This is a genomic window from Pseudoalteromonas sp. MMG012, from assembly GCF_018100875.1.
Classification (GTDB): domain Bacteria; phylum Pseudomonadota; class Gammaproteobacteria; order Enterobacterales; family Alteromonadaceae; genus Pseudoalteromonas; species Pseudoalteromonas aurantia.
This window is the reverse complement of the sequence record NZ_JAGJEF010000012.1, coordinates 1-103,750: the sequence shown is the minus strand read 5'-3', so window position 1 is coordinate 103,750 and position 103,750 is coordinate 1. Positions and strand designations below refer to the sequence as shown.

70 protein-coding genes, 7 pseudogenes and 2 CRISPR repeat arrays are annotated in these 103,750 nt (G+C 40.6%); of the genes and pseudogenes, 22 read left to right on the top strand and 55 right to left on the bottom strand.

Annotated features, from left to right (window positions below):
- Nucleotides 1-83: 83 nt before the first annotated feature.
- Both J8L97_RS06595 and J8L97_RS06590 read right to left on the bottom strand, forming a co-directional pair.
- Nucleotides 84-1,346 (bottom strand): metallophosphoesterase, encoded by a 1,263-nt coding sequence (locus J8L97_RS06595; protein ID WP_247682576.1) that lies wholly within the window; start codon nucleotides 1,344-1,346, stop codon nucleotides 84-86.
- Between the two features lie 84 nt (nucleotides 1,347-1,430).
- On the bottom strand, nucleotides 1,431-4,217 hold the full coding sequence (locus J8L97_RS06590) for a TonB-dependent receptor (RefSeq protein ID WP_211048315.1): 2,787 nt from the start codon (nucleotides 4,215-4,217) through the stop codon (nucleotides 1,431-1,433).
- A gap of 339 nt (nucleotides 4,218-4,556) precedes the next feature.
- Between J8L97_RS06590 and J8L97_RS06585 the strand changes: the two genes are divergently transcribed.
- The 3 genes from J8L97_RS06585 (at nucleotide 4,557) to J8L97_RS06575 (ending at nucleotide 7,394) form a co-directional block, all read left to right on the top strand.
- Nucleotides 4,557-5,468 carry a GGDEF domain-containing protein gene (locus J8L97_RS06585; RefSeq protein WP_211048314.1) on the top strand — a complete coding sequence of 304 codons (912 nt, stop codon included), beginning with the start codon at nucleotides 4,557-4,559 and terminating at the stop codon, nucleotides 5,466-5,468.
- Nucleotides 5,465-6,484, top strand: a complete 1,020-nt coding sequence (locus tag J8L97_RS06580; RefSeq protein WP_211048313.1) for an AraC family transcriptional regulator — start codon at nucleotides 5,465-5,467, stop codon at nucleotides 6,482-6,484. The genes J8L97_RS06585 and J8L97_RS06580 overlap by 4 nt, the downstream gene beginning before the upstream one ends.
- Nucleotides 6,485-6,743: 259 nt before the next feature.
- Nucleotides 6,744-7,394: a DUF1826 domain-containing protein gene (locus J8L97_RS06575; RefSeq protein ID WP_211048312.1), complete on the top strand. Its 651-nt coding sequence runs from the start codon at nucleotides 6,744-6,746 to the stop codon at nucleotides 7,392-7,394.
- Nucleotides 7,395-7,421: 27 nt separating this feature from the next.
- Here J8L97_RS06575 and J8L97_RS23440 read toward each other — a convergent pair.
- The 12 genes and pseudogenes from J8L97_RS23440 to J8L97_RS06510 all read right to left on the bottom strand — a co-directional run bounded on the left by J8L97_RS23440 (nucleotide 7,422) and on the right by J8L97_RS06510 (nucleotide 25,064).
- Nucleotides 7,422-8,189, bottom strand: a pseudogene (locus J8L97_RS23440) (SDR family NAD(P)-dependent oxidoreductase).
- 237 nt (nucleotides 8,190-8,426) lie between these two features.
- Complete coding sequence (locus J8L97_RS06560) at nucleotides 8,427-8,855, bottom strand: NUDIX hydrolase (protein ID WP_211048309.1); 429 nt, start codon at nucleotides 8,853-8,855, stop codon at nucleotides 8,427-8,429.
- Between the two features lie 233 nt (nucleotides 8,856-9,088).
- Nucleotides 9,089-9,598, bottom strand: coding sequence for a GNAT family N-acetyltransferase (locus tag J8L97_RS06555; protein WP_312037129.1), 510 nt, complete (start codon nucleotides 9,596-9,598; stop codon nucleotides 9,089-9,091).
- A gap of 103 nt (nucleotides 9,599-9,701) precedes the next feature.
- Nucleotides 9,702-10,857: pseudogene (locus J8L97_RS06550) on the bottom strand (IS3 family transposase).
- Nucleotides 10,858-10,952: 95 nt separating this feature from the next.
- Nucleotides 10,953-11,459: direct repeats of the CRISPR family, unit length 35 nt; unit sequence GTCTCAATCCCCTCTAAAGTCGGGGTCACTCGTAC.
- Between the two features lie 352 nt (nucleotides 11,460-11,811).
- A complete protein-coding gene (gene cas2, locus J8L97_RS06545) occupies nucleotides 11,812-12,084 on the bottom strand; it encodes a CRISPR-associated endonuclease Cas2 (protein WP_210997078.1) in 273 nt (90 codons plus the stop codon).
- Nucleotides 12,085-12,363 (bottom strand): CRISPR-associated endonuclease Cas2, encoded by a 279-nt coding sequence (gene cas2, locus J8L97_RS06540; protein WP_211048308.1) that lies wholly within the window; start codon nucleotides 12,361-12,363, stop codon nucleotides 12,085-12,087.
- Nucleotide 12,364: 1 nt separating this feature from the next.
- Nucleotides 12,365-14,416 carry a CRISPR-associated endonuclease Cas1 gene (gene cas1 / locus J8L97_RS06535; RefSeq protein WP_211048307.1) on the bottom strand — a complete coding sequence of 684 codons (2,052 nt, stop codon included), beginning with the start codon at nucleotides 14,414-14,416 and terminating at the stop codon, nucleotides 12,365-12,367.
- Between the two features lie 61 nt (nucleotides 14,417-14,477).
- On the bottom strand, nucleotides 14,478-16,682 hold the full coding sequence (locus tag J8L97_RS06530; RefSeq protein WP_211048306.1) for a TIGR03986 family CRISPR-associated RAMP protein: 2,205 nt from the start codon (nucleotides 16,680-16,682) through the stop codon (nucleotides 14,478-14,480).
- A complete protein-coding gene (locus tag J8L97_RS06525) occupies nucleotides 16,675-18,138 on the bottom strand; it encodes an RAMP superfamily CRISPR-associated protein (protein WP_211048305.1) in 1,464 nt (487 codons plus the stop codon). The genes J8L97_RS06530 and J8L97_RS06525 overlap by 8 nt, the downstream gene beginning before the upstream one ends.
- Nucleotides 18,132-20,063 (bottom strand): RAMP superfamily CRISPR-associated protein, encoded by a 1,932-nt coding sequence (locus J8L97_RS06520; protein ID WP_211048304.1) that lies wholly within the window; start codon nucleotides 20,061-20,063, stop codon nucleotides 18,132-18,134. The genes J8L97_RS06525 and J8L97_RS06520 overlap by 7 nt, the downstream gene beginning before the upstream one ends.
- A gap of 4 nt (nucleotides 20,064-20,067) precedes the next feature.
- A complete protein-coding gene (locus J8L97_RS06515) occupies nucleotides 20,068-24,168 on the bottom strand; it encodes a hypothetical protein (protein ID WP_211048303.1) in 4,101 nt (1,366 codons plus the stop codon).
- Nucleotides 24,169-24,182: 14 nt separating this feature from the next.
- The gene (locus tag J8L97_RS06510; RefSeq protein ID WP_211048302.1) at nucleotides 24,183-25,064 is read right to left on the bottom strand and encodes a hypothetical protein; all 882 of its coding nucleotides are present in this window, start codon (nucleotides 25,062-25,064) and stop codon (nucleotides 24,183-24,185) included.
- A gap of 69 nt (nucleotides 25,065-25,133) precedes the next feature.
- Between J8L97_RS06510 and cas6 the strand changes: the two genes are divergently transcribed.
- The 6 genes and pseudogenes from cas6 to J8L97_RS06480 all read left to right on the top strand — a co-directional run bounded on the left by cas6 (nucleotide 25,134) and on the right by J8L97_RS06480 (nucleotide 32,992).
- Nucleotides 25,134-26,060, top strand: coding sequence for a CRISPR system precrRNA processing endoribonuclease RAMP protein Cas6 (gene cas6 / locus J8L97_RS06505; protein ID WP_210997068.1), 927 nt, complete (start codon nucleotides 25,134-25,136; stop codon nucleotides 26,058-26,060).
- Nucleotides 26,061-26,379: 319 nt separating this feature from the next.
- A CRISPR array of direct repeats spans nucleotides 26,380-26,753; the repeat unit is 35 nt; unit sequence GTATGAGTGACCCCGACTTTAGAGGGGATTGATAC.
- Nucleotides 26,754-26,905: 152 nt separating this feature from the next.
- A pseudogene (locus J8L97_RS06500) lies at nucleotides 26,906-27,091 on the top strand (transposase); the annotation flags it as partial.
- Between the two features lie 402 nt (nucleotides 27,092-27,493).
- Nucleotides 27,494-31,150 (top strand): collagenase, encoded by a 3,657-nt coding sequence (locus tag J8L97_RS06495; RefSeq protein ID WP_211048301.1) that lies wholly within the window; start codon nucleotides 27,494-27,496, stop codon nucleotides 31,148-31,150.
- Nucleotides 31,151-31,355: 205 nt separating this feature from the next.
- Nucleotides 31,356-31,733, top strand: a complete 378-nt coding sequence (locus tag J8L97_RS06490; protein WP_211048300.1) for a hypothetical protein — start codon at nucleotides 31,356-31,358, stop codon at nucleotides 31,731-31,733.
- A gap of 24 nt (nucleotides 31,734-31,757) precedes the next feature.
- Nucleotides 31,758-32,480, top strand: a complete 723-nt coding sequence (locus J8L97_RS06485; protein ID WP_211048299.1) for a M35 family metallo-endopeptidase — start codon at nucleotides 31,758-31,760, stop codon at nucleotides 32,478-32,480.
- A gap of 101 nt (nucleotides 32,481-32,581) precedes the next feature.
- A complete protein-coding gene (locus J8L97_RS06480; RefSeq protein ID WP_192506984.1) occupies nucleotides 32,582-32,992 on the top strand; it encodes a protease in 411 nt (136 codons plus the stop codon).
- Nucleotide 32,993: 1 nt separating this feature from the next.
- On the opposite strand, the gene J8L97_RS06475 is transcribed toward J8L97_RS06480, so the two are convergent.
- The 8 genes from J8L97_RS06475 to J8L97_RS06440 all read right to left on the bottom strand — a co-directional run bounded on the left by J8L97_RS06475 (nucleotide 32,994) and on the right by J8L97_RS06440 (nucleotide 43,682).
- Nucleotides 32,994-34,046, bottom strand: a complete 1,053-nt coding sequence (locus J8L97_RS06475; protein WP_211048298.1) for a hypothetical protein — start codon at nucleotides 34,044-34,046, stop codon at nucleotides 32,994-32,996.
- A gap of 65 nt (nucleotides 34,047-34,111) precedes the next feature.
- Nucleotides 34,112-35,176 carry a hypothetical protein gene (locus J8L97_RS06470; protein ID WP_192506982.1) on the bottom strand — a complete coding sequence of 355 codons (1,065 nt, stop codon included), beginning with the start codon at nucleotides 35,174-35,176 and terminating at the stop codon, nucleotides 34,112-34,114.
- Between the two features lie 617 nt (nucleotides 35,177-35,793).
- Entirely contained in the window at nucleotides 35,794-38,475 is a 2,682-nt protein-coding gene (locus J8L97_RS06465; protein ID WP_211048297.1) for a DUF349 domain-containing protein, read from the bottom strand.
- Nucleotides 38,465-38,746 (bottom strand): YeaC family protein, encoded by a 282-nt coding sequence (locus J8L97_RS06460; protein WP_192506980.1) that lies wholly within the window; start codon nucleotides 38,744-38,746, stop codon nucleotides 38,465-38,467. The genes J8L97_RS06465 and J8L97_RS06460 overlap by 11 nt, the downstream gene beginning before the upstream one ends.
- A gap of 1 nt (nucleotide 38,747) precedes the next feature.
- On the bottom strand, nucleotides 38,748-39,074 hold the full coding sequence (locus J8L97_RS06455; RefSeq protein ID WP_192506979.1) for a hypothetical protein: 327 nt from the start codon (nucleotides 39,072-39,074) through the stop codon (nucleotides 38,748-38,750).
- A 103-nt stretch (nucleotides 39,075-39,177) separates the two neighbouring features.
- On the bottom strand, nucleotides 39,178-40,854 hold the full coding sequence (locus tag J8L97_RS06450; protein WP_210997062.1) for a sodium:alanine symporter family protein: 1,677 nt from the start codon (nucleotides 40,852-40,854) through the stop codon (nucleotides 39,178-39,180).
- A gap of 68 nt (nucleotides 40,855-40,922) precedes the next feature.
- On the bottom strand, nucleotides 40,923-42,050 hold the full coding sequence (locus J8L97_RS06445) for a M14-type cytosolic carboxypeptidase (RefSeq protein WP_211048296.1): 1,128 nt from the start codon (nucleotides 42,048-42,050) through the stop codon (nucleotides 40,923-40,925).
- A gap of 186 nt (nucleotides 42,051-42,236) precedes the next feature.
- Complete coding sequence (locus J8L97_RS06440) at nucleotides 42,237-43,682, bottom strand: glyceraldehyde-3-phosphate dehydrogenase (RefSeq protein WP_192506976.1); 1,446 nt, start codon at nucleotides 43,680-43,682, stop codon at nucleotides 42,237-42,239.
- Between the two features lie 144 nt (nucleotides 43,683-43,826).
- Here J8L97_RS06440 and J8L97_RS06435 point away from each other — a divergent pair, with 144 nt between their 5' ends.
- Nucleotides 43,827-44,627: a DUF2989 domain-containing protein gene (locus J8L97_RS06435; protein ID WP_211048295.1), complete on the top strand. Its 801-nt coding sequence runs from the start codon at nucleotides 43,827-43,829 to the stop codon at nucleotides 44,625-44,627.
- Nucleotides 44,628-44,710: 83 nt separating this feature from the next.
- Here J8L97_RS06435 and J8L97_RS06430 read toward each other — a convergent pair whose 3' ends face one another.
- From J8L97_RS06430 to J8L97_RS06415, 4 genes are all read right to left on the bottom strand, one after another.
- A complete protein-coding gene (locus tag J8L97_RS06430; protein WP_192506974.1) occupies nucleotides 44,711-45,295 on the bottom strand; it encodes a phospholipid-binding protein MlaC in 585 nt (194 codons plus the stop codon).
- Between the two features lie 347 nt (nucleotides 45,296-45,642).
- Complete coding sequence (locus tag J8L97_RS06425; RefSeq protein WP_211048294.1) at nucleotides 45,643-46,641, bottom strand: zinc-binding dehydrogenase; 999 nt, start codon at nucleotides 46,639-46,641, stop codon at nucleotides 45,643-45,645.
- Nucleotides 46,642-46,753: 112 nt separating this feature from the next.
- Entirely contained in the window at nucleotides 46,754-49,927 is a 3,174-nt protein-coding gene (locus J8L97_RS06420; protein ID WP_211048293.1) for an efflux RND transporter permease subunit, read from the bottom strand.
- A gap of 1 nt (nucleotide 49,928) precedes the next feature.
- Entirely contained in the window at nucleotides 49,929-51,116 is a 1,188-nt protein-coding gene (locus J8L97_RS06415; protein WP_211048292.1) for an efflux RND transporter periplasmic adaptor subunit, read from the bottom strand.
- A gap of 120 nt (nucleotides 51,117-51,236) precedes the next feature.
- Here J8L97_RS06415 and J8L97_RS06410 point away from each other — a divergent pair, with 120 nt between their 5' ends.
- On the top strand, nucleotides 51,237-52,208 hold the full coding sequence (locus tag J8L97_RS06410) for a LysR family transcriptional regulator (protein ID WP_192506970.1): 972 nt from the start codon (nucleotides 51,237-51,239) through the stop codon (nucleotides 52,206-52,208).
- Here J8L97_RS06410 and J8L97_RS06405 read toward each other — a convergent pair.
- The 5 genes from J8L97_RS06405 to glk all read right to left on the bottom strand — a co-directional run bounded on the left by J8L97_RS06405 (nucleotide 52,200) and on the right by glk (nucleotide 56,882).
- Nucleotides 52,200-52,409 (bottom strand): hypothetical protein, encoded by a 210-nt coding sequence (locus J8L97_RS06405; RefSeq protein WP_211048291.1) that lies wholly within the window; start codon nucleotides 52,407-52,409, stop codon nucleotides 52,200-52,202. The two genes, J8L97_RS06410 and J8L97_RS06405, sit on opposite strands and share 9 nt — an antisense overlap.
- Before the next feature lie 330 nt (nucleotides 52,410-52,739).
- The gene (locus J8L97_RS06400) at nucleotides 52,740-54,344 is read right to left on the bottom strand and encodes a bifunctional diguanylate cyclase/phosphodiesterase (RefSeq protein ID WP_211048290.1); all 1,605 of its coding nucleotides are present in this window, start codon (nucleotides 54,342-54,344) and stop codon (nucleotides 52,740-52,742) included.
- A gap of 118 nt (nucleotides 54,345-54,462) precedes the next feature.
- A complete protein-coding gene (locus J8L97_RS06395) occupies nucleotides 54,463-54,702 on the bottom strand; it encodes a YdcH family protein (protein ID WP_192506967.1) in 240 nt (79 codons plus the stop codon).
- Nucleotides 54,703-54,857: 155 nt separating this feature from the next.
- A complete protein-coding gene (locus J8L97_RS06390) occupies nucleotides 54,858-55,868 on the bottom strand; it encodes a LacI family DNA-binding transcriptional regulator (protein ID WP_211048289.1) in 1,011 nt (336 codons plus the stop codon).
- Nucleotides 55,869-55,880: 12 nt separating this feature from the next.
- On the bottom strand, nucleotides 55,881-56,882 hold the full coding sequence (glk, locus tag J8L97_RS06385) for a glucokinase (RefSeq protein WP_210997050.1): 1,002 nt from the start codon (nucleotides 56,880-56,882) through the stop codon (nucleotides 55,881-55,883).
- Between the two features lie 295 nt (nucleotides 56,883-57,177).
- On the opposite strand from glk, the gene J8L97_RS06380 reads away from it, so the two are divergent.
- Nucleotides 57,178-58,212, top strand: coding sequence for a LacI family DNA-binding transcriptional regulator (locus tag J8L97_RS06380; RefSeq protein ID WP_211048288.1), 1,035 nt, complete (start codon nucleotides 57,178-57,180; stop codon nucleotides 58,210-58,212).
- A gap of 65 nt (nucleotides 58,213-58,277) precedes the next feature.
- Here J8L97_RS06380 and J8L97_RS06375 read toward each other — a convergent pair.
- A pseudogene (locus J8L97_RS06375) lies at nucleotides 58,278-59,669 on the bottom strand (tannase/feruloyl esterase family alpha/beta hydrolase).
- A 599-nt stretch (nucleotides 59,670-60,268) separates the two neighbouring features.
- On the opposite strand from J8L97_RS06375, the pseudogene J8L97_RS23435 reads away from it, so the two are divergent.
- Nucleotides 60,269-60,490, top strand: a pseudogene (locus J8L97_RS23435) (transposase); the annotation flags it as partial.
- Nucleotides 60,491-60,534: 44 nt separating this feature from the next.
- Here J8L97_RS23435 and J8L97_RS23430 read toward each other — a convergent pair.
- A pseudogene (locus J8L97_RS23430) lies at nucleotides 60,535-60,808 on the bottom strand (transposase); the annotation flags it as partial.
- Nucleotides 60,809-61,402: 594 nt separating this feature from the next.
- Here J8L97_RS23430 and J8L97_RS06365 point away from each other — a divergent pair.
- Both J8L97_RS06365 and J8L97_RS06360 read left to right on the top strand, forming a co-directional pair.
- On the top strand, nucleotides 61,403-62,134 hold the full coding sequence (locus J8L97_RS06365; protein WP_211048286.1) for a hypothetical protein: 732 nt from the start codon (nucleotides 61,403-61,405) through the stop codon (nucleotides 62,132-62,134).
- Between the two features lie 8 nt (nucleotides 62,135-62,142).
- Entirely contained in the window at nucleotides 62,143-63,510 is a 1,368-nt protein-coding gene (locus J8L97_RS06360) for a hypothetical protein (protein ID WP_211048285.1), read from the top strand.
- A 51-nt stretch (nucleotides 63,511-63,561) separates the two neighbouring features.
- On the opposite strand, the gene J8L97_RS06355 is transcribed toward J8L97_RS06360, so the two are convergent.
- From J8L97_RS06355 to J8L97_RS06330, 6 genes are all read right to left on the bottom strand, one after another.
- Entirely contained in the window at nucleotides 63,562-66,003 is a 2,442-nt protein-coding gene (locus J8L97_RS06355; RefSeq protein WP_211048284.1) for a glycoside hydrolase family 15 protein, read from the bottom strand.
- A 9-nt stretch (nucleotides 66,004-66,012) separates the two neighbouring features.
- Nucleotides 66,013-67,506, bottom strand: a complete 1,494-nt coding sequence (locus J8L97_RS06350) for an MFS transporter (protein ID WP_211048283.1) — start codon at nucleotides 67,504-67,506, stop codon at nucleotides 66,013-66,015.
- Nucleotides 67,507-67,508: 2 nt separating this feature from the next.
- Nucleotides 67,509-69,407, bottom strand: a complete 1,899-nt coding sequence (locus J8L97_RS06345; protein ID WP_211048282.1) for an alpha-amylase family glycosyl hydrolase — start codon at nucleotides 69,405-69,407, stop codon at nucleotides 67,509-67,511.
- Nucleotides 69,408-69,497: 90 nt separating this feature from the next.
- The gene (locus J8L97_RS06340; RefSeq protein WP_211048281.1) at nucleotides 69,498-71,357 is read right to left on the bottom strand and encodes a glycoside hydrolase family 13 protein; all 1,860 of its coding nucleotides are present in this window, start codon (nucleotides 71,355-71,357) and stop codon (nucleotides 69,498-69,500) included.
- Between the two features lie 12 nt (nucleotides 71,358-71,369).
- The gene (locus J8L97_RS06335; RefSeq protein WP_211048280.1) at nucleotides 71,370-72,872 is read right to left on the bottom strand and encodes a tryptophan halogenase family protein; all 1,503 of its coding nucleotides are present in this window, start codon (nucleotides 72,870-72,872) and stop codon (nucleotides 71,370-71,372) included.
- 123 nt (nucleotides 72,873-72,995) lie between these two features.
- On the bottom strand, nucleotides 72,996-75,788 hold the full coding sequence (locus tag J8L97_RS06330; RefSeq protein ID WP_211048279.1) for a TonB-dependent receptor: 2,793 nt from the start codon (nucleotides 75,786-75,788) through the stop codon (nucleotides 72,996-72,998).
- A 658-nt stretch (nucleotides 75,789-76,446) separates the two neighbouring features.
- Between J8L97_RS06330 and J8L97_RS06325 the strand changes: the two genes are divergently transcribed.
- Nucleotides 76,447-78,066: an alpha-glucosidase gene (locus J8L97_RS06325; protein ID WP_211048278.1), complete on the top strand. Its 1,620-nt coding sequence runs from the start codon at nucleotides 76,447-76,449 to the stop codon at nucleotides 78,064-78,066.
- Between the two features lie 76 nt (nucleotides 78,067-78,142).
- On the opposite strand, the gene J8L97_RS06320 is transcribed toward J8L97_RS06325, so the two are convergent.
- Both J8L97_RS06320 and J8L97_RS06315 read right to left on the bottom strand, forming a co-directional pair.
- Complete coding sequence (locus tag J8L97_RS06320) at nucleotides 78,143-78,565, bottom strand: GNAT family N-acetyltransferase (protein ID WP_210996162.1); 423 nt, start codon at nucleotides 78,563-78,565, stop codon at nucleotides 78,143-78,145.
- 175 nt (nucleotides 78,566-78,740) lie between these two features.
- A complete protein-coding gene (locus tag J8L97_RS06315; protein ID WP_247688554.1) occupies nucleotides 78,741-80,399 on the bottom strand; it encodes an EAL domain-containing protein in 1,659 nt (552 codons plus the stop codon).
- A gap of 697 nt (nucleotides 80,400-81,096) precedes the next feature.
- Here J8L97_RS06315 and ftnA point away from each other — a divergent pair.
- Nucleotides 81,097-81,624: a non-heme ferritin gene (ftnA, locus tag J8L97_RS06310; protein WP_192506953.1), complete on the top strand. Its 528-nt coding sequence runs from the start codon at nucleotides 81,097-81,099 to the stop codon at nucleotides 81,622-81,624.
- Nucleotides 81,625-81,754: 130 nt separating this feature from the next.
- On the opposite strand, the gene J8L97_RS06305 is transcribed toward ftnA, so the two are convergent.
- Nucleotides 81,755-83,806, bottom strand: coding sequence for a winged helix-turn-helix domain-containing protein (locus J8L97_RS06305; RefSeq protein WP_211048277.1), 2,052 nt, complete (start codon nucleotides 83,804-83,806; stop codon nucleotides 81,755-81,757).
- A gap of 160 nt (nucleotides 83,807-83,966) precedes the next feature.
- Between J8L97_RS06305 and J8L97_RS06300 the strand changes: the two genes are divergently transcribed.
- Entirely contained in the window at nucleotides 83,967-85,403 is a 1,437-nt protein-coding gene (locus J8L97_RS06300) for a serine hydrolase (protein ID WP_211048276.1), read from the top strand.
- Nucleotides 85,404-85,522: 119 nt separating this feature from the next.
- Here the strand turns inward: J8L97_RS06300 and J8L97_RS06295 are convergent, their stop codons facing one another.
- The 7 genes from J8L97_RS06295 to J8L97_RS06265 form a co-directional block, all read right to left on the bottom strand.
- On the bottom strand, nucleotides 85,523-85,891 hold the full coding sequence (locus J8L97_RS06295; RefSeq protein WP_211048275.1) for a hypothetical protein: 369 nt from the start codon (nucleotides 85,889-85,891) through the stop codon (nucleotides 85,523-85,525).
- Between the two features lie 411 nt (nucleotides 85,892-86,302).
- Nucleotides 86,303-86,602: an integration host factor subunit alpha gene (gene ihfA / locus J8L97_RS06290; protein WP_010362644.1), complete on the bottom strand. Its 300-nt coding sequence runs from the start codon at nucleotides 86,600-86,602 to the stop codon at nucleotides 86,303-86,305.
- 2 nt (nucleotides 86,603-86,604) lie between these two features.
- On the bottom strand, nucleotides 86,605-88,992 hold the full coding sequence (gene pheT / locus J8L97_RS06285) for a phenylalanine--tRNA ligase subunit beta (protein WP_211048274.1): 2,388 nt from the start codon (nucleotides 88,990-88,992) through the stop codon (nucleotides 86,605-86,607).
- A gap of 13 nt (nucleotides 88,993-89,005) precedes the next feature.
- The gene (gene pheS, locus J8L97_RS06280; protein ID WP_210996167.1) at nucleotides 89,006-89,986 is read right to left on the bottom strand and encodes a phenylalanine--tRNA ligase subunit alpha; all 981 of its coding nucleotides are present in this window, start codon (nucleotides 89,984-89,986) and stop codon (nucleotides 89,006-89,008) included.
- A 200-nt stretch (nucleotides 89,987-90,186) separates the two neighbouring features.
- Nucleotides 90,187-90,894 carry a DnaA regulatory inactivator Hda gene (hda, locus tag J8L97_RS06275; RefSeq protein ID WP_247682490.1) on the bottom strand — a complete coding sequence of 236 codons (708 nt, stop codon included), beginning with the start codon at nucleotides 90,892-90,894 and terminating at the stop codon, nucleotides 90,187-90,189.
- Entirely contained in the window at nucleotides 90,894-91,955 is a 1,062-nt protein-coding gene (locus J8L97_RS06270) for a DUF2066 domain-containing protein (RefSeq protein ID WP_210996168.1), read from the bottom strand. Before J8L97_RS06270 ends, hda begins: the two co-directional genes overlap by 1 nt.
- A 65-nt stretch (nucleotides 91,956-92,020) precedes the next feature.
- Complete coding sequence (locus tag J8L97_RS06265) at nucleotides 92,021-93,205, bottom strand: GGDEF domain-containing protein (protein WP_211048273.1); 1,185 nt, start codon at nucleotides 93,203-93,205, stop codon at nucleotides 92,021-92,023.
- A gap of 360 nt (nucleotides 93,206-93,565) precedes the next feature.
- Between J8L97_RS06265 and J8L97_RS06260 the strand changes: the two genes are divergently transcribed.
- From J8L97_RS06260 to J8L97_RS06245, 4 genes are all read left to right on the top strand, one after another.
- Nucleotides 93,566-94,813 (top strand): ethylbenzene dehydrogenase-related protein, encoded by a 1,248-nt coding sequence (locus J8L97_RS06260; RefSeq protein ID WP_247688553.1) that lies wholly within the window; start codon nucleotides 93,566-93,568, stop codon nucleotides 94,811-94,813.
- A gap of 71 nt (nucleotides 94,814-94,884) precedes the next feature.
- Nucleotides 94,885-95,568 carry a DUF1566 domain-containing protein gene (locus tag J8L97_RS06255; protein ID WP_211048272.1) on the top strand — a complete coding sequence of 228 codons (684 nt, stop codon included), beginning with the start codon at nucleotides 94,885-94,887 and terminating at the stop codon, nucleotides 95,566-95,568.
- On the top strand, nucleotides 95,565-97,538 hold the full coding sequence (locus J8L97_RS06250; RefSeq protein WP_211048271.1) for a pre-peptidase C-terminal domain-containing protein: 1,974 nt from the start codon (nucleotides 95,565-95,567) through the stop codon (nucleotides 97,536-97,538). The genes J8L97_RS06255 and J8L97_RS06250 overlap by 4 nt, the downstream gene beginning before the upstream one ends.
- Before the next feature lie 74 nt (nucleotides 97,539-97,612).
- Entirely contained in the window at nucleotides 97,613-98,053 is a 441-nt protein-coding gene (locus J8L97_RS06245; RefSeq protein ID WP_210996172.1) for a VOC family protein, read from the top strand.
- 438 nt (nucleotides 98,054-98,491) lie between these two features.
- Here the strand turns inward: J8L97_RS06245 and J8L97_RS06240 are convergent, their stop codons facing one another.
- From J8L97_RS06240 to J8L97_RS23415, 6 genes and pseudogenes are all read right to left on the bottom strand, one after another.
- Nucleotides 98,492-99,292, bottom strand: coding sequence for a DNA-binding domain-containing protein (locus J8L97_RS06240; protein WP_211048270.1), 801 nt, complete (start codon nucleotides 99,290-99,292; stop codon nucleotides 98,492-98,494).
- A 1-nt stretch (nucleotide 99,293) separates the two neighbouring features.
- Complete coding sequence (locus J8L97_RS06235; protein WP_211048269.1) at nucleotides 99,294-100,115, bottom strand: DUF692 domain-containing protein; 822 nt, start codon at nucleotides 100,113-100,115, stop codon at nucleotides 99,294-99,296.
- Between the two features lie 319 nt (nucleotides 100,116-100,434).
- Entirely contained in the window at nucleotides 100,435-100,905 is a 471-nt protein-coding gene (locus J8L97_RS06230; protein WP_211048268.1) for a hypothetical protein, read from the bottom strand.
- A gap of 155 nt (nucleotides 100,906-101,060) precedes the next feature.
- Complete coding sequence (locus tag J8L97_RS24045) at nucleotides 101,061-101,306, bottom strand: PPC domain-containing protein (RefSeq protein WP_409455153.1); 246 nt, start codon at nucleotides 101,304-101,306, stop codon at nucleotides 101,061-101,063.
- 216 nt (nucleotides 101,307-101,522) lie between these two features.
- Nucleotides 101,523-102,722: pseudogene (locus tag J8L97_RS23420) on the bottom strand (collagenase); the annotation flags it as partial.
- Nucleotides 102,692-103,576 carry a M9 family metallopeptidase N-terminal domain-containing protein gene (locus J8L97_RS23415; protein ID WP_247688556.1) on the bottom strand — a complete coding sequence of 295 codons (885 nt, stop codon included), beginning with the start codon at nucleotides 103,574-103,576 and terminating at the stop codon, nucleotides 102,692-102,694. The pseudogene J8L97_RS23420 and the gene J8L97_RS23415, both read right to left, overlap by 31 nt.
- Between the last annotated feature and the right edge of the window lie 174 nt (nucleotides 103,577-103,750).

Sequence of the window (103,750 nt, the reverse complement as noted above, 5' to 3'; positions counted from 1 at the left end):
ACATAAATGGAGAAAGGCGTTCATCATCCACACTTTCTCCTGTTACCATTTATTGTCACTTATAGTGCCGTCGTCGTAAGGTATTATTTGCTTCGGTGTTTAAAGCTGAATGTACGTTCTTTTACTAACTCTCCGGAGCCCGAATGTGGCGTAGTATAAAAACCGACCTTGAGTTCATCAGCCAGATTGTTAAGCTCAATATGTGCAAAACCCCACACAAAACTTTTCGACCACACCAAATCATATTCTGCATAACGCCGCTCTTGTTGCTCAGCGAACGGAGTATGTTTACCGCGCATTTTTGAAGCCGCACCACTAATAATCAATGGTAATTTGGGCAGGTTATTACCAGGTAATACTCGACTACAATCATCCGTGAGTAGCTCTAGGTCATGCTCATGCCCTGCAATATATGCATCTGCATATTGACACAATTCAGGTAGAATTAAGCGCCTTAACACATGCCCTTCATCATATTTACTTCCACCAATTGACCATAAAATATGGTGACCATACACTACTTTCCATTTTGCACTAGAGTGTTTTAAACCATTGGCTAACCATGCAAGCTGTCTATGATCCTCTCCATTAATTGGTGTTTCATGTTTTTCAATATCTTCTATACTCGCTTGCTTGTTTGCAAGCGCACTCGCCAAGCCTTGTTCAGACCCGTCTTCGCGCAATGGCACTTCATAGTAATGCTGTCCAGCTAATAACATATTGGTGTCGAGCACAAAAAACTCTACATCGTTTCCAGGCGCCCCTTGCTTATAGCTGTAATACCCTTTTTCATGCATATAAAAGTTTGCTTGTGCATCCATCCATTTAGTCTGTAATGCCACCCCTTTCCTTGATGTTTTCCAATCATGGTTACCTAATGCCGAATACACAACCAACTCCGGTTGCTGTTCAAATAAAGGTTTAAGTGGTGCTAAAATTAAATCATCCATGCGCTTTTGGTCGTCTTTACCATCATTGGCATCAGCGCCATCTGGGTAAATATTATCACCTAATTGAATCGCAAAATCACACGAGACAGACGTACACAATTCAGCCATTGCTTTACCTACTGCAATCGCGCCACTTTGCTCCGTGGCAATATCAGAGTTTGGATATACATAGATAGGTGCATGATTAAACTCAGTTAATGGCCTATGTTCCTCTAACCAATCAGCCTTCTCCGCAGCAATAAATTCAGTTCTGGTTTTGGGATTTAAAATGTGCTTTGTTTTTGGATAATCAACGTGATATCCCCCATCGCCCAATGCTAAAAATGCAATGTTGTTGACGCTAGGTTGAGCAGTGGCATTGTATATTACGCTGCTTCCACCCGCTAAAACGGTCATAGCGGCAATAATATATCTTAAAGAAAATTTGTTCATATTGTAGCCGCAGGCTCACACCTGCGGTCCTTTCGTGTTTAATTCGGATCAAAGTGAAGTGAGCGTAAAGCCAAATTCAAAAGAGCGTCCATAACTTTCATATTGATAGTTATATTGCGCAGTACCATGATAGGCATAATAAGGCTCATCGGTTAGGTTGACGGCATTGAAGTACAGTTGGGTTTGGTCTGTGACGTAATACTTAGCGCTGAAATCCAATTGCAGATGATCATCTTGCAAAACGCGTGCATTTCCTTCTTCAAACATGAAACTTTTGCTTTTATAACTCGCACTTAACCGGGCACTTAAGGTAGTACTCTCATATCCTAACATTATGTTAGCAACGGTATCTGACTGGTTGGGTAAAGCATCATCAGCGTCAATAAAGGTCCCATTAGCTGAGAACATCACTCCATTTTCAAAGTGTTTTGTATACGCAAGTTCAATCCCACGTAAGCTCGCAGCGCCTCCGTTCACCGCTTGTGTCACTTTCTTATAGCCTTGCCATTGCCCATTGTCTTGGACTTGTTCAACGCTAATAAAGTTATCAATGTCTTTATAAAACAGTCCTGCTGATATCACACCAACCTTACCAGGGTAATACTCTATAGACACATCTAAGTTGTGGGATTCATAAGGGTCCAATTGAGGATTACCCACCTCGGCCTGACGTTCAATCACAATGCCGGCATCTTCTTGTGTTGTTTCCGTTTCTACGATTTGAAATGCAGATGAATCAGAAAAACTCGGGCGGGCGATGGTGTTGGTGTACGCAAAACGCGTTAACACCTGTTCACTAACGTCATATCTTGCGGTCAAATTTGGCATCACATGATGATAGTCTTTTTGTGCGTGCCAAGCCGTTATATCAACACGTTCACTATCAGCAACCTCGTCTTTGATTAACTCGACTTTATTACCCGAAGTACTAAAATCAGTGCCCTCATAGCGCAGTCCACTGATCAGCTGCCAGCGCCCCATATCTAGGGTCATCATCACATATGCGCCAACAACTTCCTCGGTAATTTGGTAACTTTTACCTTTGCTGTCTATGTCAGTGTCTTGTTGATTAATATCAAACTGCTGATGATTTTGCATCACAAATTGTGCAATGCTACCTCTAGACAGCCCTGGACCAAAATCACCACTGTGGTACTCAGGCGCCACAGTCGCAAATTGCAGAGCGGTTGTATCATCGAAGCCCCCATCAAAGACTGTCGTTTGTGTGTCGTTAAATTTATCTCGTTCTGAATACTTAGCACCAAATTTCAATTCACTGTTAAAACCAGCAATGGTGAATTCTCGACTTAAATCTATTTTGAAACTAGTCGATTCATCCTCTGTATTATTGTTCTCTCTCACGACTTCATCTAATGCAAACAAATTCAAATCATGTGCAGCCTCAGTGCGGCTTAAGGTAGGGGTATCACCCAAACTACCATACCCTAATGTTAAATCCTCACCAGCAAAATCTGCATCAATACGATTAGGCTCCTCCTCGCTCGACTTAGAATACCCTAAGCTATATTCAACAAACCAATCACTAAACTGATGCTCAGCGCCCAGTACAACAGACATAATTGTCTGTGATTCATATCGGTCTTTTGTATCACGGTCCATTTCAGCGCCACTATATACTGCGGCTGTTGATGTATTCGAACCAGCAACCAGTGTACCTTTTGCAAATTTATACTCGTTTCTCAGGCGAAATTCATCATCCGAAAATTCACTAAACAACGATCGAAAGTAATATTTGCTTAACTGTGAAGAGTGTAAATCTAGGTTCAACGCTGCACCTAGTCGTTCTCGTTTGATCACATAATGACGCTGCTCTATTTCCTCAGCACCAAACAAGCTCACTGATTGACCTGCTGTATCCTCAACATCGAGCATTTGCCAACCACCATCCGTTTCCATATTGTGCGAACCGAATTGACGTTCCGACCACGACAAAGCCGTTGCCACTCCTAAATCAAACTGTTTAGAAAGCGTAAATACATCAGTAAAACTACCCGATACTTTTGGACTGGTTTTATCTACTTGTTTATTATGAGTTGCTTGAGCTGTGAAGCTATAGCTTTGCCCTTGTCTATCAAATGCACTAAGGCTTTTCACTTCGATACTCCCGCCAATTGCACTGGCATCCATATCTGGCGTAACGGTCTTACTCACTTCTAAGCTTTGTACTAACTCACTGGGGATCACATCCATAGCGACACTGCGTACCCCAGACTCTGGTGAAGGTACGTTAGCCCCATTTATGGTGACGTTATTTAGGCTAGGATCGATGCCTCGGATCCCGACAAAACGACCTTCACCTTGATCACGCTGAATAAACATTCCCGGTAACCTTTGTAATGCTTCTGCAGCATTTTGATCGGGTAATTGGCCTATTGCATCACTACTTACGATCGACTTAATCCCAAGTGCATTTTTTTGTCTATTTAGTGCGCCAGCTTGACCTGCTCTGTGCCCGACAACAAGTACGTCTTCTAATAATGCATCACCTGTGCCTAATTGAATATGTGTGTTAAGCGTTTCACCTTGATGGATCCGAACTGTGCGTTCGACAGGTGGCGTACCTAAATAATTTACAACTAAGGTATATTCTCCTTCAGGTAAATTCGCCAGTCTAAATGAGCCATCTCTGGCAGAGCTGACACTGCGAGAAAGCTCTTTAATGGTGACTTTTGCTCCTTCAAAATAAACGGCTTGATCATGGTCGCTGATACGACCTTGCAGAGTATTGGCGTAACTCTGTGCGGTAAATAAAACACCGGCGGTTGCTAACGCCAGTTTGGTGTAGGTAAAATTCGACGGTTTTTGTAATTTCATGTGATTTTCTCTTGCACAGGAGGTTAGTTGTCCCGCTATAAGCGGCAATGCTGCAAAGGTAAAAAAAACACATGAAAGAAATATGTCAGCACATTATATCGGTTTCAAAAAAATGCCTAATAACGCAATTTTTTAGCCAATTTCTGTCACTTTGAGCCAATTTCACCCCCTATAACATGCCTTTTTTTGCAATAAAGGGGCTTAATCCACATTTAAAGGCAACTTTTGTCATAAATTCATCCACTTTGGTGAGCTAAAGTGACCCTGTTAGATAAATAGTGAAATTTATAATATGGCCTACATATTCAGATTAATAATTTAGTTAAAACAAAGGTCCCCATGCCTCAACCCTTTATAAAACTCCATGTTACCTTGCTTAGCACACTGCTATTGATGTTAACGCTGACGCTATTCACTGTGAGTCAATTAGGGACTCTCAAACACCTTGATGAGATTGAATGGATTGACAGCATTGGAGAAGGGGGCATTGCCGTTATGACCTTGATCTGGCTACTGGCAACACTCGTTACCCGTCCTAAAGGCGCAGTCACAAATCTGCTTTTTTTTGGCCTAAGTGCCATGCATATCTCCATGTTATTAGATTTTTTAGATGAATTCTTTATATTTTCAGAACGTTATAACTGGTTAAGTAGCTTAGAAGCTTTTCCTGCAGTTATTGGCATGATCCTGATGAGTTTTGCGATGTATTATTGGTTTCATGAACAACAAGTGCTCAACCACCTATTACAAAAAAAAGAGCGTTTTTACCGAACGCATGGCCTCAGTGATTACATTACTGGATTATATAAAGCGGATTACATGAAGCAACACATTGAACAAGAGCTTGCACTACTAAACAACCACTCTCACGGCTTTTGCTTAGCGTTACTTGATATAAAAAACTTCACACGCTTTAATCAACAATACGGCGTTATTCAAGCCAATAATTTGCTCTTCGACATAGGGCAAATCATGACATTAAACCTGCGTAGTACCGACTTAGCGTGTCGCTTCGCTTCCGATTGCTTTATTGTACTGTTTCCCAATACATCCTATCAGGAAGCTGTACACGTTGTTGAGCAAGTCACAAAAATGGTGTCGTACCATACGCCATACAACAACAAGAAAGCAATAACCGGGTTTAGTGAAATACGCTGGCATTGCGTTGAAGCAGCACATACAGATAGCATCGATGGGTTACTTGCACAGCTTAACAATGGATTAGCGCAATGTAAGGCATCAATAGCATGAAGCATTACTTTGATACCGACACGGAATGCTTAACAAGCCATACTTTGGCGTTACCTATTGTTGAAATAGCCATACAACGTGGCGTGAATAGTAACAGGTTACTAAAAGGCACTAAGCTATTTCATGAAGATTTGCAAAACCCGCAAAAAAAAATCAGCTTTACGCAACTCAATACACTCGTAAGTAATGCGGTTCGCTTATTGCCCGATGACGGACTGAGCTTTTTGCTTGGTCAGCACTGGTTATTCAATCAAACGAGTCACAGTGGACAAGCACTTTTAAACAGTAAGCACTTGACGCAAATGAGCCGTGTGCTGCAAATTAAGCAGTTTGAATTATGCCCATTTGTATTCTTTGTCCCCTATCGAAGCCAAACTCACACCCACTATATCCTTAACTTTGCAATTGCCACCCCCCCTCCTTTAGTTGCTGCATTTTACTTCGAGATGATCACAGCGCAAATTAGCGCTTTATGTAAGTGGCGGTTCGGTTTTGTTAATAAGATAACGATCAAACTGCCTTTCAGCAAACCTAAACATATTGAGCAATATTATGCCCACTTAGCGATTCAATATCAGTTTGACTACCCTTGTTTCAGTCTTTGTATTCCAAATGAATTACTTCACGTTAAACAAGTATCAACTCCCCCAATCATGTGTCACTATCATTTACAGCAAGCACACAACACACTACACGCTGTCGGTTTTATACAGTATGTATGTGATCTTTTATTACAAGAACCAAAAAGTGTTTGTGATGATATTGCACAACAATTAGACATAAGTCCCGCAACGTTAAAGCGAAAATTCAAGCAGCATAATACTTCAATGCAAGCGCTCAAAGACACATTACAAAAGCAGCTTGCGGTAATAAGTATTGGTGAAAAAGGCTACTCTAATGAACAAGCTGCTGAGCAATTAAACTTTACCGACTTAACCAACTTTCGTCGCACTTTTAAACGCTGGACAGGTATGACTCCCTCACAACTTCGCGAAATCATGATGCTAAAAACATAACACGCACACCGTCATTTATTGGCCATGTTAATCCTATATTTTACAAAAACTAAGGCAAAAGCGTGCAGCGGTAAAGCTATTCAAAACCATACTCTTCAACATCAAGATGATACATGCAATATCTCACAAGCGTAAGTGAGCAGTATCACATCTTTCCCATTTTCAAAGGGTAATGTCCAGTCTCAACCTAAAATACTTTTCAGTCATCAATTTAAATGTTAAATTGATATAATATCACATAACAAAACTTCGTATTCTGATGAAAAGTAATTTACAAATACAAAAGTACGCCTCACACTACATTGTCGATAGCAACGCCAGCGTGTTACCGCATATTTATAATTCAGAAACCTCATTGGTATGTTATTGTCAGCCCGCGAGTTGGGCTCTTTCACGCGCCGCACAGAGTTTTGTTACGCGTCATCCTGACGATAGGTTCACCTATCAAGGGGAAATCAGCCCAAAGCTTATACAACAACTCAGCAGCAAATTTACGCCATCCTCCCATGGTAATTTGATCTTGAGCCACATCGAGCTCATGCTAGAAATGTTCAACACCTTATTGCAACCTGAAGAGATTGGCCTTCGAGTCATCGCTTGTCAGCATGCACACAGCCCTGCATTTCATGAAAACAGAATGATCGCACGTATGACATCGAGCCTTGGCGGCTCTGGAGAGCAATGGATTGAACGACAAGACGCACAGTACTTTCCACTACAGAAAAATCAAACTACCGCACAGATCAAGCCACCGCCAGCACACACTATCAACAGTTTATGTGATGGCGATATTGCAATCTACAAAGGGACCAGTTGGCTTGAACATGAACACAACGCACTTATTAGTGCGTCTCCGACATTTAATGACAAAGATGCTAAGCTGTGTGTATACATCGATTTTATAAGTTAGCCGCCAGTGCGATGGTCGTTATACACATTACACCATATTAATCCCAGCCAATACTCCCCCATCAACAGGCAGTGCGACGCCTGTCATATAACTTGCTTGCTCTGAAGAGAGCCATAATACGGCTGCAATTACTTCTTCACTGCAAGCTATTCGGCCAATTGGTTGTAACTGTGCCAGTCGCTCAAGCATATCATCAGCCATAGTCGCTAACATCGGTGTATTGACACTTGCAGGACAGATGCAATTAACCCGGACACCATACTCAGCACTTTCCAATGCTGCCATTTTAGTTAGTCCAACCACGCCATGTTTCGCAACACAATAAGCGGCATCTGCACCTTTTGCAGCTGTAAGCCCTAACACCGAGGCATTATTAACAATGGCGCCAGAACCTTGCTGATACATGAGTTTTAGTTGCTCCCGTAAGCACAACCAAGTACCTTTCAAATTAATATTCTATACTTGATCCCATTTTTCACTGGTACACTCAATAACAGAACGCATTACGCCATACCCTGCATTGTTAAAGGCAACATCAACTCGATGCCAATGCACATCTATTTGCGCAAATACGTCAACAATAAACGCCTCATCGGAAATGTCGCCAGCAAAAGAGAGCACCTCACACTCCAATGACTCAACCAGCAGAATTAAGGCATATTCATTGATATCAAGTAACGCCAACTTAGCCCCCTGTTGAGCATAAGCTAGGGCGGCAGCTTTCCCCATTCCTGACGCTGCACCACTGATAAATACCACTTTATCGTGAAATGGTGCTGGTGGGTGATTTGACATACGTTATCGCCATAGTAAAGGTATTAAAAGTGTTTCTATTTCAACACCTAACAAGGTTGATTTATAGGGCGATTCGGTGATCATAAGTATTAATTCGATAATCATAAGCATTGATAAGCTATTAATTATATGATGAAAATAAGAATATCCATGATTGGGCTAGTACTGTACGTTCCCCCTTATATAACGATTCGCTTTACTCTAAGGCATTCTGTAGCTTACCCCTGTCAGCATGTTTTATACCACGCTCATAAATTGTTTCAGATCATTGTGTTCCTTCAGTAAATTTACCAAAGGCAAGAACAGGGGTTCCGGCAGTGTATCTATATCAAACCATTGCCATCGCAAGCACTTTGTTGGCTCCATAATATGTGCTTCACCTTGCTCACTTTCACCCAACATAAACAAGGTGACATAATGCTTGTTTTCTAACTTAAAGATATCGTTGGTAAAGCCAAGTTTTTTTACCGCTCCCAATACTAAACCAGTCTCTTCATACGCTTCACGAGCTGCGCACTGCTCAGGGCTTTCGGTAAAATCTAAATGCCCTCCAGGCGTTGCCCAAGTTTGGGCACCATGCGCACCAATTCGCTTTCCGAGCAATATTTTTCCTTCACGCACAATGATCACGCCAACACCTACCCGAACTTCGTCTTTATTACGCATATTTACCCTAAGCCGTCATTTTCTGCCAATATTAGCAAGCTTTTGTTTCACATTGCTATTATTCTGCTAACCTGCTGAAAAAATGTTGATTTTGGTTGTTTTTTATCAACGAGTAGCGCTAAAATCACGCGTATCATTATGATGGGGGTTTCGCTTGCTGGTTTGGCCATCAAAACATCGCACAATCAAATTTCCAGCGCAACTTAACCACCACCGACATCCACACCTCATATCTATACGTTCAATGTGAACGCATACTGGTTATTTAGCTTACCGTACAATTCGAGTGACTCTATTCGTTCAAACCCCAATTTAACGAGTAAATTATTGGAGCTGATATTGGTTGGTGAAGTTACTGCCAATACCTTTTCTAACCCATGCTTCATTAACTCATATGTCAATACCGTTTTAGCCGCTTCATACGCATAACCCTTACCCCAAAATCTCGGTAATAATGCATAACCCAAATCGGCATGAGGCAACTCTTCTCGTTTAAGTAACCCACACATACCGATTGGTGTACCGCACTCTTTTAAAGTGACTAAGGTGAGTCCAAAGCCAAACATCTCATAACTTGCCATCGGCCCAGAGCGAAGATACTGATGTGCATCCGCAATCGTGCGCACATTTTTATCCGTAATATTTTTAATAAATGAGTCTTCATTCAATAGCTCAATGATAAAGTCAGCATCATTGAATGAGAAATGCTTCATTAGTAACCGCTCACTTTCTATTTTAAACACCTTATTTCCTTTCCTTAAAATCAAGTATAACGAACCCATATACTATAAATAAAAAATACAAAAACCCTCTCATCTGGATCCTTTATCCTGAGTGGTGTTGTGGTCAACTAATTCCGGACAGTGAATTAAGTTTTTCTTCTGCTACTGCTGGGGCGTTCATATCATTATGACTATGCAGCCTGCTCCAGTTGTAATAGTTCATCAAATAAAAGCTAATATCTTGCTCTGCTTCTTTAAATGAGTTGTAGCCCGTACTTGGAACCCATTCTGTTTTGAGGCTTCTGAATATGCGCTCCATCGGGGCATTATCCCAACAATTACCTCTGCGGCTCATGCTTTGTGTTATTTGATAACGCCATAACCTTTGCCTGAACTTTGTTGAACTATACTGACAGCCTTGATCCGAATGGAACATAACCCCTCTAGGTTTGCCTCTTTGTTCATACGCTCTATCTAATGCTTTGATAGTTAGGGCTGTATCTGGCTTTTCTGACATTGCCCAGCTAATAGCTCGCCTTGCATATAAATCAATTACTACTGCTAAATATGACCACTTCTGACCAGTCCAAATATACGTAATATCTCCACACCATACTTGATTTGGGCTATTCACATCGAACTCTCGATTTAACTGGTTTGGTATATCAGGTCGTTCATTCACCGCCACTTTATATGCGTGTGACCCCGGTTGTTTTGATACCAGTTGCATATCACGCATCAGTCGTCTGACTTTGAATAAACCAACATCAATATCTAAATCTGCAAGCATTGCTAAGAGTGTACGACTTCCAGCAGAGCCACGACTAAGCTTAAAGCAAGCGTTTAACTGCGCTCTGAGTGCAACCTCATTAGCGCCAATTGTGTTACGGCGGTTTTTGTAGTCATAAAAACTTAAACGAGCAACATCAAAGACACTGCAGACCACCTCTACCGGTTCTTGCTCACTTAATTGGTCTATTAACGAATATTGTTCATTTCTTCTGACATTAAGAGAGCTGTGGTGATATCAAGTGGTCAGTGCAACATGGTTTTTAATCATATCATTAGGAGTTAAATAGTTTAATATCCTTCTTCAAAGCTTTGGCATTAGGTGTTTCACCATTTCGCTCAAGTTCAAGTTGTTGAACCCAGCGCCTTAAAGCCGTTTCTCCAACATCCAATGAACGACATGCTTCTTGAAGTGAATAGCCTTGGTCTAAAACTAAACAAGCGGCTTCAAGTTTGAATTCTTTACTAAATGTTCTGCGTTTTTTTGCCATCGGACACCTCTGATTGAGTGGTAATGATACCACCTAAAATAGTGTCCGGAATTATTGAACCACAACAAACAGGTTGAAGACTGTTTTGCCCCACGGTCTCAATCCCCTTTAATCTCGGGGTCACTCGTACGAAGCAACATTTAAGAAAACCTCAACACTCTGGTGTCTCAATCCCCTTTAATGTCGGGGTCACTCGTACCTAAATTATTTAAATAAAAGCGAAGATGTTTAGTCTCAATCCCCTCTAAAGCCGGGGTCACTCGTACCTTATTTTTTCCGAGATTTTCTATGAAAAAGTCTGTCTCAATCCCCTCTAAAGTCGGGGTCACTCGTACACTGACATCTTTTATAAGGAGAAGGTTATGTCGTCTCAATCCCCTCTAAAGTCGGGGTCACTCGTACTATAGAAAATTCTGATGTGTTTCATGTTTCAGTCTCAATCCCCTCTAAAGTCGGGGTCACTCGTACCCATAAGGAATTACTATGAAAATAAGTAATGTGTCTCAATCCCCTCTAAAGTCGGGGTCACTCGTACTTTACTGTGCGCCGTTCAACTCAACTCAAGTGGTCTCAATCCCCTCTAAAGTCGGGGTCACTCGTACTATAGCCGATCGAGGCCGCGCTATACAAGGGCTGGAGGGGGTAAAAATGACGGTCTCTAAAAAATCGTACCCAAAAATAAGTTGCTACTGACAAGTTAGATCTCTAAAACCTAATAAACCCTATTAAATACAATCATCTGCGGTCCTAGCTACTGACAAAGTGATGTTTTTGCCTACAACATAATAATTAGATTTTTATTTTTTATTGCCTAATAACAGTGAGTTAGGGTATTTCTATAAATGATAAAATGGTAGTTTTAGTAAGTAGGGCAATGAAATTAGCTGGCATGCTTAATAATCGATTTTTTACTATGATTACTGATAAAAGGTTGCTGATAAAAACTTTAAGGAGTTAGTAGTAATAAAAATGCTCAGGCCAAGTCACTTCACCTGCGCCATCGGCTTTTCTTGATCCCATACATTTACCACACAATGGAAATAAATGTGCTTTATCTTGTCGTTTGAGTAACTTTTTTAGCTTTTGGTGAATTTGATTTAGCTGTTTTTGGGTGACATCAATTTCAAATACAGAATACTGAACCCGCTCACCATAGCCTAAAATGAGTTTATTGGCTCTGTACCGTACTCTTGGAGATGTAATGTCAAGGGTGACTAATACTCGCATTTAAAAAATCTCAAATGAACTTGGGGCATATACCACTGCGCTTGCAATCCCATGACGCCGCAATTGGCAGTGGCAACATACAGGATAATAATTCAAGGCGTCATCATCTGTCACAATTTGCCTTATTTGATGTCTCAGCCGAGTGAATTGCGACTCACTTAAGCAGCACTCGTATACAGATAGCTGGATCCGCTCTCCGTAACCTGCGAGTGTTTTATCAATTCGATAACGCCTTTTATCACAAGGTGTGTCGTAACAAATAACATAATGATGAGGCATTTTAATTTACTCTAAATGTTATGAATTCGTGCTTTTGAAGTAAGTGCGCTTTTAAACTTAATATTTGATTATCCATTGCTTTGCGGTAATCGAGTAAATGTTTGCTTTGTTTGCACTGAAATGTTGCCGAAAACTTCTTTTCTATTTCTGAAATAAAACACTTTAAAGCCTGAGATGTTAATTGACACTGCCCGCTTTGAAACACAAAATCTGATTGGGTTACTTGCCCTTTATTAATGAGCTTTAAAACACATGCATCAACCACAACTGACCGGAAAGGTTCCATCAAGTCGAGTACCAAATTAGGTTGATAATCACCACAGTGCAAAATGCCACAATCTGGGTGCAAGCCATGTTTTCTTACCATGCATAGGATATTGTTGCTTAACAGATTGTATCCCAATGAAAGCATGGCATTAATAGGGTCTTTGGGCGGCAATCTGTTTCTTTCTAGAAAGTGCCAAGTGTTATCTATACAATGACTCATGGCAGTAAAATATTGTTTCGCCATTTGCCCTTCTAATAAAAAATGTTGTTCACGAGTTTTACATTGGATGATTTTATTGTGCGCTTTTTGCAATAACTGTATTGTTTTTTGTATCTCTTCTTTATTTTCTTTAGAGAGTATTGTGCGTCTAAGTTGACCTTTAAGCACTTTTGATGCGTTTTCAAACTTAGCCTGCAATAGGGTTTCGCTTAAATTCCGCTGAAAAGTTTTATTACCAAAATGTTGAATTTGCTTGTATAAACTTGCGTTTAAACTTGGGTATGTATTGAGTTCACCTCTGAAACGACCTGTTGATGAGGCCAATACCACACCGATATTATGTTCACAGCAATAGGCCATAAAATCTGTGGTAAGCTGCACTCTTCCAAGTACTATCACACTATCAATTACACTTAATGGCCAAGTTTTAATGGTCTCACTCTCAAAGCTCAAATACGCTCTATTTCCCCTAATACCCACAACTGAACCAGCATGCGTTAAGTAAAGCGTTTTGAGCATTTTTCGCTGTACAGTACTAGGCTGAGCAATTAAATATTCTGGTAACTCTAACCAATCTTGTTCGTCTTCAATTGCGCTTTGTTCTGGTTTGCTAGGTAGGTCAAGTTGTAAAAGGGTATGCTCTTGCTGCTGTTCACTGGCCGTAGCCATCCAGTCTTTTGCTTTGTCCATAACTCCGTAGACCAAACTAGACTTTTCATCTATTACCTGCTCGCCAATAAAGTAATGACCCAAGAATTTAAAGCCATCTGAAAAAGTCGTTAACTGTGTTTTCTTTGGGTTTAATGTTAGCCCTAAATGCTCTAGCACCTGCTCGGTATGGTATTGCACATGTAATGCTGCTTTTGCACTGCTGCAACAAACCACAAAATCATCAGCATAACGCACCATGTTATAGCCTAGTTTGTTTAGGTGCTCATCTAGCTCATCTAAATAGAAATTAGCTAATTGTGGGCAAATTGCTGAACCTTGAGGAATACCTTGCCCGAGAGCTTTACCAAAAATTAGCGAACCGCCATAAGATTGATGAGAGAATAACAAACAAAAAATTAGCTCTATGAGTGTTGGGTCGATTGCGGTTTGAAATAACTTTTCACGTAATAGTGTTTGTGGAATGTGGTCAAAATAACCATTAATATCTGCATCAAATACATGAACTAACCCCGATTTTCTGTGCTCAATAACTTTATCAACGGCCATTAAATAGCTACGACCAGGTCTATAACCATAGCTATTGTGTTCAAATTCTTCTTCAAAATAAGGCTGTAATAGAATTGCGATTGCGGTGTGAACAATACGATCTCTGACTGTTGGGTAAGCTAAAAAGCGCGGCTTTTTATTTGGTAGCTTTAGTTCACTGCGCTTTAGGGGATGCGGCTGATAATGCTGACTTTTTAAATCCGCTAATATACTGTTTAACCCCAATGCTAACTCGGTTTCAAAGTTTGCAATGGTTTGGCAATCTATACCTGGACTGCCATCATTTTGTTTAACACGGTAGAAAGCTTGTAATAATAAGTCGTAATTGCATAATTGCTGGTAGTCCATAACCTTTCCTTGGCAAAACCTAAGTCTATAAATATAGACTAGATTTTGCCAAGGAAACTGATTATTTCTGCCTTGGTCTTAAGTACTTTTTATTTTTCTCTAAAGGAATAGGCTTTCCGTCATGAGTCGACAAAGCCTGAGGTTTAGGATTTGCCCTATGATTTTTAATTTGCTCTATGTGAGAAGTATTATTTTTAAACCATTCGTACGTTTTCCCCTCTTTACCATCAAGTGCTTGTGGGTATTGCACATTTTCTAATGGCTCTGCCAGTGCTAATAACCAATCGAGTCGCTCTGCTTTCCATAGCGTGTTGCTAATATCATATTTATTTCCAAGCCAGTGATTTGCATTACCAAGTGTACTATTTTGCGTTGCTTGCCATTTTACAGACTCGATGGCACTAAAACTCGAGTATCGAGCTTTTTTATCTTCTAATTCTAGTTCTGTTATACGTATATTCACATCACCAAAACCGTAGGGTTTTGCTAAGCCTATTTGATGCCTAAATATATCGTCTTTACACCCTGTTTCTTTGGGTTCAACTAACTTTACTAACAATGACAATTCAGCAGGTGCTAGGTTTTCAAATTCGATGTCAAACTTTAAGACTGTATCGCCTTTAATCATTGGTGAAGCTGCACACTCCTTATGGTTTTCATAATTTCTTTGTTGATTTAACCACGTTGGTCTAGGGGCGTTTTTGTGTCTTAAAAAAACCTTATAACCATTTGCTTCGTGAGTATCAGCATGGAGTACTGATTTGGCAATAACAGTATGATCTTCATTACGGTTATTAAAATACATTGGTGGACAAGGCAGTTTAGGCCCTGTGGCCAATGGTATAAGCGCAATGCTATCTTTATCACCCATGTATTCAACATCACTGATCGCGTCAAATACTTTTACGCGACTGGCAAATGCTGTCACTTTCTTTTTATCTTGCTGATCCAGCTTTTGGTCAGCGACCGTGCCAAATAGTTGCTCTATAATTGTAAGATCTCTTAAACCGTCAAACGGCGTAGGGCTACCTCCTTCACCAGCTTGTTGAGGTAAAAAGTCATATACTGTCTTTCGGTTTTTCTTTCGCCAAATTTGTGAGTCAGATAGACCAATGATCTCCGTATCATTTGTACCTTTTACTTGACAGGCTATAATTCTCCCGTCTATTTCGGCTTCTGAATAAGCCTTTTTAATGTCACTTCCCTTACGTTTTACTCTAGCTTTATCCGTAGTTTCTAATAGCTCTAAAAACTGAGTGACATATTTTGTTTTAACTTCTATAGGCCTTGCATTTAAATTTTGTTTGTAAAATGCATAAGCATTTTGTACCTCAGTATGATCTAAACAACTTGTGTATATTGCCTCTTCGCCATGACCATCAATATATCCTTTTCTTATTAAACGATAGGCCCCTTTATTATTAATTTTTTCAAACCATCTTGGGGCGACACCTGTTTTATAACAAAAAGACCATGTTTTAGTATTTTCTCCCTCAAAACCTGGTTCAAACTGAGTATCAGAAATTAAAATCGTTTTATCCCACTCCATTTCACCTGACTCAGTTAATCTAGCTCTAGACGCTCGCGCAGTATTATCCATGTCCATTTTAACGTCTTCGTTCACGGGCCATCTTGTCGCCAACATCTCAGATAAAGGCATTGGCTGGCCTGCTTTTTGGTGACCATTTTGGTATTTAAATAAGTTACGCAATGGAGCAGGCACACTGTATTGACTCGGCTCTGTTGCCACCTCAGAGTCTTTTTTTCTAAGCATAAATGAAGGTAACCCCAGCGGTTTTACATACCACTTTTCACCTTGTCTATATAATGCACCATATGCTTGATTAGGGAAGCCTCTACCATCTCGATAATACAAAGCTGCATCTTCAAGTACTCTAGGCGCTGAAGCCGTTATTATCTCACCTAGATTACTCAGCATCCCTCTAATACTTGATGCCGGAATTGCTAAACAACCATTGCGTAAATAGGGAGCAAGTACCTTTAATTTATTATCTATAGCCGACTTCTTTTGTTCATCGGTTAAGTGTTTCAAATCTGATACTTTTTGCGGCTGATTACCATGAGCAACAGGATGAACCATCTTTATTTGGCATTTAATTTTACCGCTCAGTTTGCCAGTATAATAACTGTCATGCGCAATATTCTTTTTTTTCAGTGCCGCTTTTGTTGCTGGTATTTTATGTTCACAACTAAGCTTAGAAAACGGTATAAAATTATAAGGGTTATAAAATTGATTGCTATTCACTATGTTGGCACTCCTTTGCTGAATCAATAAAGGTCATTAATGCGGTTTCTAACTTGGCTTGCGTCAATCCAAGTGGGTCTAGGCACATTTTTATGAATTCTGACACCTCATTAATACGATTTTCGTTTACTAAAACAAACCCGTAGATCCGTCCATAACCACGACTCTTGTTGGCACCTAAAGATAATTTTTGGTCAAATAAATCGGCAAACATCAATACCCATATTGCGGTTGCAAACATATCTCGGTTAAGCGCTCTATGTGTGATACTCACTCGACTTCTAAAATACTGTTCAGAACAAAGCGTCAGTGCTTCTACATCAAACAAAGCACTGTCTTTTACTCCGCCAGTGAAACGATCTATCGCTATCATGGTTTGATGATGATCTTGAAATTGTGCTTTGTTGTCGAGTGTTGCATCACGAATAACAAATGAACTGCGCTGATCTTTATTACCCCAAATTATAGACCAAAGCTTTTGTAACTGTTTCTCTTCTATTTCTTCATTTAATGTCTTTATTATTTTAATAAAGCGCGCCCGAAACATGCCACGTAAAGCACTATTGGGTAAAACAGGTATACCTGCTTTGTCTCGGCTATAATAAAGGTCTTTATTCGTTTGTGACTTGCTAAGGCTCGCTAAGTACGCAGGGCTGGCAATTAGGATCGGATCAGGGCTAGATAGGCATATGTCAAAACTTAATATTTCTTTATTAGTATTTTCGACCTGACGAATAGCAAGTGGGAGCTTTGTATATTCGTCATCTAATGGATTAATAGCTGCAACTTTTGATTGGTTTTTAAGACTGCTATTAAACCATTGGGTAAGTTTTTCGGAAGTGATAACCTGAACACAAGGTACGCCATTATGTTGCTCCAGAGTCACTTGCAGCTTGCCGTGGCCAAATTTTTGCCCAGCACCCACATATAAATCTGCGCCCAGTAATACACTACACAAACGCTCAAGCTGTATTTCACTTATAAATTCACAGTCTAATTGCCAAATAAATTCTGTACCTTCAGGGATCCATGCTTCACTAAAAAGATGGTTATCTTTTGCAGTGCCTGTTACTTCATCAATGCTGGCATGCGTAATGATTTCAATATCATTTTTATGACATCTTGATACAGCCGCAGGTACGTTGACGACACCATCTAATCGTTTGTATTTCTGTGATTCGTTGCTCTTTGTGTTTTTAAGTTTAACTTGCCCACCAAATAACTCATTTGCCAAATCTTGAGTAAATAATTTTCGCAGCATGCCTTTTAGGCTACTACCTGGTATTACAGGGTAACCATTAGCGTTAACTCTTAAGGATTCATGTCCTGTTGACTCGTTCTTTTGTTTTTTTGAGTCGTTGGCTACTTCCTCAGCCTCACCTGTACGAACAGCCAATTTTGAAGTGCTTACTAAGGTAATCAACACCTTTGCTTTAGGGTAAATCTTATTTAACATTCTGCTTGCTCCTTAGCTGTTGGGACCATTGAAACAAGTTCAATGTCTACTTCCCCAAACCCGTTTGCATGATCATAAGGCGTAAAGTTCCATCTTTCATCCTGTGCAATTGGAACATCACATGATGGTAAGCCATTTTTGCACCACTGGTTTAACAGAATCGTAGCTTGCTCCTCTTTGCCTTCTTTTATTAAAAGTTCAAAGCAACTACCCGCGCTGGTCTCTATATAAGGTTTATATCCTGATTGTCCGGTGTGCTTTTGAAAACGCATATACCAATAACTCCCACCTTTTAGTGACTCGTCAGTAAAAGTGCGATTAACACAAAATACGCCATCAGTTAATTTGTCAAAAGCTTCTTGGTATAAGTCTTTACTGGGTGTTACCGCATCTATGGCATCTTTAACAATTAAACAGGTTGGCGTTTTAAGGGTGATGAGTATACGTTTATCAGGGCTGACATTGACTATTTTTTCTTGAGTAGCCTTTGCAGCTTTGGCACTGAGTATTGCCTTGGTTTTACCTAAACCAATCAGAGGTTCATCAAGAATTGATATTAATTCCGCATAAACCATTTCTCTTACTGATTCTGGTACTCGGTTTAAATTTATTTTTCCTCGCCACTTAACATATACATTTTTATTCACTTCTGATTTTTCATTTGCAGACTTACTATCATTAAGTTTCTCTGACCAAAAATGATTCACGCAGTGGTAACTAAATAGCTTTTCATCAGCGGCAGTATTACGGGTAGATATATTGTGCTCAATTACTTCATCAGTCGATTTGTTATTAGCTTCTGCTGTTTGTGTCCAGTTACTTATTGCATTTCTGACTAATAATGTTTTAGTCAAATACGGCGGTGTTTTTAATAACTCTTCATCAGAACCTTTGAAATCCGAACTAAAAGTGAGCAATCCACATAGGTTATCTGGACCAGCAGGATTAATTAAAAAATCAAAAACTTGACGATTCGAATCTTGAGTACTTGAAACACCATACATGTCAACTCTAGGCCCGTCATATAAGGCTAAAGACTTTCTTGGCGGATAAACTAATTCATCATTTTGGTTTAGAGGCATTGCATGGAAAAATGTAATATCTGCCAAGTATTTGTGTAAAACACTATTTGGTAAAACTTTATTGGCAACTAAGCCTTTGAGCATTGCGCCTGTAATTTCTGTTCTTGAGTAAAAACTATTTTCTCTGTTAGTTGGTGCGTCCGCCATACAAAGTGGTCGATCAGCAGTCCAATCTAGTATGATTAAATGATCTTTAGTGTATGCGGGCCAGTCTACTTTCGCTTGTTGAGTTTTATTTAAGATACTTTTGATTTCTGTTATTTTTCCAAATCCAATACTTTTAAAGCTACCGAATGCGTAACAATAGTTAAGTGCAGCCTCTAACGTATTTTTAATTTCTAATGCTTCGTCTTCAGATGCATTAAAAGTCACTTGACCTTGTATTGAAATTTTTTCGCCATGTAAATAAGGTGACTCAATAAACAATAAAGAGCCTTCTTTAATCGTCCCCTCATGGTTTAGCTCTATTCGTGTTTGGGGAGAACTTCTCTCAGCGTTTTGGGGATTGCTTAAGTACCAATAAAAATCAAAATTCAGACTCCCTCTTTGTCCATAAAAGTCATCATTTGTTTGGTCTTGTTCACTTTGAGGGCCCTCTTTTCCGAACCAATCTATTAACTTTGGACTCAGTTTTGAATGGGTCTCTTCATCTAGTAAGCATAATTCACTTAACGCATGGCGTATATTACCTTTTAGTAAGCTTCCCGATAGCACAGGACGTTTGTTGGCATCTCTTAGAATTGCCACATTTAAACCATATTGCATTGCGCCACTGCCTTGAGTCACAATTGGCCCAATTACATTGATTGTAATGTCTAAGGTATGCATTGCTTTTTCTATCATGTCCTTACTCCTTATTTCCATGTAATGCAATGTACTCCCAATATTCTGTTAGTAGTACCCACATAATCGCACGTTGTTCTTGGTGCTCTTTTGTTAAGTCCAATGGCTTCCCTATCAAAACATCACTAGCAAGCTTAATAAATTCTACTATTTTCTCCTCACGAAGACCTGTCACATAGCTAAGTCGCTGCTCCGCTTCTAACAAAGCCTCTGGATTTTTATATTGCTTTGCAAGGTTATAAATGGCACTTTTTGGGAAGCTTTCGGTTAAGTTTGCGCCTAAAATTGACAGATCATCTGTATTAAATTCATTGGGCAAAATGTTGGCTCGTTGCTGAGACATCTCCCCATAGCTGTGGCTAAAATAATCGTTAACATCAAGGGTTGTAATATCGATTGACTCTAACACAGCAACACTGTAGCAGTTTGTAGTACCGTCAATGTTTATATGCTGCTCGTTAGCTTGTTTTGGCTCATCAGAAGATAATCGTGTCTCTTTTTCTTTAACTTCTTTTTGTTTTACAACTGCCGAAAGCGCCACTTTTTTAACTTCATCTGCAAGATTTGTGGCAAAGCTTCTAACAGTAGAGACCGGGGTTTTATGTTGGCAAAAGACCAAACCAAATGCATGAGTTAAAGGATAGATCTGGTTAATTAACGCCCCATTTTCTTGTTTAACCTGTTTGCTAATAGACCAGTCTTTTGTCCATTCCATAAGTTTAGCAAGTACTTTAAAACCTTGAGATGCAGGCAGAACAAATAAAGTTTCATCTCCTCCCCATAATAGGGTTTCTAATTTAATCCTCGAGATATTTTGCTCTTGCCCATCTATTGTAATGGTATCTTCGAATAAGGCATCTTTTTGATTATCTAGATAATTTAATAGCTTATCGAGTAATTCTCCTCTGAGTTGGCGGATATGTTTGTCATAACTAAGCTGGTCGTCGGCAGATTCAACATAGTTTTGTTGAATTTTAGAAAACTTGTTGCCATCAAAATAAAGGTAAGCGAGCTTATTATCTAAGTGTGCAATACCATCATCATTGCATATTTGCTCAAAGCTCTGCGTGTAGAATCTTTTAATGGTTTTAGGATTACTCACTTTTGCAAGTTCTGAGTACTGAGCTAATTCACTCTCGTAGAAGGTTTGCTTTTGATCTCGCCCATACAAAAATAATGTCTTTAAAATCGTATTCACTGGCTTATCAGCACTTTGTACCCTCTCGTGTTCTGATGCAGGCAATACATGGCTAAGTTCACATACCTTCTGAGCTTCGACTTTGCTGCCATCAGCATTTAACGCGTCTGGTACATTTTTGAAACTTACACTCATTTGCTGTAGCTGTAACAATCGCCCGTCATTAATCAAGGCATCTTTTGATTTATTAAACGTGCTATCTGTAACGTGTTTTTTGTAATTAACAACGAAATTCATGCCTTGATAATCAGCATTTAGTCTATTTTTAATCTCAGATACTAACTCTTCTGCATCATTATTATTTGTTTTATAAATGCCCACTGAGCCACCTAAAGAAATCACTTCTAAGTTGTCGAGCTTTTGCGCTATTTGAAGTACTGAATTTCGTAATAACATGCTTGTCCCTCGGTAAACACTGAGGTTATTACTAATCCCTAAGCTATTACCAAAATTAACAGCTTCAACTTTTATGAGTGCATACATGGCCTCTCCTTGATGATTTTTTAATGGGGTTACGTGTGACTGTTTATTTGTCTTATTCTTTAAATTTTGCAATTTGCTTTCCCAATGTTCTTCACATTGTTCAGCAAGCGATTTCTTACTCTCTTTATGGTTGCTGCTAATTGGAAAAAATGACATTAATTTCTGATAAAGATATTGGTACTTAGCAGATGGAAAACTAATAAAATTTAAACAGCTATAAATAGCAGCGAATAACTTAGATTTGACACCGAATAGAATGGCTAACCCAATTAATATAATGAGCGTCATCCTGTCAATAAACTCTAAACTGAATACATTCAAGCCTTTTGGCCAAGCAGTCACAATTGCAATTAATGCCAATAATGCGGCAATTTGCCCTGTATTATCCGCCTTATTGACAAAATAAATGTTACGCCAACTTTCCATATAGTCATCGGCAAATGACACTTGCTCTTTAACCATATCAAAGTGTTCATCAAGCGACGTTGCTCTTTGTATTTGCTCAAAGACCTCTAGCCCTTGTTGTTCATGACTTAACTGTTTAAACCAATATCGATTCATAAATAAAATAAAGTTTCGTCTTATTTCGCGATAATTGTTTTCAGGTTTCGAGCTCGTATTTCCTTGTGCTAATTGATCAGTGGCTTTATTCATTGTTCGCTTAAAGCATGTCAACGCCTCCCGGGTAAGTAACGCATAATGGAAAAAGTGACGATAGATCGTGTGCCAATGCGGTAAAATGCAATCAGCCGTATAACCACCAAAACCAACAGTGACCGTTGCATATTCGTTGAAACCTGTTTCTGAGCTTATGCCTTTCCATCGTCTGTAAGATTGATCATCGATAAGTTTAGTCACAAACTCTTGATTGTATGCATAACCTGTGGGGTAGAAGTCGAACCGATTATTTTCAACATCGACCATTGTGGCTAAGCTGGTGGTTTGGGCTAAGACATCTTCGCCAAGCGAAGTCTTAGGATAATTACCGCACAGTCCGTAAGTTGCATTTAAATACAATCTCGAATCATGTTGGTTATGGCTATATGGGTCTAGCTTTTTTATTACGTCGTTTTGTTCTGCCGTACTCGATGCATCGTCATTAAAAAATAAAGAGACCAGCCGCATAACGTAACGCGAAATAGGTTGTCGATTGTCTTTTTGTTGTTTTAAATCCTCTAGCCCTCTTGGCTTTTCACCATCATAGGTTAAATGCTCAGTATTGTTTAAAAGCAACACTAAGCAGTCTATTTTTTCTTCTTCTTTTTGCTCAACAAACGTTGGATAAAGGATCCTTGCTTTTTGACTGAAATTCAACCAGCGACCTAACTGCATTTGTTTCATGCTTTTAGCTAGAGTTAAATCAGATGGAGCAAGTAAAATACACCACCACCACGCTTCATCATAAATAGTTCCTGCGTATAAAGGTTGATTTTGTATTTTCTGAACCGTTCTTAATGTACTTGCGGCATATTTAAAAATATCTTGTGTTGGAGAGTACTCTGCGTTTATTGCAAGTAAAAAGCTACCTCGAGAAATTGGGTGCCGAATTAAACTTAATTGGGTTATTTTTGCACAAGGCGTAAGTTCATTTTGAGTAAAATCAGCAACCTCACAGTCTTGTAAAGTATCACCAAACACTGAAGATTGTTTGCGTTTATTTCGTGCCTGTTTACTTTTAGCGTTGTCTATTCCTATGTAGCAATTACTTAACTCTAATTGATACTCTTCAAAGGCATTTATTTTTTTAGAACCACCTTTTTCACCAAAGAAACAAGCTTGAGCTTGCGGGTTATAATACAAAAAAGTTTGGACCTGATTATTTTCAACCGTAGTCCAATCAGCAGGATCAGTTCCTACCTTATGAAATTCATACCTTTTTGCCTTAATTGTTAAACATTCATCATTCAATATAACCTTACGTTTATTACTATTATTAGCATCAATATTTAGTCTATTTTTTAAAGTAGTTTCGCCTTGAAGGTCAAACGGATAATAAAACGTTGCGCGATATTGATGCTGTGGTCTAGAAAACTCAAAAAAAACATCAAAAAAATCGGTAATTGTGCTTTGACTTAATGCTTGCTTTGTCATTAATAAAGCATAGTAACAGCTCTGTGCAATCGTTACTTGTTCGATTTGACAAAAAGGGTGCTCGGTTGCAAAGCGTTTTAGTAATTCAACTTTGCGTTTGTCGTGACAGATATAAACGGCTTCTTCAAGAGATAAGCTGGCATTATCAACACAAACTCGACCCCAAAATAAAGGTTTTTTAGTTATTGCGCCTTTTAAGGCCTCTTGATCTTCAATAGACTTTATAAGTGAATAAGAGTCAGGTAACTCACAATAGCGTGTCACCACTGTAACGTCTTCTAAATCTAACAAGTACTCTTTAAATTCAAGATTTTTGTTTTGTTTTTCTTCCATGTTTATAAATGTTCTTATTTTAGAATGCCTTTTAATTCATTGTATAAAACATCAAACTGAGGTTCGGATTTCACAAATTTGCTTTTTGCAACTGCACCAAAAAAGTAGTTAGGGGCTTCACCACCAAACCAACTTTTTAAATTAACAAATGGCCACTTTTTAACTAATTCACTGAGTTTGTCACGGTTTTTTCTTGCCAATACTTCAATTTGTGTCACATGGTCTTGCTCTATATATCTGAGCACTACTTGCCTGAGTTTTAATGGTTGACGTAAACTTAAGGCTCGCTCATAAGTAACTTTAGAGGGAAACTGCGCAACCTCACTCATGACACTTGTAAAACGAGCTGGGCAATCTAGATAGAATATTTTGTCGGGTGACTGTTCAATATTTTGACTTTCAAACCAACTAAAAGCTTCTCTACGTATCCCTCCAACCCCTCTAACATTTGCTTCGTCATCTCTTATTTTTTTCATATCATAGTAAGTTGCTCCGGCTGTTAATAAACCAGGTATAAAACCTCTATCATTGGCTGCAACTAGTTTATCGTAGGCGCTTAATCTTAGAGAGAAAATTTTTGCAAATTGTTCAATAGCAGAATGAGTATTTCGTTTATCACAATCCGAATATTGATGATGGTCTAATAAATGTAACTTAATACCTTTACGTGCAAGAAATTGCTTACCTTCTTCATTAATGTCTGGCAGTTCGATTGCAATTAGATTTGGCTTGCACTTTTCAAAATCTATATGCTCTATGGCGTCTAATAATGTTGCCCCCCAAAAATTTGGGCCTTTAAAAACTGAAAACCCAAACTTACTTGCTAAGGCGATTATAGTGTGTGCCTCAAGATCATTAGTAGGACACAAAATACTGGTATTGTGTTTAGTTATCATAATGCTTTCCTATCTTCTTTCTTTTGATATCATAGATACAGCACTAGAACAATAAAAAGGAGCTGATAGTTGCACTCTCCCCTTATCTCTCTTTGCAAAGACATCCCATTTATTAATCTGGGGGTACAATTAAAACTCGATGATAACCTTGTTGGCTATCCTTATTCAGGCAGTTTACTACATGGTGCGCTAACTAATGCAATGTATTCGGTTAACCCCAAATTATGCCAATTACTATTAGGTGAACAAGATACATCGAGTCCTAGAGGCTATTTTTTTACTGCGCCATTTTTGCCTGCAAATGGTCTAGATAAAGGTAAGCTTTTTAATTTTTCAATCAAATTATTTGGTAAAGCATGTGAGTATTTAGCTGAAATTGTTCACTCCTTGTTTATATTGCAAAAAAAAGGGTTGGGTAGTAAGTCAGTTAACTTTAAAGTTCATAAAATAAACTTGCGCCATCAAGGCCGAGATTTAATGTTATATAAATCGGGCTGCAAACTTGACTTGCTTGTACCACCAGCAACAAATTTAGCAGACCAACTTTTTATCCCTTTTGAAGCGGACTCTCCGCTTTGGTTGGCACAATTAAACATTCACTCACCTATCTTTTTAAAAGTAAAAGGTAGGCTTTCTAAAAACGCTCCACTACTTGATAACTGGATACTATCGGTAGCTAACCGTTTACAGTTGTTATGTGATAACCACTTTACAACTGGCTATGACTGTAAAGAACTGCTTTGTACCTCTCCAAATAACAAAGCACTTTATGACGCATCAAAGTTCTTTATTCAGACACGTCAAACCAATATTGCCGATAAAGCGCATGATCTAAGTGGCTTAGTTGGTCAAATACAGTACCAAACCACATCGCAATCACTATTATGGCTACAAATTGGCAGCGCATTGCAAATAGGTAAAAAAGCCAATTTTGGTCAGGGCAATTACTCCCTAGAATATGCCTTAATGTCGGCTCATGATGACTCAGTACAGTAAGTTATGTAAATAGGTTAATGCCCGAAAATAAACGCTTTAATCTATTTTGACCACATACTGCTTTTTTACTTAGGTTACTTTGACTGAAAAGGTTATAGCCTTTTAATTTAATTAGCTTTTTTCAAAAAATATTATTTAATCTACACTATAAAATCAACACTTTGTCAGTAGCCTAGACCGCAGATGTTTGAAAAATTTAAACTTTTTCCTTTCCAATACTTAAAAATGTCAGTAATAAACAGATTTTAGGTACAAGCTTTTGGAGAGCGTCATTTTTACCCCTTCTAGGCCTTGTATGGCGCGGCCTCGATCAGCTATAGTATGAGTGACCCCGACTTTAGAGGGGATTGATACTTGTGCATTCATAAGAATGTCTCCAAAATAAAAGTATGAGTGACCCCGACTTTAGAGGGGATTGATACTATATGCCATAGATTATTTTCTCTCGAAAAAGGTATGAGTGACCCCGACTTTAGAGGGGATTGATACCATAATATTCTTCCTTTTTTGTTGTACCTAATAGTATGAGTGACCCCGACTTTAGAGGGGATTGATACTAATTCTCTTATATAAAGGTAAGTAAGGTAAATGTATGAGTGACCCCGACTTTAGAGGGGATTGATACAATTAAGTCAGGTATGCTGGCAACGCTGTGCATGTATGAGTGACCCCGACTTTAGAGGGGATTGATACTGTTTAAAGCCCTTCTTTAAAGTGTATAAGTGTATGAGTGACCCGACTTTAGAGGGAATTGAGACTGGCTCTCCTAAGAGCTTTGTATTGTGGTTCAATAATTCCGGACACTATTTTAGGTGGTATCATTACCACTCAATCAGAGGTGTCCGATGGCAAGAAAACGCAGAACATTTAGTAAAGAATTCAAACTTGAAGCCGCTTGTTTAGTTTTAGACCAAGGCTATTCACTTCAAGAAGCATGTCGTTCATTGGATGTTGGAGAAACGGCTTTAAGGCGCTGGGTTCAACAACTTGAACTTGAGCGAAATGGTGAAACACCTAATGCCAAAGCTTTGAAGAAGGATATTAAACTATTTAACTCCTAATGATATGATTAAAAACCATGTTGCACTGACCACTTGATATCACCACTCCTTACTTTTCGCGAAAAATCGCTTCATACCACTGAGAGTTTCTTACTTAAGACTCGATGAAAAAACTAATCAATTGAATTTAAAGGAAATTTTAAATTAGAATAATTATAGACAAAAAAGATATATAAATTAGGTAAGATTATTTTGCATACAGTATACAATTTACGGTATAAAAATTAAGACAATATGACAAGATTGTAAAAATACGAATAAAAATAATGGATGACAGTGCGTAAGCTTGGCAAAAATGCTTGTCATGCGAAGGAATAACAAACTTTACGTTCATATAACCACAACATGTTGATAATAATAATGAATAAAACTATGAAAAAATCGGTTCTAGCAAGTGCGGTACTACTTTCTCTCAGTAGTAACATTACTTTGGCCAACGCCCAATGTGGGGACCCTACTCTGCCTCGCCAAGGTGAAGTAAGCGCCAACCAAACACACTGTATTACGAATTATGGTCACTATTTCTATGTAGAAGTCCCCTATGAGAACAGCCAACTTGTTATCAGCACTTCAGGTGGTACGTACAACGGAATTGATGCAGCAATAAGTCTATATGAGGGTAACCACTGGAGTGGCACTGTCACGCAGCGCAGTGACACAGCAGACACAAACACAGAGCAAGTATCAGAAACATCACGAGCAGGAAGACGTTACTTTAAAATCGACGGTAATATTGCGCAAACCACATTAAGAGTCGACATTACAGGGGGAGAGATTCCACCTCCACTTGGCGACTACATTATTTACAACACCAATGTCTCCGTTAATTTACCTAACCCGGCTATCAGTTCAAAATCTCAATACGGAAGCATAATTCCCACTATTTTAGCGGCAAAATATGCCGATTTTGAAGCGCTCGCCGGTGCTGCAAATGACCCACTCACTGATGTACTCGAAGCAATTCATTATCTTGCTGATGCCGATGACATTGCCGACCCTGATTTAAACCAACTATTGTATTTCCTTGGGTCATATAAATTTTATGCGCAAGCAATTACCACAACAGAAGCAAGTGATCTAAATACCGCGATGCAAGCCGTTGCAAAAATGACCGCGTTTTTATCACCGACGGGCAGTGTTATCCAAGAAGGGTATGCAAAAGCCATCAATAATTTTCAGCGTGGCAATGGCGCAAACCACTTTAAAGACCAGCTTCCCCACATACTGGCCGCAATCCAATATCATTCATTGCAAACAGACCCCTTCAAGGCTAACAACGCCAGTGATGCCATGATGGAAATGCTTGGTGCGGTTGCTAATGCCGCAATGTATGGTGACCCGGCTGCGCAAAATGCAATTAATGAACGGATTTTAGATGTGATGTCTGTTATTCGCTCATTTGCAGTATTAGGTGAAACGGCCATTGATTTGCGTTGGAGTAAAGAATCTGACCGTAAATGGATTGTGCCACACAGTTATATCGCATTGGGGAAAATTGCCACCATTGCCACTGACGAAGCAAAAGCACGCTTTGACAGTATTGTGCTTGAAACCCATGAAAAGCTCATCGCATGGTTAAGCACTGAAACCATTGAAACTATGACCACTAAAAAGTACCTAGATTCGGCTAAACGACTATGTGAAAGTACCGATCCACTCTTTGGTCATTGTATCGTACCACCAAAAGAGTCTGATATTTTAACTGTGACTCATAAATGCTCTGACTCGGTCACTATTCGAGCACAAAGCACCATCAGCCAGTCAATTCTAAATAAATCTTGCGCTGAAATGGCTACGCAAGAAACTGAGTTTCATGCATTTTTTAATACCCAAGGCAGCCCGGTTGCTAACGATAAGAACACCACGCTGGAGGTTGTCGTATTCTCAAGCCCAGACGAATATAAAAAGTATGCGCCTGAGTTTTTTGATAATGTAGACACAGATAATGGCGGAATATACTTAGAAGGAACACCAGAAAAAGAGGGGAACCAAGCACGATTCCTAGCGATGCAATGCCCTGATGCGTGGGTCGGTAAATCTTGTCAATATGAAGACCAAATTTACAATCTACGCCACGAATATGTGCATTATCTAGATGGCCGATATGTCAAAGTCGGTGGCTTCAACTATTATAACTACAACGTGTCTTGGTCTGAAGGCATGGCTGAATATTTAGCAAATGGTACTGATTTTCCTCGTACATTAGAGGTAATCAAAGGCAAAGTTATCCCGCCTCTTTATAACTTGCTATTCATGGCGTATGGCTATGATGACTTATACCAGTGGAGCTACTTTGCTATGCGTTATTTAGACGAGCAACACAATAGCGACATGCACTTGCTCAAAGATGCATTAAGAAATGGCAGCAAAGACGGTTATGTAAGTTCTTTAAAGGCAGTTGCAGAGCGTAGCCAAGCGGACTTTGAAGCATTTGTTATGGCCAATTCTGAAGCCATTGCCGCAAAAGCTGAAGTCATACCTGACGCTGGAAAAATCGGTAGCTGTGATCTCACACAGCAATATGTGCGCCCCGTTGACGCAAATAACACTGACTACACAATCACCAACAACACTGATACTCCGGTGTCTATTTTCTGGATTGATAATCAAAAAGGTACGGCCAACTTTGCGAAAAACTACAAGACATTAGGTCAAGGTGACACTTATAACGCAACAAATTGGCGAGAATTCGACAGAATTATGTTGTCAGACAATAACCTCAATTGTCTCGGCGTTGCGTCTTTGAAATCAGCGGGTAACACTTTCACGATAAACGCAGATTTAGTAAAAGATGTTGTGCCAGAAACTTTGCCGGCCCAGCATGCTTTGGGGAGCTGTGAATTAGTTAAACCGCATATTATTGGTGACGAAGCACATCAATTTAGCATTACAAATACCACAGATTACCCTGTTCGATTATTCCGTATAGACAATCTGACTGGCAAGCCTAAATATGAAAGTGCGGCCGATGGCTTTGATTATGGCTATGGCACATTACAAAAAGGGCAAAGCTATACGTCTGATATTTGGTATGCCAATCGCAGATTCATGATCACCGATGCACGCTTAAATTGTTTGAGCGTGGGTGTTCTTGATAACCCAACTGGCAACTTTACCATTGATGAAGCGATGGTTGCCAACGCAAAAAGCCCGGAAGTGCTGCCAGCAGCGAATCAGTTAGGTTCTTGTGACTTAATGGAAAAACATCTAACAGGTCCATTTGAAGCTGATTTCAAATTCACAAACACCACTGACACAACTGTGCGTATCTATCGTGTAGACAACGAAACAGGTGCATTGAGTGACAGCTTTGAGTTTAAAACATTAGCACAAGGTGAAACATACTCGAGTGCCGACTCTTGGAAATGGTTTGGTAATCGACGCGCAGCTATCACCACACAGTCTGGACAGTGTTTAGCCGTTGCCGTCATGAGTGAAGAAAACACCCTCAATGACTACGTGATCACCAATGACATTCTCGATAATGGTAACGGCAATAATAACGATGCCGATGGCGATGGCGTAATCGACTCAGAAGATGCTTTCCCAAATGATCCAACTGAAACAAAAGACACCGATGGTGACGGTTTTGGAGACAACAAAGACGCATTTCCAAATGATAGCTCAGAGTGGCTCGACAGCGATGGGGATGGCATGGGTGACAATAGTGACCCATTCCCGAATGATCCTAATAATGGGGCTATTCAAGATTGTGGCGCTGCCACAATTAATTATGGACAATTAACACTTGGCAAAAATGAATGTGTCGCTGGGGGCCGTAACTCATTCTATGTGTGGGTCGCAGCAGATAACACCACACTAACACTGCAAAGCCAAGGTGGTGAAGGTGATGTCGGTATTTACTTCAACGCCGATACTTGGGCTAGTAAGGCCAACGCACAAAATAAATCAGGTGAAGCTGGCACAGCACAAAGTCTTGTTGTCACGGCAAATCGTGGCTGGCGCTACATCACCTTGAATACGAACTCTACCTTTAAGGGGGTAACCTTTAGCGTTAAGGCAGAGTGATCTACCCTTAATTACATGTAAGTAACCAATAGGCGCCACCCTACTTGTGGCGCCTATTTTTTCTCCCCCCACCAACAATTGCATAAAATCCTCACTAGTAAAGATTCAAAAATTAACAAAAAACAAACAAAAAAACGACATACTGTTTATTTTTTGTTCTTCGCTGCTATTATTCCTAGAGACAACAACATAAAGGAATAAAGTAATGAAAAGAAGACTTTTAATAAGTGCGCTCTCTTCAGCCATCTTTGTGGCTAATACGGCAAGTGCTGCGCAAGTTTCTGCCCAAATAAATTTCCTAAGCTCTCTACTGACAACTGAAGGTGATATTCATGTGGAACTGGTACTAACCAACCATGACAACTCCCCAGTTAAAGTGCTTAAATGGTACACCGCAGCTGATGGCGTACAAGGTAATATATTTAACATTACCCGCGATGGTGAGCCCGTTGAATATACAGGCGCATTGTACAAGCGCACAGCACCGAGTGAAAATGATTACCAAATGCTCAAACCAGGCCAAAGTATTCACTACTCAATCGAACTCTCTTCACTCTATAATTTTGCACTCCCAGGTGAATAACGTGTTCAATATCAGGCAAATTCTTTGCATCTATTTAAAGCGCCACAAAATGAGCATATGCAGTCATTAAAGAACAATGCGGTACCTTTTGCATATTCAGCTTTGCGCTCTACTGCAATTTCAACTTTGATTACAGGTGATCCGATAGCAGAAACAGTCGCTGCAACCTCCACTCTGACATACAATACACAAACGCTAGCGACATCTTATACATCGTGTAGTAATAGTCAGAAAAACACCATTAATAGTGCATGGAGCAGTGCCAAAAACATGTCAGCTAGTGCGACTGGTTATTTAAGTAGCCGCAGTACGACACAATTAAAAACGGCACCGAGATACAAAACATGGTTTGGTGATCCATCAATACGCGTAGGTGCTTTTTGGTCACCCAAGGCCCATGAGCGTGTTGAAGAGAATTTTTCAGATATCACAGATGCCATAAAAAATAAGCCGCTTTCATTTGACTGCGGTTGCACCAGCTCAGGGACATTTGCATATGTATACCCAAACCAACCTTATAAAGTGTATTTTTGTGGTGCATTTTGGAATGCGTCCCGTACTGGCACAGATTCACAAGCAGGGACTATAATTCATGAAGTCAGCCACTTTAATGCGGTTGCAGGAACCGATGACCATGCTTATGGGCACTATGGCGCTAAAAACTTAGCGATTTCAAACGTTAGGAAAGCGATTGAAAACGCCGATAGTTATGAATACTTTGCTGAGAATACTCCGCAGCAAAATTAAATTTAAAGGAGGAGCGTGGCAACACGCTCTTAATTAATATGATGGTGTATCGCTTATTTATAGTTGGATTAGTGTTACTCGCAAGTGGGTGTGATCAGAACATGAAAAATCTCATTGGTTTGGGTTCTAATAGTTCACTCACTTGCACAATTAAGTCAACAAAGTCAGGGGACAATCAATATTTAGTGACCTTTATATTTACAAATACCACAAACGAACCAGTTCGGTTTCTAAAGTGGCACACGCCTTTTGAAGGCTGGTGGAGTCAATTTTTACATGTCGAGCAAAGTGGTGTCGAGCTACTCTATCAAGGTCCGATGGCAAAACGCGCAAAACCAACGGAGCACGACTATATAGAACTCGCAGCACACGAACATCGTAGCATTACATTAAACCTGCTTAATGCTTACGATGTTGCGTTAAGTAGTCCAACAACCATTACACTGTCCTCTGAGCTTTCCCACCCCGATTCACCAAATATAGATTGCTCCATGATTTTGGTAAGACAGTGACTTATTCCGAATTGCCGGCTAAATGTTGTAAAAAAATTAGGCTTTGACGTTCTTTTGCTAAAGGTTCATAAGGTGTTTGTTGCAGGCTATCATAGGCAAATTCTGTAATATCAAACTCTTTTATATCACTCGCACCAAAGATACTCGGTTGGGCTGGGCTAGGTGACATTAACTCAACCACAAACCCGCTCAATGTCATAGTCTCTATATCTGGATTAAGTACAGACCAATGTGCTGATAGGTCAATCCTTTGTTGCCCTTTTCGCAACAGCCCTCTCGTGACCAAATGTACGATAGGTTCACCTGCGGCATATAAGTTTGCTCTTACTCTGTATAAGCCTGCTTTCTCAACTTGTAGCTTTGCAGGGATACTCATTTTATCATCATCTGGCCGTGCATCACCAAAGCCAACTAACCTCGCACTAGGCGGCATGTATTGTATTTGCGCGACAATTGGGACCTGTTTACGCTTAATTTTAGCATGCGCAACAATTTGTAAATTCCTAGAGTAGCTTTTATCGCCCGAAAATACGATTTTGTCATTGAGTTGCTCACCATAAATCGTACGTTGTGAAAATATCTTTTTTGTCTCTACATCCATCAAACTCACCGCGATATTTTCAATATTATCACCCCCTATCTCTAATTCGATATGGTCAGGGTACACAAATCGATATTTTTCTAAGCGCATTGTCAGTTTATTTCCACTCTCATCAAGGGGGATTGAGAGTGGATAAAACCCATTTGGTTTTAGTCTATCTTCATCAAATCTCGTTAGTGGCTGAGAGTATTGCGGATAGCGTAATGCCGCTTCGTACTGGACAGCCACTTGCTTTGCGGCAAGTTTGATGCTGCCATCAAAATGCGATGTTAATTGTGCCTGAGGTTGCTCTGCTTTATTGACAATTTGTACTATCGATTCAGCTGAGCTTTCACGAGTTTGACCATTGTTTGTAGAGACTGTATTACTTTTTGCTTGGCTATCATCGGTAAAAAACCAAAATAGCGATAAAACACATACAGTAACTCCAACGCCTAATTTATAATGTTTCATATTCTGGCACTCTTTATGCGCTTTGCTATGCCATATGCTTCAACAAAGCGCGTGATTTATCAGCTTTATGGGATTGCGTCATAGATTAATTCGGATGCACTCAGCCTATTGGAGTCCGCTACAAATCGATACTGCTTCTTCCAAAACCAATGACCCGTTGTTTCATCATATGTTTGAAAAGACACCTGCTTACCTCCAACATTGGCAGCGTAATTCGCCACAGTCACCTTCCCCTTATGGCCTGCATTTCGAATTGAGTTATGACTATAATTGTCTGACATTAACATTGGATAATGATTCGGCATAAACCCTGAAACTCCATTACCTTGATGACCCACCTGACCATCTGATGCAATATGACGGCTACAGCTACCAAAAGAATCTACACGACTTGCGCCACATGAAGAGTGAGATGCAACAACACCGTCATCGCTGCCTTTTAAGAACAACTTCGTGGCACCAAAGAAATCATCTCCATCAGCCACAAATCTAAGCCTGGGCGCTCTATCATCAGGTACAGGCGATATTTTACGCGCATTGTTCACTTTCAAATCATGAAGTACACCAACCGCTTCTGTTACGTCACTGCCTAACCACCATGTTAATGCTTGATCAATAACAAAGCTCCAAGAGGCTGCACCAGTTAATGCACTCACGGCAATGTCAGCAAGCTCACTACCACCACCGGCTCCTGCAATGTCAAATGTTGCTACAATATTGAGAGGCTGTAACCCCGCATTTCTTAACCAATTTGCTTGATTGTCGATAATATAGCGTGCCACCAGATCCCCTGTAGAGTGTGTAACAAGTACACAACCAGAGTCACATAAGTTCGCCTCAGAGAACTGTTTTAATTTTGGCCAAATCCAGTCTGTCGCTATTTTTCCTTCAATTCTTTCATATGACGGCCAGTCAATGCGCTCGTCTGACACTTGCCCCCAATACGACGACCAATAAGATGCCCCATCTGCCTCAACATTAGTCGCAGACGCACTGATCAGTTGTTGTGGTTGTAATCCATGGATTAGGATTGTTTTATATTCTTTGCTCATCACAGAGCAGCTCGTACTCAATGCAATGATAATGCCGCATAAACTGCTTAATGTGATACTGCTTTTATTTTTTTTCATATCAATTCTCAGCTTGTTGTTGTCATTTAAATCTAATATTACCAACACATCAGATGTCAGACCTCAGATCACCAAGGCGGAATTCAGTATTGTGAATAAACGATCAAAATTCAACCAAAAATTAACATTCTAAACAAAAATTATTGAGTTTTGTGGAAAGTAAAGAAGGCATATTAAATTGTTAACATTAAATTCAAAGGGTTAAGAATTTAACCTGTTTGGTGCTTTATTGTGGAGAAGCATAGAAAAACATATGATCTTTCAATAAATCACTCAATAACTGCAAAAAAGGTGAGAGGTAGAATCACAAACACTAAGTATTTTTTAAATTCAGTGGCCATTCCAATTGTCATCGTTTTTTCTATTATAGATAAATCTTCGTTTAAACTTACCTGCCATATCTCAGTGTTCGTCGTCACAGTCCGTTATTTAACCGCATTTTTCGTTTGTTTAAATGCAAAGAGCCTATCGAGTCTCATATGATCAAGCAAATATAAACTCGACACAATTAACTAGGAGCTGCCAGAGAAAGTAGATATTGTTGCAACCATGGCGCTATTCTCATAAAAAAACGCCTATCAGGCGCTTTTTTATTAAAACTTATACAAACCCATTATCTAGTCTGCTTTTAGTACAGATGCCAGTCTTTCAACATTTAACGTCTCCACTGCGCCGTTCACATAAGCCGTCAAATATTGTTCAAACGACTCTAAATTACCTTGTAATTTATCATCGAGTAACGCCACCTGCTCTCTCATTCTTTGTGACTTTTGCTCTGTCGGAGAGTCAATATTACTCAATATTTCTAGGCGCAGTAGTAACTGCTCCGCACTTAAAATATGTTTATGCGTTGAAGACCACTGACTTGGGATTTCTGTGCCTTGTTCCAGTGCCGATAACAAAGAAACAAACTTCTCTTTATCTCTTTGAATTTGCTTTTGCGATAAAATCGAATCAACTTTTTTAGCTAAGCTTGCTTTCATTTTACGTACACTTGGTAAGGCATCAAAGGTTTCAACCTGCTCTTTAACAGCTTGAAGCTCACCAACTGACATGGTATCGACAAGTGTATCCGAAATTTGCGCTAACTCAGCTTTCTGTGTTTTCTCAACTTCAACCTGCTGTTGTTTTTGGGCATTAAACTGCTCACTGCGCAAAGAAAATACCGTATCGTTATGCTGTCTAAATGTTTGCCACAAAGTATGCTCTTGTTTTGCACCGGCAAATCCAAGTGTTTGCCATTGCTTTTGTAATGATTTTAGCTCATCGCAAGCTGTAGCTAACTCATCGCTTGACACTAACTCTTGCGCGCGAGTTACTAATTTTTGCTTTGCAGCTGCATTGGCTTGATGAAATGACTTCAACATGCCATTCACACAACTATGCGCATCTCGATATTGCTCATTAAGTGCTTTATACGCTGCACCATCAACGCTACCAGCACTTCGCCAAGCCTTTGCTAGTCGATTAAACTGACTCTCAAAATGACGCCAATCAAAATCTGATGTCTGCGTTGGTGCATTGGTTAGCTCGCTCATTTGCTCGATTATTTGCGTTCGTTCAGTTTTTGCGGCTTTACGCTGTAATTCTTGTTCTGCAAAATGTGCACGACACGGTGCAAATAACAATTCAATTTTTTCATCGAATACCGCAGCCTGAGCCTTCTCCTCGTCGGTATCAATTCGACCTAATTCATTCCAGCGTGTACGCAGTAACTTAACTTCTGCTGCGCGTTTCTTTGCATCAACATCCGTTTCTTTTAACTTTTCATCAAGCGCAAGTAATAATTCAGCTCGTTTTGGCGTGGCTGCATATTTCTGCCAATCTCTGGCATCCGCCAAAGCAGTTGAAAGAGCGGTATGCACCTTTTCAATACTTTGTTGATTACGTTCTGTCAATTCGGCATAACTTTCTAAAAAGCCATTAAAAACACCAAAAGCAACGTTGAAACGACCTTGATCTAATAAACGTTGTACGTCTTTTCCTTTACGACGAGCCTGTTTTAAGTGCACTTCTTGCTTATTTACTAATGGCTCCATTGCGACTTTAAACTCTGAGCTTATCGTCCGTAATTTCTCTGAAGCAACTTGACGAAGCGAATGTGGCAAAGGCTGGAGTGCTTTTTTACAGACATCATACGCAGCTTTTTGTGCAACCAGTTTCGTATCTAACTCCGCTAAGTTGTCTGTTGCTGTAATAGCTGCTAATGCTGTTAATGCTTCCTGCATTTCTGAGTTAGCAACCACTAACTCAGGTAAACGAGCCAATTCTTTTTGTAGCGATTCAATGCGGTTAAACTGTGCAATGAACGCCACATCTGATTGATATTCAGATGTAGCTACGCTGGCTGTTAACTCAAGCACCTTAGCAGATAATTGTACTGATTGCTCTGTATCTAACGCCTGTAATGCATTCGTCAATGTAATATCAAAGGCATCAATATCCGCAGCCAATTCAACCAATGCCATAGCTTTGTGCTGCTTTGCCAATAAAGCTGTTTGTTCATCATCATATTGAGTTCTTAACGCACTGATATGATGGTTTAGCTTTTCACTAATACGCTTAAACTTATCATCAACTATGCTAATATCTTCTTCACTTAGCCATTTCAATTCAATACTTTGCCATTCACTAAATAAAGCTTTACTCGTCTCATCTACTAATTGATAGCTGGTTTTATCACGCAGTGCATTCAATTTAGCTAATACCATTTTCGTTTGCTGTTCGACTTGCTTTGGCATAACTTTCGCTAAACGCTGCTGTTCTAAGTAATCTTGTAAATGTGCAAGGGCAGTGCCTTGTGCTACTTTCAAAACTGACTTTTCAAGTTGATATTGTTCAATCAACGGCAGCAGGACCACTTGTAATTCTTCAGAGCCTTCTCTAAAGGCTTTTTCAATTAATTTTGCATTCGCTAAACGCTTCAATAATTTGAATCGAACTTGCAGTTCTTTTTCAGCAAATGCCAATTTTTCTAAAAACTTAGCCGGCGCATAGCGGTCTATGTATTCACTACGAATGTCGTTTGACAATGCGCTATTGCTGTTTAATACCGCACTGGATATCTGTTGCTCTGCAAGATCTTTTAAATTTTGGTCTTGCTTATATGCCTGCCACCACAAAACTAAGTCGTTAACTTTATGAAGTGCCTTTTTACGGATCTCTACTGAGCTATCTTCTAATGCAATTGTTTGTAATAAATTGGCATCTTTACCTGTATCCAACTTATCGATTGCGGCTAAACGTATTTCCGTTTTAGGGTGTTTCCATTTGGGCGTAAAAAGGTGTTTAAAGATCATGTTCACTGAACCTAGCTATTTCGTTTTGGGCTTTGAATTCTTGCTGTAACTCGCGTTTAGATTTTTGAACCATTTCACCCTCTGAGTTTATGGTGAATTGTTCGTTGCTCTTCGCAACTTTTGCTTGATACAGCATAACCAGCTGCACCGTTTGCTCTTTCTGTTCTTGCGTTAAAATTGTGCCATCAGGCCACTTTCCTGTTGCTGCGCCATATTGTAAGCGCTCAAATAATTCTGGGGTCAAATTGTTAACTAAGCTATCAATATTCATATTACTTTTTCTTTTTCAAATAAACCAAGATCACACGATTAACGAGATACCAAAAGCACCCAATGCCAATCGCCGCTTTTGTCAGTGCCATTTGAACTGTGCCAGTTGCGGGCTGCTGCCAATACAAATATAAAAATCCACCTAAGAATAAAATCAACGCCAAAAAAGAATGGTTAATAAACATTTGTTGTTTCTGAATCCGTTTAGTTGATGCTATTCGAGCCAACTGTTCTTCAGTTACATCACCTAATTGTGTTTGACAATGAGAGCAAACCATACTTTTACTCGAAATTGATTTATTACAACTAGGACATTGCACAATTGCCATAAATAACTACTCCTAATGCTACAAAAAATGGCGCCCCTAAGGCGCCATTTTACTTGTTTTCTTAATGAATGTCTTTGTTCAATTACATTCATTCACCATGAGTTTATTTTTCTTGCGGATTTTCTTTTTTGAACTTAGTCCAATAGTCGTCAATTGACTCTTTCATCTCTTTGCGGAGTAAGAAAATACCAAACAAGTTAGGTAAGGTCATAACCACAATGGCAACTGCCGCTAACTTCCAAACAAGTGTCGTATCTGCAAATGATGCCCAGAAAAAGCCTGCGACGTAAAAGACCCGATATGGCATAACTGATTTACTACCGAGTAAGTAAATCATCGCTCGGTCACCGTAATAAGACCAAGCTATTGCGGTTGAAAATGCAAACAATAATAGGCCAATAGATACGATGTACTTACCATTTTCACCAAAAAAGCCTCGCGTAAATGCTTTTGTTGTAAGCTCCGCAGAATGCACTAATGATTTACCCATGATACTGATACTATTGTCAACTGGTACACCATTCTCTACTTTCACCACACCGGTATAAACGTGACGCGGTGTAATACCAAAACGAATATCTTCGCCAATAGAGCGAGAATGGATAATCGTAAAGTCATTATTAACTGCGCGACCTTGAACAACGTTAATGCCGCCATTATACAACTCGACGCCATGCCCAGTGTGGCCATTTAAATATTTATACAACGCGTCTCGTTGTGCAGGCTCATTTTCATCAAACTTACCTTGTACAATGGTCATTGATGAACGTTCAAAGTGCGTATCGAATTTTTCTGTCCATACGCCAGACGATAAAATAACTAATCCTGTCAAAGTACAGATCACGATGGTATCAATAAATGGCTCTAGTATAGATACCATGCCTTCCGATACCGGTTCGTCGCCTTTTGCCGATGCGTGAGCGATTGGCGCTGAACCTTGCCCCGCTTCATTAGAAAATAACCCTCGGTTAACACCTCGGTTAAATGCGTAAGCGAATGAAGCACCTAAGAAACCGCCTGCCGCAGCTGAGCCTGAAAAAGCATCAACAAATACAGATGCGAATGACGGACCGATATTTTCGATGTTATATAAAATCACACCTAAAGCACCAATAATATAAACAGCAGCCATCAGTGGTACTACGCGTGATGTAATTGCCGCAATACGTTTAATGCCACCAAGAATAACTAAAGCTAACAATACAGATAGAACACCACCAGTATGCCAAGGTTCAAAACCGAACGTCGCTTCCATACCCTGAGCAATATTATTAATTTGCGGTAAACTACCTGTACCAAAAGAGCTAATAACAGTGGCGATAGCAAACAATACTGCCAACCATTTCATATTCAAGCGACGGTCCATGTAGTACATTGGGCCACCAGCCATCGTACCATCATCCGTCTTCACTCGGTATTTATGAGATAAGGTCACTTCCACAAATTTTGTTGTCATGCCAAAAAAAGCGGTCATCCACATCCAAAACAATGCAGCAGGCCCACCGATTGAAATCGCAAGTGCCACCCCACCAATGTTACCCGTACCAACAGTACCAGAAAGTGCCGTTGCTAACGCTTGAAAGTGCGTGGTATCTCCTTCTTGGTCTTTTTTATCGAACTTACCTGTAACGACCTTGCAGGCGTGTTTAAAGTAACGTATTTGGGGAAATTTCAGGTAAATGGTAAAAAATAAACCAACACCTAGTAAAACGTATGGGAACCAGAAAGCTCCTCCTAATAAACCATCTAGATTATCTAGCAGTTGTCCAAATGCATCCATGACTCATCCTCATTGTTGTTATACATAAAAGGCAATTCATTGCTGAATTGCCTTTTGAAATTTTATTATTATCTTAATTTATCAACTACATTCACAATAGCTGCTAACGTATCTTGGCCAAATTGATAAGACCTTCTATCTGACCATCCATAATATAGGTCAGGTAGGTCGGCATTGTCTTTAAATGGCATTTCAATGGTATATGCCAAGGCTTTAAATGCTTCACCAACGGCACATGAAGCAACGGTCAAGTTAGCCTCACCCGGTGCATCTTTGTCATACCCAAACTCATCTTGAAACTCCGGAGTAATTGCCAATAATGCGGATTTAAATGACTCTTCTAAGTCTTTTAAACGTGCATCATAACTTGGAATACCTTCTCCGCCAGCCACAAAGTTATATGGCAAAGCTTCATCGCCATGAATATCAAGATACAAATCTAGCCCTGACTCATGCATTTTATTCAACACATGAAATACTTCAGGTGATTTATCTAACGATGGAGTGGCCCATTCACGATTCAAATTCACGCCTTTCGCATTGGTACGTAAGTGGCCGCGAACACTGCCATCAGGGTTCATATTTGGTACAATATAAAACACAGCTTTAGATAATAGAGCAGCTGCATGCGGATCTTCATCATCTAATAATTTATGTAGTAGACCTTCGACAAACCATTCAGCCATGGTCTCTCCAGGGTGTTGACGTGCGGTGATCCAAATCACTTTCTTATCGTCGCTGGGTTCTCCCACTTTTAGCAAACTGATATCTCGCCCATCAAGTGTTTCGCCTAACGTCTCAATTTCACAAATATCGTGGCTTTGTGCCCAATAAACTAAATCTAAATGGCGCTCATAACTATAAGGCGCAAAATACGCAAAGAACGTATGTGAAAACTCAGGTTCAAAATCGATAACTAATGAACCATTTTCATAGGTACTTGGTACACGAAACCAAGTTTGACGGTCATAGGATGCAACCGCTTGGTAACCTTCCCATCCTTCAGGATAAGCAGATTTTTCTAAGCCGTTAATATGTAGTTTATGAGATAAAAATGGTGTGCTTTCTAAACGAAAATGAAACCATTGGAAAAAATCAGACTCATGGTCCTTATTAATTTCAAGCTGAATATCTAGCGGATCTTGTTGTGAGATCACCTTGATATTACCACTGTCAAAGTTACTAGTGATGTTCATTCTTTACCCTAAATTGAGTCTTTTTTGCAATATGTAAGATCTAAACGTCATGTTTAACCTTACTTTGATAAATACACATCTAAAATGTTAGTTTTGTGTAACACACAACAGCAAGGGTATCATACCCATACACGTTCAAAAACTAAAAAAGCCAGCAAATGCTGGCTTTTTCGAACAAACTACAAATTAACGCGGTAAGCTTGGAAATGCAACTTCAGCCATGTCACGCATTACACGTACAACCTGACAGCTATAACCAAATTCATTGTCATACCACACATAAAGTACAGCACGATCACCATCAACAATTGTCGCTTGTGAATCAACCACACCTGCATAGCGGCTACCAACTAAGTCGGTAGATACAATTTCAGTAGATGAAGTGTAATCAATTTGATCACGTAGGTCTGAATACAATGACGTATCACGTAGGTAACCATTTAACTCATCACGATCTGTTTCTGAATTTAGATTCAAATTAATGATTGCCATCGATACATTTGGAGTAGGAACTCGGATTGCATTACCCGTTAGTTTACCTGCAAGTTCAGGTAACGCTTTCGCAACGGCTTTAGCAGCACCTGTTTCAGTAATAACCATGTTTAATGCAGCACTGCGACCACGGCGCTCTGCCTTGTGGTAATTATCAATCAAGTTTTGGTCATTTGTGTAAGAATGCACAGTTTCAACGTGACCATTTTTAATACCAAACTTATCATTGATAGCTTTTAGCACTGGTGTAATTGCATTGGTTGTACAGCTTGCTGCTGAAACAATTTTATCTTCACTTGCAATATCTTGGTTGTTTACGCCATATACTACGTTTTTAATTTCACCTTTGGCAGGTGCAGTTAACAACACTTTTGCTGCGCCTGTCGATTTAAGGTGTAACCCTAAACCATCTTCATCTTTCCAAATACCGGTATTATCTACAATTAGAGCATTTTCGATACCATATTTAGTGTAATCCACCTCATCTGGTGAATTTGCATAGATGATTTGAATGTAATTACCATTTGCTTTAATGGCTTTCTTTTCATGATCGACTGTAATAGACCCGTTGAACGGACCGTGGATTGAATCACGGCGTAATAAGCTTGCACGTTTTTCTAAGTCACCGTCTCGGCCACCACGAACAACAATTGCACGAAGGCGTAAATCAGCGTGAGAGCCGCCACGTTCAATCAATAAGCGCGCCAATAAACGACCAATGCGACCAAAACCATATAAAACAACATCTCTTGGTTTCTGGCCATCGCCTTTATTTAATAATTCAGACAGTTCAGCATTAAGATACTCTTCGATTGAACGGCCTTCGCCTGCATTCTTGTAAATATATGCATAAGCTAATTTACCAAGATCAATGCGAGCTGGTGCGAGGTCCATTTTGCTAATCGCTTCTAAGAACGGGAAGCTTTCACGTAAACGCAATTTACTTTCTTCAAAGCGTGCCACTGTTTTATGTGCTTTAATTACATCAATAACACTGGTATTTACAAGAGGACGACCATAGATGGCGATTTCAATACCTGAATTACGGTATAAACGGCCAATAATTGGCTGCATGTTTTCTGCGTAATCTTGGCGTTCTTGCCAACTATTTTGATATTCTTGCTCGTGAGATAAGGTCATTTTTTTCTGCCTAATAAACAATTTTTTGAACGGATAGCCCTTCTGGGCAATGGTATTCTAATTTAAACTGCTATGATTCTCCACTGTTACCGATTAAATCATTGCGTTAAAATGGTAAATATAAGAAGAAAGAGAGAAACGAAAATGGTATTAAGACAATCCCTTGTCTTATCAACACTGCTACTTGTGGCTTGTGATCAGCCACTTACATTGAGTCGTGTTTGTAAAGAAACACCTGGCTTTTGTACCGATTTAAATAAAGATAGCCATTGTAAAGACCAGCGTGCTGAAGTAACAATTGCCAGATATATAGAATACAAAGACCCTACAGATGATAACGCGTATCAATTATTAAAGTTGTTTGAAAAGTATGATGAGTGTGTTTCTTTGGCTGCTAAAATTGAACATATTAAATTAAAAGAAAAAACAACGTCACGTGTTGAAGGGCACCTTACGAGCCTAAAAGAAATGAATCGAATTTACCAAGATTCTCTCGATACAACACACCCAGGGTTACTTTACTACCATTGGTCTCGCAACAATAATCAAACAGCGATGAATAAACTACTCAAAATGGAAGACTCACCAAAAGTCACCTCTGATCCAGAAATTCAATTATTCTTAGCCTCGTATTACGCAAAGTTTGATGACGAAAAAACCATTAACTTGCTTTATAGAGTACTTGAGCTCAACAAAGAAGGTGAAAAGCCGAATATTGAAGTGTATACCTCCCTTACTAGCCTATTCTTTAAACAAAGAAAGTTTAAGCATGCGTATATCTTTTCTAAAGTTGCTTTGATGTCAGGGTTTGAAGACATCGATATATTGCCAGTTACACATCAAATCACCAGTAGAGGTCAGTCTCTTGCGCCACTTGATGACTTAGCAGCTGAAACATTTAATAATATCCATGATGGTACATTTGTTTCACCAAGGGAGTTTTAATCACTCACAGCTTGAATACAAAAAAAGAGCGCTCCCAATCGGGCCGCTCTTTAGCTTTAACTTTAAGTCGGAAAGTTAAATTTTTACACTTTGCTTTTTAACTCATTGGTCACTGTCGCTAACCCAACTTGCGATATTCTTCCTGTGATTTCTTTTTGTTTTGCACTCAATAAAGAAATACCTTCTGCAACCATATCATACACTTTCCAAGAACCATCTTTACTTTGCCTAAACTTGAAATGCATATCAATATCTGGACCAGCTTGTTCTTTAATCAATACTTTCACAGTTGCAAAGTCACTCTCTTTACTCAGTGGCAACTCTTCAAATATGACTTCTTGCCCTTTGTATTGCAACAAAGCCGATGCATAAGTGCTAACCAAATAATTATCAACGGCAGAAATAAATTCAACCGCCTCTGCACGCTTAAGCCCTTTAATATGTTTACCTAATAGTTTGAACGAAACAAATTTAACATCAATGTGAGGCATCAACCGACTACGAACAATGTTTTTCATGGTGCTGCTGTCTGCATTTCCATCCGCATTCACATGCTTTATATCTGCAAACATTTTGTCGCCAACTTGATTTATCAACTGAAATGGCGATTCAGCGGCAAAGCTAAATGTAGAAAAAAGAAATAAAGTGGCAACTAGTAATTTGTTCATAAGTAACATCCTCAATGTTCAATAGTGCTATGTTACGTAAAAACATCATGCTAAAGAAGATACAATAAAGCACATATTTGATGCCCTTGCGGCACCAATTAAATTTAAAGGTCGTAACATATTCCGATAACACGCATTTTATCTAATTATTGACAAAATAAATGTGAGAATTTGTAAGGAATATTGAAGAAATGTGTCAAGAATAAAAATAAAAAATTAGATTAAATTCAGTTAGATACTGAATATTGCATCCATCAAAATAGTAGAAGACGTCATTACACGCTTTAGACCCGCAGATGTAAGCACACAACAGTACTTTATGTGCTTATATTTCAAGATGATACTACCTATGCGACTTTAACGACTTGATAAAAATGGCTCGTACCTGTCATACGTGCAGACAACGCAGAGTGAATATTCTCAGCATCAAATGCAATAATTTCTTTTTCAGATAAACACAGTTGCTCTTGCTGTAAATAATCAGTCAAAACATTACCCAAAAATGACATCCGTTGCTGAGCACAAATACTTTTTGCCAACCACGCACCAGGCAGAGAAACTATGCCAATATTTGGAGCTTTCATAAAGAGCAATGACTCATCAAGCTTAGCCAACCCTGACACACAACTTATGCGACCACAAAATTGCAACAGCTCAAGCAATTTATTGGTATTTTGACCTGATAAGTCAATGATCCCTTGAACATTATCAACACCAAAGTACTGCTGGATCTTCTCTGCAATATCATTTTCTTTATCATCAATGACCAGTTCTGCTCCGAGTTTTTTCAAGGCCGTTTTACACTGTTTAGGCGACGTTGTGACAACTGTTAACCCTTGCTGTTTGGCCATTTGTATCGCCAACTGTCCAACACATGTATTTCCAGCTTCAATAAACACCGTATCGCCCTCATTTAATTGCAGCTTGTAGAGGGCAATAAGGGCGGTCATACCCGGAGTTGGTAAACTAGCTGCAACTGCTGGGTTAATGTCCGGCGGTAATACAGTCAATGCAAAATTAGGCACTTTTACATATTCACTTAGTACCCCTTCACTGGCTATATCGTTATGCCACATGACCCTAGTGCCAACTTCTGGATGCACACCTTTGGGCCCAGCAACAACAGTACCAACCGCATCTAACCCAAACACTCGAGGGTACTGCCAACAAGGTGTGCCTTGTTGAGCAAACTTGGCATCCAAACCATTTAAACCGACATACTCGATTTTCACCAGTACTTCTTGGTCGCAACACACAGGCATAGGTATCTGTGCGTTCTCCAATTTAAAGTCCGGACCAACCCCGGTCAATAAAATTGCTTTCATTTTGTTTGGAAAATCAACCATAACTCTCTCAGCTTTAATACATTACGTAATGACTTATGGCGTCCGTGCCGACTCACTATCATGAGCCAATATTGTGTCAATTATTAGAACATTCTATTAAGGTTGTCTCAACCTAAACTTTACAAGAGGCTGCCGCTTGCTGCTCTTGCTCAACCGCTTTGGGGCTTCTACGATTTACAAGCATATAGAATACGGGCGTGAATAATAGTCCAAATACCGTCACACCTATCATACCAAAGAATACCGCAATCCCCATTGCATGGCGCATTTCAGCACCGGCGCCGGATGCCATCACTAATGGGATAACCCCTGCGGTAAACGAAATCGAAGTCATCAAAATTGGCCTTAATCGTAAACGGCATGCTTCGATAATGGCCTCAAAATAACTCTGTCCTGCATCATTCTGCTCTTTTGCAAACTCCACCATAAGAATGGCATTTTTACACGCTAATGCGACCAGTACGATTAATGCAATTTGAGTGAAAATATTATTGTCTCCACCAATCCACCACACTCCAAGTAATGCAGAGAAAATAGTCATAGGGACAATTAATATAATTGCCAACGGTAAGCGTAAACTTTCATATTGTGCCGCCAGAACCATAAACACTAATAGTACAACCAGTGGAAATATGTACATCATAGTATTACCCGCTAATATTTGCTGATAAGTCACGTCTGTCCACTCAAAAGCCATACCTATTGGTAAATGTTTTGCAAGTATTGCTTCCATTGCTTGCTGAGCTTGATCTGAACTAAAACCGGGTGCGGGGCTACCATTTAACTCAGCACTTGGATAGCCATTATAATGCATCACTCGATCCGGTCCTGTCGTTGGCGTCACCGTTAGCACAGATCCCAATGGCACCATATCGCCTCTGGCATTTCGTACTTTTAAGTTCAATATTTGTTTCGGGTCTAAACGATGTTCCGCTTGTGCTTGTGCCGTTACCTGATATGTCCTGCCAAACAAATTAAAGTCATTAACATAGAGCGAGCCCATATAAACTTGCAAGGCTTGAAACACTTCCGATAAAGGGATCCCTTGAATCAAGGCCTGTTCGCGATCTATGTCAATATCCATTTGCGGCACTTGTATTCTAAAACTTGAAAATAAGCCCGTTAACGCAGGGTCTTTTCGTGCTTCATTGGTCACTGTATTCAATGCCGCGAATAATGCCTCAAAACCTTTGTTGTCACGATCTTCTATTTGTAGCTTAAATCCACCCGTAGTACCTAGCCCTTGAATGGGTGGCGGCGGGAATACAGCCACGAACGCCGCATCAATTGCCGTAAAGCGTTTATTTAGTTCCATGGCAATTGCCATCGCCGACTGGCTTGGATCTGTTCGATCCTCAAATGGTTCCAATGGCGTAAATACAATGCCTGCATTTGGGCTATTCGTAAAACCATTCACAGATAGGCCAGGGAAAGAAACGGTATTTGCAACACCTGGCACTTGCAGTGCGATTTGTTCCATTTGCTTCACAACGTCTTCGGTACGATCTAAGCTCGCCGCATCCGGTAATTGTGCAATGGCCACCAAATACTGTTTGTCTTGTGCCGGAATAAAGCCGCCAGGCACCATATCAAAGAGCTTTACCGTTGAACCCAGTAGTGCAATATAAACCACTGCAATAACAGCCGACATCCTAATCAACTTTTTGACAAGTTTTTCATACCCTGCACTACTTTTATCAAAAAACCGGTTAAATGGATTAAATAGCCACTTAGCGAACAATGTGTTCAATACTCTGGTCAAAAAGTCTGGTTTACTGCCATGAGGCTTTAATAACATCGCAGACAAAGCCGGTGATAATGTCAAAGAGTTAATTGCAGAAATAATCGTCGAAATAGTAATGGTTAGTGCAAATTGCTTATAAAATTGCCCCGACAAACCGGTAATAAACGCAGTAGGAATAAACACAGCACATAAGACGAGCGCAATCGCAATAATAGGGCCTGTTACTTCATTCATAGCGACTTTCGTTGCTTCAACTGGGCTCAGTCCTTTCGCAATATTACGTTCAACATTTTCCACAACCACTATCGCATCATCCACCACAATACCAATGGCGAGTACGAGCCCAAACAGTGATAAGGTGTTTATAGACACTCCTAGCCATTGCATAACTGCAAATGTGCCAACCAAAGATACGGGTACTGCTATAAGCGGAATAATAGATGCACGCCATGTTTGCAAAAATAAAATCACAACTAAAACAACCAATACAATCGCTTCCAACAATGTCGCAATTACCGCATCAATTGAGCCTCTTACAAATACAGTTGGATCATAGACGATGTCATATTCAACACCCTCTGGAAAAGAGTGACTCAGCCTTTTCATTGTCTCTCGAACCTGATCTGATAACTCGATTGCATTCGAACCCGGTCTTTGAAATATAGGCATTGCTAATGCTGGCTGCCCGTTCAACATTGCCCGAAGTGCATATGAATTCTGACCTAGTTCAATTCGTGCCACATCGCCTAGACGTGTCAATGCGCCATTACTACCAACTTTGATAACAACTTTATTAAATTCTTCAATACTACTTAAGCGACCTTTGACATTAAGCAGTACCTGAAATTGAGCTTCATTCGCTGTAGGCTGAGCACCTAAACTACCCGCAGCAACCTGTTGGTTTTGCGCTCGAAGCGCACTTACGACATCCATCGCTGTAAGTTGGCTCGCGGCCAATGCATCTGGGTCCAACCAAACACGCATAGCGTACTTACCACCACCAAATAATTGTACGTCCCCCACACCTGGAAGACGGGCGATTTGGTCTTTTACGTATAAATCGGCATAGTTTGATAAATAAGCAGTATCATGGGTCTTTTCTGGTGAAAACAAATGGACCACCATAGTAAGATCTGGTGATGCCTTTTCAGCAACGACGCCTAAGCGTTGAACTTCCTGAGGCAAACGTGGCAATGCGCTATTTACTCTGTTCTGAACTTGTACTTGCGCTCTATCCAGATCAGTACCTAATGCAAACGTCACGGTCAATGTCATACGTCCATCACTGGTCGCCTGTGAAAACATATACAGCATATTTTCAGTACCATTGATCTCTTGCTCTAAAGGTGTGGCGACGGTTTCAGCAATGACTTTAGGGTTCGCACCAGGGTAATTCGCAGTTACCACAACCGTCGGTGGCACCACCTCCGGGTACTCACTCACCGGCAATTGAAACAAGCTAATTGCACCCGCTATGAGGATCACCAGTGACAGCATAGCTGCAAAAATAGGCCGCTTTATAAAAAAGTGAGAAAACGACATACTATTCTCCTCGCTGCATTGTTAACGCTGGCAACACGTGCTGGGTATTACCTAATACGAGTAATTGATCTTTTGTGCTAATTTCTACTATCTTTGGAGAGATTGGCATGCCCGGCCCAACTCGCGCAGGCCCATTGACTGCAATTTTATCACCCACTTGTAAGCCCGAAATAATGGCACGCAATGTTCCGTATCTTTCACCTAGCGTCACTAAGCGATATTGCAAAACATCGTTTTCATCGGTTACCAGTACAAATCGGTTTTTCAGATCAGTACCAATTGACTTTTCGGGCACCAATACTTGTTCTTTAATATCACTTGTTGCGAGACGAATACGTGCAAATGCTCCCGGTTTTAAATGTGACTCAGCATCAAAAATGGCGCGTACTCTTAATGTACCTGTTTGCTCGTTGATCCGATTATCAACAAAATCAATCACACCTTGGTGAGCAAAACTTTGCTGGGCCGTTAGCTGCATTAATACGGGCGTTTGTTTATCACCTTTTAAGGTTGCGAAAGCATTTTGCCAAGTCCGCTCATTGATATCAAAATACGCATATAAGTGAGAATCAGATACAATGTGAGTCAATTCACTTTGCCCCGCCTGTACTGTATTTCCTGTTGTGATCTCTGCGCGAGAAACCACCCCATCTATCGGCGCTATAACCTGTGTAAATGTTAAGTCTAGCTGTGCAGCATCTAACTTTGCTTGTGTCGCAAACACATCCGCTTGACGTTGCGCTAAAACAGAACGACGACTTTCAAGTTCTTCTTGTGCGATTGAGTTGCTCTTAGACAGCCGCTCCGCACGTTTAGACTCATTTTTTGCCTGTTGTAATACCGCATTTGCACTGGCTAACTGCGCAGTCAGTTCTGCAACTTTTGTTTGGAAAGGTCTTTGGTCTAAAGTGAATAGCGAGTCTCCCGCGCTGACCTTCTGCCCTTCTCGAAAATTAACCGAGTCAACAACCCCAGAAACCCGGGGTCGCAAGCTTACCGATTCAACCGCCTCTAGTCGGCTGGTATACGTAAACCAAGATTGCACGGGGTAACTTTGTACTTGTGCAATATCAATCGGCTGCTTAAACATTTGTGTTGCAGGTGCTTTAGTTTCTGCATGCGTTTCCGTACAACCTGATAGATATGCCAAACCGGCAAGAATTGATAGTACAAGTAGTGGTTTTTTCATCTTTAGACCTCCAAATCATAATACGGCACAGTGTAACGGTCATATAAAAGACAAAAAAGCATCGATTTTTAAACTCTTTAGTGCCAAAATAACACCAATAGTCATTACAAAGAGAAGATAATGGATATCGGCACACGATTACTCATGTTTTTAGACGTCGTAGAACGAGGTTCATTTGCCAAGGCGGCGCAGATACGAAATATAGATCGCTCCGTGATATCAAAACAAATTGGTCGATTAGAAGATGAGCTGAGCGTCCGCTTGCTCAATAGAACCACGCGTTCTTTTTCGTTAACCGCAGCCGGCGCTGAAATGGTAAAAAAAGCACAAGAATTGAGAAAGCTTCTGAGTGAAACCCAGTTACTTGCCGAAAATTATCATACAGAGCCTAAAGGTTTACTGCGCATAACCAGCTCAACTATCGTTGGTCGACGGTATGTGCAGCCCGTGATCAATGAATTTCAAAAACGCTTCCCACAAGTTGAAGTTGAGTTGCGTTTAGAAGACCGACTCGTTGATATTGTTGGAGAAGGTTTTGACCTTGCATTTCGAGTCGGTGAGCCCAAAGATTCCTCGCTCATCGCCAGAAAAATAGCGCGAAACCGACTCGTCATGCTCGCAACCCCCCAATTTCTCGCAACATATGGCACTCCTAAGCACATCGATGAACTTACCGAGTTACCTGCGGCAACATATGCAAGTGAAGGCCTACGCTTTACTGGCGTTAGTTACTTTGACGTAGATGACAATGCGAAGGAAATGCCAATTAAGAGCGTGTTTCGTTCAAATGATGGAGATCTCATTCTGTTAAAAGTACTTTCTGACACCGCATTTTGCGTGGTTCCTGCATTTTTAGTTGATCAAGAAGTTAAACGCGGTGAGCTCGTGCCCTTTTTAACCGATGTTAAACTCATGGATTACAGTGCGATGTACGCGGTCTATCCACATCGGGATCTGCCTGTTAGGACTCGGCTTTTTTTCGATGCTATCAGAGAATATATTGGTAAAGATACGCCAATTTGGGAAAACAATATACCGAATTACTCTGCAATGTATGGTTTTGAGTCACCAAAGGCAAGGCCACTATTTTGATAAAAGTGACAACAACCAATGCCACCAAGAGAGATTGTTTGGCTGTTTCTTAGTTGGATGGTATTTATGCAACTTAGCTCGACGCTCTGTCGCAATGTTTGCCACTGTGGTAAAGCGTGCTCGCTGCGATGTATTCATCTCAGTAATATCGGTATTGCTCTTTGACTGTGTTCGACGACTTGGTTTTACAGAACTACACATTGTACTAAACCCAGATTTAATAACGCTTACTCAATAGACCGAGCCACATCATAAAACTGTTCATTTTAGGGGCTGTTGATCTTTCAGATTCATTTTTGCAGCAGTTTGATTGGATTTTATACAAGGCAGAGGCTGCGTAGCATGGTTATTCCATGTGAGTCAGCCGATAACATAGTAGAAAAGCCAATCAAGCGCTGCCTACCGGTTCTTTTGAGCACCCCTTTCTCTTTGTTGCTTAATATTCGCTTAGATCACTAGGCCACATATTAAGCGCCGCGATAAAAGCATGCTCAAAGAGAACAAAAATAGAACAGTAAAGATCAATAGCCCCTAATACTTACGTAGCGCAGATTTCACCATACCTGATGACTCAATCCATTTGATACACGCCGCTAAGGGCAACGCTTCGCTAATTTTAAACCCCTGAAAGTAATCACACTCTAACGTAATTAAATAATCAATCACACTATCATTATCGACCCCTTCAGCCACCACACTGCAGCCCAAACGCTTCGCTAAGAATACTGCAGTTTCCACAATCACTTTGTCTTTTTCATTGTTAATGCAATCATCAATAAATGAACGGTCAATTTTTATTTGCGCGATTGACAACTCTTTCAACAGCGAGAAGGAGGAAAACCCAGTACCAAAATCATCAATACTCACTGAAAAACCCATTTCAATCAGAATTTCGACTAGCTCATTAGCCTGATCCAAATCAGTCATCATCATGCTTTCAGTTAGCTCAAACATAACATGCTGTGCACTTTTTTGAGAATGATTAACCTGAGCTGCGAGTAAATTCACCAGATCTTTGCCTATGAAATCTTGACTCGATAAGTTGACATGTACAATTAGATTAGGCTCCGCTTGCAGCAATTGTGGTAAATCTTGAAAAACATGACTGATCACAAATAAACTGACTTGTCGAATCATGTTATTATTTTCAGCAATAGCAATAAAACTTTCTGGCATTATCACAGAGCCATCTTTTTGCGGCCACCTTAGTAACGCTTCTACCCCATGAATTTCACCTGATTTTGCTGAAACAATTGGCTGATAGTAAACCGTCAACTCCCCTCCATTTAACGCTGTTTTTAAACGGCTAATTAAATGAAATTCATCATCAGAGTCTTTGTGAAAGTACGCATCAAAAATGACTAAACTTTGTTTTGTGCGTTTTGCGCTATACATGGCAATATCAGCTTGCTTAAGTAAGGTAACAGCATCTTTGGGCTGCTGCCTGTCATAGGCACTTGTGCCTGCGCTATAGTGAATATCCACACTGAGCTCGTCAACAATTAATGGTGCATGCAGTTCGCTCAATAAGGCGTTATTTTGCGCATAAATATCTGTTTCTTGACGCCCTTGAATCACAATGACAAACTCATCTCCTCCCATTCTATAAATAGAATTATGTGGCAATAGTGCGCGAGTAAAACGTTCAGCCAGCCCTATCAGGACTTTATCACCAAACACGTGGCCAATTGCATCATTCATTTGTTTGAAGTTATTTAAATCTATGAGCATTAATGCAAAGTCCATATCTGCACTTTGCAGATCGGCTATTTTTGCCATGCACCTTTGTCGATTCTCTAGACGCGTTAAATAGTCATGATGGGCATTAAAACGTTCTTTTTCTATAATGTTAGCCAGCTCTTGTAAACTCTCTTGCGACATACCATTAATAATAATGACAAAGACAGCCCCGAAGAACAAAATAAATGAAATGCCAACATCAAGCATATTCGCTTGGCTTTGCTGCAACAAATAAGCAGAAAAAGTGATATAACCAAGAATAAAGAATAAGATCAGGCCTAATAATACTCGCCATCCTATCCGAGATGAGATCTGACAAATTTTTACTGCTGACTTTAATGAAAAACACAGGCCTAACGCACCAAATAATACTAGAAATAATGCAAGTAAATTCACCTAAGCATACCTATGCAACAAATATGCTTTGAGTATAGTTTATTATTGCTAACCTGCTGGAGCACAGGTTATCGAGGCTTCAATGTAAGACGCCCCGATTCAGTTCTGTGCAGCCCTGCTAGCTATTTCGCAAAATATGATATAGCTGATCTTTAAGTTGCAAGCGCTGTTTTTTTAACGATTCGAGATAGGCATCTGAGGTATTTTCAACCCCATCTTCAATACGAATGACCGCATGGTCAATTTCATGATAATCATCAAATAAACGTGAAAAGTGACGATCATTCATTTTCAAATGGTGAATTTTATCTTTGAACTCTGGCAACTCTTTAGCCAGACTATGACGCTCTATATTCATATTGATTTCCTATTCTTACGTTGAGTTCATACCAGTTATTATCCACTGGCTACTGAATTAATATTACGTAAAGGGCAGGATCAGTCTTTGATCTAAGACATAAGAAAGGCCCGAAATTACCTTCGAGCCGATAAGAAAGCAATTTTGAAAAAGCGTTACGGCTTTGCCGTTGATTCTCTCGTGATCAGCTTTGCTTCAAGTGTTGTTTGCAATACGCCAACGTCTGCGCCACCTATTTGGTTGATTAAGAGCTCAACCGCCTGACGCGTCATTTCTTCCACGGGTTGAGCAATGGTTGTTAAACCCGGCCAAATATGGCGTGCAATAGGGGCATTATCAAAACCTGCGATAGAAATATCCTCTGGCACTTTAAGATGGCGCTGTGTAGCCAACTTAAGTACCGCAGCCGCCATATAATCGTTGGAGGCAAACACCGCACTCGGGCGAGGTGTTATATCTAATATGGCCTTTGCACTATCAGCACCAGAGTGATAACTAAAATTACCTTCTGCCACCAATGCATTGTTGAATGCAATGTTATGGGTTGAAAGCGCGCGTTGATAACCTGAAAAACGCTGTTCGGTCGCGCTATGATCTGGGTGTCCTTTTATAAAGGCAATATTAGCATGACCTAATTCTATTAAGTGTTCTGTAATTTCAAACGCACCTTGTTCATCATTACTGCGTACCGATATTGACTCATCGTCTTCAATTGCAGACGCGACACGTGCATAATTCACATTCTTACGTTTTAGAAATTCAATCAATTCAATTGAGTCTGAAAAAGGCGGGGTTAATACTAAACCATCAAGTCGTGATGTAGTCAGTAGATTTTCAATATTTGCGATGAGCGCATCCCCGCGTAGCTCACAAGGGTGTATCAACAAATTATAATAATGTTTGTGGCACGCTTCCAATGCACCACTTTGCACCCGGGTAATATAACTCTTACTCGGGTTATCGTATAAGCAACCAATAATAAAGCTACGATTACGGGCCAATCCCCTTGCGATAGGGTTCGGTGTATAATCCAGCTCCTTAAATACCTTAAGGACTTTTTCTCGCGTTGCAGGGCTTACATTTGGTTCATTATTTAGCACACGAGAAACCGTTTTCTTTGATACTCCTGCGTACGTAGCAACACTATTAATGGTAACTTTTTTCATTCAGTCCAAACCCTAACCTTGGCTACGCTCATGAATGCATGCAGCTGCACCTATGAGTGGTATATTGTCTTGTACAACCAATGTCACCGGTATTTGCCCGGCATACTGCGACATTAACCCTTTTTCAGTAAATCGTTCTACAAACCGACTTGATAATAAGCGATCTGACATTCTAGGTAAAATCCCTCCCCCTATGAACACGCCCCCCAATGCACCAAACGTCAAAGCTAAGTCCCCTGCCACACTGCCTATCCAATCACAAAAGTGATTCAAGGTTGCATCGCACACTTCGCACTCTGACGCTTTGTCACTGACTTGCGCTGCGGTTAAGTTTAAAGGTGTTATGCCTTTAACCTTTGCCATTGTTCGATATAGACGCGCTAAGCCGCGGCCAGAAAAGACATCCTCAATGGAGATATGCTGCAACTCTGAGCGCATTTCATTGACCAATGCTCTATCTAAATCCGTCACCGGTGCCAGCGAAATATGCCCAGCTTCACAGCTCATAACAGCACACCCATTAATATCTCTCACCAAACAGGCAGCACCAAAGCCGGTCCCCGGACCCATAACGGCTATATTCGCAGTTTGTTCAGCCTGACCCGACTTTATGGTGATATTTTTATTTGGATCTAAATAGGGGGCTGCATAAGCAAATGCTGCAAAATCATTAATAACAGACAGTTCATCAAAACGCATGGTATCTTTAAGATCTTGGCTATTAAAATGCCAACCTAAATTGGTCAAATAGACTTGATTTGCTTTGATAGGGCCTGCAACAGCTAAACATGCTCGTTTGGGGGTTTCAATACTTAATTGTGCTAAATAGCAATCTAACGCAGCCTCAAACGATTGAAACTGTGCACTTGGAAAAGTGGCCTGGTGAGAGATCGTAAATTGGTAAGTATCGCAGTTGTACTGTGTGATAACGGCAAAACGCGCGTTTGTTCCCCCAATATCAGCAACGATGATAGGGTCAAACTTATTCACCTGAATGTGTGTTGTCTGGCTCATGCTGTTTTCTCTTTTGTCATTGCGCTTATCACGCTTTGTTATTATGCATAGAGCTATCACTCCCCTGCACTTTATTCCATTCGTCAATCAGTTAATTTTGCACGTTAACTGACGTAAAAAAATGCTGCCCACATAAAATGGACAGCGAATACGTTTTGACAACAAAATGATAAAACGCCCTCATTATGACACCGGTGTCACATTTCATCAATAAAAATTTAGTAGAATAACGAAATTGGTTGAAATATTTATGTAAACCCTGACAATGTTCAGGTTACATTGATTTGAGAGCCATATGAAAAATAAAGGTAAAGCCACATCATTCGATATTGCCCATTATGCAGGGGTATCACAATCAACGGTTTCACGTGCTCTCAGAAATAGTCCGTTAGTGAATGAAGAAACCCGGCAACGAGTGCACGACATTGCCAATCAACTCAATTATAAAGTAGATAAGAATGCCAGTAACTTACGGACACAACAAAGTAGTACATTGGCGCTGCTACTCTTTGAAGACCCGACGACTGATGAATCTCAAATTAATCCTTTTTTTCTTAGTATGCTGGGCAGTATCACCCGAGCATGTGCCAAAGAGGGCTATGACCTCCTCGTCTCTTTTCAATCAAGTAGCTCTGACTGGCGCGCCGACTATGAAGATAGCCATCGCGCTGATGGGATCATTCTACTGGGATACGGTGATTATTTAGATTATCAATCTAGACTACAGCAACTCCTTGATCAAGATACTAAATTCGTCTGTTGGGGTGCAACCGTTGATAACCACCCAGACCTTACCGTCAGCTGTGACAACTATGGTGGCGGGCAACTTGCCGCGCAACATCTCTATGCGTTAAATCGGACCGATTGTGCGTTTATTGGTGATGCGTCCAATCACAGCCCTGAATTTTTCTCTCGTTACAAAGGATTTAAAGATCAATTTGACACGTATGGGGTCACCCTGAACGACCGAAAAATCGCTAACGCCATTTCTACTGAAGAGTCTGGGTATCACGCAACCAATTCTTTAATTGCCAATAATATTTCCTTCGACTCATTATTCGCAGCCAGTGATTTGATTGCTATCGGGGCAATACGCGCACTACTAGAAGCCGGTATTAATGTGCCCGAAGATGTGCATGTTGTCGGCTTTGATGATATTCCTGCTGCCAGTTATGTCTCGCCTTCACTTACCACTGTACAACAAAACACCACACTCGCTGGTCAGATGCTAGTCTGTAATTTACTCTCGTTGATAAAAGGTGAAACGGTCGAATCAACATTACTCCCACCATCACTGGTAGTTAGAGCATCGTCTCACACAAAGCGCTAACATTTGACCATTAGCGCTTTGAATCTGCTTTGAAATTGAATTTATTTTGTTTAAAAACGAGTAGGTTAATCTTCGCTCGCATAAAAGCTGGTGGCTTTATTGGTATTCCCTTTCCCATCATATTTTACGGACAGTGGATAAGGAAAAACAGGCCGAGTACGGACAACCTTACCACTTTTATCTTCCTTCTTTGTGAGTAAACTGTCAGGCGCTACTCCCCCAACAACCCAGTTTTCTAATGCCGTTAACGCATCATAAGTACTGGGGCCCGGCCCTTCAATTCCGCAATGTACAACCCCTGGTAATAAGAATAACCGCGCAAAATCTCTGACGTTCAGTTGATTCTGTGACATAAACTCATCGACTGTTTCGTACCAATCAATGGTCGCGTAAGCAGGCACTGCGGCATCAGACCAACCATGTAAGATCAGCATTTTCCCGCCGGTTTGTTTAAACGCTCGCAAATCGGGGTCATCCGCGTTCATAAATTGACTCACCTCAGCTAAGTTTTGCCGTTCATCTTCATACGAGAAATCTCGCCAGTCATAGTCAATATCAAGCGCTTTCGGATAAGCGATGTATTTTAAATATTCAGTCGCAGCGTAGTAGTAAAATGGTTTCAATTGCGGTATTTGAGGCGCAGCCCACCCTAACCGCTCAGGCTCAGAACCTTAAGGTAGCCCTCCAAAAACTTCTTCACCCTGACTATTTAAAGAAGGTGCATATAAGGCATTAACGGCTGCGACTTTATCTTCCAATAAACAGTTCTTTACCTTACCAGCCTCACACTGCAATGTAGCGGGTTTAAACGAGCAAATACGCGGATCACCAATAACACCATCTATAATGCCATCATCACCATCACATTCACTCATCACCGCCTTTGCGATCATCGCCACATCATCAAGGTTTAAAATGGGTTGGTCATTGTGATCTAAAATGGCTTTGGCGTTATCCATACAATTCACTAAGTTTACGTCGGTATAGTTAATTGTTGGCCCTCGGGCAATCACACCATCAAAGTCGTTTGGATAACGTTTAGCCGCCATCACCCCCGCATGGCCACCTTTTGAGCACCCTGTAATAAACGAATATTGCGGCTTGCTATGGTAATACTTTTCCATAATCTCTTTAGCAACCACGACCACAACATGATTGGCGCGATACGCAAAGTCAATTTTTAACTGTTCATTGTTCCTTGCCCATTTGCCATCAAACCCATAAGCAGTATGACCACCATCATGACTCATCGTCGCATACTTTCTGATGATACCAGCCATACTCGGATAAGGGCTTACCTCGCCACAAAACCCCATACATGCGTTGAGCAAATATTTTTGGTTCCACAGCGCCCTTGCAGGAAGTCTCAACTGAAAACGAATTGTGGGCGTTACATAGCCCTCAACTAAACAATGGTTGGGTAGGTCTTTTGCAGCTCTGTCGACTGGCGCACCCATTAAGCGGCTATATTTATACGCCCAATTCGCGGCTTCATCACTCATCGTATAGCTTTGTACAAACCGCGACTTAATCACATTTGCCGCCGCTTCACCGCCTTCTAATTTGGAAAAATCAGCAAATTGTAAAGCAGCACATGCGCGCACTTCCACTTGGCTAACTTCAGCTGTAGCCTGTGAAATTTGGGAGTAACTTAGTGCAGCTAAAACAGCCAAAGACATAAAGCTTTGCGCACCTTTATGTAACGTATTCATCATATCCCTTTATCTCCTTTAAATATGGGAAAAGTCATAACTGATAAGTCAGCTATAGTGATATGACGATAATGAAAAAGTTTGATTTAATGTTTTTTAGTAAGAAATAAGAATTGGTCATATTGAGAGGACTAAATAGTTGGCCCCCATGCATAGCTGTTTTTGTTAGCATTAAATACTGTTTCTACATCAATTTAGGTGTACCGCTTACTTTTCCCAAACCTATGAATTTACAACATCACTCATTTTTTAAGTCTGATCACTTAACGACTACATTAGCGACTACTTGTTAATTTCAATTTGTTTATTGTGGCTCCATAAATCCGAATATTTAGAGGTGTCCAATGGCAAGAAAGCGTCGAACATTTAGTAAAGAATTCAAACTTGAAGTCGCTTGCTTCGTTTGAGGCAAAGGCTACTTCCTCCAAAAAGCATGTCGCGCTTTGCATATTGATGAAACCGCTTTAAGGTGCTGGGTACAACAGCTTGAGATTGAACGAAACAGTGAAATACCTAAATCCAAAGCAGTGACCCCAGAGCAACAAAAGATTCATGAGCTTGACGCCTGAATCAATCGCTTAGAGCGAGAAAAATCGATACTAAAAAAGCGACTGTAGCCTTTTTTAGTATGCCCTTTCTAACTCAATACGTTGCATTTGCTTTTTAAGCTCACGAATTTGTATTTGTTCTGGTGTCATTGTTGCTGCTGTCGAGAGTTGATCTCTACGTTCTTATTTAAGCTGATTAACCCGTTTGCTCACCGTTAATTTACCAACGTCCATTTCTTTGGCCGCTTCTTCTTGTATATAACTTTGGTCTACCACCAGCTGAGTTGTTTCTAATTTAATTGCCGCAGAATAGGTTACGCGTTTTAACTGCGTCATTTCTTACCCAAATTTATGTGCTAAACCACATAACATTTCTTGCTCAATCGGTGACCAAATCAACAATGCCACTACAATTGCTCTAACAATTTATTATGGGTACAAATGCGTAGGCGTATCCACCTTTAAAATTTACAACATATTAATTAAAGTGAGCGCGCTTGCTTCCCCCTGATTTTAAAATACTTGCTTACAAAACTGCTGTTTACTTTTAATACAACCGAACTGTACCATTAATTGAAAAATAACAATGAAAACAGGATATTTGAATGAAAAACACCATGCTTTTTTTTCAAGCTGAGTTTTACCACCTTAATATTTCTTTGTTCGCACTCTTTTGTTTATGCAAATGAATCAATTCGCGACTTCGTAAATGGCAATATCAATATTATCGATGGTCGCTTTGATCGATACAATTATTACCAAGGCACACACCCTGATGGACAAAAAATCGATCCTTTTGACAAAAATATCACTTGGCAAAGCACCAGAAAATTCACGGGGTCATGGTATGGGATAGCTTGGGATGACGCTAACTTTACCAACTTAAAATTTGCAGGTCCTTCAACTACGGGAGGCGTCAAATCAGCCCCTATGGCGGTAAAAAAAGGGAGTAAAACTTACTTTGTCATTAATGGTTCTTCCGAACTGTATCCAGAACATCAGCAACCACATAGCCGCATGGTCGCTTATTCTAGCCTAGCGGTCATGGTTGCGTCATTCGATAACAACACAGGTAAAGTCTCAGCCCCGGTGACCGTCCACGTAAAAGGTACGGGCGATGGACATGATAATGCGGTGATTAATATAGACGACCAAGGTCACTTATATGTATTTGTTTCAGGGCGAGGCCGCGTACGAGGTGGCTTAATATATAGAAGTAACCGCGCAATTAACGACCCTTCTGGTCTACCATTAGAAGGTGGCTTTAAAATCGTTTATTCCGATAAGTTTCAACAAAAAGACTTTTGCGAAACAGGCCTTACAAAAACTTGTCAACATCGTGAAAATAACTACCTCGGATTCACCTACCCTCAAGTATGGTGGATTGAATCAAAGAAAAAGTTTTTAATGGTTCATACTCGTTATGTTGGTGTACATAATTCGCAAAACAATAACAATTGGATAGCGGGCGACCCTAACTATATCCGTGCTACATACACGTCTTGGATCACACCGCAAGGCAGTGATACCGTCAAGTTTACGACTCCAAGAGAGTTAATTGCTTTAACAAAAAAAGCTACCCGAATTCTACGCCACAAAGCCATTACTTTGCTAAAGGCCACTACAATGTCAGTAAAGAAAACAATGGTTCTGTCGCAATAGCATTTAATGTGCATCTACGAGACAGTAATCCAAAGCAATACTCCCCTTCAGATAACAGAACAAATTTATATTTTATGTACACCAACGATGGTGACACGTGGTACAACCATAATAACGAGCTGATACTCTCCGAAAACGACTCAATTAATGAAACAGCTGAACTTAAACGCTTTGAAGTGAAAGAGTATCAAAGCATAGAAAACAACCATTCAACCGAGTCATGGTGTAGTGAACAAACGAATAGTTACTCCACGGTATGCCACCGAGTTTACCTGAAAGATCTTGATTTTAGAGTCGATAATCAAGGGAAGCTGGATCGCGCAGAGCTACTTGTTGCAGGTAATAGCAGTACTACATATGGCCCTCACCCGAGTAAATTCATTGCTGATCAAGACGTGTACACCAGTCGCTTTTCTTTATCTGACTCACAATGGCTTGAAGAAAGAGTAACAAACCGATTTGCTAATGAGAGTAATGGCGCAATGTTATCTGGTTGGCCCAAGATAGATCATAACTATTCGTCTGGCGCCATTAAAATAGCTGGTAACAGTGTTAAAATTGCAGTGCCCATTGCCTCACTCAAGGATGGCTTTGCCGGCGGAGAACGTATTGCTTTATTGAATAATCCTAATGGTGAATTAGGTAACTGGCAATCACCTATTTATACCGATAACTATAAAGATCCAGGTTACAGTGACAACAATGTCAGAGCAGTTCATCACGCTGACGGAACAAGCGGCATCGACTTACTATGGAGCCGAGGTTTAGCTACGGGGCCGAACCCAGATGGCAGCGCGTCGCAAATATATATTGGTGACTGGTCAGCTAACAAAGCGATGTTACCACAAACAGATATTGCACTTAGTGGGCAACAGCTTATATTAGCAACACAAGACATGAACCGTAACAATGATCAAGGATGCCATTCACAATCTGGCACAGAACAGGTTGGCAACAAGTGCGTCAAAACACAACGTGCTTATTTTAAGTGTGCCGATGGTTCGAATCAAACTTACGGCCTAGCCTGTCCGCAAGCTAGCACCAGTAATACATATAGTGCCCATAATGGCCTATATTATTGCCGCAAACCTGCAGTTATGAGCAATACAAATGGTCAATGGCGTTGTGACGTTGACTTACCGAAAGATTCAATTACTGAACGTAATTTGAAAGAATATGCATATACTTGTAATACGAACAGTGATGGTAAAGTACATTGTCAGCGAGGACTAGAGTACTCAGAAAAGTACTACTGTGGCGATGGATTTTCAATCGTAAACTATAATCAATGTGGTAAAACATATACACCTAGATTTACCAAAGCGTGTGCAAACCAAAATGCCACCATAGTGGGTGAGTATTGTTTAATACCGTAAACGATTAAAAATAATGTATGGCGGTATAAACACATACCGCCATCACAATCTCTACTTTAGCTGCTCACTGACCAACGGATAGTGATCCCACACTTGTTTATCTGCTAACGAGCGCACCAGTTTGATGTATTCTGCATGTGTCCAAGCTAATGGCGTAGCAGAGTTAGTGCCTTCACCAAATTTGTAACCGTGCGGATTAACCCCTACGTTGTCCCAAACTTGTTCTGGCAGCATCATGCCTTCATTGGCAAATAGCTCCATGCCTTTGACATAAGTGTGCTTTATTTTATCGGCTGTTTTCGTATTAAACGTATTATTTTGCACTGCTAGCGCAATATCATAGTGACCACGCTCACCAGTGAAAAATGGCCAAACTCGACCGCGTTGACCAGCGGTGTTTTTGCCACTTTCCGCGTAATTTGTACCGCTAATTTTGTCTTCGCCGTAACCATCATTACCATAGCGACGATAACCTGGATACGTGCCCGACTCGCCTTCAAAGGTAAAACTGTATTTTACTCTGAGTTCATCAATCATGGTTTCGTCATCATATTCAGGCAGTGTTGCTACAATACTGGGTGCATCAGCTGAGCGTACACCATAGCGTACTAATTCTAAAAATCCGCCATCAATAATGGCTTTTTTATTCATGCCAGCTCGGCCATTATTAGTGTTTATCTTGCTGTTGCTGCTTGGGTTTGAATCTTGCCCAATGCGGAAGAAGTACTGTCCATCCGATGCTTGGCTATTGCCCTGTTCTGCAAGCACACCTTCATGGGTAAACATTAAAGACTCAACTTGCATATCGTACTTACGCGCCGTCTCTAAATATCGCTGGGCAGCCGCCATATCACCACTGCGTTTTGCGATATCAGAGGCAGTGACTAAGCCTGATATAATCGCTGCTGTGGTAGAAGGTGAATAGCCACTTTGCTCTTCCCAACGTTCTTGCTGTGTTGCAGGCGGCGTAATTTGCGTATCATTCCATAAGATTTTAGCCTTACCTCCTTCCACCAAAAACTCGGCTGCCGGTTTCAGCATTTTCTTATACCAATATTGTAACTCTTCATCACTGAGTACATTCGCTTGATGCAGTTTCCACGCCAGCATAATCGGCATTGCTGTTTGATCTAACTGTACCCCTACCCACTCTAGCACGCCATCGACATGGGTTTTTTGTAAAAACCACCCGATGTCGCCTTGATTGCCCGGTGTTTGAGCACTCACTTGCACTTTCTCTAAGTATTCAAATGCCGTTTTAGCCGTATCTGCATCGCCCATAGCCATAAATGCCATGGCCACTTGGTAAAAGTCTCTTACCCATACAGCTTTGTAACCAGTGTGCCCTTTAATGGCTGGCACGGTGTCGCCCCAAGGGTTCGAGAGCGATGCAATCAATGCACCTGCATGGGTTTTATCTTCTTGTGCTTTTAACACCAAAGCACTGGTATACAAGAGCTTGCCTTTATCTGCGCTAAAATTCGACAAACGCGTTATGGGTGACAGTGAGGCGATATAGTCTTCCCAGCCAATAGCGTTCCCCATACCATTGTATGTATCTAATACCGCTTGATAGCCTTTAGATAACGTCTGTTTTGCCTGTGTAGCACTGGCCGTTTGTGAATCAGCAAAGCTCAGTACCAAATCAAAGGTCGCTGTGTTTTCTACCGCCCCTAAATCTGCCAGCATACTGACATTGCCACTGAGAGCGCCTGTCGATGTGTACGTTTGTGCCATTTTTTGCTGCTGTTGCAGAGCTCTTAAATTATCACTTTGCCCAGTAAAACCCACTGATGCTGCACGAAACCCATTTTTAGCTTGCAGTGTTAGATAGTGTTCGCCTTCAAACGCCACCAGCCCGTGCTCAGTGACTTTTGCGCTGTCTCCCACGCCATTATTATTGATGTATGGGTTGGCTGACACATAGGCATGTAACTTAGATAAATGCGTTTTTATAATGCCTCTGACAAACAAGCTTTGTCCTTCAGAGTCTGTAAATACATGCTTTTCCAATGTAAAGCGGCCTTGCTTATCGACACTGGTAATTTTGTAGGCCAATGACAACGGCCGCCCTTGTGCATCTTTATATAAATAATCTACCGACACATCCAGTTCATCAACATGACTTTCTTGCACCGTAAACGCCGTACCTGAGCTGTCAATTCCGGTGACAATAAACTGCATATCTTTAAGCTGCGCTTGATGAATTAACCCAAACATGGTTTCAGTGATCATCCCCTGTGCAATAGAAAACCACACTTTTGATACCTCTGTGGTCGCCGCACTATCACTATATTGGCCGTCTAAATACGCTTCGTAGGATGTACCAATGCCGGTTTTGCCTGCGTATGCCCAATAAGGGGTATCACCTGGCGCACCTGGCGCTACATTTTGCGTCGTCAGTTGGTTGTCTGCGTGTTGGCAACCCACTAATCCACCGGCCAACATGGCACTGGTAACGATGGCAATCGCACGCTTGCTAAATTGTTTCATGATATTCCTCTAAGCTATTGTTGTTTTTATACGCAGTACTGATACGGCAGCCAGTAATAATGACACACCGCCAATGAGCAAGGCATAAATAGGCTGATTTTCAAAAAGTTGTCGAAGGATAAGCCCCAAAATACTGGCAGCAAGTAATTGCGGGATGACAATGAAAAAGTTAAATATCCCCATAAATACGCCCATTTTATGGCTCGGCAGCGAATTACTTAACATGGCATAAGGCAATGACAAAATAGAAGCCCATGCAAAACCAATCCCAACCATAGGCAACCACAATAAGGTCGGGTCCGTAATGAATAGAAAACTGATTAAGGCAATCGCGCCCAACACTAAGTTCAGTGCATGCGCACCTTTTAAGCCAATGCGTTTAACCATCATCGGAATACATATCGCCGCCAATGCCGCAAAACCATTGTAGGCAGCAAATAACACCCCGACCCAATCAGCACCATTATTATATGCTTGGCTGGTGGTATCTGTTGTGCCGTAATGAAAACTGGTTACCGCAGACGTGGTGTAAATCCACATTGCAAATAATGAAAACCAACTAAAAAACTGCACTACTGCCAGTTGACGCATGGTGTTTGGCATTGTAAACACATCATAAATAACCTGATAAAACCCACCTGCGATCCGGTTTTTGTTTTGTAATACACCCGCAATCAGTTGCACTAATGCAAAACTCAGTAATAGCCCAGCTAATAAGTACAGCTCTTTCTCTAATTCAAACGTCGCCACCGATGACAGTAAAACACCACCCATAACCCCAAAAATTAAAGCACCTTTAGCAAAGTTAATGACTTTTAGCGACGAATTCTGAGTTGATTGCTGTTTGGCTGGTGTATCAAACCTTGCTAACTCAGTAGGGCTATATTCTCTGGTTTTCAGGATGGTCCACATAACGGCAATAAATAAAATGGCGCCACCAAAATAAAATGCGTATTTAACTGACTCTGGTATTTGTCCTGCAGGTGCCGTATTGCTTACGCCAAACCAATTCGTCATCATCCACGGCAGCGCAGAAGCTACCACCGCGCCCACACCAATGAAAAAGCTTTGCATCGAATAACCCGAAGCACGTTGCTTCTCATTTAAGTTATCACCTACCAGAGCACGAAAGGGTTCCATAGTGACATTAATTGATGCATCCATGATCCAAAGCACGCCAGCTGCAATCCACAGTGTTGGCGAGTTGGGCATTACCAATAACGACAAGGTAGTAAGTATTGCCCCATATAAAAAGAAAGGTCTACGCCGACCCAGTTTGCCCCACGTTTTATCACTCCAATAACCTATTATGGGTTGTACGATCAATCCTGTGAGTGGCGCTGCAACCCATAAAATAGGGATTTCATCAACCGATGCGCCCAATGTTTGAAAAATACGACTCACATTGCCGTTTTGCAGTGCGAAACCAAATTGGATCCCTAAAAATCCAAAACACATATTCCATATCTGCCAAAAACTTAAATCGGGTTTTTGTTGTTGCATGGCTAATCCTCTTTTTGGTAAACCACGCTTTCACGCGGTGCTAACGTCACTGTAATATGCCCTGTCGCATCAACTTGACTATTTGCATGTGCTTTTAATAAATCTGTCACCGGTAAACCTTCTCGGCTTTGCCAACTTACTGGCAGCTTAACTGTCACCGTATGATTTTGCTTGGCATCAAAATTACTGACCACCAGCAATTGCTGTTGTGCGTGCTCTCGGGTAAACGCCATAACACGTTGACGCGCTGTATCACTAGCTGTTTGTAATGACACTTGCCCAAGCTGTCCGTGAGCAACCGCAGGTGCTTTATTTAACGACATCAAGATCTCATAGAATTGACGTAACGCGCGTTGCTCATCAGACAACATCCCCCCATCAAACGCGCCATTGTTCATCCAAGCTTGATGTGCTGGTACGCCAACATAATCAAAAATACTGGTTCTACTTGGCTGACCAAAGCCCGCATTTTCTGAGCCATCTTCACCAACAGTTTGACCAAAATACAGCATACTGGGCGACTGGCTTATTAAATGCGATACCACCATAGCGGGTTTTCCCATGTCCGCATCGCCCACAAATTCAGGACTTGCTATGCGTTGCTCATCATGGTTTTCTAAAAAATGCAGCATATGGGGCGCTATATCTTGCACACTGCGATGTGCTGATATCACTTGTTTCGCACTGCCTGTTTGTTGCATCAGCGCCTTTAAGCTGTCGTAAAAACCCACTTTGTCATACAGGTAATCCATTTTACCTTGTTGAATATAAGGTCGGTATAAAGTTGGGTTATACACCTCTGCTAACAAAAAGGCATTCGGATTTTTGGTTTTAATGGAGGAGTTTAAAAAGCTCCAAAATTCAACAGGCACCATTTCAGCCATATCATAACGGAAACCATCAACACCTTGCTCTAACCAAAAGTACACGATCTCCCTAAACTTATACCAACTGCTCGGTAAGCGATGTTGCTGCCAAAACGCATAGTGCTCAGCAGTACTTTTGTGCGCAAAGTCATCTGGTAGAGTCGGAAAATCATAGCTACCATCAGGTTTTACGCCATAATTAACTTTAACGGTTTCATACCAATCATTGATATCTGGTTGTGCAGCGCGTGCGCCGTTACCTGTCCACTTCGCAGGGTACTCATTAAACTGACCATCAGCTAATGCATGCGCTTGTCCCCCAAGAGGCTGGTACTCTGAGCTGAGAGGCACTGAGAATGCCTCATTTGTGACGTAATAAAAATTATTATCCCGCGCATATGTCACACTGGTATCGTCATTTTCGCCAAAGTTAGTCACGCCTTCTGGCATAGAGATTGAGTGGTAATTACGTGCCACATGGTTTGGCACAATATCGATAACCACTTTCATCCCCGCCTGATGTGTACGTGTAATTAACTGTGAGAACTCCTGTAGTCGATGCTGCGGATCTTGTGCTAAGTCAGGATTCACATTGTAATAATCTTTAATTGCATAAGGTGAACCGGCTCGACCTTTTACCACGTCTGGGTCGTCACTTGTTATGCCATTTACACTTTCTGGTAATACAACTGCGTGATGCAATACTCCGGTATACCACATATGCGTGACGCCCAGCGTTTTAATTGCTTGTAACGCTTTTGGGGTAAAGTCATTGAATTTACCTACGCCATTCTCAGCGGCCGAGCCCCAAGGAATGTTTGCAGTATTGGTATTGCCAAATAAGCGTGTGAATACCTGATAGACAACAGGTTTCTCTGGCATATGTGAATTAACGGGTATAGCCTGTTGAGGCAACAGTGTTGGCTTAACGTGCGCCTGTTGCTGCGAGCAAGCAGCCAATGTTAAACAGCCCAACATCGAGCTGAATACCACAGTTAAATGTGTCGGCAAACTTAAAAATTTATTTCTTATCATAATTATTTCATTATTATTAAGCATCTATTGCAGTCTACATTGCCATGTACGCTAGATTGAACCACTTGCATACGTATTCAGCACATCTATTCATTTATCAGTATGCTTAATGTGTATTAACTGTGCTGAATGCGCCGGTATGCTCCTCATTTCATTCAACCTGATTGGCTTTTGTGTTAATAACTCGTGCCCAGTGTGACTGCCTTTTGTCACTTCTTGAAAACGCACAGGGTCAACCGTGACAGCACGACCGTGTTTGTTTAACAACACCAAAATTGTGTCTGTCGCGTTGCTTCGTGCATAGCTATAAATACCGTCAAATGGACTAAAGTGAATTAATTTCCCCTCGGCTAATACCGTATTACTGTTACGTATTTGAAGTAACTGACGAACATAGTTTTGCATCGATTTTTGACGTTCAGTAAGCCCTATCTGTGTTTTCGCATCTTGAGTCTGCCCAGCAAATCCGCCAGGAAAATCAATACGAATATCCCCGTGATCATTTGAGCCTGTGTTATCTAACAACACTTCAGTACCATAATAGATTTGTGGGATGCCACGCGTTGTGAGTAACAAGGTTATTGCCAGCTTAGTTTTCGCTAAATCTTGCCCAAGTTCAGTGTAAACACGACTCATATCGTGGTTGTCGGCGAAAATTAGTAAATTATTCGGATTTGCATATAAAAAATCATTCGCGAGTGATTGATACACTCTCACCCACCCCGTGTTCCAAGATTCCGGTTCATTCAGTGCTTTTATCAATGCCTCTTGTAATGAAAAATCCATCACGCTCGGTAACGCCGAACGATAACCATCTCTATTTACTTTGCCCGCTTGCCAATAAGATGCAATGGCTGGGTCCGCTGACCACTCTTCACCGACAATGTTAAACTCAGGATACTCATTCATTATTCTGCGTGTCCATTGTACTAAAAACGCTTTATCTGAATAAGAGTAAGTATCGACCCGAATACCACTTAAGTTAGCTGTTTCAATCCACCAGATTGCATGTTGGATCAAGTAATTAGCTAAGAGTGGTTGGCGCTGATTTAAATCCGGCATGGTTGGAACAAACCAGCCATCCGTAAATTGCTTTTTATCATACTCACTGGCATTTGGGTCTTGAACCGTCTGCCTTGCGTGACTTGTTGAGCTAAATTTTCCGCCAAAGTTCAACCAATCGTTGGTCGGAGGGTCACCCACCCACCAATGCTCTGAACCGGAGTGATTTAATACCATGTCCATGATCAACCCTAGGCCTTTTTGTCGAGCTTGAACACTCAGCTCAATATAATCGTCGGTACTGCCCATTCGTTCATCTATACGATAAAAGTCCGTGATTGCATAACCATGGTAAGAGTAGCTTGGCATGTCATTTTCACGTACCGGTGTTAACCACAACTGGCTAAACCCCATCGTCTGTAAATAATCTAAATGGCCGATAATGCCCTGTAAATCTCCGCCATGGCGACCACCACGGCTTTGAGGATCAGCGGCCTCTCGCATTCCCAGTAGTGTGTCATTTTTTATGTCGCCATTTGCAAAACGATCTGGGTTAATTAAGTAAATAACATCTTTACTGCTAAACCCTTTACGCTGTGCACTGTTGTCAGCTCGCGGGTATAAAGGATACGTAACTTCATACGACTTACCCTTTAATTGGTACGTAAAGTGCAGCTCACCAGAACGTGCTTGCGGACTGACTTCAACATTTAAAAATGCATAGTTGTTACTGTCCCCACGACTAACCCCTACCAGCGACACACCTTGATATGGAATCAGTTTCCAGTTGGCCTGCTTAATATTAGGTTCACGTACTAATATCTGTAACGATTGATGTGCCATCCCTGTCCACCAATTTTGTGGCTCAAATACCAAAGCCTGGACATTACGGCTTGTAAAACTCAATGCCAACAAAACACTGGCGATAACTAACAAATGTTGCTTCATGAGATCCTCAATTTATTCTTTTTGTAATGATGCTAAAAACGCATCATGTGTTGGCAGTGATGCAACCGTTGCATCAATTAACGTTTTTAAATTAACAAGCAACTCATTTCGTTGCTGAGCACTCAAGCTATCTATCAGTGGGTGTTGTTGCTCGGGTATCAGACCTTGCCCTATCATCACTTGTTGCCAAGCCATTTCTGCAAATAGCGCATCAGCTTGGTGAGGTAATACGCCCGACTCTTTAAATAGCGCAATTCTGTGTTTTAAGCGCTCAGGAATCGCCATTCCTGAACACAAACGCCAAAAGTCACTATCGGCTCGGTCGTTAAGCTTGTAATGCAAGATAATAAAATCTCGAATTTGCTCAAGCTCTTGTCCTGTTTCACGATTAAACTGCTCAACGCTGCTTTGATTTATGTTGCCTTGGGGGAAAAGCTTCAATAAACGCACGGCTGCGGTTTGAATTAAATGAATGCTGGTCGATTCAAGTGGCTCTAAAAAGCCACTTGAAAGGCCTATGGCAACCACATTTTTATGCCACGGTGTCAATCGCTTACCTGTCCGAAAACGGATCACTTTAGGGCTCCCTAATACCTCTCCTGATACGTTTTCTAACAACGTTGCTTTTGCGCTTTCATCACTCATATGTTTACTTGAATAAACAATGCCATTACCCACTCGGTGCTGTAACGGTATTCGCCACTGCCAACCAGCACGGTGCACAGTAGAACGCGTAAAGGGTTCAATTTTTTCACTATCATGCGTACTTTGTACCGCCATCGCTCTATCGCATGGCAACCAGTGAGACCAATCTTCAAATCCACAGTTGAGTGTTTTCTCAATCAGCAAAGCCTGCATGCCGGTACAATCAACAAATATGTCTCCTGACACTTGCTGACCATCAGTTAATGTTAACTGCTCTACAAACCCAGTTTCTGTAGCGATACCCACTGAATCCACCGTACCTTCAATTCGAGTCACCCCCATACTTTGCGCATGCTGGCTTAAAAACTGTGCATATAAATGCGCATCGAAATGATAGGCATACGACAAGCCCTTTAGTCGTGTATTCGGTATGTTTTGTAATTTGGCAAATTTATGCTGTTTCGCTGCTTGGTAATTCAGGGAGAAATCCCAAAAATCATGTTTATTTCCCAGCGCTTTAGCGGCTAACCAATGATGATAGAAATCGCAAAATGGAAAATCCTTGCCGATATTGCCAAACGCATGCATATAACTGGGTTTAGTTTTGCTCCAGCCTTCAAACTGGATCCCTAATTTAATGGTCGCTTTCGTGGCTTGTATAAATGTATTTTCATCAATACCCAGCGCCCCATTAAATGGCAAAATAGGCGGGATGGTTGCTTCGCCTACGCCGACGGATGCAATATTGTCAGACTCTATCAAGATAATATTAAGTTGCTTACCCATCACTTTTGCAAATAAGCTCGCTGTAAGCCAACCTGCTGTACCACCGCCCACAATCGTCAGTGTTTGTCGTGTTTGACTCTCCATTAACTTATACTCCAAAACGATTTGTCTACCATACCTTATGCTCAGCCCAACTAAACGCTTACTAAAAAGCCCTTGCTGCATACACAACAAGGGCTTTCACTCTATTTGCAATTTAATGCTTGATTAAAATTTGTAGCTAAAGCCCACTAAATAAGTACGGCCATAGTCTTGGTAGTCACGTACTTGTAATGCATTGTCACCAGAGAGCGCTGTAAATGGTTCTTCAGTAATATTCTGTACTTGTATACTAACCGACAACCCAGCCAACTCGTCGAATCCGCCTTCAGCAAAATCGTAGCCTAACTGCGCATCCCAAATCGTTTCACCTAAAATATCAACTTGAACAGTATCAAAGCCTAGTCCATATACGTCGCCTTTAAAATCACTGCGTTTACGCATACTTGTTCTTGCTTGGAAACCGTGGTTTTCATAGTAAAGTGTGAAGCTTTGTATGCGGTCCGATAGACCCGGCAGATCATATTCATTCCCATTTTGGTCATCAATATCAGACTTAACACTCGTATGACTTGCCATCAAACCAAAACCCTCAAGGCTGTCATGGAAAAGGTTAAATGGTAACGTTAAGGCCAGTTCATAGCCCCATAAATCTCCGCCACCACCATTGACCTTACCTGAACCACTACCCGTTGAGTTTGGCGGTAACTCTCCTGAGATAGGATCTACTACCCCTGTCATGTCTATTTCGTATGTTCCGTCAAATATCCACTGCTTTAAATCTTTTTGGAATACGGCAACAGAGAAATAACCTTCAGCACTAAAGTAGTTCTCATAGGTTAAATCCAAACCCACCGATTCTTTCGGCTCAAGTGTGGGATTACCCCCACTGACTTCCCAATAGTTTCCATTTTCATCGGGTCTTTGGTTATATTTGGCATTAACCGACGCGTTCATTTCATCCAAACGCGGTCGAGAAATCGTTTTTGCCACACCAAAGCGAATCGTTTGTGTTTCATCAAGTGCCAATGACAAATTTAAGCTTGGTAATAAATGAGAATAATCATGCTCAACCATGGTTGGTGACGTCACCACCTTACCATCGACACTGTTAAAGGCATTACCTTTCCCCGTTTGTTTTGTCTTGACATAGCGCAAGCCAGCGTTTCCTGTTAGAGGTAACCCTGCAACTTCGGCATCTATATTGGCTTGAATATAAGCAGCAGTTACTTCTTCCTCCACAGACCAAGACTTCGTTGCATGGCTCGGATTGGTTAAGCTTTCTGCGAGTAAATCAAATTTGCCATCAGCAACCATACGACGTGAGTCATACGCAATCATATTACCCATACCAATAAAGTCTAAATTGGCAGTACCTAATCGATACTCCTCTGGTACAGACATCATGCCAGGGTTATTGGGGTAAGAAAATTCTCCTGAAGTCATAAAATAGCCTTCAGATACTTTTGTTTTCTCTCGCTCTCGACGTGAGATACCAAACTCTACACTATTGATATAGTCATTTTCCAGCGCTTGCTTAGCGGCAAATTTCAACGCATTCAATTCATCATCAACCGTTGGCGCATTAATAAAACCATCTTGCAGTTGATTTTCGTATTCAGTGCCTACAACACCATATTTTTCGTTCAGAGCTGAACTCCAACCCCATGACAACGGGCCACCTATTTGAATTAAGTTATAATCACCATAATCTAACTGGTGTGAAAATTGCGCCCCAGTATTGCTGCCTGAAAATGTATAACCTAGGTTGTCTGCAACGCCTCTATCATCTCCTCGTCCAGTACCTGAATAGCTTTCTAAGCTCCAAACTTTACGTTCAACACTCGAGTGGCTTGCATCAAACTCAAATGACAGTGTTTCACTAACGTCGTATTTCGCATTAAAGCCAAATGAGTTCAGTTCCGCGTCTCGATCTTCATAATCGTTACGAACAACCACTCGCTGACCTTGTGTCACGGCACTATTAACAAAGCCTGAATTGGTATCAATAGTAGCACTTGACGCAGGAATTGAGCCTTGCCCCCATGCAAATGGGATCTCAATACCTCTGAGGATTTTTTCATCTTTGTAGTCAACATAGAGCGCATCAAATACCATCGACAATTTATCGCTCGGTGCCGCTTCAAGTACAAACATGGCAGAATCACGTTCAAGGGTCGATGAACGTACAAAAGGCTTTGCTCCGCCTAAAATAGAATAATTTTTACCGTCCGCACCTTCAAATTCAGGGTAACCCCATGCATTCCAACGTTTTTCCTGATTTGGCGAAGTCATCGTAGATAACGCAACGGCCACCCCAATCGTATCGTCTGCAAATTTGTCTATGTAGGATACCGTCCCTCTAAATCCATCATCGTTACCGTCTGGGTTTAGCTTTTCAAAACTGGTTTGCTCATACTGACCATTAACCTGTATAACTCGTTCATCAACGCTTAACGGCTTAACCGTTTGCATATCTATAACGCCTGCTATTCCTTCAGCCTCTAAGCGTGCACTCGGCGTTTTGTATACGGTTACGCCACTCATGATCTCTGATGGATACAAATCAAATTCAACACCACGGTTATCTGAAATTGACACTTGTTCACGGCCATTAAACGTGGTCGCACTTTCATTCTCACCAAAACCGCGAATGCTTACTTTACTCGCACGGCCATCAAGACGCTGTGCTGTTAATCCTGGTAATCGTGCTATTGACTCTGCAATAGATGAATCTGGTAATTTCCCTATGTCTTCAGCTGAAATTGATTCAACAACTTCTGAAGAGAAGCGTTTGGTATTGATAGATTCAATTACACTTGCTCTAAAGCCTTTAACTTCGATAATTTCGACTTTTTTATCTGAATCGATTTTCTTTTCTTGCGCTGCATAAGCAGTATGAGAAACAACCCCCGCTCCAATAAGAGCCAGCGTTAACATACTTGGTTTGAACATAGACATAGTGTTTTATCCCAATTACCCAATTTTTATTGCCAGAGTATATGTCGTGATAGATGTTTGGTTATTGTCAAACAGACTTATCTCTAACTTCTTTTGTTGTCAGGATGAATAGTAGCGCTCTCTTAATTTCATAAACAACTTTATGCATACGTATTCAAAGGGAGCACTCCCGTAACATGTTTACATTTCCATCACATAAAACACAGCTAAGCCAATGTATTATATAGACATAATACATATTGCACGCCTTACTATATTATCACAGCTATTTTCCTCATTTTTACAAAAAACTTAACGTTAAACCACACAAAACGTCATACTTTTCACCTAAAAGCAAACACGAACAACTGATACCAATTGATTTTGTTAATTGGTATTACCAAAATATTGTTCTACTTCTTCGCTATATCAGTACTTATAAAACTAGGCGATAACCTAGGTAACTAATTGGTAAACTTCCCTAACAAATTGGCACTCGTCACAATATGCACCTTTTTCGTCCTGAGAGAATTCGTTATTTTTGCTGCATACGTATGCAACCTTTTTACAGCTTTTCTCGCATCACGTATGCTTTGAGCCAATATTGCACAACACTCACATTGCTTTTAATGAGTAAAACCTGAGTAAGTCGTATCGAGCACAAATTTGGAGAAAGTGCATGGCTCAAAATGAATGGTGGAAAGGCGCGGTTATTTATCAGATTTACCCTCGTAGTTTCCAAGATACAAATAATGATGGAATTGGTGATTTACAAGGGATCATTAATAAACTCGATTATGTCAAATCCTTAGGCGTTGATGCCATTTGGATATCCCCTTTTTTTAAGTCTCCTATGAAAGACTTTGGATACGACATTAGCGACTATTGCGATATTGATCCGATGTTCGGTAGCCTAGATGATTTTGATACTTTAATCGCTCAAGCACATCAACGCGATATCAAAATCATTATTGACCAAGTACTCAGCCATACCTCAAATGAACATGAGTGGTTTATACAAAGTCGTGAAAATAATCTCAACACCAAAGCAGATTGGTACGTATGGGCCGATGCAAAAGCAGATGGCAGTGCCCCTAATAATTGGTTATCTATTTTTGGCGGTTCGGCATGGCAATGGGAACCAAGACGTTGTCAGTATTACTTGCACAACTTTTTAACCGAACAACCCGACTTAAATTTCCATAACCCAGACGTTAGACAAGCAGTGTTAGACAATGTTGAGTTTTGGCTAAAAAAAGGGGTTGATGGGTTTCGACTTGATGCCATTAACTTTTGTTATCATGATACCCAGCTCAGAGATAATCCTGCCAAACCAAAAGAATTGCGTCAAGGTCGGGGCTTTAGTGAAGACAACCCTTATGCATTTCAATATCATCACTTCAACAATACACAACCTGAAAATTTGGCATTCATGCAAGAGATCCGTCAACTACTTGACCGCTACCCCGGTGCTGTTAGTTTAGGAGAGATCTCCTCTGAAGATTCACTCAAAACCATGGCTGAGTACACCTCAGATGGTAATAAATTGCATATGGGCTATAGCTTTGAGCTGCTTACAAATGATTATAGTGCCGCATATATTCGTGAGACGGTGTCTAAGCTTGAACAAGAAATGACCCAAGGTTGGCCCTGTTGGGCATTTAGCAATCATGATGTAGAACGTGTTGCTAGTCGCTGGCATCACAGTGATAACACAGACCCTCAACAAGCAGCTATGCTATCAGCGCTGCTGGCATCTCTGCGAGGCAGTGTCTGTGTTTATCAAGGAGAGGAGTTAGGACTTGGCGAAGCTAATGTGGCTTTTTCCGACTTACAGGACCCCTATGGCATTACTTTTTGGCCTAACTTCAAAGGCCGTGACGGATGTCGCACACCGATGCCCTGGCAAGATACCACTGAGTTTGCCGGATTTAGTACACAAGCACCTTGGTTGCCTATCGCAGCAGAACATCGCAAATTCTCAGTTGAGCAACAATTAGCGCAGCCCAATTCAACATTACACATGTTTAGTCATTTTATGGCATGGCGAAAAACAATGCCGACGCTATTGCTTGGTAGTATTGAGTTTATACACACCCCTGAGCCGATATTAGCATTTTATCGCCACAATCAAGATGAAAGCACATTGTGTGTATTTAACTTAAGTGATGCGACCCATTCACTTAAGTTAACACTCAACACGCCTTACATCCATGATGAACTGCCTCACAATACAGGACAATATGGAAATGGTGAACTCTCACTGCCTCGTTTTGGCTGTTTTTTCGCAAATATTTAATCAACTTTCCTACCATATTTAAATACAAGGTGCCTTAGCGCACCTTGTATTTATATCACACTACAGCATAAAGCCCTTAGTCTACTTCTACACCTTTCAAACTGAATTTCTTGGTCATTCCCTGACTTGCGGGAGACACCAACCTATACCCTAACTTTTCATAAAAAGTGGGTTCATCTGCTATCATGGATACATAAGAGCCGGTCAATACAACCGATGATAAATATGCATCGATATAACTCATGACTTTTCGACCTAACCCTTGCCCTTGATATCTTGGGTCGACGGCGATATCCACCACCTCAAAGTTACAAGCACCATCACCTACCACCCGGCCCATCCCTATCAGAACTGAATCTTCTCTAATTGATATGCCATATAAGGAATTAGGTAATCCTATTGTCGCAGCCTCTAATGATTTTGCTGACAACCCGGCTGTCACACGTAAAGCGCAGAACTCTTCAGGCTCTGGTACTTTTTCTTCAAATATTATTGCCATTATATAAACCCTCTTATTTTCAATAAGTAGGATACACAATGAAACTGTATAGATAAACAGTTGTTAAGTACTGATTGTATTACATGAGCGACGATGATCAGTTTAAAACCAATTTGATATGACAATAGCAGTCTATTCTTTTCATCTTCGCGTTACGAATGAATAGAGCCCATAATTAGCCCGCTTTACTCTGCGTTTGCCATGCTAATGTTTGCTTTAATATTATCTCTCTAAGGCGCGCTATGTTCTGTGCCTTAGCATAAAACCACCCCTGATGAATCGTAACGCCATGAGCAAGGAGGTATTGGGCTTGTGTATTGGTTTCCACCCCTTCGGCAATCAATTTTTTGTTTAGATTACCAGCCATGTCAATCATGGCGTTTAGTACTGGTGACTGCAAGTTATCTAACCCTATTGAAGCCACAAAGCTCTGATCTATTTTAAGTAAATCAATTGAAAAGCTCTGTAGATAGTGTAAACCACTATAGCCGGTGCCAAAGTCGTCAATCGCAATTTCAACGCCCCACCCTTTTATCATCTCAAGTATTTTCTTTACTCGTTCTTGTGAAAGAACGTCTCTTTCAGTCAGCTCTATAGTTAAAGTACTAATATCGCGACAGGCTTGTCGCAGCACCTCTAAATACCTCGAGTCCGTCAGTAAACGTCCATTTACATTAAAAGATACTTTAAACTTAGGTTGCGCGGCTAAAATAGGCCTTAACTCAATGATAGCCTGCTTAATTTGCGCGATGGAAATGTCTACAATCGCACCACTTCGCTCTGCTTCAGGAATAAATAACGCAGGACTTAGCTCCCCTTCAACGGGATGTTGCCAGCGGATCAATACTTCAACACCAATAATTCGGTCGCTCATAGCGTCAATTAAAGGCTGGTAAACATTAAACAACTCCTTTTTTAGCAAAGCTCGCTTAAGCTGCTGCTTTAATCCCAGTTGTCGTTTATCATAGTAATTCAACAAAACGCAGACACACAACCACATTGCCACATAGAGTAAAATAAACATGCTCAATAACTGTGGATTTAAATCGTCAAACTGCACGGTATTACTACTCACAATGAGTGCTAATTCAGGTAGTGCAGACAATGGCGTTGTCATGAAATACTTTTCTGCACCATCATCAAACTTTTCTGACCCCGTATACATATGATTTAGCGGAAATAGTTTTTTATTTAAAGGTAGGCTATACAAACCATGTAAAATAATGGGTACACCGGTTTTAGCATCAACCAAAGCGACAAAATCAAACTGTGAATACTGTGCTAAATTGAGCGATCCTCTCAGCCAGGTTGAGGGCATCAGTACATTGACTTCGTATCCATCTTTTCGTGTTCTTGCCAACACAAACGCTGACATTTCTAAGTAATCACTAATTATGGGGCCATGATACCTAAGGCCTAGCGCTTTAACAGGCTCAGTCGTTTGAATCGCTGGTGCGACAACGCCAAATGAGTTGCATGCTAATAGGCCTGCTGAATTTACAATACCAATTTCACTGACAGCTGGGTTTTTAAATACGTGTTGTCGTAATATTTTTAGCGTGTCAGGTGTGCAAGTCGTATCAATTTTTTCTGCTTCAAGTAAAAATTCGTCTACCGCTTGAATCTGTGAGTTCAGCTCAAACTGTACTTTATGCACGATATCCTGAAGATGTTGTTTCGAAGAGTGCTGTTTTTGAATATAAAGCAACGATGCAATAACCCCAAAAACACAACTACACATTAGCCAAGCATAAACAACATTCGTCATTAACTTATTAAATGAGCGGCCCCCCGTTTTTGGCATATCTGTCACATCTCCACTGAAGTATCTCAAAAACGCCACCAGTATAAGTTACAAACAAGTCATTTTTATGACTGATAAAATATCAAATCGATGGCTTTACAACTTTTATTGCACTGCTGCAAGGTATTATTGAACACCGCTAAGCTTCAAAAAGCAGATCATAGTTCCCAATATAAATTCAGCATTCAACACGCCTATAACGAACAGCTATTTACGCGACTTTCTTTACCATAAAAGTCTATCAGACAGCATAGAAATAACTAGTATTCTTTATATATTTAAGGTAAAAACCCCATTAATAACGAGATGATAATAATGCTAATTTGTATTTAATGGTTTTTGGTAGGTTGTATGAGTAAAACGCTATGTGAATGGAAAAGAAAAGAAATCGAGAGCAAGCTCACTCAATTAACCGATATTGTCTCGCCTAGTCATTATTTGTGTAAAAAATGTGCTCGTACCGCAAATGACAAAAAATACCTTTGCAAAGGCATTAAACTGAAATAATCATTCGCATTTTCACTTCAAATTGTACCTCTACCATCAATTAAAGCCGTAATATGGCAAAGGAGTTTTAATGAGAGTGATTACGTTTTTTGCTTAATGCATAAATCCCCCTTCTCGTAACTTAAATTGTTATTTTTCTTCGAATTTCACGCTGTTCTGCTTGTATTTGAATACGTATTAAAGAACAATGCATGCATAATTTTTTTGAGGAGTTTCCCATATGCTAGCCCCAGAAATGGTAGAAAAGTTAAACGAACAGATTAACCTAGAATTTTATTCTTCAAACCTTTATTTACAAATGAGTGCATGGTGTGAAGATCGTGGTTTTGAAGGTGCGGCTGAGTTTTTAAGAAAACATGCGGTTGAAGAAATGGAGCACATGAATCGCCTTTTCACCTATGTAAGTGAAACGGGTGCATTGCCTATTTTAGGTGCCATTGAAGCCCCTCCTCACCATTTCGAATCTCTAGGGGACATTTTCCGTAACACCTATGAACATGAATGTTTGATCACAAAACGTATCAATGCGTTAACACACGTCGCTTTTACAACTCATGATTATTCAACATTTAACTTTTTGCAGTGGTATGTTGCAGAGCAGCATGAAGAAGAGAAACTGTTTAAAGGCATTTTAGACAAACTTGAGTTGGTTGGTGAAGATGGCAAATCGTTATTCTGGATCGACAAAGATCTTGCTGAACTCGCCAAGACGGGTAGTACGTCGATCATGGAAAGTGGCGCCCAGTAATACCAAATCGGCTAATTAAGGTAGCAAGTCATCGCTACCTTAAAAAAGCATTAGCAGCCCTTTGAGGATCTCAGTATTATTGAGTTTATATCGAAGTAGCTTCGATTTACCCACTCAATATATGGATTTTCTATATGTTCGTCGTAATATCAAGCGACAAAATATCTGATACCCACGCTTTTTTACTCAGCAATATATAGTTGTTACTAAAACTTGTGATTTGCCCACAATAATCATGACAAAAAGCTCGAAACTTGTCGCTGAGCTCTATTTCTCCGCGCTCAAATGAATAAAAGCCAATTTCAGGTTTCATGTTGTAGTCGTAGCGATAATAAAAACCCGCTGGTGTTGGATATATTTGTGTAATCGCACTCGGTGCAGTCAACAAGGTATGATCAGACCCGAATACAGTAATGCGACCTCCCGCTGCACTCAAGATGCGATCTTGATTATCTAAAAGTACGTTACTTGGTAACACCGACCCGATCACCACCGTATTTTGCTGTGTGTCTAAATCTACTTTGACGATTCTATCGGAGTGGGTTTTCTTATCTATAAATAATAAAGCATTTGACAGTCTCACCCATGCTTTAGGTAAGCCTATCACATCTGGAATAAATTCAATTGTGAATGTGCTTTCTTGTAAATGCACAATAAATGGCATGTTGTTTACGGCACTTGCGAAGCGCTTGCTGTCATGGTCCCATACCGGTGAAGCTAACGACAATGCCTTGTCACTATTTTCAAATACTAACCGTTCTCTGCCGCTCGCAATATCTTGGACGAATAATTGGGGAACACCACTTTTCATTGAAACATACGCCATATATTGTTCACTCGGTGAAAAAGCTGCCCCTTTATCGACAGTATTCGAATCAATTATTTTTTTTGGTGTCACTAATACGTCGAGTTGACTTGTTAAAATATCTTGATCTGACTGGCCTTCAATAAAATACAGCTTATTTTTAACCCCCTGAGGATAAATCAAAAAATTATAGCTTTTAAAATTAAGATCACTGACCTTACCCGTGAGAGTCAATAATTTTACCTGGCTCCCGTTACTCAGCAGCAACACGTCTTGATCAGCCAACCAAGTCATAAAATGCCAATTGTGATCAATTTTAGTAAGCTCTGATATCTGATGCGTTTTTATCTTGTATAACTGTACTTCTGATATAGATTGTTCGTCAAAACCAATCAGTGCTAGCCGCTGGTGATCAGGAGATAGTGCCAGTTTGTAAGGCTTAAAGTCGTCACGCGGTGCTAATAATTCAATAATCTTTCCTGATATCAAATTGTGCTGATATAAACTTACATTACGGCTATGTTCAGAAGCATTAAAATTGGCTAAATAATATAAGTTTTGCTTATTATCAATATGAAACAAGCTATTCCAACGAATATCTCTGCGAGCAAACAAAACTTCATTACTGACTGGCTTCGTTTGACTATTAAGTAACACCCGGCCAAATGTAACCCCTTGTGGTGAATTATAAGAATAAACCACGGCGTGGTTGTTAGTATCCCAAGCAAGGTAAGTATACTCGTGCATTTCTTCACTCAATTGCCAGCTTTGTTTCGTAATCAGGTCTTTCATTAACAATCGCCGCTGTGAGCTGCTTTGGCCATTTTGGATATAAGCCATAAATCGACCCTCAGCGCCTACCTGCATGTAACGTTCACTTTCGTCGCTTGCTGTAACTGGGGACAAATTTGACAACTGAATTGTTGGTTTTGACATTACACTGTCATACAACCACACACATAAACACACACAACAAAGCCCAGCAGCAGTTAAAATTGCCACGTTGGCACCTGCTTGTTTATTCTTTACCTGTTTTTGTACTGGTTGTTCTTTCTGAACATCAGCCGCTAGGCTATAACCGCGCTTAGGATGTGTTTTAATTACACTTTTATCATTATCAGACAGCGCTTGCCTTAATAAGGCTATGTTGCGTCTCACTGAATTAGGGCTATAAACCGAACGAGGCCAAACTCGTTCAAACAGGTATTCAGCCGAAAAGACATAGTGTGGCCTTTCAGCCAATATCAGTAGCAATGCCATGACTTTTGGCTCTAATATATATGAATGCCCGTTAACCATCACTTCGCCTGTGTTTGGATCTATCAAACACTCATTGATATACAAACGTTTACACGGTTTTATTGCTTGTAAGTCCATCACCATCTCTTTGTTATTTTTAGTTATTTATCTCTTAACGCTTTCTTAATACAAACTTATTAACTCATTCATCGCCTTTGTATTTTGATTTGAGGTAACAAATACCTAACAGGCTAATTAGCCATATTAAATCAACAAATATGAAAAGGAATACAAAGTAATGAGATATTTTTTACCATGGTTATTTTTTACCACATGTTTTCACTTCTCTGTGACAGCGCAGGAAGAATTAGACCACATGAAACTTGCCAGTACATTCTTAACTATTTTAAATAGTCAAGATATGAAGCAACTCGACGCATTTGTGGTTAACAACTTTTCGCCCGATGCATTATCACGCTGGGACGGAGCTGGCAAAGACCGATTCACAGGGTATTCGATAAACCAAGCGATGTTTCATGGCCATTTAGACATCATTTCATCCAAACTTAACAACAGCGACAACCAAATTCGATATGTTGGACAGTTATACTCCATGAATACCGATATGCAATATGAAATGGTTATCAATTTTAACCGTGCTCAAGCTCGTGCAATCACAGGATGGTACATCCGAGAAAACCCACAAACAGCGCCAAACTCAACGCCTTTAAATGAAGCTCAAGTCGTCTCGAAATTAACAACATATAGTAACAAATTGGCAAACAATGGGATTTTCTCCGGTACCATACTACTTGCAAAAGGTGAGCATGTGCTATTTACTGCCGCACATGGTCTTGCTTCTCATCGCTATGATGTGAAAAACCACCTAGATACCAAGTTTCAAATAGGCTCAATGAACAAAATGTTCACCAGCGTTGCTATTTTACAATTAGTAGAGCAAAACCGTTTATCTCTTGATGACCCACTCACAAAATTTGTAAACAAAGATCTGCTGGGAAAAGGTGACTTTAAAAAAATAAAAATTCGTCACTTACTCACACATACATCAGGCATTTCAGGTATGACTGGTTTTGAAGAAATACAAACAAAAGTACGCACTCTCCAACATATTCAGCCTTTATTAAAATCTATAGATACGACTTTCGAGCCTGCTAGCCAGTGGCAATATAGTAGTACTGGTATGGTACTGCTGGGTTATGTCATCGAAGCGGTTTCAGGCCAACGCTACTTCGACTACATCAACGACAATATTTATCACAAAGCCAATATGCTGAACAGCGGTAGTTTTGATCTAGACGTCCCCATTAAAAACACGGCACGCAATTACTGGTTCTCTGTTGAGACCGGCGCAATTACTGAAAACTTGATGTTCCAATCTGTTAAGGGTGATCCTGCAGGTGGGGGGTATTCGACTGTGAGAGATTTGCATAAATTCGCATTGGCATTACAACAAAATAAGCTATTAAGTAAAGATCTTACTCTCGCTGCAGTAACCGCAAAGCCAGCTCTAAATGCACCTAACTGGGGCTATGGGTTTTCAATAAGTAATAACGAAGGTAACACCATTGTCGGTCATAACGGTGCACATCTGGGTATGACAGCCCAGCTCAATATATACCAAGACAAGGGGTATATTTTGGTTGTATTGGGAAATTATCAAGCATCTGCGAGACCTGTGGTTGCAAAAGCAAATAAACTGATAGAGCGACTTTAACGTATTAGTTTTGAAAGAGTGAGCTGCTATTTGGCTCACTCTTTTGATATTGCCAAATGTTCAAATTATAAATAACAACTAAGGTACACACTTAATTTATTCATCTTTTGAGTCGTAAATTAGGTTCCATTCTTATGATGCTCTCCCCAAATTTTTTTATTCTGAAATGCGTAGAGGGCAGCTACAATATAAAAAGTGGTAATTACCCCAAAATTGAACAAGTCAAATTCACTACTCTCATACCACCCTAGGAGCTCATCAATGCTTGCAATAATAAATAGCACCTGCCAAAAAAAGCGCGTAAAGCAACGAATTCCTAATGAATAAAAAAGACATCCTGTTAAGAGCGTTGTAGTAATAAAGCTTCGTATGAACTGTATTGCATCCGGTAATTCAACAAAAAAAGAAAGATTCACATAAATATATAAATGTAAAATAAACCATGGTGTCCATAAAAGCCTGAATGACTTCCATTTAGTCAATTCCATTGAGTTCCTGTAGAATATTAATATAGTGCTGGTCTTGTTTATCAGTTCCCTTTGTTATCAACAATAGTAAAAAATACATGACGGCTACACTTGGCTTATAAATTAAATAAGTAAATTTAAGTTTTAAACTTAGCCTAGTCTTATCGACTTGCGCTTACGTATCAGGAATACCTGTCACTGAGTCTTGAGGATAATTCTGGCCGGAATTTATAGTAATAACTATTGATGGCTGACCGGTCTACACACATTCGTTTAAATGACTATAAACCTTTAAAATAAAGAAATAATTGTTCTGTACCTTGCCAATTTAATCGCTCTCTTCTTACGTTCACTCTAATTTAAAATGCAAAAGACCTTGAATATGAAACATACTCAAGGTCTTCAAGTTCTACAATCGCTCCGTGCGATCTGTTAGCTTTCTTTGCTGGTTCCGACTTCGACTCGCGTCTTCAGTTTTTGTCCAGGGCGGAAAGTAACAACGCGACGCGCAGAGATAGGAATGTCTTCACCCGTTTTCGGGTTTCTGCCAGGTCTCTCTTTTTTGTCACGAAGATCAAAGTTACCAAATCCAGAGAGCTTAACCTGCTCTCCTTTTTCGAGCGCTGAGCGGATTTCTTCAAAAAACGCTTCAACTAAGTCTTTGGCATCCTTTTTATTTATCCCCAATTTCTCAAATAGGTGTTCAGCTATGTCGGCTTTAGTAAGCGCCATATCTAGTCCCTCAACGTTGCATTAAATTGTTTGGCCAACTCGGCCACCACGTTGTCTACAACTTGATTGATATCTTTCTCTTCGAGCGTTCTATCAACCGCTTGTAATGTAAGAGCAATCGCCAAACTCTTAAAATCTGGCTCAATACCTTTGCCCTTATACACATCGAATAAGTTTAGGTCAACTAATTGATTTCCGCCAACTTTCTCGATGCTTTTTAAAATATCGCCTATTTTTACGTCATCTGCAACTAAAATAGCAATATCTCTGCGATTTGATGGAAATTTAGACACAATAACAGCTTCAGGCAGCTTTCTTGTCTCCAAAGCGGCTACTTCCACTTCAAATACATACGCCGTGCTATTTAAGCCTAGCGACTTTTGTAATTGTGGATGAACTGCGCCAATAAAGCCAACTTTTACATCATCAACATAAATTGCAGCTGACTGCCCTGGGTGTAACCCCTCACTTGCCTCAGCTTTAAAGCTAAAACGCGCTGTATCATTTGTCAGTGCAAGTAATGCTTCAACATCTCCTTTTACATCAAAGAAATCAGCAGGGCGAGAGTCAACTGACCAGTGCTCGTTGTGTGTATTACCAAAAACAACCCCCCCTAAAACTGCAACTTGCGCAACATCATTTTCAGCAGACTCATCTTTAATAAACTTTAAGCCATGCTCAAACAAGCGAATGCGTGATTGCTGACGATTTTGGTTATAAACAACTGCATTAATTAAACCTGGCATAAGGCTTACACGCATTGCCGACATTTCAACAGAAATTGGATGAGGCAACACTAATGCATCTGCGCTTGGATGCAGTAACTGCTGAACTTTAGGGTCCACAAAACTGTACGTAATGGCTTCTTGGAAGCCACGTGCCACTAATTCATTGCGAAAACGCGCTACTGGCAAATTAGCTTCAACATGCGTCGTCATTTTCAATGAAGCCGTTGGCGCCACATTTGGAATATTGTTATAACCAAATACGCGAGCCACTTCTTCAATTAAATCTTCTTCGATACGAATATCAAAACGGTAGCTAGGGACAACGGCTTGCCATGTATCATCGCTCACTGTTACGTCAAGGCCTAGACGCGTAAGAATGTCAGTGACTTTAGCGTCTTCAATGTGGTAACCAATCACGCGGTCTAGACGCGCGCGGCGCAACGTCACTGATTTAACCGCCGGCAAATCAACTTCTGATACAGCTTCAACCACAGGGCCCGCTTGTCCACCAACAATGCCTAATAGCAATGCCGTAGCACGCTCCATTGCATCATGTTGTAATGTATAATCAACGCCACGCTCATAGCGGTGAGACGCATCGGTGTGCAAGCCGTATTTACGCGCTTGTCCGGCAATTGCCAATGGTGAAAAGAAAGCACTTTCAAGTAAGATATCTTGAGTTCCCTCTTTAACGCCCGACGCTTCACCACCGAAAATACCCGCCATAGCGAGTGCTTTATTGTCATCTGCAATAAGTAGCGTTGAGGAGTGTAACTTAGCAGTATTACCATCTAATAAAACAAGCTCTTCATTTTCATTGGCATTACGTACTTTAATACCGCCGTCAATCGCACTTAAGTCAAACGCATGCATTGGGTGACCTAGCTCTAATAAAACGTAGTTAGTTACGTCAACAACAGGGTCAATTGAACGCACACCTGAACGACGCAAATTCTCAACCATCCAAAGTGGCGTTGTCGCATCAAGGTTAATACCTTTAATAACACGACCTAAATAACGCGGGCATGATGCACTGTTTACAAGTTCAATATCAATTTTGTCATCGATAGTTGGTTGGACAGGTGTGATCTCTACTTCAGTCACATCTAAAGAGTTCAAAACACCTACTTCACGTGCAAGGCCTTTAATGCCTAAACAATCACTGCGGTTTGCTGTCAAGTCAACATCAATGGTCACATCATCTAACGCGAAGTATTCACGAATACATTGACCAATCGGAGCATCACCGGGCAGCTCTAAAATACCGTCAGAACTTTCAGCCATGCCGAGCTCTTCAAACGCACACAACATGCCGTGTGAAGGTTGACCACGTAGCTTGGCTTTTTTAATTTTAAAATCACCTGGCAATACAGCGCCTACTTGTGCAACAGCGACTTTAATACCCGTACGGCAGTTTGCTGCACCACACACGATATCAAGCAGTTCCTCTTTGCCAACATTGATCTTTGTTACACGTAATTTATCTGCGTCAGGGTGTTGACCACATTCGACTACTTCACCAATTACAACCCCAGAGAAATCACCAGCAACCGCTTCTAAACCATCAACCTCTAAACCAGCCATAGACAGCTGTTCAGATAGAGCCTCAGTTTCAATGGCTGGATTAACCCACTCACGTAACCACTTTTCACTAAATTTCATATTTACTTCGCTCTTATCTGAATTGGTTTAGGAATTTTAAATCGTTTTCAAAGAATGCACGTAGGTCATTTACGCCATAACGCAGCATCGTTAGGCGCTCAACACCCATACCAAATGCAAACCCCGTATATTTCTCTGGATCAATACCAACAGAACGCAATACATTTGGATGTACCATGCCGCAACCTAGTACTTCTAGCCATTTGCCATTTTTACCCATCACATCTACCTCGGCCGAAGGCTCAGTAAATGGAAAGTAAGAAGGTCGAAAACGTATTTCCATATCTTCTTCAAAGAAGTTACGTAAAAAGTCGTGCAGAATCCCTTTCAATTCAGTAAAGCTCACATCTGTATCGACCATTAAGCCTTCTACTTGATGAAACATCGGTGTGTGAGTTTGGTCGTAATCGTTTCGATATACTCGACCTGGTGAGATAATACGTAGCGGCGGTTGCTCTGCTTCCATTGTACGTATTTGCACACCACTGGTTTGCGTACGCAATACCAATTTCGGATTAAAATAAAATGTATCATGATCAGCACGAGCAGGATGATGCTCAGGAATATTTAACGCATCAAAGTTATGAAAATCATCTTCGATTTCAGGACCTGACTTTACTTCAAAGCCTAGTTCACCGAAGAATGATTGAATTCGCTCTATCGTGCGAGTCACCGGATGTACACCACCTACAGGCATAACACGCCCAGGCAAAGTAACATCAATGGTTTCAGCCGCGAGTTTTTTTTCTAACGCTTGTTGCGTTAATAACTCACGCTTTTCATTGATCGCGTTTTGTACTTGAGTCTTCGCTTGGTTGATCACTGCACCAGCTTCTTTACGCTCTTCAGGCGCCAAAGTACCTAGTGTTTTTAATAGTCCTGTGATCTCACCTTTCTTTCCAAGATAGTTTACTCGGACGTCCTCAAGGTGCGCTATTTCACTTGCGCCAGCGACGGCTTCAAGCGCTTGCGCTAAAATATTCTCTAAGTTCATTCTATACCTGATCTTTATTGAGGTAACTTGCTGTGTGTTGACTAAGTATGATAACTGAAAGCATAGGTCAGATTCTAGCCCTAACAGGGCTCTGTTTGTCTTTCAGTCAGATTATTTTGAAATTTTATCAAAAAGTGGGGCTTTTCAAACAAATTCAAGCGCATTTATAATTATTGATAATCACAGTGGCTAAATAACACTCACAGTTGTAAAGTGGTTTTTATAAACGGAATAGTTAACTTTCGTTGTGCAGCCATGGAAGCGTGATCTAATTTATCTAACACGTCGAGTAATGCGCGCATATCTCTGCTCAGGCGTGTCAATAAAAAACGAGCACACTCATCAGTCAACTCTAGTCCCCGCATATTCGCACGTTTCACTAATGCTTCAGCTTTATCATCATCACTCATTGAACGTATTTGGAATGTGGTTCCCCACGCTAAGCGAGACTCTAAATCAGGGAGTGAGATATTCAACATACTCGGCGGTAAATCCGCAGTCACAACGAGGCTTTTTCCTGGCTCATTAAACCGGTTGTAAAAGTTAAAAAGTGCTTTTTCCCAACTTTCAATTCCGGCAACTAGATGCACATCATCAATACACACCACATCTAAATTTTCTAGTGAATCTAAAACCGCAGGACCAAAATCAATGACTTCTCTTAAACTGAGCAGAATAGTTGACAGTCCGAGTTCTTGAGCATGAATACAGGTTGCGTAAAGCAAGTGCGATTTCCCCGAATCAGCAAGACCGCACAAATAAGTAAAATGAAAACTGTTTTTAAGCGTCGCGAGCGTTGTTTTTAAGTGAGTAACTTCAAGTGAGGCTTCTCCGCCAAAATACGAGGCAAAGGTTTCATCATCTGGTAAGGTAACAGGCAACGCCATTTGCAATGGTTCAGTTCCCATTATGGTCCAACCCAGCTGTATTTTAAATTTTCGGCATCAGCCACTTGATAAAACGCTCGTGGATCTATATACACCGAAAATGCCTGCTCTAATTTTATGGCTTTGATTAAATCTTCGAGGCTTGAAGTATGTTCAACTTCAAACTTAACTTTATCTTTCGAGCGGTAAATAATGTCAACATCCGCCACTGTACTGATACTCTTCAATTGACGCTTTGCTCTTTCAATATGCGTGAAGCTCTCGAGTTTATCGATTGTAAAAATGGTGCTAGTTGTCGCATAAGACACCGCTGGGTCAATCACGTAATTGGCAACTAATACAGAAGACAAATCATTGATCATTTGTATGAGCACTTGTTGTTTATCACCCACCAGTTGATTTGACTCAAACAGCTCGGCATCAGTATATCGCCACTCTAACTGCCAGCGACTACTATGAGGCTGCTTGAACATACGTGCAGTGATCACCCGTTCAGCATTATATCGGATAGAAGCTTGCTCAACGGGTTCTGAAAAATTCCCCCAAACTTCAGCTATGCCAACACTGGCTCTATCTTGTAAATCTAATAGCGGAACCACAACTGGCACTCCCCACTCAGCCGCAGTATCATAAATTAAACGTCCAAGCTGCGGATAACGCTCTTGGGTCACAAATTCACGTTGTAAATCGTCTTCAATTGCTAACCAAATTGCTATCATAGGGCGTCGATTCCCCCAAAAGGGCAACTGTGCTGTGCGTACCAGATTTTCAACCTTATTTGCTTCAAATTTAATGCGAATTTTCAGCTCATCATCATCGTCATCTAGATTTAAATACTCATATTTCAACATGTAATCAGAGATTGAACGTTTTGCACGTGTGATTGACGGGTGATCTACAGTTTCATAGCGACCCGTCAATTTTTTAATCACGTTCATTAAGGCTTGTTGGCTCGCCTTAACACGTGTCGCACGGGTTTTATCAGACACAGCCAAAGTACTTTGATAAAGGTCAGTGACCTCAATGGCCAATATAGGGGCCGAAATAAATAAGCATACAAATAATAAAGCTCTGATTAACATAGCACTAACGACAAAGTCCTCTACATACTGCGATCCTAAAGCAAACGGTGAAAAAGTACAAAGGCCTATTCATACTCTTGGAAATGAATTTGATTCTTGCCTTTCTTTTTAGCCACATATAATGCTTCATCAGCAGCGTGTAACAACTCTTCAGCGTTAAATGCACGCGCATGATTGCCAGCAATACCGATACTGCAACCACATATCACGCGAGTGCTACTTTCCAATGTTACTGGGACTTGAATACTCTTTAATAATCGTTCACATACCTGAAAGAGTACTTGCTTTTCTAGTGGTTCTGTTATTACTACGACAAATTCATCACCACCTAGGCGAGAGACAATATCGTAGCCACGCAGCTCTTCTAGTAAACGCTTTGCCACCGCTAACAGCACAAGATCACCACTTTTATGACCATATTGATCATTAATTGGTTTAAAATCATCTAAATCTAAATAAAGTACGTACACCTCTACTGATAAACGTGAAGATTTTGCGGCCAATCGATTCAGTTCGCTAAACAAGTATTTCCGATTTGCTAACCCAGTCAAACTATCATGTAACGAATCGTATTCCAGTTGTTGCTGTAGCTCTTCACGCTTCGTTACCTCCTTTTTAAGCTCTTCCAAGCTATTTTGTAATTCTTTGGTTCGTTCTTCAACTCTATGTTCTAACTCACCTTGATAATTCTGCAACGTATGGTTCGCTTCTAATAAAGCTTGTTGATTATTAAACGCATCAAGCGCTGAAGAGATCACATGACTAATTGTGTAAAGTAGTTCAACAATAACACCTGAATATTCATTCTCTCGTCGATATGATTGAATAATGAACGCGCCTAAGAACGCATCTCGGTTCTGCAAAGGAAAACAAAGCCATTGCATTGGTAATGAACCTAGCACTTCAAGCGTGCCTTGGCTAATTAGCTGTTCAATATCATTGTAGCTAAAATTACATACTTCTTTTTTAGTTAACGCATAAGCAGTCAATGATTTTGCAATTTCGGCAACATCTAAGTTCTCAAGATCTTCTGCGCGTATGTCATCTTTGACATCATGAAAATATGGGAAGCTTAACAAGCCATCTTGTTTAAACAGCACCACATAGAAATTATCGGCATAGGTAATTTTCTGCAAAATACAATGAATATCAAGCAGGAACCGCTGAATCGAATCACTGGTATTCAAACATGCCACGATATCAGCCATGCTATCAATTACATTTTCACTATCTAATATTTGTTTTGCCATCATTTCCCTGTTTGATACATATATGGTGTAACTATTGTTAATATTAGCCAAAATAAATTACAGATCCATAACCAATTTAGTTGATATTTCTCTAACCAATAGAATTATAACCAATAAATATTTCACACTAGGTGAATACAATGTAAATATTAATAATTAAATTTCAAATAGAGTGACTAAACCTTGCCGCGGCCCTTTTTTATTTTTTTACACACCGCCATAGCAATAGCAATTTTTACAAGTTTATTCAGTGGGTTAAGGATAGCGACCATCAGCCACTCTGAATTGTTAGTGCTTGCGCCAATTCTACCTAGTGGCCATGTTCATTTTTGGCATATGTTAAGTACTTGTATAATCACTTTGACCACTATTTCTTATGTTTTTTATAAAAACAACGACATTACGCCAAACAAGTACACGTACTACCATACTTGGGTTAACCGATTTGGTTATTTTTCTGTACTTGGCTGTATCATCACGGGTTGGAGTGTCTATTTCAATATAACCCAATTTCAAACACAGACACTTCACCTGATATCCTCATTCTTAATTGGTTATTATTTACTACTTCATAGCTGGATATACTTCTTACAACTCGGTAAAAAGCTCATAAAAAGAGTGTTCTTCATCCCTCTAAAGCAACTGCCTTGGTTTCTTTCTATTGGGTTGAGTTTAGCCTCTATTGGTACATATCACATGGCACAAAATACACACATCAGCCTGAATGTAGTCCCAATTGGTGCCAATGTTTTGATGGAAATTGATGGGCTTGCCGATGAACCTATATGGCAAGAAGCACAAAGTATCAATGTCCATACCATTGGTGGTGCAAACTTTGTCGATGGGCAAACAACCGTGACCATTAAAGCCCTCAGCAATAAACACGAAACGTTCTTTTTATTTACGTGGGCAGATCCAACACATAGCCTTTCACATTTACCAATTGAAAAAGTCAGCACGGGTTGGAAAGTTGTCGAAAATGGCTTCTATGAATTTGATGAACAAAGTCATTATGAAGACAAATTTGCCGTGATGCTGTCTAAAACCTGTAATAGCGGCGCAGATGGTACTGCCCATTTAGGAAAAACCCCCTTTCAAGACAAACCCAGTAATTGGCACGGTAAGGGTTATCATGCCAGTGTCGATAACAAAGTACGTGACTTATGGCATTGGAAAGCAGTACGCACAAATGACATGATTTTGGCTGATGACAATTTTATTGGCCCTCCCACTAAAGTGCTATCTGGACAAAGACGCTACAGTGCTGGGTATTTGCCTGATGGCAAAGAGAGTGGTGCTTATGTAATGAACTGGCTTTGGTACAGCCCCAATGGGGTCATACCCAAAAGGCTACCAAAAGACGCCCTATACGAAGGTGATGTTATACCATGGTTTGGGTCTAAGCCATACAAGAAGGATGATGATCACTACCCTATAGGCACTCGCCTCCCCTCCGTCCTCTACCGCTCAAACCGCTTTGAAGGAGATAGAGCTGATGTCCGCGCTCGTGGTCAATGGAAGAATGGCCAGTGGACACTGGAACTCGTGCGAAAAAATATGACCCCCTCAGTCCATGATGTTGCCCTCGAACATGGTACCTGTATGTGAGTCTCAGCATTTGATCATAGTCAAATTGCACACACGCGTCATAACTTAGCCATTTCATTGAAGTATATATTATGAAAAACCGACTCTTAATATCCTTTTTATTGCTAAGCGTGATTGTTGGCTACTGTTTAATTGCATTACCTACCCAAAAAAACCATATGCACCCGCGCTATATAAAAATATCAGCCGAAGGCAAACCATTAAAGCCATGGCAAGGTCCTTGGGCATGCGTGTATGACAAAGAAAAACAATTACTATGGGAGATAAAAACCGACAACGAATCTATTCACGATGGATACTGGACCTATTCCTGGTATCAAAACCAGAAAGGCGTGGCGAATTTCGGCGATTGCTACTTTGAGCCAAATCGCTGTGATACTGCTGATTTACTTCGCCATACCAATGAAAACGGATTATGTGGTGTACAAACCTGGCGATTACCCAATAGTGAAGAATTAGCAAGCCTAGTAGAGCCTCCTAGCCGTCCCGGTAATACACATATTGCACACGATTTCTTTTTGCATATCCAGCATGGTGATTATTGGAGTTCAGAGCAAACTACCAAGCTATCTAAACATTTTAATCAATTTAAAGAAGGCGCTAAATCAGTCAACTTTCACACTGGGACGAGCATGACTTTACCGTATCGTAATGCTGCATTTGTCATGCTCGTAAGCTCAGTTACAGATTTACCTACCTCGCAGGTAAGCGGTCGCGAAGCGTTAATTACAACACCAAAGGAAATAAATAAATGAACAGATCTATTTTGGCCCTAATGATAGGACTAACACTTGCCAGCAGTTCGGTGCATGCAGGTAGCCAATATCATCGTCTCGTATGGGATGCCAACCCCAGCCAGCAAGCAACCATTGGTTTCTCACCCACAAGTGGGAGTAACCATTATGTAAAATATGGGCTCTCAACCAATGAACAAACTTGGCAGGATAAGTCAGTTTTAGCATCGCATACATTTGCAAGTAGTTTACAAAGTCAGTTTGTCACCCTTACGGGGCTACCTGAAAATAGTAACGTTTATTATCGTGTATGCGACAGTGAAGGGTGTGGTGAACGTTTATGGTTTAAAACGGCCCCAACTACCAGTAGTGGCTTTACTGTTGTTGCCGGTGGCGACACCAGAACAGGTTGGACGAACCGACGCAAAGGAAATGAACTCATTGCCAAAATAAGGCCTTTGTTTATTATGCATGGAGGTGATTACACCAATGCAAACTCGTCATCTGAGATGAAAGAATACTTAAAAGATTGGCAGCTGACTTTTTCAACCGACCAAATTGACGGCATTAGTTACAAACGTATCTACCCTTTTGTCGCAACACATGGAAACCATGAAGACGACAATTATAAAACACTTTGTCAGGTATTTGGTATTGACTTTAACCAAGATGGTAGTTGCACGAGCTCAGATACCTATGGCGCATTTAATGTTAGTCAATTACTGCGCGTATACACCCTGAATAGTCAGTACAAAAACAGTGGTTGGTCAAGCTATACAACGGCCATGAATAATTGGCTAACACAAGATTTAACCGCACGAGGAAGTAGCGCGAAATGGCGAGTCGGTCAATATCATAAGCCAATGTATCCGCATTATTCTGGTAAATCTGACAACACCATATTGCACACTTGGTGGGCGCAAAATTTTTATGATAAAAAAATGAACTTGGTTGTCGAGTCTGATACACATATCAACAAAATTACCCAAGCACTAAAACCTTCTGGCAATAACTTTGTTAAAACCACTACGGGCGGCACTGTTTATGTTGGTGAGGGTAGTTGGGGAGCCCCTGCACGTTCTGCCAACGACCCTAAGTCTTGGACTATTGACCTTGCTAGTATTCAACAATTCAAAGTCATGAGTGTGACCAGTAGCAACTTAACCGTGAGAACGGCACAGTTTGACAGTACAGCCAGTACGTTGAGCAAAGCACAGCGTGATGCCGATCCTCTCGCACTCCCTGCAAACATCAATTGGTGGTATGCAAGCGGGTTAGGAGAAGATTTAGTGCTCAAGCAAAGCGCTTCCGGTTTAAGTATCATTGATAATATGACAGATCCTGTAGATCCTCCAACAGCAGAGACACCACTAACGAATAATACCCCTTTAAATGGTCTAAACGGTAACAAAGGCGGACAAGCATACTATGTATTAGATGTTCCAACTGGAGTAAAAACACTTTCGTTCAAAACATCAGGGGGGACAGGTGATGCTGATACGTATGTTAAGTTTGCCAACAAGCCCACCTCTACAAGCTATGATTGTCGACCATACAAATCTGGCAACAATGAGACATGCGAAATTTCAAGCATTCAAGCAGGTAAGTATTATGTTATGTTGTCAGGCTATGCACCTTATGCAAATGTAACTTTGGTTGCTAGCTATGACTCAAGTGCCACTCCGCCAGATAATGGTGGTTCCCAGCAATGGCCAAACCTTGGAGCTGATAAAGGTCAGTGGATATATAAAACCCTTACTCTACCTACTGGTGTTACTACACTTACTGTAGATTCCGCAGCGGGCAGTGGAGATGCCGATCTCTATGTTCGTTTTGGCAGTAAACCCACAACGTCAAGTTATGACTGCAGACCCTACAAAGAGGGTAATACTGAAAGCTGTGTATTATCTAACCCACAGGCCGGCGAATGGCACATAGCACTTCGTGCTTACAGCACGTTTAGTGGTGTGAATGTGGCTGCAAACTACTAAACGCCTCAACTGCCCCTTGTTATCACGCAATTTACACATACAATAGCTACGATAAGATGATAAGGGGTAATTTTATGGAATTTTTACACACTATGGTTCGCGTGCAAGATTTAGACGCATCAATGCATTTTTATTGCGATTTACTGGGCCTAGTTGAAGTCAAACGTTACGACAGCGAAAAAGGTCGATTTTCATTAATATACCTTGCCGCGCCAGGGCAATTAGAAGAAGCAAAAACAACATTCACTCCCACTATAGAGTTAACCTATAACTGGGATCCTGAGCAATACACAAGTGGCAGAAACTTTGGTCATCTGGCTTTTTCTGTTGATGATATTTATAACACGTGTACGAAGTTAATGAACGCGGGAGTCTTAATTAATCGCCCTCCTCGCTGCGGACATATGGCGTTTGTTCAATCTCCAGATGGTATATCAATTGAGTTGCTACAAAAAGGCGAAGCTTTGCCCGCTCAAGAACCATGGCAATCGATGCAAAATACGGGCAGCTGGTAACGTCAGCAAAATAGTAATAAATCATCAGTCAAATACGACGACATATAAACACTGACTAACACAGAGAAAGTTTCAATATGTCGTTATTTTACATAGGTAAACTTTAACGTAGTTAATCGTCATTGTACTCCTAGGATCATCACCGCATTAATAACGTTGGTATAATAACTAACCTCAGCTCTGGATAAGCGAATTTGCCCAATAAAGCTATTTTTCTCACTCTCGGCGTTGCTTTCATTTGTAATAGCCCGCTTTTACTGCATAAAAGCGCCTTGATATTGAACAAAATACCATCATTGGATTGTACGTAAGCTTGTTTTCAACAACATTGTCTATTCCAAAGCCCTTATCCAAACCTGAGGTTAACTAGTTTGAATTTTCAGTGTATTTGTACCGGTATAATAAACGGTAAAAGTTACTTTTGAACACCTATACTGGTTAAACTAAGGTGCCATGAAGCATACTAACGCCACTGAACCAACCTTGTTCAATCCCTAACTGCAACACACCAATCACAAACATCGAGCACGTTTGCTCATCATCAAATTCTCCAACAATAGATTGGCACACCATACTAAACGGCATACCATCTGCGATGCTTTTTAGACATAACCATTGCTTTTTATCTAGAGGATGAAATCCAGTTCGATGATCTGTCCCTCGTGCTATCAGCCAATAATGCGGCTCATGAATATCAGCCAATGGCGGCGTCTTTTTTTCTTTTAATGCTCGCCAACTTTCTACACTTGGGTAGGCACATTTAAAAAAATAGACACTAGGATGCAACTGTAGCACCATATTTGGCCACTGATTAATTTCAATGGCCTGTAATTGCGGCCACCGTAACAATGATGCGTCACCACTATCAAACGAGTTCAATAAAATACGTTCAAATTCAGCGATCTCCGCTAAAATCCCATGTTCTGAAAATGGTGGGGTAATGCGTAAAAATTCTGGTAACCGTTCCCCAAACTGTCTTAGCGAGCGTGATTGTGAAGGGTAATAGTTGATGTACCCATCCATCATTGCTTCAAACAGCTCATCACCTAAATAAAACCCTAATGTTTCATGGTCTTGCTCTAAAACACCACGAAGTCTGATCCGATAAGCACTTTGATAAATCTCCAAGCGCTGGCAAACCTCTAACGGTGCCTGATCAACGATATTATTTGCTAAGCTATTATTTCCATTATGAAGCAGCGTAATAAAAGCATGCTGCAGAGTCGCTAAGTCACTCATATTACCCCCAATGTGTTCGGGTTAACGCTTTTGCATGTTCTAATTCAGCTAGCAATTCCGCTAATGGTGGGAAGTTATCATCACGCTCTATCATTGTACTCACGGCTGAAACTTGTTGACTAAACTCTGAAAATAAAGACCATACAGCGTCACAAATAGGCTCATCATGTGTATCAATAATATGGCTATCAAAATCTTGATGTCCAGCTAAATGTATTTGCGCGATACTTTCTTTTGGTATCGCATTGAGGTAATCCATCGCTGAAAAGCTATGATTTCTCGCACTTACATATACGTTATTAATATCTAATAGAAACTGACAGCCTGTTTGTTTATGCAATTGTGCCAAAAATTCCCACTCTGTCATATGGGATTGTTTGTAAGTTAGATAGCTCGACACATTTTCAAATATCATCGGCCTTTCTAAATAATCTTGCACTTGTGATATACGCTGAGTTAAATGATTTAATGCTTCTTCCGTGTAAGGCATCGGTAATAAATCGTGACTATTGAAATCACCTAATGCGCTAAAACACAAGTGATCCGATACCCAAGCTGGGTTAACCCGTGCGATGGTTCGCTTTAACTGTTTCAAATAGTCAGTATTAATGTCATCGGTGCTACCTATCGACATCGACACACCATGCATAACAATGGGGTATTGCTCTTTTATTTGTGATAAGTAGTACCAAGGTTTGCCACCTGATACAAAATAGTTTTCTGAAATGATTTCAAACCAGTCGATCGCTGGCCGCTCTGAGATTATTTGTTCGAAGTAACATGTACGTAACCCCATCCCAAAGCCTAAATACGGTACTGACATAGACTTCCTACATAAAAAGGCCATCCATAGCCTAAGTGGACTAATTGTTAGGGGCTATTGATCTTTTAGGTTCATTTTTGCAGCAGCTTGATTGGATTTAATACAAGGCAGAGGCTGCGTAGCATGGTTATTCCATGTAAGTCAGCCGATAACATAGTAGAAAAGCCAATCAAGCGCTGCCTACCGGTTCTTTTGAGCACCCCTTTCTCTTTGTTGCTTAATATTCGCTTAGATCACTAGGCCACATATTAAGCGCCGCGATAAAAGCATGCTCAAAGAGAACAAAAATAGAACAGCAAAGATCAACAGCCCCTAGTTATTAACTCTTTACTTTACCACCGATGTCACCACAAGATTTCGCTGGCATTGATACAAAACCCGTACCTTTACAAGATGCATGCCCAGCACAAGCATTGCTCGCGGTTTTACAGTCATTATGGCCACCACAAATATTTACATCATGACAATGTACCAATGCTGCTTTGGCTATTTCACCGACCCACGCATCTTTCGTTTTACCGCCTACATCACCACATGCTTTTTTCGGCATTGCAACAAACCCTGTACCTTTACATGACGCTTGCCCTGCACAGGCATTACTTGCTGTTTTGCAGTCATTATGACCACCACACACGTTTACATCATAACAATGAACAAGATCGGTCGAACTTGCACTCGCAGCAGTATTGGCTGCGGTTGAGCTTGCTGATGAATTTGCAGTATTTGTACTATTACAACCAACCAACCCGGCAACCATCATTGCCATTGCTGCGCCTGTAAGTGCTTTCATGTGAATTTCCTCTTAATGTTATTAGCCTGTTAGTTGACCCAATAAAGCGAAGATCTATTTCAGTGTAGGTGAGGTTTTTATTTTTGCCGTGTTATAAATTTAAAAAAAGGTGGCACTGCCACCTTTTTTACAAGCACTTAGTTAGAATAATCGACCTAACAGCCCCCTTCATCATAAGTCACTTTTATTGTTGTGCCGGCACTAGTTCCTGATACCTTGAAATAACCCCAATACTGCGACTGACCGTTGAGATTAATACATTCTACATTGCCGACATTATTTGAACTTGCATCAACATTTACATCGTTGGGCCATCCAGAATTACTATATTCCAGCGCAATATCACCTGTACCATGTGCTGTTTCTATTTTAATTTGAGTGTGACCACTTACATCTTCCATACTAAACCACATCGGTGCCTGATTGCCTAAACACACAGCCTCTCCTGAAATAAGACGGCCACTGGTTACCGCCCCTTGTGTTTGACATGTATCTGGTAATGCCACTGCTGCTTGCTCGAAATCTGCCAATAAGCGCACATCTGCGTAACTATTATAACCACGAACCATCACGTGATAGATCCCTGCCTCGGGCGTTGCAATATCACATTGCTCAGTACTGCCGCCTTTATAAGGACGACAATCATATTCAGCCAATGTTGGCTTGCTGCCAAAGCGAACATAAAGATCCGCATCTCCCGTACCTTCTCCAGTCGACACTTGCAAATTAGTCGCACCAACAGGCACGTCAATAGTGTAATAGCTCAACTCATCTTGTGCTCCAGAAATGGTTAATGGTATCCCTTTACGTAAAACTGGCTCCGAGGTGTCACCACCTGTGATAATCGCACTTGATGTTACAACGCTACTCGCCCCATTATTATCGGTAACAGTCAAGCTCACCACATAATCCCCTGCATTCGCATAACGATGAATTGGGTTGGCTGTATTGCTTTGTGTGCCATCACCAAACTGCCATAAATACGTTACTATATCACCATCTGGATCGCTGCTACCTTGACTCGAGAACTGTATATCTGCATTGATCAGACCTTGATACGGGCCATTAATAACTCCGATAGGTACATCATTGACTGTGCCACTGGCTAATTCTTGTGTCCAAGCAGTAAATTCACTTGCATATTGGCTTGACCAGCTTGAAAGCAATGTTTTGTACCCTTGCCAATCACCAACTCGGGTACGGGCTAACATAGCGTTTAGTTCATCATTATGGCGTTCAAACATAAATCGTACTGCTAAATAACCCCACCGATATATCCTATCTTGGTCAAATCCGGCATACGTGGTCGCAAACACTTGCTCCAGTGAATAGGTCGACCCATCTTTTATCGTATCAATTGCCGCTTGGTTATCATTTAAGTTGGCAATGTACTCTGCCACGCCCTCACTCCACCATACAATTGCTTCTGTTGGTGCATTAAAATCACCATATAAGTCAAATCGACCATCTAAATAATGAACATATTCATGCTCTAAATTCCAAACATAGTGATCTGGCTTTGCATACGTCGCTTCATATGCAATAAAGTTTGCCTGATTGCCAACTTTACTGGGATCTCCTTCTAAATACATGCCGCCATTATTAGTCTCTATTTTAAAGATAGCTTTGGCATATTTTCTATAATCATCGCTGCTATTAAAAATATTAACTTGCAAAAAAGTATTATTGTCATCTGCTACTGGTGTTTGATTTGTTTCTAAACGTGTGTGAAAACGCACTTCTTCTGTTGCCATTGTGCTACACGCAGACACATGTTGGGCAGGCGTCATATCTTGCGACCGAATCCTAACTGTATCACTACACTGATACGTTTGTGATAGCGCCTGTGCAGTGAGTTGAGTTTCAAATCCGCATAATACGTTGCCACATCAGCGGCATTTAACCAAATAGCATCGCCATAGCCAAAGCTTTTATACGTTGAAAAAAGCTGAATTAAGGCCGTATCAACATGAGTTTGAATTGGGGTATCCTTATACGCTTTTAGCCTTGCGAGCTCCCCAGCAGCATTAACCATTAGGTATTCAGCGTCAGCACCGACTAACCAAGTTTTTTTTGTGAACTCACTTAATAGTTGCACAAGTTGAGTATCTGATTTCACAAGCGCTTTAAAGTTATCGTTCCACTGCCCCCGATATAAAACCGTAAAAATACCATTGATTGCGCGATGCATATTCCGCACATTGGCATAACTTTGATCAAAACGTGTTAACCACTGCTTGATTACAGGTAAATACACATCTTGTTGTTGAGAGCTATCCATAGTGGTGATAACTTCTTTTAATACTTGACCATGCGCGTCATTACTACCATAGAAGTGGCTATTATTAACAAATGCATCTATCGCACCTTTTACGGCCGGCTTTAACCAAGCTGCAAACTGCACGTTATCGTTATAAAACTCTACATAAAATCCTGCGCGAATAAATAAGAATAATGATTCTAACTCATTACTACCTTGCCCGTTATAACTGGTTGCCATCAATTTTGCTTGATTAGCAGCTGCGAACATTTTATCTGACGTAAACACTTGTTGCTGTATAGAGGCATTCGCATTAAAAAGTTCATTAATACATGTGCTGCCTTGATTTCTTATTTCGATGAGTAGCTGTGTTGAGTTCGCGGATCCCAATGCGTTAAGATCACACGCCATCGCGACTTGAACTGTAGTGCTTAACCTTTTGACCTGGTTAAAGTCAGAAAGCTGCACTGATACTGCACTCGGTGCTCTCTCGTTTTCTAGGGGCACATGGTGGCCATGATGCGTTGTATTAACAAACTCAGAAGTGTGAGGTTTGAATGAACGGTGTGACTCTTCATTATGTGC

Bases quoted from the DNA above. Each gene is read 5' to 3' on its own strand.
- J8L97_RS06595 (WP_247682576.1), bottom strand. From the start codon at position 1,346: ATGACCGTTTTAGCGGGTGGAAGCAGCGTAATATACAATGCCACTGCT.
- J8L97_RS06590 (WP_211048315.1), bottom strand. From the start codon at position 4,217: ATGAAATTACAAAAACCGTCGAATTTTACCTACACCAAACTGGCGTTA.
- J8L97_RS06585 (WP_211048314.1), top strand. From the start codon at position 4,557: ATGCCTCAACCCTTTATAAAACTCCATGTTACCTTGCTTAGCACACTG.
- J8L97_RS06580 (WP_211048313.1), top strand. From the start codon at position 5,465: ATGAAGCATTACTTTGATACCGACACGGAATGCTTAACAAGCCATACT.
- J8L97_RS06575 (WP_211048312.1), top strand. From the start codon at position 6,744: ATGAAAAGTAATTTACAAATACAAAAGTACGCCTCACACTACATTGTC.
- J8L97_RS06560 (WP_211048309.1), bottom strand. From the start codon at position 8,855: ATGCGTAATAAAGACGAAGTTCGGGTAGGTGTTGGCGTGATCATTGTG.
- cas2 (WP_210997078.1), bottom strand. From the start codon at position 12,084: ATGCGAGTATTAGTCACCCTTGACATTACATCTCCAAGAGTACGGTAC.
- cas2 (WP_211048308.1), bottom strand. From the start codon at position 12,363: ATGCCTCATCATTATGTTATTTGTTACGACACACCTTGTGATAAAAGG.
- cas1 (WP_211048307.1), bottom strand. From the start codon at position 14,416: ATGGACTACCAGCAATTATGCAATTACGACTTATTATTACAAGCTTTC.
- J8L97_RS06525 (WP_211048305.1), bottom strand. From the start codon at position 18,138: ATGTTAAATAAGATTTACCCTAAAGCAAAGGTGTTGATTACCTTAGTA.
- J8L97_RS06520 (WP_211048304.1), bottom strand. From the start codon at position 20,063: ATGATAGAAAAAGCAATGCATACCTTAGACATTACAATCAATGTAATT.
- J8L97_RS06515 (WP_211048303.1), bottom strand. From the start codon at position 24,168: ATGGAAGAAAAACAAAACAAAAATCTTGAATTTAAAGAGTACTTGTTA.
- J8L97_RS06510 (WP_211048302.1), bottom strand. From the start codon at position 25,064: ATGATAACTAAACACAATACCAGTATTTTGTGTCCTACTAATGATCTT.
- J8L97_RS06495 (WP_211048301.1), top strand. From the start codon at position 27,494: ATGAAAAAATCGGTTCTAGCAAGTGCGGTACTACTTTCTCTCAGTAGT.
- J8L97_RS06490 (WP_211048300.1), top strand. From the start codon at position 31,356: ATGAAAAGAAGACTTTTAATAAGTGCGCTCTCTTCAGCCATCTTTGTG.
- J8L97_RS06480 (WP_192506984.1), top strand. From the start codon at position 32,582: ATGAAAAATCTCATTGGTTTGGGTTCTAATAGTTCACTCACTTGCACA.
- J8L97_RS06475 (WP_211048298.1), bottom strand. From the start codon at position 34,046: ATGAAACATTATAAATTAGGCGTTGGAGTTACTGTATGTGTTTTATCG.
- J8L97_RS06470 (WP_192506982.1), bottom strand. From the start codon at position 35,176: ATGAAAAAAAATAAAAGCAGTATCACATTAAGCAGTTTATGCGGCATT.
- J8L97_RS06465 (WP_211048297.1), bottom strand. From the start codon at position 38,475: ATGATCTTTAAACACCTTTTTACGCCCAAATGGAAACACCCTAAAACG.
- J8L97_RS06460 (WP_192506980.1), bottom strand. From the start codon at position 38,746: ATGAATATTGATAGCTTAGTTAACAATTTGACCCCAGAATTATTTGAG.
- J8L97_RS06455 (WP_192506979.1), bottom strand. From the start codon at position 39,074: ATGGCAATTGTGCAATGTCCTAGTTGTAATAAATCAATTTCGAGTAAA.
- J8L97_RS06450 (WP_210997062.1), bottom strand. From the start codon at position 40,854: ATGGATGCATTTGGACAACTGCTAGATAATCTAGATGGTTTATTAGGA.
- J8L97_RS06445 (WP_211048296.1), bottom strand. From the start codon at position 42,050: ATGAACATCACTAGTAACTTTGACAGTGGTAATATCAAGGTGATCTCA.
- J8L97_RS06440 (WP_192506976.1), bottom strand. From the start codon at position 43,682: ATGACCTTATCTCACGAGCAAGAATATCAAAATAGTTGGCAAGAACGC.
- J8L97_RS06435 (WP_211048295.1), top strand. From the start codon at position 43,827: ATGGTATTAAGACAATCCCTTGTCTTATCAACACTGCTACTTGTGGCT.
- J8L97_RS06430 (WP_192506974.1), bottom strand. From the start codon at position 45,295: ATGAACAAATTACTAGTTGCCACTTTATTTCTTTTTTCTACATTTAGC.
- J8L97_RS06425 (WP_211048294.1), bottom strand. From the start codon at position 46,641: ATGGTTGATTTTCCAAACAAAATGAAAGCAATTTTATTGACCGGGGTT.
- J8L97_RS06420 (WP_211048293.1), bottom strand. From the start codon at position 49,927: ATGTCGTTTTCTCACTTTTTTATAAAGCGGCCTATTTTTGCAGCTATG.
- J8L97_RS06415 (WP_211048292.1), bottom strand. From the start codon at position 51,116: ATGAAAAAACCACTACTTGTACTATCAATTCTTGCCGGTTTGGCATAT.
- J8L97_RS06410 (WP_192506970.1), top strand. From the start codon at position 51,237: ATGGATATCGGCACACGATTACTCATGTTTTTAGACGTCGTAGAACGA.
- J8L97_RS06405 (WP_211048291.1), bottom strand. From the start codon at position 52,409: ATGTGTAGTTCTGTAAAACCAAGTCGTCGAACACAGTCAAAGAGCAAT.
- J8L97_RS06395 (WP_192506967.1), bottom strand. From the start codon at position 54,702: ATGAATATAGAGCGTCATAGTCTGGCTAAAGAGTTGCCAGAGTTCAAA.
- J8L97_RS06390 (WP_211048289.1), bottom strand. From the start codon at position 55,868: ATGAAAAAAGTTACCATTAATAGTGTTGCTACGTACGCAGGAGTATCA.
- glk (WP_210997050.1), bottom strand. From the start codon at position 56,882: ATGAGCCAGACAACACACATTCAGGTGAATAAGTTTGACCCTATCATC.
- J8L97_RS06380 (WP_211048288.1), top strand. From the start codon at position 57,178: ATGAAAAATAAAGGTAAAGCCACATCATTCGATATTGCCCATTATGCA.
- J8L97_RS06365 (WP_211048286.1), top strand. From the start codon at position 61,403: ATGGCGGTAAAAAAAGGGAGTAAAACTTACTTTGTCATTAATGGTTCT.
- J8L97_RS06355 (WP_211048284.1), bottom strand. From the start codon at position 66,003: ATGAAACAATTTAGCAAGCGTGCGATTGCCATCGTTACCAGTGCCATG.
- J8L97_RS06350 (WP_211048283.1), bottom strand. From the start codon at position 67,506: ATGCAACAACAAAAACCCGATTTAAGTTTTTGGCAGATATGGAATATG.
- J8L97_RS06345 (WP_211048282.1), bottom strand. From the start codon at position 69,407: ATGATAAGAAATAAATTTTTAAGTTTGCCGACACATTTAACTGTGGTA.
- J8L97_RS06340 (WP_211048281.1), bottom strand. From the start codon at position 71,357: ATGAAGCAACATTTGTTAGTTATCGCCAGTGTTTTGTTGGCATTGAGT.
- J8L97_RS06335 (WP_211048280.1), bottom strand. From the start codon at position 72,872: ATGGAGAGTCAAACACGACAAACACTGACGATTGTGGGCGGTGGTACA.
- J8L97_RS06330 (WP_211048279.1), bottom strand. From the start codon at position 75,788: ATGTCTATGTTCAAACCAAGTATGTTAACGCTGGCTCTTATTGGAGCG.
- J8L97_RS06325 (WP_211048278.1), top strand. From the start codon at position 76,447: ATGGCTCAAAATGAATGGTGGAAAGGCGCGGTTATTTATCAGATTTAC.
- J8L97_RS06320 (WP_210996162.1), bottom strand. From the start codon at position 78,565: ATGGCAATAATATTTGAAGAAAAAGTACCAGAGCCTGAAGAGTTCTGC.
- ftnA (WP_192506953.1), top strand. From the start codon at position 81,097: ATGCTAGCCCCAGAAATGGTAGAAAAGTTAAACGAACAGATTAACCTA.
- J8L97_RS06305 (WP_211048277.1), bottom strand. From the start codon at position 83,806: ATGGACTTACAAGCAATAAAACCGTGTAAACGTTTGTATATCAATGAG.
- J8L97_RS06300 (WP_211048276.1), top strand. From the start codon at position 83,967: ATGAGATATTTTTTACCATGGTTATTTTTTACCACATGTTTTCACTTC.
- J8L97_RS06295 (WP_211048275.1), bottom strand. From the start codon at position 85,891: ATGGAATTGACTAAATGGAAGTCATTCAGGCTTTTATGGACACCATGG.
- ihfA (WP_010362644.1), bottom strand. From the start codon at position 86,602: ATGGCGCTTACTAAAGCCGACATAGCTGAACACCTATTTGAGAAATTG.
- pheT (WP_211048274.1), bottom strand. From the start codon at position 88,992: ATGAAATTTAGTGAAAAGTGGTTACGTGAGTGGGTTAATCCAGCCATT.
- pheS (WP_210996167.1), bottom strand. From the start codon at position 89,986: ATGAACTTAGAGAATATTTTAGCGCAAGCGCTTGAAGCCGTCGCTGGC.
- hda (WP_247682490.1), bottom strand. From the start codon at position 90,894: ATGGGAACTGAACCATTGCAAATGGCGTTGCCTGTTACCTTACCAGAT.
- J8L97_RS06270 (WP_210996168.1), bottom strand. From the start codon at position 91,955: ATGTTAATCAGAGCTTTATTATTTGTATGCTTATTTATTTCGGCCCCT.
- J8L97_RS06265 (WP_211048273.1), bottom strand. From the start codon at position 93,205: ATGGCAAAACAAATATTAGATAGTGAAAATGTAATTGATAGCATGGCT.
- J8L97_RS06255 (WP_211048272.1), top strand. From the start codon at position 94,885: ATGAAAAACCGACTCTTAATATCCTTTTTATTGCTAAGCGTGATTGTT.
- J8L97_RS06250 (WP_211048271.1), top strand. From the start codon at position 95,565: ATGAACAGATCTATTTTGGCCCTAATGATAGGACTAACACTTGCCAGC.
- J8L97_RS06245 (WP_210996172.1), top strand. From the start codon at position 97,613: ATGGAATTTTTACACACTATGGTTCGCGTGCAAGATTTAGACGCATCA.
- J8L97_RS06240 (WP_211048270.1), bottom strand. From the start codon at position 99,292: ATGAGTGACTTAGCGACTCTGCAGCATGCTTTTATTACGCTGCTTCAT.
- J8L97_RS06235 (WP_211048269.1), bottom strand. From the start codon at position 100,115: ATGTCAGTACCGTATTTAGGCTTTGGGATGGGGTTACGTACATGTTAC.
- J8L97_RS06230 (WP_211048268.1), bottom strand. From the start codon at position 100,905: ATGAAAGCACTTACAGGCGCAGCAATGGCAATGATGGTTGCCGGGTTG.
- J8L97_RS24045 (WP_409455153.1), bottom strand. From the start codon at position 101,306: ATGGAAGATGTAAGTGGTCACACTCAAATTAAAATAGAAACAGCACAT.
- J8L97_RS23415 (WP_247688556.1), bottom strand. From the start codon at position 103,576: ATGGCGTGTGATCTTAACGCATTGGGATCCGCGAACTCAACACAGCTA.